Origin of the sequence: Affinundibacterium baiyunense (assembly GCF_018139645.1) — a bacterium.
GTDB lineage: Bacteria > Pseudomonadota > Gammaproteobacteria > Burkholderiales > Burkholderiaceae_D > Undibacterium > Undibacterium baiyunense.
Window position 1 is genome coordinate 222,998 of record NZ_JAGSPM010000005.1, and the last position, 97,279, is coordinate 320,276.

Annotated in this window: 91 protein-coding genes, 2 tRNA genes and 1 riboswitch (1 of these 94 only partly in view); of the genes, 38 read left to right on the plus strand and 55 right to left on the minus strand. The window is 45.0% G+C overall.

What is annotated here, in order from left to right; all coding sequences use genetic code 11:
- Positions 1-1,608 carry the 3' portion of a TonB-dependent receptor plug domain-containing protein gene (locus KDM92_RS10260; RefSeq protein ID WP_212684254.1) on the plus strand. The gene continues 630 nt to the left of window position 1, outside the view, so 1,608 of the gene's 2,238 nt are visible here — the last part of the coding sequence; its start codon lies beyond the left edge, outside the window; the stop codon is at positions 1,606-1,608.
- 482 nt (positions 1,609-2,090) lie between these two features.
- Here the strand turns inward: KDM92_RS10260 and KDM92_RS18575 are convergent, their stop codons facing one another.
- Positions 2,091-2,588 (minus strand): pilin, encoded by a 498-nt coding sequence (locus KDM92_RS18575; protein ID WP_329603149.1) that lies wholly within the window; start codon positions 2,586-2,588, stop codon positions 2,091-2,093.
- A gap of 113 nt (positions 2,589-2,701) precedes the next feature.
- Positions 2,702-3,634, minus strand: a complete 933-nt coding sequence (locus KDM92_RS10270) for a LysR substrate-binding domain-containing protein (RefSeq protein ID WP_212684255.1) — start codon at positions 3,632-3,634, stop codon at positions 2,702-2,704.
- 119 nt (positions 3,635-3,753) lie between these two features.
- On the opposite strand from KDM92_RS10270, the gene KDM92_RS10275 reads away from it, so the two are divergent.
- The 6 genes from KDM92_RS10275 (at position 3,754) to KDM92_RS10300 (ending at position 9,208) form a co-directional block, all read left to right on the plus strand.
- Positions 3,754-4,791 carry a DUF1338 domain-containing protein gene (locus KDM92_RS10275; RefSeq protein WP_212684256.1) on the plus strand — a complete coding sequence of 346 codons (1,038 nt, stop codon included), beginning with the start codon at positions 3,754-3,756 and terminating at the stop codon, positions 4,789-4,791.
- 2 nt (positions 4,792-4,793) lie between these two features.
- Positions 4,794-6,248, plus strand: a complete 1,455-nt coding sequence (locus KDM92_RS10280; protein WP_329603150.1) for an FAD-binding oxidoreductase — start codon at positions 4,794-4,796, stop codon at positions 6,246-6,248.
- A gap of 176 nt (positions 6,249-6,424) precedes the next feature.
- Complete coding sequence (locus KDM92_RS10285) at positions 6,425-7,552, plus strand: C1 family peptidase (protein ID WP_212684257.1); 1,128 nt, start codon at positions 6,425-6,427, stop codon at positions 7,550-7,552.
- A 211-nt stretch (positions 7,553-7,763) separates the two neighbouring features.
- Positions 7,764-7,964, plus strand: a complete 201-nt coding sequence (locus tag KDM92_RS10290) for a hypothetical protein (protein WP_212684258.1) — start codon at positions 7,764-7,766, stop codon at positions 7,962-7,964.
- Positions 7,965-8,122: 158 nt separating this feature from the next.
- Positions 8,123-8,683 (plus strand): hypothetical protein, encoded by a 561-nt coding sequence (locus tag KDM92_RS10295; protein ID WP_212684259.1) that lies wholly within the window; start codon positions 8,123-8,125, stop codon positions 8,681-8,683.
- 111 nt (positions 8,684-8,794) lie between these two features.
- A complete protein-coding gene (locus KDM92_RS10300; RefSeq protein ID WP_438947462.1) occupies positions 8,795-9,208 on the plus strand; it encodes a nuclear transport factor 2 family protein in 414 nt (137 codons plus the stop codon).
- A gap of 33 nt (positions 9,209-9,241) precedes the next feature.
- On the opposite strand, the gene KDM92_RS10305 is transcribed toward KDM92_RS10300, so the two are convergent.
- Positions 9,242-10,147, minus strand: coding sequence for an EamA family transporter (locus KDM92_RS10305; protein ID WP_212684260.1), 906 nt, complete (start codon positions 10,145-10,147; stop codon positions 9,242-9,244).
- A gap of 39 nt (positions 10,148-10,186) precedes the next feature.
- Positions 10,187-11,386, minus strand: a complete 1,200-nt coding sequence (locus KDM92_RS10310; RefSeq protein WP_212684261.1) for a toxin-antitoxin system YwqK family antitoxin — start codon at positions 11,384-11,386, stop codon at positions 10,187-10,189.
- Between the two features lie 315 nt (positions 11,387-11,701).
- Here KDM92_RS10310 and KDM92_RS10315 point away from each other — a divergent pair, with 315 nt between their 5' ends.
- The 4 genes from KDM92_RS10315 (at position 11,702) to KDM92_RS10330 (ending at position 17,083) form a co-directional block, all read left to right on the plus strand.
- Positions 11,702-12,520, plus strand: a complete 819-nt coding sequence (locus tag KDM92_RS10315) for a TatD family hydrolase (protein WP_212684262.1) — start codon at positions 11,702-11,704, stop codon at positions 12,518-12,520.
- Between the two features lie 5 nt (positions 12,521-12,525).
- Positions 12,526-15,090, plus strand: a complete 2,565-nt coding sequence (locus KDM92_RS10320) for a DNA internalization-related competence protein ComEC/Rec2 (RefSeq protein ID WP_212684263.1) — start codon at positions 12,526-12,528, stop codon at positions 15,088-15,090.
- Positions 15,091-15,168: 78 nt separating this feature from the next.
- Positions 15,169-15,966 carry an alpha/beta fold hydrolase gene (locus KDM92_RS10325; RefSeq protein WP_212684264.1) on the plus strand — a complete coding sequence of 266 codons (798 nt, stop codon included), beginning with the start codon at positions 15,169-15,171 and terminating at the stop codon, positions 15,964-15,966.
- 85 nt (positions 15,967-16,051) lie between these two features.
- Positions 16,052-17,083, plus strand: coding sequence for a lipid A-modifier LpxR family protein (locus KDM92_RS10330; protein WP_212684265.1), 1,032 nt, complete (start codon positions 16,052-16,054; stop codon positions 17,081-17,083).
- Between the two features lie 70 nt (positions 17,084-17,153).
- Here KDM92_RS10330 and KDM92_RS10335 read toward each other — a convergent pair whose 3' ends face one another.
- Positions 17,154-17,633: a GNAT family N-acetyltransferase gene (locus KDM92_RS10335; protein WP_212684266.1), complete on the minus strand. Its 480-nt coding sequence runs from the start codon at positions 17,631-17,633 to the stop codon at positions 17,154-17,156.
- A gap of 334 nt (positions 17,634-17,967) precedes the next feature.
- On the opposite strand from KDM92_RS10335, the gene KDM92_RS10340 reads away from it, so the two are divergent.
- The 4 genes from KDM92_RS10340 (at position 17,968) to ftsB (ending at position 22,502) form a co-directional block, all read left to right on the plus strand.
- A complete protein-coding gene (locus KDM92_RS10340) occupies positions 17,968-19,632 on the plus strand; it encodes a CTP synthase (RefSeq protein WP_212684267.1) in 1,665 nt (554 codons plus the stop codon).
- 11 nt (positions 19,633-19,643) lie between these two features.
- Complete coding sequence (gene kdsA, locus KDM92_RS10345; protein ID WP_212684268.1) at positions 19,644-20,498, plus strand: 3-deoxy-8-phosphooctulonate synthase; 855 nt, start codon at positions 19,644-19,646, stop codon at positions 20,496-20,498.
- A gap of 245 nt (positions 20,499-20,743) precedes the next feature.
- Entirely contained in the window at positions 20,744-22,027 is a 1,284-nt protein-coding gene (eno, locus tag KDM92_RS10350; RefSeq protein WP_212684269.1) for a phosphopyruvate hydratase, read from the plus strand.
- A gap of 139 nt (positions 22,028-22,166) precedes the next feature.
- Entirely contained in the window at positions 22,167-22,502 is a 336-nt protein-coding gene (gene ftsB / locus KDM92_RS10355; protein ID WP_212684270.1) for a cell division protein FtsB, read from the plus strand.
- 93 nt (positions 22,503-22,595) lie between these two features.
- On the opposite strand, the gene waaC is transcribed toward ftsB, so the two are convergent.
- From waaC to rfbB, 11 genes are all read right to left on the minus strand, one after another.
- Positions 22,596-23,579 carry a lipopolysaccharide heptosyltransferase I gene (gene waaC, locus KDM92_RS10360; protein WP_212684271.1) on the minus strand — a complete coding sequence of 328 codons (984 nt, stop codon included), beginning with the start codon at positions 23,577-23,579 and terminating at the stop codon, positions 22,596-22,598.
- A 238-nt stretch (positions 23,580-23,817) separates the two neighbouring features.
- Positions 23,818-25,194, minus strand: a complete 1,377-nt coding sequence (locus tag KDM92_RS10365; protein WP_212684272.1) for a phosphomannomutase/phosphoglucomutase — start codon at positions 25,192-25,194, stop codon at positions 23,818-23,820.
- A gap of 50 nt (positions 25,195-25,244) precedes the next feature.
- A complete protein-coding gene (locus tag KDM92_RS10370) occupies positions 25,245-27,140 on the minus strand; it encodes a polysaccharide biosynthesis protein (protein WP_212684273.1) in 1,896 nt (631 codons plus the stop codon).
- 33 nt (positions 27,141-27,173) lie between these two features.
- Positions 27,174-27,734, minus strand: a complete 561-nt coding sequence (locus KDM92_RS10375; RefSeq protein WP_212684274.1) for a sugar transferase — start codon at positions 27,732-27,734, stop codon at positions 27,174-27,176.
- 12 nt (positions 27,735-27,746) lie between these two features.
- On the minus strand, positions 27,747-28,718 hold the full coding sequence (locus KDM92_RS10380; RefSeq protein ID WP_212684275.1) for a UDP-glucose 4-epimerase family protein: 972 nt from the start codon (positions 28,716-28,718) through the stop codon (positions 27,747-27,749).
- A gap of 10 nt (positions 28,719-28,728) precedes the next feature.
- A complete protein-coding gene (locus KDM92_RS10385; protein WP_212684276.1) occupies positions 28,729-29,541 on the minus strand; it encodes a glycosyltransferase in 813 nt (270 codons plus the stop codon).
- 43 nt (positions 29,542-29,584) lie between these two features.
- Complete coding sequence (locus tag KDM92_RS10390; protein WP_212684277.1) at positions 29,585-30,919, minus strand: flippase; 1,335 nt, start codon at positions 30,917-30,919, stop codon at positions 29,585-29,587.
- Between the two features lies 1 nt (position 30,920).
- On the minus strand, positions 30,921-31,862 hold the full coding sequence (gene rfbD / locus KDM92_RS10395; RefSeq protein ID WP_212684278.1) for a dTDP-4-dehydrorhamnose reductase: 942 nt from the start codon (positions 31,860-31,862) through the stop codon (positions 30,921-30,923).
- On the minus strand, positions 31,859-32,416 hold the full coding sequence (gene rfbC, locus KDM92_RS10400; RefSeq protein ID WP_212684279.1) for a dTDP-4-dehydrorhamnose 3,5-epimerase: 558 nt from the start codon (positions 32,414-32,416) through the stop codon (positions 31,859-31,861). Before rfbC ends, rfbD begins: the two co-directional genes overlap by 4 nt.
- Positions 32,417-32,425: 9 nt before the next feature.
- On the minus strand, positions 32,426-33,316 hold the full coding sequence (gene rfbA / locus KDM92_RS10405) for a glucose-1-phosphate thymidylyltransferase RfbA (RefSeq protein WP_212684280.1): 891 nt from the start codon (positions 33,314-33,316) through the stop codon (positions 32,426-32,428).
- A gap of 59 nt (positions 33,317-33,375) precedes the next feature.
- Positions 33,376-34,437 carry a dTDP-glucose 4,6-dehydratase gene (gene rfbB, locus KDM92_RS10410; protein WP_212684281.1) on the minus strand — a complete coding sequence of 354 codons (1,062 nt, stop codon included), beginning with the start codon at positions 34,435-34,437 and terminating at the stop codon, positions 33,376-33,378.
- Between the two features lie 257 nt (positions 34,438-34,694).
- On the opposite strand from rfbB, the gene grpE reads away from it, so the two are divergent.
- The 4 genes from grpE to can all read left to right on the plus strand — a co-directional run bounded on the left by grpE (position 34,695) and on the right by can (position 39,570).
- Positions 34,695-35,273, plus strand: a complete 579-nt coding sequence (gene grpE, locus KDM92_RS10415; RefSeq protein ID WP_212684282.1) for a nucleotide exchange factor GrpE — start codon at positions 34,695-34,697, stop codon at positions 35,271-35,273.
- 248 nt (positions 35,274-35,521) lie between these two features.
- Positions 35,522-37,459, plus strand: coding sequence for a molecular chaperone DnaK (gene dnaK / locus KDM92_RS10420; RefSeq protein WP_212684283.1), 1,938 nt, complete (start codon positions 35,522-35,524; stop codon positions 37,457-37,459).
- Positions 37,460-37,629: 170 nt separating this feature from the next.
- A complete protein-coding gene (gene dnaJ / locus KDM92_RS10425; RefSeq protein WP_189346557.1) occupies positions 37,630-38,751 on the plus strand; it encodes a molecular chaperone DnaJ in 1,122 nt (373 codons plus the stop codon).
- Positions 38,752-38,904: 153 nt separating this feature from the next.
- Positions 38,905-39,570 (plus strand): carbonate dehydratase, encoded by a 666-nt coding sequence (gene can / locus KDM92_RS10430; RefSeq protein WP_212684284.1) that lies wholly within the window; start codon positions 38,905-38,907, stop codon positions 39,568-39,570.
- A gap of 124 nt (positions 39,571-39,694) precedes the next feature.
- Here the strand turns inward: can and KDM92_RS10435 are convergent, their stop codons facing one another.
- On the minus strand, positions 39,695-40,288 hold the full coding sequence (locus KDM92_RS10435; protein ID WP_212684285.1) for a DUF4388 domain-containing protein: 594 nt from the start codon (positions 40,286-40,288) through the stop codon (positions 39,695-39,697).
- A gap of 11 nt (positions 40,289-40,299) precedes the next feature.
- Positions 40,300-41,385: a HAMP domain-containing protein gene (locus KDM92_RS10440; protein ID WP_212684286.1), complete on the minus strand. Its 1,086-nt coding sequence runs from the start codon at positions 41,383-41,385 to the stop codon at positions 40,300-40,302.
- Positions 41,386-41,961: 576 nt separating this feature from the next.
- On the opposite strand from KDM92_RS10440, the gene KDM92_RS10445 reads away from it, so the two are divergent.
- Positions 41,962-43,080, plus strand: a complete 1,119-nt coding sequence (locus KDM92_RS10445) for an acyltransferase family protein (protein ID WP_212684287.1) — start codon at positions 41,962-41,964, stop codon at positions 43,078-43,080.
- Between the two features lie 107 nt (positions 43,081-43,187).
- Positions 43,188-44,810, plus strand: coding sequence for an FAD-binding domain-containing protein (locus tag KDM92_RS10450; RefSeq protein ID WP_212684288.1), 1,623 nt, complete (start codon positions 43,188-43,190; stop codon positions 44,808-44,810).
- A 37-nt stretch (positions 44,811-44,847) separates the two neighbouring features.
- On the opposite strand, the gene KDM92_RS10455 is transcribed toward KDM92_RS10450, so the two are convergent.
- From KDM92_RS10455 to KDM92_RS10465, 3 genes are read right to left on the minus strand one after another with little or no spacing between them, the layout of a single operon-like run.
- Complete coding sequence (locus tag KDM92_RS10455) at positions 44,848-45,138, minus strand: TIGR03643 family protein (RefSeq protein WP_268973000.1); 291 nt, start codon at positions 45,136-45,138, stop codon at positions 44,848-44,850.
- Between the two features lie 3 nt (positions 45,139-45,141).
- Positions 45,142-45,453 carry a high-potential iron-sulfur protein gene (locus KDM92_RS10460; protein WP_212684289.1) on the minus strand — a complete coding sequence of 104 codons (312 nt, stop codon included), beginning with the start codon at positions 45,451-45,453 and terminating at the stop codon, positions 45,142-45,144.
- A 57-nt stretch (positions 45,454-45,510) separates the two neighbouring features.
- Positions 45,511-45,912 carry a thiol-disulfide oxidoreductase DCC family protein gene (locus KDM92_RS10465; protein WP_212684290.1) on the minus strand — a complete coding sequence of 134 codons (402 nt, stop codon included), beginning with the start codon at positions 45,910-45,912 and terminating at the stop codon, positions 45,511-45,513.
- A gap of 255 nt (positions 45,913-46,167) precedes the next feature.
- On the opposite strand from KDM92_RS10465, the gene KDM92_RS10470 reads away from it, so the two are divergent.
- The 7 genes from KDM92_RS10470 to KDM92_RS10500 all read left to right on the plus strand — a co-directional run bounded on the left by KDM92_RS10470 (position 46,168) and on the right by KDM92_RS10500 (position 53,290).
- Positions 46,168-47,211 carry a MerR family transcriptional regulator gene (locus KDM92_RS10470; RefSeq protein ID WP_212684291.1) on the plus strand — a complete coding sequence of 348 codons (1,044 nt, stop codon included), beginning with the start codon at positions 46,168-46,170 and terminating at the stop codon, positions 47,209-47,211.
- Positions 47,212-47,238: 27 nt separating this feature from the next.
- A complete protein-coding gene (locus KDM92_RS10475) occupies positions 47,239-47,436 on the plus strand; it encodes a DUF2256 domain-containing protein (RefSeq protein ID WP_212684292.1) in 198 nt (65 codons plus the stop codon).
- Positions 47,433-48,821, plus strand: coding sequence for a DASH family cryptochrome (locus KDM92_RS10480; RefSeq protein ID WP_212684293.1), 1,389 nt, complete (start codon positions 47,433-47,435; stop codon positions 48,819-48,821). The genes KDM92_RS10475 and KDM92_RS10480 overlap by 4 nt, the downstream gene beginning before the upstream one ends.
- Before the next feature lie 8 nt (positions 48,822-48,829).
- The gene (locus KDM92_RS10485) at positions 48,830-50,377 is read left to right on the plus strand and encodes a cryptochrome/photolyase family protein (RefSeq protein WP_212684294.1); all 1,548 of its coding nucleotides are present in this window, start codon (positions 48,830-48,832) and stop codon (positions 50,375-50,377) included.
- A gap of 20 nt (positions 50,378-50,397) precedes the next feature.
- Positions 50,398-50,661 (plus strand): TIGR02450 family Trp-rich protein, encoded by a 264-nt coding sequence (locus KDM92_RS10490; RefSeq protein ID WP_212684295.1) that lies wholly within the window; start codon positions 50,398-50,400, stop codon positions 50,659-50,661.
- 437 nt (positions 50,662-51,098) lie between these two features.
- Positions 51,099-51,800: an SDR family NAD(P)-dependent oxidoreductase gene (locus tag KDM92_RS10495; protein WP_212684296.1), complete on the plus strand. Its 702-nt coding sequence runs from the start codon at positions 51,099-51,101 to the stop codon at positions 51,798-51,800.
- Positions 51,801-51,901: 101 nt separating this feature from the next.
- Entirely contained in the window at positions 51,902-53,290 is a 1,389-nt protein-coding gene (locus tag KDM92_RS10500) for a S41 family peptidase (RefSeq protein ID WP_212684297.1), read from the plus strand.
- A 221-nt stretch (positions 53,291-53,511) separates the two neighbouring features.
- Here the strand turns inward: KDM92_RS10500 and KDM92_RS10505 are convergent, their stop codons facing one another.
- The 3 genes from KDM92_RS10505 to KDM92_RS10515 form a co-directional block, all read right to left on the minus strand.
- Complete coding sequence (locus tag KDM92_RS10505; RefSeq protein ID WP_212684298.1) at positions 53,512-54,474, minus strand: carbon-nitrogen hydrolase family protein; 963 nt, start codon at positions 54,472-54,474, stop codon at positions 53,512-53,514.
- Positions 54,475-54,535: 61 nt separating this feature from the next.
- Positions 54,536-54,829 carry a type II toxin-antitoxin system RelE/ParE family toxin gene (locus KDM92_RS10510; protein ID WP_212684299.1) on the minus strand — a complete coding sequence of 98 codons (294 nt, stop codon included), beginning with the start codon at positions 54,827-54,829 and terminating at the stop codon, positions 54,536-54,538.
- Positions 54,817-55,131: a hypothetical protein gene (locus KDM92_RS10515; RefSeq protein WP_212684300.1), complete on the minus strand. Its 315-nt coding sequence runs from the start codon at positions 55,129-55,131 to the stop codon at positions 54,817-54,819. The genes KDM92_RS10510 and KDM92_RS10515 overlap by 13 nt, the downstream gene beginning before the upstream one ends.
- Before the next feature lie 396 nt (positions 55,132-55,527).
- On the opposite strand from KDM92_RS10515, the gene KDM92_RS10520 reads away from it, so the two are divergent.
- The gene (locus KDM92_RS10520) at positions 55,528-56,538 is read left to right on the plus strand and encodes a hypothetical protein (protein WP_212684301.1); all 1,011 of its coding nucleotides are present in this window, start codon (positions 55,528-55,530) and stop codon (positions 56,536-56,538) included.
- A gap of 58 nt (positions 56,539-56,596) precedes the next feature.
- On the opposite strand, the gene panB is transcribed toward KDM92_RS10520, so the two are convergent.
- The 7 genes from panB to KDM92_RS10555 all read right to left on the minus strand — a co-directional run bounded on the left by panB (position 56,597) and on the right by KDM92_RS10555 (position 62,435).
- Positions 56,597-57,409: a 3-methyl-2-oxobutanoate hydroxymethyltransferase gene (panB, locus tag KDM92_RS10525; protein WP_212684302.1), complete on the minus strand. Its 813-nt coding sequence runs from the start codon at positions 57,407-57,409 to the stop codon at positions 56,597-56,599.
- A gap of 161 nt (positions 57,410-57,570) precedes the next feature.
- Positions 57,571-57,918 carry a DMT family protein gene (locus tag KDM92_RS10530; protein ID WP_212684303.1) on the minus strand — a complete coding sequence of 116 codons (348 nt, stop codon included), beginning with the start codon at positions 57,916-57,918 and terminating at the stop codon, positions 57,571-57,573.
- 28 nt (positions 57,919-57,946) lie between these two features.
- Positions 57,947-58,423 (minus strand): 2-amino-4-hydroxy-6-hydroxymethyldihydropteridine diphosphokinase, encoded by a 477-nt coding sequence (folK, locus tag KDM92_RS10535; RefSeq protein WP_212684304.1) that lies wholly within the window; start codon positions 58,421-58,423, stop codon positions 57,947-57,949.
- Positions 58,424-58,439: 16 nt separating this feature from the next.
- The gene (gene pcnB / locus KDM92_RS10540; protein ID WP_212684305.1) at positions 58,440-59,837 is read right to left on the minus strand and encodes a polynucleotide adenylyltransferase PcnB; all 1,398 of its coding nucleotides are present in this window, start codon (positions 59,835-59,837) and stop codon (positions 58,440-58,442) included.
- 24 nt (positions 59,838-59,861) lie between these two features.
- Complete coding sequence (locus KDM92_RS10545; RefSeq protein WP_230408281.1) at positions 59,862-60,560, minus strand: histidinol-phosphatase; 699 nt, start codon at positions 60,558-60,560, stop codon at positions 59,862-59,864.
- Between the two features lie 50 nt (positions 60,561-60,610).
- Complete coding sequence (gene hda / locus KDM92_RS10550) at positions 60,611-61,288, minus strand: DnaA regulatory inactivator Hda (protein WP_212684306.1); 678 nt, start codon at positions 61,286-61,288, stop codon at positions 60,611-60,613.
- Positions 61,289-61,346: 58 nt separating this feature from the next.
- Positions 61,347-62,435 carry an AI-2E family transporter gene (locus KDM92_RS10555; protein WP_212684307.1) on the minus strand — a complete coding sequence of 363 codons (1,089 nt, stop codon included), beginning with the start codon at positions 62,433-62,435 and terminating at the stop codon, positions 61,347-61,349.
- A 207-nt stretch (positions 62,436-62,642) separates the two neighbouring features.
- Between KDM92_RS10555 and purM the strand changes: the two genes are divergently transcribed.
- Complete coding sequence (gene purM / locus KDM92_RS10560; RefSeq protein WP_212684308.1) at positions 62,643-63,686, plus strand: phosphoribosylformylglycinamidine cyclo-ligase; 1,044 nt, start codon at positions 62,643-62,645, stop codon at positions 63,684-63,686.
- Between the two features lie 236 nt (positions 63,687-63,922).
- On the opposite strand, the gene KDM92_RS10565 is transcribed toward purM, so the two are convergent.
- The 7 genes from KDM92_RS10565 to KDM92_RS10595 form a co-directional block, all read right to left on the minus strand.
- Positions 63,923-64,453: a lipocalin family protein gene (locus KDM92_RS10565; protein WP_212684309.1), complete on the minus strand. Its 531-nt coding sequence runs from the start codon at positions 64,451-64,453 to the stop codon at positions 63,923-63,925.
- Between the two features lie 217 nt (positions 64,454-64,670).
- A complete protein-coding gene (locus KDM92_RS10570) occupies positions 64,671-65,507 on the minus strand; it encodes a peptidylprolyl isomerase (RefSeq protein WP_230408282.1) in 837 nt (278 codons plus the stop codon).
- 150 nt (positions 65,508-65,657) lie between these two features.
- Complete coding sequence (locus tag KDM92_RS10575) at positions 65,658-66,515, minus strand: substrate-binding periplasmic protein (RefSeq protein ID WP_212684310.1); 858 nt, start codon at positions 66,513-66,515, stop codon at positions 65,658-65,660.
- 162 nt (positions 66,516-66,677) lie between these two features.
- Positions 66,678-67,952, minus strand: coding sequence for a molybdopterin molybdotransferase MoeA (gene moeA / locus KDM92_RS10580; protein WP_212684311.1), 1,275 nt, complete (start codon positions 67,950-67,952; stop codon positions 66,678-66,680).
- Positions 67,953-68,015: 63 nt separating this feature from the next.
- On the minus strand, positions 68,016-68,630 hold the full coding sequence (gene mobA, locus KDM92_RS10585; RefSeq protein WP_212684312.1) for a molybdenum cofactor guanylyltransferase MobA: 615 nt from the start codon (positions 68,628-68,630) through the stop codon (positions 68,016-68,018).
- 98 nt (positions 68,631-68,728) lie between these two features.
- Positions 68,729-69,877, minus strand: a complete 1,149-nt coding sequence (gene moaA, locus KDM92_RS10590; RefSeq protein ID WP_212684313.1) for a GTP 3',8-cyclase MoaA — start codon at positions 69,875-69,877, stop codon at positions 68,729-68,731.
- Positions 69,878-70,091: 214 nt separating this feature from the next.
- Complete coding sequence (locus tag KDM92_RS10595) at positions 70,092-73,229, minus strand: Rne/Rng family ribonuclease (protein ID WP_212684314.1); 3,138 nt, start codon at positions 73,227-73,229, stop codon at positions 70,092-70,094.
- 679 nt (positions 73,230-73,908) lie between these two features.
- Between KDM92_RS10595 and KDM92_RS10600 the strand changes: the two genes are divergently transcribed.
- From KDM92_RS10600 to ccoS, 6 genes are all read left to right on the plus strand, one after another.
- Positions 73,909-74,916, plus strand: coding sequence for an RluA family pseudouridine synthase (locus tag KDM92_RS10600; protein ID WP_212684315.1), 1,008 nt, complete (start codon positions 73,909-73,911; stop codon positions 74,914-74,916).
- A gap of 56 nt (positions 74,917-74,972) precedes the next feature.
- On the plus strand, positions 74,973-75,632 hold the full coding sequence (locus KDM92_RS10605) for an HAD-IIIA family hydrolase (RefSeq protein WP_212684316.1): 660 nt from the start codon (positions 74,973-74,975) through the stop codon (positions 75,630-75,632).
- A 32-nt stretch (positions 75,633-75,664) separates the two neighbouring features.
- On the plus strand, positions 75,665-76,042 hold the full coding sequence (locus tag KDM92_RS10610; protein WP_212684317.1) for a Rieske (2Fe-2S) protein: 378 nt from the start codon (positions 75,665-75,667) through the stop codon (positions 76,040-76,042).
- Between the two features lie 476 nt (positions 76,043-76,518).
- Positions 76,519-76,767, plus strand: coding sequence for a heavy metal translocating P-type ATPase metal-binding domain-containing protein (locus KDM92_RS18740; protein ID WP_268973013.1), 249 nt, complete (start codon positions 76,519-76,521; stop codon positions 76,765-76,767).
- Positions 76,764-79,046 carry a heavy metal translocating P-type ATPase gene (locus tag KDM92_RS10620; protein ID WP_212684319.1) on the plus strand — a complete coding sequence of 761 codons (2,283 nt, stop codon included), beginning with the start codon at positions 76,764-76,766 and terminating at the stop codon, positions 79,044-79,046. Before KDM92_RS18740 ends, KDM92_RS10620 begins: the two co-directional genes overlap by 4 nt.
- Before the next feature lie 41 nt (positions 79,047-79,087).
- Positions 79,088-79,231, plus strand: a complete 144-nt coding sequence (gene ccoS, locus KDM92_RS10625; RefSeq protein WP_189346591.1) for a cbb3-type cytochrome oxidase assembly protein CcoS — start codon at positions 79,088-79,090, stop codon at positions 79,229-79,231.
- A 5-nt stretch (positions 79,232-79,236) separates the two neighbouring features.
- On the opposite strand, the gene mnmH is transcribed toward ccoS, so the two are convergent.
- Complete coding sequence (gene mnmH / locus KDM92_RS10630) at positions 79,237-80,307, minus strand: tRNA 2-selenouridine(34) synthase MnmH (protein ID WP_212684320.1); 1,071 nt, start codon at positions 80,305-80,307, stop codon at positions 79,237-79,239.
- 7 nt (positions 80,308-80,314) lie between these two features.
- Entirely contained in the window at positions 80,315-80,959 is a 645-nt protein-coding gene (locus tag KDM92_RS10635; RefSeq protein ID WP_212684321.1) for an arylesterase, read from the minus strand.
- Positions 80,960-80,968: 9 nt separating this feature from the next.
- On the opposite strand from KDM92_RS10635, the gene KDM92_RS10640 reads away from it, so the two are divergent.
- Positions 80,969-81,655 (plus strand): ABC transporter ATP-binding protein, encoded by a 687-nt coding sequence (locus KDM92_RS10640; protein WP_212684322.1) that lies wholly within the window; start codon positions 80,969-80,971, stop codon positions 81,653-81,655.
- A 66-nt stretch (positions 81,656-81,721) separates the two neighbouring features.
- Here KDM92_RS10640 and KDM92_RS10645 read toward each other — a convergent pair whose 3' ends face one another.
- From KDM92_RS10645 to KDM92_RS10715, 15 genes are all read right to left on the minus strand, one after another.
- Positions 81,722-82,519: a hypothetical protein gene (locus KDM92_RS10645; protein WP_212684323.1), complete on the minus strand. Its 798-nt coding sequence runs from the start codon at positions 82,517-82,519 to the stop codon at positions 81,722-81,724.
- Positions 82,520-82,533: 14 nt separating this feature from the next.
- Positions 82,534-83,103, minus strand: coding sequence for a DUF4337 domain-containing protein (locus tag KDM92_RS10650; RefSeq protein ID WP_212684324.1), 570 nt, complete (start codon positions 83,101-83,103; stop codon positions 82,534-82,536).
- Between the two features lie 8 nt (positions 83,104-83,111).
- Positions 83,112-83,594: a dihydrofolate reductase gene (locus KDM92_RS10655; protein ID WP_212684325.1), complete on the minus strand. Its 483-nt coding sequence runs from the start codon at positions 83,592-83,594 to the stop codon at positions 83,112-83,114.
- 12 nt (positions 83,595-83,606) lie between these two features.
- Positions 83,607-84,401: a thymidylate synthase gene (locus KDM92_RS10660; RefSeq protein ID WP_212684326.1), complete on the minus strand. Its 795-nt coding sequence runs from the start codon at positions 84,399-84,401 to the stop codon at positions 83,607-83,609.
- Positions 84,402-84,526: 125 nt separating this feature from the next.
- Positions 84,527-86,134 carry a sensor histidine kinase gene (locus KDM92_RS10665; RefSeq protein ID WP_212684327.1) on the minus strand — a complete coding sequence of 536 codons (1,608 nt, stop codon included), beginning with the start codon at positions 86,132-86,134 and terminating at the stop codon, positions 84,527-84,529.
- 280 nt (positions 86,135-86,414) lie between these two features.
- Positions 86,415-86,753 (minus strand): ISC system 2Fe-2S type ferredoxin, encoded by a 339-nt coding sequence (gene fdx, locus KDM92_RS10670; RefSeq protein ID WP_212674087.1) that lies wholly within the window; start codon positions 86,751-86,753, stop codon positions 86,415-86,417.
- A gap of 55 nt (positions 86,754-86,808) precedes the next feature.
- A complete protein-coding gene (gene hscA, locus KDM92_RS10675) occupies positions 86,809-88,674 on the minus strand; it encodes a Fe-S protein assembly chaperone HscA (protein WP_212684328.1) in 1,866 nt (621 codons plus the stop codon).
- Positions 88,675-88,828: 154 nt separating this feature from the next.
- On the minus strand, positions 88,829-89,332 hold the full coding sequence (hscB, locus tag KDM92_RS10680) for a Fe-S protein assembly co-chaperone HscB (protein ID WP_212684356.1): 504 nt from the start codon (positions 89,330-89,332) through the stop codon (positions 88,829-88,831).
- 23 nt (positions 89,333-89,355) lie between these two features.
- A complete protein-coding gene (iscA, locus tag KDM92_RS10685) occupies positions 89,356-89,679 on the minus strand; it encodes an iron-sulfur cluster assembly protein IscA (protein WP_189346602.1) in 324 nt (107 codons plus the stop codon).
- 49 nt (positions 89,680-89,728) lie between these two features.
- On the minus strand, positions 89,729-90,115 hold the full coding sequence (iscU, locus tag KDM92_RS10690; protein ID WP_189346603.1) for a Fe-S cluster assembly scaffold IscU: 387 nt from the start codon (positions 90,113-90,115) through the stop codon (positions 89,729-89,731).
- A gap of 28 nt (positions 90,116-90,143) precedes the next feature.
- Positions 90,144-91,418 carry an IscS subfamily cysteine desulfurase gene (locus KDM92_RS10695; RefSeq protein ID WP_212684329.1) on the minus strand — a complete coding sequence of 425 codons (1,275 nt, stop codon included), beginning with the start codon at positions 91,416-91,418 and terminating at the stop codon, positions 90,144-90,146.
- Between the two features lie 15 nt (positions 91,419-91,433).
- Positions 91,434-91,916 carry a Fe-S cluster assembly transcriptional regulator IscR gene (gene iscR / locus KDM92_RS10700; RefSeq protein WP_212674083.1) on the minus strand — a complete coding sequence of 161 codons (483 nt, stop codon included), beginning with the start codon at positions 91,914-91,916 and terminating at the stop codon, positions 91,434-91,436.
- 187 nt (positions 91,917-92,103) lie between these two features.
- Complete coding sequence (locus tag KDM92_RS10705; RefSeq protein WP_212684330.1) at positions 92,104-94,218, minus strand: TonB-dependent siderophore receptor; 2,115 nt, start codon at positions 94,216-94,218, stop codon at positions 92,104-92,106.
- A 57-nt stretch (positions 94,219-94,275) separates the two neighbouring features.
- Positions 94,276-94,373: riboswitch (TPP riboswitch) on the minus strand.
- A 100-nt stretch (positions 94,374-94,473) separates the two neighbouring features.
- Positions 94,474-94,549: transfer RNA gene (locus KDM92_RS10710), tRNA-Asn, on the minus strand.
- A gap of 56 nt (positions 94,550-94,605) precedes the next feature.
- Positions 94,606-94,681 (minus strand) — tRNA-Asn (locus KDM92_RS10715).
- 335 nt (positions 94,682-95,016) lie between these two features.
- Here KDM92_RS10715 and uvrB point away from each other — a divergent pair.
- Positions 95,017-97,110, plus strand: coding sequence for an excinuclease ABC subunit UvrB (gene uvrB / locus KDM92_RS10720; RefSeq protein ID WP_212684331.1), 2,094 nt, complete (start codon positions 95,017-95,019; stop codon positions 97,108-97,110).
- Positions 97,111-97,279 lie beyond the last annotated feature (169 nt).

Here is a 97,279-nt window from a genome sequence, read left to right on the forward strand (position 1 = left end):
GGCAAGATGTCTTATTCTGTGTCGGGCAACGTAAATCACGGTGAATTTGGTCGTCCAGATTCTAGTACCGAAGTGTTTACCAACAACAAAGGTCAAGTAACTTTGTCGCGTAAATCGAATACCGAAAGTGAAGGAAAATTTCAGTCTATCGGTATCTCACCACGAATTAACTGGGTGTTAGATAACGGTGATATGTTGACTTCGCAAAGCTTCGTGAATGCCAACCGCTTTACTAATCGTAATCAGCAAACGACAGATACTTTGATCGGCGAAAAACCATTGTTCTTGGATGAAAATTCAAACAATCGTTCCGACAGCACTTCTATCCGTACTAACTTAAGCTATGTGCGCAAATTAGCTGATAGCGCCAAACTCGATGTCCGTTTTGGTGCGAATTACAATCAACGTGAAGGTGATAATAATTCGAATGCAAAAGGGGTATCGCAAACTTTAGTGCGTACTTATAGCTCAGAAAATACCGATAATGGCTTCACTTATGGTGGTAAATACACAGCACCATTCGTTGAAGATCATGCCTTAGCAGCCGGTTGGGATGGCGGTTACAGTAAGCGTAGCGATAGCAATACACGTCGCGATGTGATTACTGGCACAGGCCCAATTACCGCGTTTAATGCGGACGAAGAATACTCTGCAAATGTCAATCGTTTGGCATTGTTCGTGCAAGATGAATGGAATTACACGAAGAATTTGTCAATCTACGCAGGTGTGCGTTGGGAAGGCATTGATACCAGCAGTAAAGGCAACACGTACGCTGAGATCAAAAATCGCTCCAGTGTCTTAAGTCCAATTTTGCAAACCTTGTACAAAATTCCTGGTAGCAAAAATGACCAAGTACGTTTAGGTATTACACGTACTTACAAAGCGCCAGATACAAGTCGTTTGGTGCCACGTCGTTTCTTATCGACGAATAATAGTGCGACCAGCCCGGACAATATGGGTAATCCAAACTTGAAACCAGAATTGGCGTGGGGCTTAGATGCGGGATTTGAGCACTATTTAAGCGATGGCGGAATCTTGAGTGTGAATTTCTTCTTGCGTCGAATTGAAGACTTTACCCGTACATCGATTGTCAACGATGGTCGCTGGGTAGCAATGCCAACCAATGATGGCTTGGCGACGACACGCGGCGTTGAGTTTGATGCGAAGTTCCCATTGCGTAGCTTAATGGAAGATGCACCAGCAATCGATTTTCGTGCCAATCTGGCGTTTAATTCTTCAACTGTCAACTCGGTACCAGGCCCGAACAATCGTTTAGATTCGCAAACACCAGTCAGTGCGAACTTTGGCGTTGATTACAAATTGGATGATCTGCCTTTAACTTTGGGCGGTAATTTAAGTTTCCAAAATGCGGGTCCAGTACGTATCTCTGTCAATCAAAGTAGCTACGGCATTCCAAAGCGTGTGTTAGACGTATATGCGTTGTGGAAGTTTGATAATAAGTCGAATGTACGTGTTGCCTTGGGTAATGCGCTGCATCAGGATAACTTCTCTTCTAGCACCTACACCGATGCTAGTGGTTCGTTGGTTCGTACAAATACCTCAAAAACCAATATGGCGTTACGTGTGAACTTTGAACATAAGTTTTAATTCTTTCTGGCGAAAAAATGTATTTCAATATTCGTTTGTAATAGTATTTGAGCGAATACAAGTTCATTGCTTAATACATCAAAGGGCAACAATTTTAAATTTGTTGCCCTTTTTTTGTATCGAACGCCGAAATAATTAAGTTGTTAATAATTGGATGAGTTGAGCCAGCTTTTATTTAAACATTTTGTAGATTTTCTATTTTCTACGGTTTTTTTGTGTAAATGGTGCTGACTTGAATAAAGCGATCCCGATAGGTATTAGAAGCAAAGGTAAGATGAAGCTGACCCATCGAATCACTAGGTCGTCAGTAGGAACTCCATCGACAAGTATTGTTCCACCAGGAAGGATGTTTGGAAGTGCAGAAGCTGCAGATGTTATTCCCCCTATGACAAAACTGACTGCAATAACGCGTCGAGTCAAGAAATTGAATAATTTCCAATGAGCTTCTGAGTATTTCATTGAATTTAAATTTAACTGTGTAATTAAGGCTTTGGTTTGTCACGAGAACGGCAGATCAGTGGCAAATTTTGTGGATCAATGGTTGTTCTATCGGTGCCTTTTAATGTCATCTTGTCTGGCGCGCCAGCGTTTGCACAGACCCAAGTGATAGGGACAACTGGAGCATCAGCGACGACAGCAGGGCGGAAAGTTAAAATTTTATTTTCTAAAGATTTGTTGGCGCGATTGCCAAACTTCATGTGAATTGCGCCGTCTTCAACGGTCACGCTAGTCACATAATTACTGACGATTTTTTCCGGTGGTGGTAAACCAGCGGCATTGTTATCGACTGGAAAAATTTGTTCGGTCTTCCACGCTGTTGCGATTGGTGTTTTTGCGATCTCGATTAAGGGAATCGAGGTTTCAATTTGTTCGCGAATGATTTTGAATAAGTAAGACGGCAAAGCCATCGCCGCCAAAATTGCAATAATCGCGACGGCAACCATCGCTTCTAACAGTGAAAAACCGAGAATTTTTTTCATAAGTATCGCGTAATTAGGTGAGTGTTTGAAATGCTAATGAATTTTAACAAGTTATTTGTGGCAGGCGTGGATTTACTTGATTTGATTCATTTAGATTGATTATTTTGATTAGCCTATTGCGTCGCTGGTCCAGTTTGCTCGGTTTGCGCAGTTTGCAACAATAACCAAGATCGAAATGCTTGCAGTGTTGGCAAATTGGCGTTTTCTTCGGGATAAACCAAGTAATAGCCAGTCTGTTCGGGAAGACTTAAATCAATTGGTATTTGTAATTTACCATTATCTAGGTGATTCTTGACCATATAACGTGGAATCAAGGCCACACCTAAGCCGGCAATCGCTGCTTCGATTAACATCGTGAATAGTTCGTAGCGCGCGCCATTGACGGCGCAGATATCATTCTCGTGCTGGTGTAGATCGAACCAACGACGCCAATCTTCTAATCGTGTGCTCAGATGAAGCAATGGCATCTGTGCAAGGTCTTGCAGGTTTGCTTGTTTTTTTCTGCCCAAGTACTTTCGCAATAATTGTGGACTACACACAGGAATCGCTTGATCTTCGGCCATCAAATAATCGCCTTTGGTGCCAGGCCACACTGCATTGCCAGAGTGAATCGCGGCATGAAATAACGAATCCGGAAAGAGAAATGCACTCGTTCTGGTGCTCAGATTGACGGTGATGTCAGGACGTAATTGTTGAAATTCGGCCAGTCGAGGAATCAGCCATTGTGTTGCGAAGGTTGGGATGACTGCGAGCTCTAACACGCCTGCACCTTCTTTGTGCGCCATCAACTCTAAGGTATCGCGTTCAATTTTATCTAGATGTCGGCGTATTTTTTCTGCATAGTCACGTCCAGCACTACTGAGTTGCACACGTTTTTTTACCCGTGCAAACAAGGCAAGGCCCAGCCAATCTTCTAAATTCGCGATTTGTTTGCAAACCGCGCTTTGGGTAAGTGCGAGTTCGTCGGCGGCTTGGGTAAAGCTCTGCAAGCGAGCAGCCGCCTCAAAAACAAGCAAGGCATTTAAGCTAGGAACTTTGCGACGCATAGTATGTATTCCATTTCTTCACTAAGTATTGATTTTAACTCCTTTGAACTGCTGCGCCAATTTGTCTACAGTAATGCAAATATTGAATGAAGAATTCTATCAACATAGGCGACATACTCATGAATAGCAATTTGATGCATTTGCTGGAACAACAATTAGGTCAAACCCAAGCCTTGGTACTCGTAAATTTAATGCATATTCCAGCACGATTTTCTCGCTGCGAGATTGATAAAATATCTCGCGCAGAATTGGCGCAGGTTTTGAATATGTTGTTGCTTCATGGTGTATTGCAACGCGTTCCAAGTGGTCAACAATATACGCAAGAGATCACTTCGCGTGGTGAGCGTGTGATGCTCGATCACGGTGCTTTGCGCACGGTACGTTGGTTTGATTCTGGGTTGTTACCTGCGGGTGAAGTCGCCATCACTAGGATTTTGCGGCCGCTCGGTTATGCATTAAATGGTGTTTATCCTTTAGAAAAACTTAAAATGACGGGGCGCTCATACGCGCATCTTGATGACCCTGAAAATATTTCTCAATTCTTTGTCAGTGAATTGCATCCAGAACGATTTTCCACGGCGTTTCAACAAGCCGTTAGCCGAGTGATAGGGGCGTCGATAGATCCGCTCACACCCACTGCGATAACTTTGTTGCATGAACTTGAACGTGATGGCTATTTGCAGCTGGCGCAAGCGCTAGATTTAATGCCGGTCTTATTGGCTTGTTTTGCACGGCAACATGGCGCGCCAACTGTAGCCGACTATGAACTGCTGCTCACAGAATCAGCCGAAATGGCATGGATCGCAACCGAAGGAAATGTCTTTAATCATGCGACGGATCGTGTAGCAGACGTGATAGCGGTAAGTGATGCGCAGAAAAAACTAGGACGTCCGATTAAAGAAAAAGTCGAAATTTCTGCATCTGGTCGCGTACGCCAAACGGCGTTTAAAGCCGACTTAGTTGAGCGTGAATTGATTGATGCGGATGGTCGAACAATTCTTAGAAAAGTGCCGGGATCGTTTTATGAATTGATTAGTCGTGACACGATTCCAGACACCAATCCAGCGCGTTTAGATCTTGGATTTGATACTAGCAATGCGCAGGGTATTTTTAAAATGACGGCTAATTCAACCGTTGTCACTAGCGCGCTAGCTTAATTGTGAAACAACTGTCCTCAATCATTACGCCAGTCATGGAAATGCACGAAAACTCACTATTCGTTAAGTTTAAAAACCTCTTGGGCGAGATTGGATTTCTATCTGATCCCGTTGATTGTCGACCATATTGTCGAGGTGCTCGCTATGGCCAAGGCGATAGCTTGGCGGTATTGCGACCCGATTGCCATGAACACGTCGTTGAGATTGTGCGTTTGTGTCGTGAACATCATCAAGCGCTAGTTTTGCAAGGTGCGAATACGGGCTTGGTTGCAGCAAGTACGCCAGATGGAAGTGGGCGATTCTTAGTGTTGAGTTTGGAACGCTTGAAAAAATACATTGCGATTGATGTCGTCAATCGCTCTGTTGAGGTAGATGCAGGTTTGTGTTTGCATGAGTTGAATCAGGCACTAGAGGAACATGGATTATTTTTTCCAATTGACCTTGCTGCCAATCCGTCCGTTGGTGGCATGATTGCTGCAAATACCGGTGGCGCAAAGTTGATTAAGTATGGTGATGTTAGGCAAAATTTGTTGGGATTACGTGCGGTACTGATGGAACCTGCGGGGCAAATACTAGATTTGCGTCATGCTTTGCGCAAGAATAATACAGGCCTTGATTTGAAGCACTTGTTTGTTGGTAGTAGCGGCAGTTTTGGCGTGATAACGCGTGCCGTATTACAGGTACATTATTTGCCAAGACAAACTGCGGTCGCCTTAGTCGTGCCGCGTGATCAGTCTGCGGTGTTGGAATTATTGCAGGTGTTAGAACGCGATTGTGGTGAGTATTTGTCTGCCTATGAAGGCATATCAGGTGCCGCTCTGGATGCGGTCTTGCGTCATGTGCCAGCGATTACCCAGCCTTTTCATCCTGAGCCCTGTCCGGAATATTGTGTATTGATCGAGCTCAGTAGCCGTGCTGATACATCTACTGGTTTAGATCTCAACGTACTGTTAAGCACTTGTTTGGAGAAGATGTTTGGGACAGTAGTGGAAAATGCCGTAATTGGTCGCGCGAAAGATCTTTGGCGGATTCGCCATGCAATCAGCGAGGCGGTAAGGCATGAAGGACGCGTGATCGCTTTTGATATTTCTATGTCACGTTCGAATCTGGTTGATTTTCGGGCACAAGCTTTGCAACTGATCGCTGCGCACTATCCATGGATACGTGTGATGGACTTCGGACACTGGGCTGATGGTGGTTGTCATTTCAATTTGGTGTGGCCAAGTGATGCCTCAGAAGAATTCTCGGACCACATTGTTCAACAAATTCGCGATCAAATATATGATTTAGTGGTGTTGCGTCATCAAGGTAGTTTTAGTGCCGAGCATGGCATCGGCCCTTACAATCAAATGTATTATCAGCGTTATACATCGCAGATGCAAAAACATTTATCTGGGCAAATTCAGGGATTGCTTGATCCAGAAAATTTACTAGGACTTTGTCGCTTCGGGGAATGATTTGGTGATTGATTAAGTTTTTGCACTTCCGTCTTAGATCGGTTTAAACAGTTTTCTATTTGATTATCTATTCATTATGCCTGCATAGAGTTATGATGCGCAGGGCGCAATTTGACTGTTTCGTATGTGATGCAGTTTGAGCGCTGAATTTCGTAGAATAAATAGAAAAGGACATCATGAAACTGAAACTGAACGCGATCTTGAGCGCGCTGATTTGTACTTTGATTTGTGCGCCAACGACGCTACTGGCGCAGCAAGCAAATGCCACAAACCCAAGTACAGGCAACAAAAAAGCATTTACCATTACCCATGAAGCGCAACGTACAGCGGCCAAAGACCAAGCGCGTACTAACACTTGCTGGAATTTTGCAACCGCTTCTTTTATGGAGAGTGAAGTGGCGCGCCAGGGTGGCAAATTAATTGAGTTATCAGAGGTCTTTGGCGTTCGTCACGCTTATCCACTTAAGGCTGATGCGTATTTGCGCGTACAAGGCAAAGCGACGTTTTGGGAAGGTGGTAATAATCACGATGCAATGGAAATGTTGCGTCGTTATGGCGCTGTTCCTAAAGCGAACTACACTGGTTTGAAAGAAGGTGAAACACGTCTAGATCATGCAGAACTGGCAGCGACTACGAAGGCTTTTTTAGATGCGGTGATTAAGTCGGGACGACCAAGCAAATCATGGCGCGCTGCGTTTGAAGGAATTTTGGATGCCTACATCGGAAAGCCACCAGCGAATTTTGTTTACGAAGGAAAGCTACACACGCCACAGAGCTTCCGCGATCAAGTTTTAAAACTAAACCCAGATGATTATGTCGAAGTGACTAGTTTTAGTCATCATCCGTTTTATCAGCGTATGCGCTTAGAAATTCCTGATAATTGGTCACATGATAGCCGCTTCTTGAATGTACCTATCGACGATATGGAAAGAATCATGATTAACGCCTTGACCAATGGCTACACGATTTCATGGGGTGGTGATACGAGTGAAAAAGGCTTTAATGTGAAAGAAGGCTTTGCCGTATTGGATGATGAAGCGAAAGAAGTGACACAGAACGCAAGACAAGAAGCGTTTGACGATTGGCGTAGTACAGACGATCACAGTATGCATGTTGTTGGCATGAGCAAAGATGATCAAGGTAAATCCTACTTCTTAACGAAAAATAGTTACGGTACCAGTAGCGGTCCGTTTGAAGGTCATTTGCACATGAGTAAAAACTATATTCGCATGAAGACCATTTATTTCATGGTACACAAGCAAGCTATCCCCGAGGATATTCGTCGTAAAGCTGGCTTGAAGTAAGGTCGAATTGAAGTACATGTACGCTTGACACGGTGATGTTAGATCATTGTGTCAAGCAAAGTATCGAGGTAACACTGAAACCCATAGTTCGACTAAAATGCCTTTAATCTTATGCATGCTTTTAATCTTATGCGTTTGGTGTGATTGCTTAGTCGAATCATGCTTTGCGTTATCGATGAAAAATCATCTCTCTTGAATTAGGAAAACAAAAATGAAAAAAGTAATTTCTGGCCTAGGCATCGTGTTCGCGACCATTAGTTTAAGCGCATGTATTTCTGTTAGTGAAAGCAACCTGGAAAGCGGCAAACAAATTTCTATCATGTCGCAACAAGCGATTGCCACTTGCGGGCAAGGCAATGTCGACACGGTATCGACTTCTAGTTTTAAATGTAAGTCACAAGGCACGCGCTAGGTGGGCTTGTAGGTACGTAGGTATGCGATTGTTTTTTGAGATGGCTTGCCACTAGATTCTCAATTGCAAACTGATAGCAGCTTAAATGAGCACCAAATAAATGAGCACCAAATGCTTAAAGCAAGACTTGGTGCTTTTTTCTTTAGTAGGAAGAAATCATGTCTAAGAACTCAACGGTTGATGCAAATTATCGGTTTATCGCGGCCTATCAAGAAGTCAATGCACGGATATCTCAACGTCAACATGCCTTGGCATTGTATGTGACACTAGTCGTCAGTTTGTTGGCGGCTTTGGTTGCTCTGAAGTCGAATGAAAGCAAAGGTGAAGTGCCGGTGGAATGGTTGATGTTGGGCTTCCCAGTCGCGTCGCTAAGCTTAGCGTTTCTTAACTATAAAGCGGAACGCGCGATCACGAATTTACGTCGCTTTTTATCCGCGTTAGAACAATTGGGCGATGCGCATGAAACTTTGCCGAGTTATAACACACACCAAAAATGGGCAAGTGGCGCAAACAAAGCGCGACGCTTTCATGATTATGCCTCTGCTGTGCTGGTTGCTGGTGGTAACTTAATTGGACTCGGCGCTGTCATGCGTATTTATCCTTCGCGTATTGGTGATACTTCAATCGCATTTTGGATGTCGGTTTTCATTACGGTGATTTCGGTATTGACGATTCTATTGAGTCCACAGTGGAGCTTTAAACCCGAGGAAACCGAATAAACCCGATTGTTGTCATTGATGGCGACAATTTTTTGCGTTTGGATTGATCATGTCGATAAGAATGCCAATAAAAACCTTGTCCCCTTAGCGATATAGTGGAAAGTGATATAGATGCAAAACGAGCAAATATTGAACATTACTTCGACAGATCAAGCACGATTCTTAGTCGAACAATTTTGGCAGCTGATGGCTAGCAATGATTTCTTTTCTGTGAGTGCAGTGTTAAGTGAAGATTTTATATTGGAGTGGCCACAATCTGGCGAGCGAATTCGTGGCGCAGAGAATTTCGCAAAAATGAACGCTGAATATCCCGCGCATGGACCATGGATTTTTACGGTGCATCAAATTATGGCTGAACATCAGATGGCTGTTAGTGATGTATCGATAACGGATGGTGTGCAGCGGGCGCGGGCATTGAGCTTTTTCACTGTTGCGAACGATAAAATTCAAAAAATTGTTGAGTTTTGGCCCGATCCATTTGTCGCGCCAGAGAATCGTCGGCATCTAGTTGAAATCATGAACTAAAAAGATCAGCGAAGTCACACGCAAATAGCGCCTTCATTTTTCACGTAAAGCATCGATAAGCTTTTGACCAAATACATTAAATAATAGACCTGCCATTACAATCAGCGCTCCAATCATTTGTGTTTGATTGAGTGATTCGTCCAGAATAATCCAAGCAGATGTAAGCCCAACGACAGGCACCAGTAGACTCAATGGTGCCACTACGTGGGTTGGCAACGCGGCTAATAATTTGCCCCACAAAGTATAGCCAATCAAGCTCGCTGCGCCAGACAAATACAAGATTGTTAGTACGGCAGTCAAGCTAATGTGCGTCAGACTATGCCAGACTACCGCAACGCCATCCATCAAACACGATAGTAGTAGGAAGGGAATGATAGGTAGCAATGCGCTCCATGCAACCAAGCTGAGCATATTGACTGCGCCCATTTTTTTGCTGACGATGTTGCCGCATGCCCAAGAAAGTGCGGCACATAATGTTAATCCAAAGCCCGCCACACTCACTTGCGCAGCGCTGTTTGTGATGCTGGCACTACCAAGTAAGAGTAATCCAAGACTCGCAATAAAGATACCGATAACATTGCTGGGTTTTAAGCGATCACCGAAAATTAAGGCGGCTAAACCAACAGTGAAAAACGCTTGCGCTTGTAATACTAATGAGGCCAAGCCAGCCGGCATGCCGACCGCAATCGCAGAAAATAAAAACGCAAATTGGGCAAAACTAATTGTTGTCGCATAAATGACTAGCCATTTCAGTTCGACCTTGGGTTTGGCTAAAAAGAAAATGGCAGGGAAGGCGACAAAGGTAAAACGTAATGCTGCTAACAATAACGGCGGTATCCCTTTCAAACCAATTTTAATCACGACAAAATTCATGCCCCATAAAACGATCACGATAAAAGCTGTGATTAAATGGATAGGTTTGAGATGGGTATTTGTCATCTGGATGTTCTATTCTGTAGTAGGCAATTTGTAGTGGGCTTATTTGCGGTAGGCTTTTCTGGAGCCATCTTCGAACACTTCGTCATCACTAAGCAAAGCGCCTTGTTCATTCCATGATTTTTGTCGATAAATCTTGCCAGCTGCATTGTAATGATATTCATGAGCGAGATTACCATTTTCAAAAAAACCTTGATGTATGCCGATGGCGCGGCGACGGTAGGTCGATTCAAGCATATAGCTCGCCGTTTCGATTAACTTACCTTTGTCCGAAAAACTTTTTACTTCAAGTACGGGATACTTGTCGTCATAGCGATATCGGTCTTGCGAGCTAGTTTGACCATTCAGATAAAACTGAGTTTCTTCCGTCAAGACATTGCGTCGACGTCCATCTTGTTCCAGCATGGTGAATTTTTGTTCCTTAATGAGAGAACCATTTTCATGAAATTCTGTTTTGCGAATGAAGGCGCGTGATTTCTCTGCCATGTTGAAAACAACTTGGTAGCGCTTATTGCCGTTGTCGCCGTAGTTAGTCTCGGTCAGTTCATTATTTTTTAATTCGCTGGTGCTGCGTACTTTGCCGCTGTTGTAGTCAAATTGGGTAGATTCTTGTACGACCCCAGCTAGCAGCATTTCGGCAGCGCGTTTTTGTCCATTGTCGTTGAAGTAGGTGAGCTTAGATGGCTTTGCTTTAAATCCACATAAGTTGGCATCATCGACATGTGGCGCCAAAATCGGTTTATTCGCACAGCGCAAACTATTAAGGCTGCCGTCTGCATTCCAACGTATGCTGGCAGATTCGGCTTCATTGTTACCGATCATTTCTAACTTTTTGAGCTTTCCTTCCGTTGTCCATTCTCTTTGTAAGCCTTTGCGCTTGCCATGATCTTCGGTTTCTTCTTTGATCAATTTGCCATTGCTGGCGTATTCACGCCGAAGGCCGTGTCGCTGTCCGTTCTCTTCATCATGAAACTCTAGAACTAAAACACCATCGCGGTACTGACGCGATAAACCATAGATTTTTCCCGCCTTAATTTCTCGTTCTCGACTTAGTTTTCCTGTTTCTCGGTCTTTGCACTGGATGATGCCAGTTTTGCCTGCGGTGGTCGCACCGTTATACATGCTGACAGATTCACCGTTCAAAGTGCAATCTTCAACAGCGAAACTGACTGGGCTGAATAGCGATCCAAATGCTAGGCTGCAACTGAGGATGACTGCTTTCGGTGAAAATGCATGGTGCATAATGTGATTCTCTTATTCGTGGGGAAATGCCAACGATTATATGTCAGCTTGTTCAAGGCATCGCTTTCAAATTCCAAGATTGTAGAACTTCGTATTTGGCGTATCTTTGAACGTCCTCTGTTTGAAATCTTTTATCCGCAGATTTCACATATAAGAGTATTTTGGAAGCTACTAAACAAAGTTTGATTGACGAAATTGCTTGTTCTCAAATCGATTGTGAAATGCGTTTTATAATCAGATCAGATTGCTTGAGAATGAACCATCTCGGCTAAAGACAAAATAGACACAGAATAGACAAAAATAGGTGAACTAATTATGTGGATAGACAGCCATTGCCATCTTGATGCAAGTGAGTTTTGTGGCAAATCAATAGCCTTAGCGGATGAGGCCGCGCGTATGGGTGTGTCTGCGATTGTTATACCAGCGGTGCATCAAAGCAATTTTTCGGTAGTTGCGGAATTGGCGCGGCAAAGAGCTGATTGTTTTTTTGCCTTGGGCATACATCCTATGTATGTAGCGACTTCGCATGAAGATGATTTGCAACTTCTACGTGCTGAAATTGCGCGCTTATTGAGTGATCCTGACTTGGGGCAAGCATTGGTTGCGGTGGGTGAGATCGGTCTCGATTATTTCGTTCCGGCATTATGTGAGTCACCGTTAAAGGAAAAACAGGAATTTTTTTACAGCGAGCAATTGAAAATAGCACGCGATTTTGATTTGCCTGTGCTGTTACATGTGCGAAAATCACAAGATAAAATATTAAAGTATTTGCGCCGAATTCCGGTACGAGGTGGAATCGCGCATGCTTTTAATGGCAGCACACAACAGGCGCAACATTTTATCGATTTGGGATTTAAATTGGGATTCGGTGGTGCAATGACTTTTACGCGCGCATTACAGATACGTCGTTTGGCCAGCGACTTACCGCTCAGTAGTATTGTGCTTGAGACTGATGCGCCGGACATCGCGCCACGCTGGTGTCATCCAGGGATTAATACTCCGGGTGAGCTAGTACAAATCGGACATGAACTCGCTAGTTTGCGTGGTCTAGATCATTTTGAGACTGCACGACAAACGACTGCGAATGTGCTTGCTGCCTTGCCGCGCATGCAGGCACGTTTTGTCTTGAGATAATTCTAGTGCGTAGCGCGATTCTGAGCTTTGTTCTTGGCGTCGCGTTATTGCAGCAACAGGTCGCTGTATTCGATCTTTTTCCTTTAAGTCTGGCATTTGCGATTTTGTGTTTGTTGGCATGGCAGCTAAGTCGTCGTCAAGTCGGACAAGGCTCTCGATTGATGGCAGTGACCGTCAGGCTAATAATTTGCTTCCTCGCATCCGGAATTGGATTTTGTTGGGCTAGCTTTTTTGCGCATTATCAATTACGTCAAGAATTACCCAAAGAGTGGGAAGGACGGGATTTGCTAGTGCAGGGCGTAATCGATCAATTGCCGGTAAAGACGGATAACGGTACGCGCTTTAATTTTTCCGTCGAACGTTACATTCTTCCTAGCGATTTAGAACGCCAGTTGGGTCGGACAAATAGACAGACTCAATTAAATTCGGTAATACAGCAACAGACACAATCTACACGACAAATCTCGACAGAATCATTTCCTAAGCGGCTGGCGCTGGGGTGGTTCGATGATGCTGATGGAGTGATCGATACACCATCGCTACAACCAGGGCAGCGATGGCAATTGCTGGTTCGTTTGAAACGACCTCATGGCAATGCCAATCCTTACGGCTTCGACTATGAGGCATGGCTGTTTGAGCAGGGCTTGCGGGCGACCGGCAGCGTAAGACTGCGCTTAGGTTCTCACACTGATCTCAATGCGCAAAACGGTAGACCGAATTTACTATTAACTGATTTTGTTTGGAGTCTTTCTAATTTAATCGAACGAAGCCGATTTCACTTGCGTGAGCACATGCTGCGTGATCTCTCTAGCTCAGCTTACGCAGGTGTATTAACTGCCTTAGTGATTGGCGATCAACGCGATATTTCTTCGGCAGATTGGGTCATGTTTAATCGCACTGGGGTCGGTCATTTGATGTCGATCTCAGGTTTGCACATAACGATGATTGCCGGTTTATTTGCCAGTTTGATGCATTTTTTGTGGCGGCATTCTTTCTTTACGCGGGCGCAATTGCCGCTGATAATTCCTGTACCAAAAGTAGCCGTATTGTCAGGTTTGATCGCGGCGATCATCTATGTCGCTTTGGCTGGTTTTGGTGTTCCTGCTCAGCGCACTTTGTGGATGCTAGCTGTGCTGGCGATCGCGATATGGTGTGGCAGAAGCGCGAGCAGCACTCACGTATTAATTCTTGCCTTGGGAGTTGTCGTTGTACTTGATCCTTGGGCTGTATTGTGGCCGGGATTTTGGCTGTCGTTTGGTGCGGTTGGTGTTTTATTGTATTCGAGTGCGGGCAGAATTGAGGTGCGCGCAGCGGCGTCCGATAATCAGGTTTTTTTGCACCAATTTGGATTGCGCAAACTAATGCCGCAGCTGCGCATTGCCGCACGCGCCCAATATGCGATTACCTTTGGATTAGTGCCATTGACCTTACTTCTGTTTTCGCAAATCTCTGTCCTTAGCCCAATTGCCAATGCTGTCGCGATTCCCTTGGTAAGTTTTGTCGTTACGCCGCTGGCATTGTTAGGGAGTGTGTTGCCTGCACCTTTATCCGCTTGGTGCTTATTCGTTGCGCATGAATGTGTCGCGCTTTTGGTGCAATTTCTCGAATTATTAAATAACAGTAGTTTTGCAGTGTGGCATACACCAAAACCAAGTTGGTGGATGTTTGCTGCGGCTAGTTTAGGCTTGCTGTATTTGCTTGCCCCACGTGGTATTCCTATGCGTTGCTTGGGAGCGATGTGCTGTCTGCCTTTACTATTGCAACCCGTACAGGGCCCTGCAAAAGATCATTGGCAGGTGACTGTGTTCGATGTTGGTCAGGGATCGGCTGTGTTGGTGGAAACTGCACACCATCGTCTCCTTTACGATACCGGACCAGGAACTTCGTCCGACAGCAATAGTGGCACGCGAGTATTGCTACCTTACCTGCAAGCACGTGGCATTACACATCTTGATCAATTAATTGTGTCACACAGCGATAATGATCATTCTGGTGGTGCGATTAGCATTTTGAAGAATTTGCAGGTTGATCAATTGCTTTCGTCCTTACCTGAGCACCACCCGATTACGCAGCATGCGAAACAGTCAACGCGTTGTATCGCTGGACAAAGCTGGGAATGGGATGGCATTAGTTTTGAGATTTTGCATCCGTTACCAGTGATTTATACCAGTGATAAATGGAAACCCAATGCGCTTAGTTGCACTTTAAAGATATCAAGTAAATCACATGCGATGCTATTGACGGGCGATATCGAGGCAGTTCAAGAGGATCAGCTAATTCATAGAATCCCCGAAAAACTCGGCGCCGATGTGCTGTTAGTGCCACATCATGGCAGTGGTACTTCGTCAAGTGCTACCTTTCTTCAAGTGGTAAAGCCGAGCTTGGCTTTATTTCAGCTTGGTTATTTGAATCGCTACCATCACCCCAAAGATTCGGTATTGCAACGCTATCTTGATTTTGGAATAAAGCCTCTAAGGACGGACACAAGCGGTGCAATCACATTACAATTTGGCAGCGCGATACAAGTGAGTGAATACCGTAAAGGCCATGCGCGTTATTGGCATCAATAGTATTTTTAGTTTGCTGATTGCATGCGTAGTAGAACTCAATATCGTAGTAAAACAAAGAACAAATCACTTTTCAAACAAATGTCTAAACCTATCGTTCATTTTTGTCACGGCAATAGCTTTCCAGCGGGAAGTTATCGTCAAATGTTTAATGAATTATCTCCACATTACGATATTCAGTATTTAGACATGCATGGACATAATCCGGCTTATCCAGTTACCACCAATTGGCCGTTTTTGGTGCAAGAGTTGATCGATACTTTAGAAGCACGTTACCAAGAACCAGTGATTTTATTAGGACATTCTTTAGGTGGAATTTTATCTTTAATGGCTAGCAGTCAACGTCCTGATTTAGTGCGTTGTGTGGTAATGATTGACTCACCTGTGGTAACTGGTTGGCGCTCTATGTTCTTAAAGACCTTCCGTGTGTTGGGCTTGTTAGAGAAATATTCCCCGGCTCAATTTTCTTTAAAACGACGCATGATATGGCGCGACAAGCAGGAAGCGTTTGAGCATTTCTCATCGAAGGAAAAGTTTGCGATTTGGCCGCCAGAAGTATTGCGCGATTATATTGATGCCGGAATGCAGGATCATCCCGAAGGCATTTGTCTCAAGTTTACCCGCGATATAGAAAGCCAGATCTATATGACCTTGCCAGGCAATCTCGGTGCTGTGGCCAAAAAATGTACACAAGTGCCAATCGGCTTTGTTGGTGGTACTGAGTCGATAGAATGCCGACAAGGTGGATTATCCACCACGCGTCGCTTGTGTGGAGAGAACTTTGTGCAATTGCCAGCCGGGCATTTATTGCCGATGGAAATGCCAGAGAAAACCGCAGCGGCTTGTCATGCGATGATACAGAAATTGCTGAAAAAGTAGCTTTGGCGAAATCCTCACTGTAAATGGTTCAATGCGGTATTGATCGCGTAAAATGGCATTCTCATCTCGCTACCATGAGTTCATTATGCGTTCATCTTTTTCCTTATTTTCGTTTTTGACTATTTCAAGTACAAAATTCAGTGCAGGACAAATTACACGTTCTAGCGCGCTTTCATGTGCGCTGATTTCCTTGTTCATCAACGGTGAAGCGCTGGCGCAGGATAAATTGACCAAAGAACTAGGTGGTTCGTGGTTACCATCGTCTTCTGAGTATCAACAAGTGCAGGCACAAGGTCGTTCTCAGTTTGTTGTAGACGTAGAAAACGATAGTTTGCTAATGAACAAAGATGATGGCTTCTATACCAGTGGAATACACTTAATCCTAAACAAGACGCTGCGTATGCCAAGCCAATCAGTCAGCTATGGTTGGCATTTTGGACAAGAATTATTTACCGCATCTGATATCAAGTTAAAGCCAGAGCAAATCAGCCCAGTTGATCATCCTTATGCGGGATGGATCTACATGGGTGTTTTTCGTGAACTACAAAACAGTGATGGAAGCGGCTTGCGTCTAGGTTTGGATGTGGGTTGCCTTGGTCCCTGTGCTGGTGGTGAATGGACCCAAACCAATTTACATCAGGCTTTAAATCAACCACTGCCGCAAGCATGGCGTACCCAGTTGCAACAAGAGTGGGGTGTGGTTTTAAATGCGGAACTAACACCGGCCCGATGGAGTTGGACGCCAGAGATGGACCTTGGTAGTCGATTCAAATTACGTGCTGGGAATATCTTTACCGATGCTAAGGCTGAGTTAGTCTGGCGTTACGGACATTTAAATGCGCGACGCGAAGATCAAGCTAGTTTTGTATTTGCACGTACCGAATTGCGAGCGAGTGCGTATAACGCAACTTTGCAAGGTGGGTATTTCAATCAACAAAGTTTGTCTATGCATCCACGACGCGTGATACCTGAACTTGAAGTTGGTTATCAATATCGAGGTGAAGTCTGGGGCTTTTATGCATCGGTGCTGCGTCGAGGTAGCGAGATCAAAGAGTTATCGAATGCAAAAGCGGCACAGAATTTTGCCAAACTTCAGTTCATTTATACATTGCAGTAAGCAATTGCATACTTGGTTTTGAGTAGTCGTTTTTCAGCAAGGTAGTTTGCCTAAATTTGTCTGAATCTGTCTAAATATGACTCAGTATCCAATAATCTCGTGCTTTGCCATGAATATGTTTATAGCGGCGAAGTAGTCCCTCGCGTTCAAATTGACATCGTTGCAATACGTTCAGTGAGCGAAAGTTGCTGTCTAACACGCAGGCTTGTACGCGCACTAATCCGATTTCTTGATGTGCCCAATTAGTCAGTGCTTGGCAGGCGCTGCTAGCAATTCCTTTGCCCCAGTAGGAGGGTGATAAGTCATATGCAATCTCCGCACTGAAATTCGCTTTAACGTAGGTGTGAAAACCTATAGTGCCGACTAATTCATCTTGCTGATTGGCGATCGCAAATTTGATTTGTGCTAGTGCTTGTGACCAGTCTTGAGCTTGAATAAATTGTTGTAAATCTTCAGCCGATTTGAGCTGCCAACTAGTGTGCTCTTTTACTTCAGGCAAGGTCAGATAATTGAACCAAATAGGCAAGTCTTTGGCGAGTATCGGTCTCAAGCGATACCCACTTAAATTAAGTGCGGGTAGCGGTGATGTGTCGAAAGGGCTTTTGGTATTTGTTTTTGTCCCCAGCGAGATGTTGGGACGATTGAATTTGGGAAAGCCAAAGTTCACTTTGTTTTTTAACCTTATTGTAAATAATTGTATTTTATGAACAGCTTCGACTGATTAAATTGTCGGTGGATTAATTAAATTAATCGTTTAAATAAATGCAATTTAGCATTATTTTTGGCGTGCTACCAACGCAAAAAAACTTCCTAGTGGCGTGCGCCTCTGGGCATCATGCGGTATAATTCGAATTTCCCGCTTGTGCCGTTGGGCACCTTCTGCAATGACTAAGTTCGTATTCGTTACTGGGGGCGTCGTCTCCTCTCTAGGCAAAGGCATCGCTGCTGCCTCACTCGCTGCTATTCTTGAATCGCGCGGCCTCAAAGTTACCATGCTCAAACTCGATCCTTACATCAATGTGGATCCGGGTACTATGAGCCCATTCCAACATGGTGAAGTATTCGTTACCGATGACGGTGCTGAGACGGATTTGGATTTGGGGCACTATGAGCGTTTCATCTCTGCGAAGATGAAAAAAGTGAATAATTTCACGACCGGCCAAATTTATGAATCGGTGATTCGCAAAGAGCGTCGTGGTGAATACTTGGGTAAAACAGTGCAAGTTATTCCGCACATCACGAATGAAATTCAAGAATACATTCATCGCGGTTCTGCCGGATTTGATGTGGCCTTGGTTGAGATCGGTGGTACGGTGGGTGATATTGAGTCCTTACCTTTCTTAGAGGCAGCACGTCAATTAAGTTTGCGCGCTGGTAAAAATTCATCTGCTTTCGTGCATTTAACCTTGGTTCCTTTCCTGGCGTCGGCTGGTGAATTGAAAACCAAACCGACCCAGCACAGTGTACAAAAATTGCGTGAAATCGGTATCTTCCCTGATGCCTTATTGTGCCGTGCTGATCGCCGTATTCCGGATGATGAACGTGCCAAGATTTCGTTATTCTCAAACGTCGCTGAAGAAGCAGTGATTTCTGTTTGGGATGCCGATACGATTTATAAGATTCCACAAATGTTGCATGATCAAGGCTTAGACAAGATCATCTGCGACAAATTAGGTCTGGCACCAAAACCAGCCGATTTGAGCATGTGGGATAAGCTCATCTACGCATTAGATAATCCAAAAGAAGAGGTCACGATCGGCATGGTAGGAAAGTATGTCGATTTGACGGAGTCCTACAAATCGTTAACAGAAGCATTGCGTCATGCTGGCATTCATACTGAAAGTCGCGTGAATATCGAGTACGTTGATTCCGAAGAAATCGAAGCCCATGGCACCAAGGCCTTGGAAAAATACGATGCGATTCTGGTTCCAGGTGGCTTCGGTAAACGCGGCGTAGAAGGCAAAATTTTGGCAGCACGTTATGCACGTGAAAACAAAATTCCTTACCTCGGTATTTGCTTAGGCATGCAAGTCGCCTTGATCGAATACGCACGCAATAAAGCGGGCTTGGCGATGGCGAATTCGACTGAGTTTGATCTCGAAACAGAACAACCCGTGGTTGCTTTGATCAATGAATGGCAAAGCCACGATGGTAAAGTCGAATTGCGCGATGAAAATTCCGATCTCGGTGGCACCATGCGTTTAGGTGCACAGACCTGCGCGGTTCAACCAAATACTTTGGCATCCGATATTTACGGTAATGTTGTGACCGAGCGTCACCGCCATCGTTACGAGGCAAATAATCACTATTTGAAACGCGTCGAAGATGCGGGCTTGGTCGTATCAGCGCGTACCCCGACTGAAGATTTGTGCGAAATTATTGAATTGCCGAAGAGCGTGCATCCATTCTATTTAGGTGTGCAATATCATCCTGAATTCAAATCGACACCACGTGATGGTCATCCATTATTCACTGCATTTGCAAAAGCGGCCTTGGCACACAAAGCAGCAACCAAAGCCGCTTTGGTGAACAATCAAGCGCAAGCATAAGGAGTTTGACCATGAAATTATGTGGATTTGACGTTGGTTTGGATCAGCCGTTCTTTTTGATCGCAGGTCCTTGTGTGATCGAGTCGCATCAAATGGCGATGGATACGGCAGGTGCTTTGAAAGTGATCACGAGTGAACTCGGTATTCCTTTCATTTATAAATCGTCTTTCGATAAAGCAAATCGCTCCTCCGGTACGTCTTTCCGTGGCTTAGGCATGGAAAAGGGTTTGGAGATTTTGGCTGATGTGAAGAAGCAATTGAATGTGCCAGTGCTGACGGATATTCATGAAATCGATGAAATCAAACCAGTGGCAGCGGTGGTCGATGTTTTGCAAACGCCTGCATTTTTGTGTCGTCAAACCGACTTCATTCAAGCTTGTGCACAATCCGGCAAGCCGGTGAATATCAAAAAAGGTCAATTTTTAGCACCACACGACATGATCAATGTGATCGCAAAAGCGCGCTTGGCGGCAAAGCAAGCTGGCTTGCCAGAAGATAATTTTATGGCCTGCGAACGTGGCGTGTCCTTTGGTTATAACAATCTCGTATCCGATATGCGTTCATTAGCCATCATGCGCGAAACCAATTGCCCAGTCGTATTCGATGCAACGCATTCTGTACAGCTGCCTGGTGGTCAAGGTACCTCGTCTGGTGGTCAACGCGAATTCGTACCGGTATTGGCGCGTGCTGCTGTGGCGGTGGGTATTTCAGGCTTGTTTATGGAAACGCATCCGAACCCAGCTCAAGCGATGTCTGATGGTCCGAATGCAGTTCCACTCGGACGTATGAAAGAATTGCTCGCAACCTTATTAGATTTAGATCGTATCGTTAAGAAAAACGGATTTTTAGAATCTAGTTTTAATTAAGACCAAATGCCTCGCAAAGCCGATTGGTTTTGCGGGGCAAATTTTTATCATCGGTTTCAATGTATGAATGGATGATGATCGCTGCAAAACCATATATGTGTTTTGAAGAAGAGACTCGATGCAGACCAAACGAAATACTCGAATTGTGTGCGCAGTTTCTACAAGATTAGACCCGATTGTTTGTGATGCGTCGCATCAGACTTGAAATCAATATTTTTGTCATTTGATTGTTTAGGAGAATTTGCATGAGTGCTATCGTTGATATTATCGGTCGTGAAGTAATTGATTCACGCGGCAATCCAACTGTGGAATGTGATGTGTTGTTGGAGTCTGGCGTAATGGGTCGTGCTGCTGTACCTTCAGGTGCATCAACAGGCTCTCGTGAAGCGATCGAATTGCGCGATGGTGACAAGTCTCGCTACATGGGTAAGGGTGTATTGAAAGCCTGTGAAAACATCAACACCGAAATCGCTGAAGCGATCATGGGTTTAGATGCGAACGAACAAGCGTTCTTGGATCGTACCTTGATCGATTTAGATGGCACAGAAAACAAAGCACGCTTAGGTGCAAACGCGATGTTGGCGGTATCGATGGCGGTAGCGAAAGCAGCTGCTGAAGAAGCTGGTTTGCCGTTGTATCGTTATTTCGGTGGCTCAGGCGCAATGCAATTGCCTGTACCAATGATGAACGTGATCAACGGTGGTGCGCATGCGGATAATAATTTGGACTTGCAAGAGTTCATGATCATCCCAGTTGGCGCACCTACTTTCCGTGAAGCGATTCGCTACGGTGCTGAAGTATTCCATAGCCTGAAAAAAATCTTGCACGACAAAGGTTTGACGACAGCGGTTGGTGACGAAGGTGGTTTCGCACCTTCCGTAGAAAACCACGAAGAAGCGATCAAATTGATCATTCAAGCGATTGAAGCGGCTGGTTACACACCAGGCACGCAAATCGCCTTGGGCTTAGATTGCGCCGCGAGCGAATTCTACAAAGATGGCAAATACCATTTGGAAGGCGAAGGCTTGACTTTGTCTTCAACAGATTTCACTAACTTGTTAGCAACTTGGTGCGATAAATATCCAATTATCTCTATCGAAGACGGCATGGCTGAAGGCGATTGGGAAGGTTGGGCGATTCTGACTGAAAAACTCGGTAAGAAAGTACAGATCGTTGGTGACGATTTGTTCGTAACGAATACCAAGATTTTGAAAGAAGGCATACAAAAAGGTATCGCTAATTCTATCCTGATCAAGATCAACCAAATCGGTACTTTGACAGAAACGTTTGCTGCCATCGAAATGGCAAAACGTGCTGGTTACACTGCCGTAATTTCACATCGTTCTGGTGAAACCGAAGACAGCACGATCGCTGACATCGCAGTCGGTACAAATGCGTTGCAAATTAAAACTGGCTCGATGTCTCGTTCTGATCGAATGGCGAAATACAATCAATTGTTGCGTATCGAAGAAGATCTGGGCGAAATCGCTAGCTACCCAGGTCGTGATGCGTTTTACAATTTGAGGTAATGATGATGAATCGCAACTACTGTGATTGATTAGTGTACTAAAAAGGGGAAGTTCACTTCCCCTTTTTATCCTTATGAAATATAGTCCAGCTGTTCGTTCTGGTCATTCTGATTCTCATTCTAAATTTGATTAAAATCGCATGCGTCTTATCACCATTGCCTTGTTAGCCTTGCTAGTCCTGATCCAGTATCCGCTGTGGTTAGGTAAGGGCGGTTGGCTGCGCGTATGGGAATTGGACAAGCAAGTGAATGCAGCCCATGCAAAAAATGAAGAATTGAAAGCGCGCAATGCGAAATTAGATTCTGAAGTACAAGATTTAAAGAGCGGTACAGCCGCAGTTGAAGAACGTGCCCGTTTTGAACTTGGAATGATTAAAAAAAACGAAATCTTTGTACAGATTTTGGATGCGGGAAGTAAGTTAGAAAGTAAGCCCCAAACCAGTGTTCACAAACCAGCGAGCGTGAAACCAAATTAAGTTAGCTTAAGCCTCTATAAGTTATATCAGAACTATTTGCTCATCAGTAAATTTGTGTGATCGAAGCAATTTAGTGTTTGACGCGAATATTGATTACTTGCGTTTCCCCAGTAATTTTTCAAACGCGATTTCAACTTCTGCAACGCTTGGTGGTTTTCCCTGATCGCCTAAATTAATGATCTTGTCTGACCAGTTTCCCTCAGTCTTCCATTTTGGTGAGTCGCAATAAAGTTCGACGGTCGGTGTCTCATAGGCGGCAGCGATGTGAACTAAGCCTGTATCTACACCTATGACCAGGGCAGCTTTTTGCGCTAATACCGTAGCTTCTTGCATCGATAATTTGGGTAATACAACTGCATTGCTCATGTGTTCTGCCATTGCTTCCGCTTCGCGTTTTTCCGTTTCGCTACCCCATGGCAGCAAGATAGGCCAGCCCGTTACCTGTAAATCGCGTGCGGTGCCTATCCAATTGTGACGCGACCACTTTTTCGATTCTCCTGCGGTGCCATGAAAGAACACGATGTAGGGCGTTGCGGGCATCCATGCTGGATGTAAATCGAGCTTTTGCAAACCAAAACTCGCAGGTGTATCGACTTTGTAATTCAGTGCTGCAGCTGCCACCAAGCGACCACGAAGAACAGCATGGGTTCGACGATCAACTGGGATGCTCACATCATGAAAAATTCTGGAAATACCTTCATATCCAGATCCCTCCGTGCCATTTGCTAAACCGACCTTTTTTCCATTGGATGACTTGCGTGCCATGCCCATGATGATGCCCGTTTTTAGCAAACCTTGTGTGTCAAAAACAAAGTCGTAAGCTTCTTCACGTAGGGTGCGATAAAAATGTTTGATCTCCGCACGCGTTTCTTTATTGCCCAAATTCTTACGCCAGCGTCGTTGCGCGTAGGCGATGACTTTATTGACCTTGGGTTGAAGTTTAACCAAATTCACATAGGCTTCTTCCACCACCCAATCAATTTGTGCGTCGGGATAATGTGCTTTGATGTCATCGACCATGGGCATATTGTGGAGGACATCGCCGAGGGAGGAAACGCGGATCAATAGAATTTTCACGTTATTGAATTGATTTGATTTGATTAAAAAAATGACTGTCAGCTATTTGAATTCTGCTTGTGTTTACTCCCTTCTCCCGCGAGCGGGAGAAGGGCAGGGGATGAGGGACGTCGCGCAGGTAAAATGAAGTTTCGTTTTAGCATCCAAATAGAACGACATTTCATATGCGTTTCGCCAACCTGAACTACCCTCACCCCAACCCTCTCCCGCCTGCCGGAGAGGGGGTGTTCAACTGAATTTAATAGGGTAAAACCGCATCCGGTTTTACTGTCAAAATTGCTGCTTTCAACGCAGCCTGAATTCGTGCTAACGCTTCTGGTGTTTCTGCTTCAAAACGCATAACAATAACGGGTGTCGTGTTCGAAGAACGCGCCAGTCCAAAGCCATCCGGATATTCAACACGTAAACCATCGATGTCAATGATCTCGGTCGCATCTGGGAAATGGGCATTTTTTTGCATCTCAGCGATGATGGCAAAATTTTCGCCTTCACTTAATTTGACTTGTAACTCTGGCGTACTGCTTGATTGCGGTAAATCTTTCAAGGTCGTGGTCATATCTGCTACCTTGCTGAGAATTTCTAACAAGCGTGCACCTGCATACAAGCCATCGTCGAAGCCATACCAACGATCTTTAAAGAATACATGACCACTCATTTCGCCACCGAGCGGTGAGCCGGTTTCTTTGAGTTTGGCTTTGACCAGTGAGTGACCAGTTTTCCACATTAAGGGTTGGCCGCCATGTGACTTAATCCAGCTAGATAAATGGCGCGTGCATTTCACGTCATATAAAATTTGCGCACCCTTATTGCGACTTAATACATCGGCGGCAAACAACATCAACTGGCGATCTGGGTAAATGATGTGACCATCTTTGGTGACGACGCCAAGTCGATCACCATCACCGTCAAACGCGAGACCAATTTCTGCGTCAGAATTTTGTAAACAACGAATCAGATCTTGCAGATTTTCTGGGTGCGCAGGATCTGGATGATGATTCGGGAAATTGCCATCAACTTCGCAAAATAACTCAGTCACTTCGCAACCCATCGCACGGTATAAGTCACCTGCGAATGCGCCAGCGACACCATTGCCGCAGTCCACCGCAATCTTGATTTTGCGTGTGAGCTTGACGTCGCTGACGATGCGTTCCAAATATGCCGCTTTGATGTCATGGGTGCTGTATGTTCCTTCACCAACCGCGAAGTCTTTGGCGACGATGCGGTCGTACAAGGCGAGTATGGTATCGCCATAAATCGCTTCGCCTGCTAACACCATTTTGAAGCCGTTGTAGTCAGGCGGATTATGACTGCCCGTGACCATGATGCCGGATGTCGCGCCTAATACGTTGGTGCCGAAATACACCATCGGCGTGGCGACTACACCGAGGTCAATCACATTGATGCCTGTCGCTTGCAAGCCCATTGCCAAGGCTGCCGCTAATGACGGACCCGATAAGCGTCCATCGCGACCGATGACGACGGTTTTCTCACCTTTGGCAAGCGCAGCACTACCGAAGGCTTGTCCAATCGCGTAAGCAACATCGGCGTCTAAAGTCTTATCGATGATGCCACGAATGTCGTAGGCTTTAAAAATACTTTTGGAAAGTAGGGACATAAAATTTACCTGTAAATTAATTTTTTTAAAACCTCTCAATACAGAGGCTTTTATGTTTTGTTCTTCAACTGCCAAATAAAATCTTCAATACCGCACTGCGGTTGATATTCAATAACCAATCGCTGTATCAAACTGCGAATTTTTTCATAATCAAAATGCTGGCAGGCTTGCTCTAATTCTTCTAATGCTGCTTGTAATTCTTCCCAAACTAATTCGGCTTCTTGCGCGCGCATAATCAGTGGATGCGTGGTACGTTCTACATTGTCGCCAATCAGCAATTCTTCGTATAACTTTTCACCTGGACGTAAACCGACTTCACGGATTTCTATCGTACCTTCCGGATGCTCGGTTGATTTCACTTCCAAACCGCACAAATGTACCATGCGACGTGCTAAATCGATGATGCGGACAGGTTCGCCCATATCGAGTACAAACACATCACCACCTTGTCCCATTGCACCCGCTTGCAATACCAATTGTGCCGCTTCGGGAATAGTCATGAAGTAGCGTGTTATTTCTGCATGCGTCAAGGTAATAGGACCGCCTTGCATGATTTGTTTGCGGAATAGTGGAACCACTGAACCAGAGGAGCCTAGTACATTGCCAAAGCGAACCATACAAAATCGTGTGCCAGTTTGACGACGTGCGTTGGCTTGTAAGATAAGTTCGGCCAAGCGTTTAGTCGCGCCCATCACATTGGTTGGGCGCACAGCTTTGTCTGTCGAGATTAAGACGAATTGTTTAACGCCGGCATCGATTGCTGCTTGTGCTAATTTGTAGGTGCCAAATACATTATTGCGTATGCCCTCGATGGGATTGTGTTCGACCAGTGGAACATGTTTATAGGCGGCAGCGTGATATACCGTATCAATCTGAAAGCCACGGAAAATTTTGTCTAGCTTTGCGCTATCGTGTATCGAACCTAAGAAAGGTTTGATTTCGCATTTCAATTGTAATTGATCGCGCAAAGCACTTAATTCTTGCTCTATCGAATACAGTGAAAATTCTGACATTTCCAATAGCATTAAGCTGTTGGGTTTTTGGCGCAAAATTTGGCGACATAATTCCGAACCGATAGAGCCGCCGGCGCCGCTGACTAAAACATTTTTATTGGTAATACAGGTGGCTAGCAATGCTTCATCTGGCTCCACCTGATCGCGTCCTAGCAAGTCTTCAATTTCGACATCGCGAATATCTTGCACACGTAATTCACCATTGATCAAACTTTTGATCGATGGCGTGACTTTGACGCGCACCTTATAAGTTTCCAGATGATCGAGAATTTGTTTTTGTTTGGCTTTTGAAATACTGGGTAGAGCAAGCAAGACTTCTTTGATACCAAAGTATTTCACTAGTTGAGGAATTTGCTCAACCGCATAAACTTTGATGCCCGCGATTGAAGAACCATGCATGGAACGATTGTCATCGATGAAGGCGATGCAATCGAGTTCGTGTCCAGCGCGCAAAGCATTGGCCAGCTGCATGCCAGCGGTACCCGCACCATAAATGGCGATTTTGGTTGCGTTGGGATTGCGTCGCAAACCGCCGAGATAAGCGCGTGCCGCTAGGCGACTTGCACCGACGTAAAGTATTGCGCCAGACCAGTAAATGACAAAGACCGCACGGGAGATTGCGGTTAGCTGCAACATAAAACTGAGAAAGGCAAGCGCCAATACAGATAGACTTACGCCGATGATAACGACACTGACCATTTTGTGATCAATGTAACGTATCACTGCGCGGTATAAACCAATTTTGATGAAGATCGGAATGGCGAATAGAGGTACTGCTGCGATTAACCAAGCATAGTGTTTGATTAATTCAATATTAATCGTCTCATAGCGAGTAAGGATCGCCAGCATAAACGCAAGCGGCAAAAAAATGGCGTCAACAGCGCCCGCAATAATTTGCTTTTGTAAGCGTGGAAGATTAACTAATGCTTGCATCATGATTTAGGAGTTTGCCCAGTTTGATTTGTCTTAGTGGGTCACGCCATCACGTTTAATCACTTTAAAGAAAGTGCGAAACAAAATTTGAATATCTAATAGCAATGATTGATGCTGTAAATAATAAGCATCCAACTCAACTTTTTGCGGGATCGGTAGTTCGTCGCGACCATTGATCTGCGCCCAACCAGTTAAACCAGGAACGATGGTGTGAACTTGTTTTTCGGTGCGCAAAGCAATTAAATCCGCTTGATTATAAAGAGCCGGGCGTGGGCCAACAAAACTCATATCGCCTTTGAGAATACTCCATAATTGTGGCAATTCATCTAGACTTGATTTACGCAAAAACGAGCCAACCGGCGTCAGATACTGATCTGGATTACTTAATAAATGGGTCGCAACTGCTGGCGTATCAATTCGCATAGAGCGAAACTTTGGCATCTTGAAAATACGATTGTAGCGACCAACACGATCAGACCAATAAATCACAGGTCCTTTTGACGTGAGTCTAACCATCAACGCAACGACGATGAATGGAATCACTAAGATGATGGCCGCTATCAAAGCGAGTATTAAGTCAGCTAGTCTTTTCATAAATTTTACTTATTAATTTGAATGAGGCTTGTGATCTGAAATCAGGCTTGCAGCACTTTCCCGCAAACCTTGCTGTATGGTGAAAGGTGGCGACCACTCCATTTGCTTCTGCGCTTTTTGGCTATCGACACGTAGTGATTGACACAAACGATCCGTAATATTTTTTTTGCCAAGTAATTTTGCCGCAAAAGTCATCAAGCTAACTGGGAAGGGAAGCAGGCGTGAAGGCACTTCTAGCGCTTTTGCCGCTTCTTGTAGCAATTCTGTTGTGGATAAATCTTTGCCATCCGAAATCAAAAACACTTGGTTAAATGCACGCGGGTCTTGCACACAATGCAGAATAAAGTCGCACAAATTTTTAACGAAGACAAAACTACGTTGGTTATGAATACTGCCTAGCGGCAGCGGGATCTGTTTTTTAACCCAAATTAATAAGCTAAGAAAGTTTGCGCCAACCCCCTTGCCGTAGACTAAAGGAGGACGAATGATGGTGATTGCCATACCTGACCGTTGCCCTAGTTCTAGCAATGCTGCTTCGGCTTCTTGTTTGGATATACCGTAAGGATCAGTTGCCGACGGAGGATCGTTTTCTGAGAATGCTTGCCCATTCATAGTCATTTCACCATTGACTTTGATGGAACTTAAATAAATAAACTGACGCACTCCTGCAGCGGCAGCTTGCTCAGCTAAGCGTAAACTCCCGTACAAATTGACTTCACGAAATGCGGCCAAAGGATCGCTGGCAGTATCGTTCATCACATGCACTCGCGCAGCACAATGAATTACGGTGTGCACATTGTTTAAATGCGGCTGCCAATCAGTTTGACGATCGATGTTTTGAATTTGGCTCGCCCATGAATGTGACGTTGCATTTTTGCTTGTACGGATAGGACAAATGACTTCGCGATTTTGCGCCAAAGCCATTTGTAAAAGATGTGAGCCAACAAAACCAGTTGCACCCGTGATGAGGATTTTATTGTTCATAGTGCCGCAACTAATTTTTGGTATCTGGTGCGCTTTTGCCAGAATAGGCAGGGCTTAGACGCAAGTATCGACGTAATAGAAACTTGGAGAAGCTGTGAAAGAACCAGCGTGCATGCTGCGAGAAAATATTGCGATTCTTATGTGCCGCAGTATGAATAGCTTTTAAGTGCGGGTAATAGTAGACCGCTTGCTGATGATAGAGTCGGGCGCGGAAACAGATATCGACATCTTCAAAATACATAAAATAACTAGGATCGAATCCACCTAGAGCGCGATAAAGCGCGGGTTCAAACGCTAAGAATGCGCCAGAGGCCCATTCAACCGCAATCGCATCTGTCGCTGCGGCGATTCTATCTTTGTCGTAAGTTTCGCTGAAGGTGTTCACCAAAGGCATCTTCATAATCGATAACATGCCTGGAAAGTGTCGAATATTTTTATCAGGCACCTGCATCGCTTGATCTCGGTAGAGATTGAGCGTTGCGATCTCGTGGCCTGAAGTGCGCATCTTTTCCGTAAGGGAAAATACGGTTTCAGGCGTAACGGTAATATCAGGATTCATCACCAGAAAGAAATCGTAAACCTCGAAACCTGATTGCGCTTCAATCAATTTGAACAAGTAATTATTATTCTCGCCAAATCCTAGACCGGCGTCAGCATCGGTGTAAAACACTTGATGTTGCTCGCAGAAGGTTTTTAATTTGGCAGCTGGTTTATTATCTTTGATCCAAATTTTTAGATGCGTGCGTTCGTCCAACAGTCCGCCTAGCCGACTGTCGATTAAAAGTTGCTCGTGTCCATGACTAATAATAGCAACATGAATCATCTAGGCAATCCTACTAAATTCGTTGGTTGATGAGTCTTTTGCATCACGATGATAAAAGTGTTTGATTGGTCGAGTCAGATTTAAATAGACGACGTGCCGCAAAGTGTAATAGTACCCAATCCACGCTTACTCGACAGACCCAAGCAAAGGCTGCTCCCATTAAACCAAATTCTTTTGTGAGTAAAACCAGTAAGGCCATATAAAAGAATAATTCGAATAAATGGAATAACGCCGTTGTTTTGGTATTGCCCGTTGCGTGTAGCAGGGTATATGGTACTACAGCGATGCCGTTAATAAAGGTACCGAATACTAAAACGACAGTGATAGGGAAAGCTTTTTGTGCAAATTCGGGTGAAATCCACCATGAGAATCCAGGATAAGCGATCACTAAAGTCAGCACGCATAGCCCCGCCATGATTTTTACCATGCGGCGTAAGTTACTAGAGTAGGAAAGATGTAGTTCTGTTCTTTGCGCAATTGTGGCGAAGACGGGCATTAATGCACCGCAAATAGCGATAGGGATCATCAGTAAGCGCATCAAGCCTTCTTGTGGAATCGCATATTCTGATAATTTATCCGCACCCACCAAGGCGCTGACGAAAAAACGATCACCATAAACCATCAACGGACTCACTATCCCAGTCACTGTGACCCAAAATCCATATGAGACAAGCTGACGGATTTGCAGCTTCATGCTTCCCATATTTCCTTTGAGCTCTGCTACTTGGTGGCGAATAAATAAATAGTGTTTGAGTTGAAATGCGCCGTATAAAACCGTGATCAAGCGGGCCGCAACCAAGTAAATGGTGATTTTCCACAAGCTATTGCCATGCAGCATGATCGATAGCGCAGGCAGAATAAACATGCTAAACCCAAGAAAAATCTTGTTAATGTTGGACTCTTTAAATTGACCGAGTCCCTCAAGTGCGCCACGCATGCCGCTGGTGAGCGTTGCAGGAATCACCCCAAGTGCGGTGATTTGTAAAGCAAGCTTGGTTTCGTGCTGCCATGTCGGCGTAATTTTTAACCAATCGTGTGCCAATGGATAGGCGAATCCCATGATCAGTAAGAAACCAAGCACGCCAGTTACTGCGGTGAGTAATAATCCTGCGTTCAGAATATGGTGGATCGCATATCGACGGTGCTCAGCATTCGCTTCCAGCATTGAGCTTTGAAGACGACTGACCTCATAGGTTAAAGCACGTCCAGCACCAAAATCAAAAAAATTGAAATACCCAATCAAGGCCCAAATCAGCGTCAATACGCCGAATCCTTCGGCGCCTAATTCTCTTAAGGTGTAAGGAATGCAGAACGCTGCCGCGAGCAAGGGGGAACCGCTGCCAATCAGATTCCAGATGGTATTTCTTCTTAGTGACATATCAGTTGTCAGCTTCGCGCTGTTTGGCTTCTGCCATCGCTTGTAGGCAAGCATGTAAAGCTTTATCCCAAGCAGGTAGCACAATACCAAATTGTTGAACTAGCTTGGTTTTATCCAAACGTGAATTTTGTGGTCGTTGAGCCGGGGTAGGATAAGCTGAGCTTGGAATGCCGTGTATTTGCGGCAGCGGTGCGCTTAACAAACCAAGCTGTGCCGCATACGTCACAATCTCTTGGCTGAATTCGCACCAATTGGTCACGCCATCTGGCGTTAGGTGATAAATGCCTTGGTGTGTTTGCCACCATGTCATTGGGTATTCTGCTTGTTGTAATTGAGCCAGAATTTGTTTCGTGGCATCGCTCAGAAACATAGTTGAACTAGGTGTGCCCCATTGATCTGCGACGATATTGAGCTCAGGCTTTTCTTTTGCTAAGCGCAAAATCGTTAGTAGGAAATTTTTGCCGAAGTCAGAATACACCCAACTCGTGCGAAGAATGATATGCGCACATCCGCTATCGACTATCGCCTGTTCGCCTGCCAGTTTGCTGGCACCGTATACATTGAGCGGCGCGCATTGATCTTGTTCTGTGTAGGCGCTAGCCGTTCCATCCGAATTGACTTTACCACCATCGAAAACATAGTCAGTTGAAAAGTGGATTAAGCCAATACTCAAACGCTTTGCTTCTTGTGCCAAGACGGCCGGAGCTTCGGCGTTGACGCGATAAGCTAGTTCGCTTTCTTTTTCTGCCAAATCGACCGCAGTGTAGGCAGCCGGATTGATGATCAAATCGGGTTTGCATTGTTGAATGTAGGACGCAATCGATGCACTGTTTGATAGATCTAAATCGGCTCGGCGTGGGGTGATCAGTTCAGCGACATCAGCTAAATTTGTCGCTAAAGTACGACCAAGTTGACCGCTTGTTCCCGTCAACAAAATTCTCATGCAAAAACCTCAGCATTTGCCAATAATTTGCCCAATTGATCTTTGCCAGACAAAGCAGGTGCGCCATTCACAACACTATCAAGTGGCCAGTGAATTCCTAATGCAGGATCATTCCACAGAAGGCAGCGCTCATATTCTGGTGCCCAATAGTCGGTTGTTTTATACAGAAATTCCGCATAGTCACTGGTAACAATAAATCCATGGGCGAAGCCAGGTGGAATCCACATTTGGCGAGAATTGTTGGCGGATAAAACCGCTGAGGTCCATTTGCCGAAGTTCGGTGAACTACGACGTACATCAACTGCGACGTCGAATACTTCACCTGCGATTACGCGTACCAATTTACCTTGCGCATGTTGAATTTGATAATGTAATCCACGCAATACACCTTTGGCAGAGCGAGAATGATTATCTTGTACAAATTCTGTCTGGATGCCTGTGCATGCTGCAAAGGTTTTGGCATTAAAGCTCTCGTAAAAAAAGCCACGTTCATCGCCAAATACTTTGGGCTCTAAAATAAGGACTTCTGGTAAATCAGTTTGGATAATATTCATAAAATACTTTTAAAAACTTTTTTGATTCAGCAAGCGCAACAAGTACTGGCCGTACTCATTTTTCTTTAAGGGCTGTGCAAGTTGTTCAAGTTGTGCGGCGCTAATATAGGCTTTACGAAAGGCGATCTCTTCAGGACAGGCCACTTTTAGACCTTGGCGTTTTTCTATCGTAGCGATAAATTGACTTGCATCTAAAAGGGAGTCATGCGTACCAGTATCCAACCACGCCATACCGCGCCCCATCAATTCAACCTTCAACTGACCCTGTTGTAAATAGACATTATTCACATCAGTAATTTCTAATTCGCCACGTGCCGAAGGTTTGATGTTGGCTGCAATATCGCAAATTTGTTGGTCGTAAAAATACAGACCTGTGACGGCGTAGTTTGATTTTGGTTTGAGTGGTTTTTCTTCTATGCTAATCGCATTGCGCTGTGCGTCAAAATCCACCACACCATAGCGTTCAGGATCATGCACGTGGTAAGCAAAAACGGTTGCGCCATCTTGATTGTTATCCGCACTACGCAGCATCGCTTCAAACTCGTGACCGTAATAAATATTGTCACCTAGAATTAGAGCGGACGGTGAATTACCGACAAATTCTTTACCGATAATGAAAGCTTGTGCTAACCCATCTGGCGAAGGTTGAACCGCATAGCTGAGATTAATTCCCCATTGTGCGCCATCACCAAGAAGTTCTTGAAAGCGAGGTGTATCTTGTGGTGTTGAGATAATGAGAATGTCTCGTATGCCCGCTAACATCAATGACGTTAGTGGGTAATAAATCATCGGTTTATCGTAGATCGGTAACAACTGCTTGGATACCGACTTCGTCACAGGATAAAGACGGGTGCCTGAGCCGCCTGCCAATATGATGCCTTTACGTTGAGTTTGCGTCATGTAGGTCTCTTCTTTTTGGTTTTCTGAGATGTCTTGGTTGCTACGGATTTACTCAGGGCTTATGCCTGATTTTGATATTGCAGATTAACCCAATTCTTGTATTCGCCAGAGAGAACTTGTTCGGTCCATGCATCGTTTGCCAAGTACCAGCTAATCGTTTTACGCAAACCAGTTTCAAATGACTCGGCTGGTTTCCAACCAAGTTCGCGCTCAATTTTGCGTGCGTCAATCGCATAGCGTTTATCGTGGCCGGGTCTATCTTTTACATGGCGAATTTGATCGCGATAGCTGCCATTCGCTTTTGGCTGCAATTCATCTAGTAGATCGCAAATGGTGTGCACCACATTTAAATTGGTTTTTTCGTTCCAACCACCGATGTTATAGGTTTCACCCGGACGACCCGACTCTAAAACGCGGCGAATGGCAGCGCAATGGTCGCTCACGTATAACCAATCTCTGACTTGGCTACCATCACCATAGATCGGTAAATCTTTTCCGGCGCGAGCATTGGTAATTACCAGTGGAATCAGTTTTTCTGGAAAGTGCAGAGGACCGTAGTTGTTGGAGCAATTGGTGGTTAAGGTCGGTAAACCATAAGTATGGTGGTAAGCGCGGACCAGATGATCGGATGCAGCTTTTGATGCAGAGTAAGGGCTATTCGGCGCGTAAGGGGTGGTTTCCGTAAATGGCGGATCATTCGCTTCTAAGCTGCCATACACCTCATCGGTTGAAACATGCAAAAAGCGAAATGCCGCTTTTTCTGCATCTGGCAGAGCTTGCCAATAGCTCCGAACGGATTCTAAAAGGCTAAACGTGCCGTTGACATTGGTTTCGATGAAAGCGGCAGGACCATGAATCGAACGGTCAACATGGCTTTCTGCTGCAAAATGAACAATCGCTCGGGGTTGGTGCTCTTGTAATAGACGATTAACCGTTGCTTTGTCATTAATGTCGGCATGCACAAACAAATGACGTGTGTCATCTTTTAGTGAACTGAGATTATTAAGATTGCCAGCATAGGTGAGCTTATCCAGATTAATGACCGCCTCATTATTTGTTGCGAGCCAATTCAGAACAAAATTTGCGCCAATGAAGCCTGCGCCGCCAGTCACTAAAATCATGCTGAAATCCGATCTTGAATGTTTTTTTATGAAAGTCCGCAATTTTACGCCACTTGGGTGTTATTTCGGTATCTGAGTAGTGCTTTTTATACCTCACTGGATATGTGAGTTGCAATTAAGGCAATTTGAATTCCATATTCCTCACTTTTTGCTAAGTTATTTATGTTTTTTACGCAAAAAAGCGCATTTTTCCTCTTGAATTGTCGAATACCCACCTCATTTACAGGGGCAATGCTTGATTTTTATGGAGATTGTGAATGCAAGAGCAAGATAAACCAGTAGAAAATACTGAAACAATAGCAACATCAGTTGATGTTGAAGCCTTACAGGCAGCTGCTGCACAAAATCAGGTTGAACCTGAGGCGGTCATCGAGCCAGGTGTTTCTGCTGAGACCTTAGCGCAGCTAGAAGCGAAAGTGCTGGAATTGCAAGATGCGTTTATGCGTGCCAAGGCGGAAGGTGAAAATATTCGCCGTCGTGCGCAAGAAGATATTTCAAAAGCACATAAATTTGCGATTGAAAGCTTTGCAGAATCTTTAGTCCCAGTAAAAGATAGTCTCGAGATGGGCTTGAAAGTTGAAACGCAAACGGTCGAATCAATTAAAGAAGGTGTTGAGATGACTTTAAAGCAACTCAATGCCGCTTTCGAGAAAAATCGCCTGCTTGAGGTTAATCCACAACAGGGTGAGAAACTTGATCCGACCAAGCATCAAGCGGTATCGATGGTGCCTGCAGAACAAGAAGCAAACACGATTGTGACAGTCTTGCAAAAAGGTTACATGATTGCAGATCGTTTGTTGCGTCCAGCATTGGTGACCGTTGCACAGGGTAAGTAAATTCAGCAAGTAATATTGATTTGGAGAGCGCCTAAATGCGCTCGTTGTGCGCTGTAAATCAGTCTAGAACGAGATAAAAACAGCAAAAAGTAAGAGAAAACGCATAAAAATCTAAAGAAAATGCGAAAAGTATCTTGAAAAGCAGTTTATTTGCCATACATCAGAAACAGAAGGGCACAGTTTGATGATTTTTGCAAAGTGTGGCTCGCCAAGTTCAAAAATATAATTTTTAAGGATAGGGAAATATCATGGGAAAAATGATCGGTATTGATTTGGGTACAACCAACTCTTGCGTCGCTGTAATGGAAGGCGGCCAGCCAAAAGTGATCGAAAATGCAGAAGGTGCGCGTACCACGCCATCCATTATTGCGTATCAAGAAGATGGCGAAATTTTGGTTGGTGCATCAGCAAAACGCCAAGCAGTGACTAATCCAAAAAACACTTTGTATGCGGTAAAGCGCTTGATCGGTCGTAAGTTTGATGAAAAAGAAGTACAAAAAGACATCGGCTTGATGCCATACAGCATTTCTAAAGCAGACAACGGTGATGCATGGGTTTCAGTGCGTGACAAGAAATTGGCGCCGCCGCAAATTTCTGCGGAAGTGTTGCGTAAGATGAAAAAGACCGCTGAGGACTATCTCGGTGAAGAAGTAACAGAGGCGGTTATTACTGTTCCTGCTTACTTTAACGATGCACAACGTCAAGCGACTAAAGATGCAGGTCGTATCGCTGGTTTGGACGTAAAACGTATCATCAACGAACCAACAGCAGCGGCATTGGCATTCGGTCTCGACAAAAAAGAAAAAGGCGATCGTAAGATTGCTGTATATGACTTGGGTGGTGGTACGTTCGACGTTTCCATTATCGAAATCGCTGACGTCGATGGCGAAATGCAATTCGAAGTATTGTCGACTAACGGCGATACTTTCTTGGGCGGCGAAGACTTCGACCAACGTGTGATCGACTACATCATTGACGAGTTCAAGAAAATCAATGGTTTGGATTTGTCTAAAGATCCTATCGCTTTGCAACGTATCAAAGCATCTGCAGAACGCGCGAAGATCGAACTGTCTAGCTCACAGCAAACAGAAATCAATGAGCCATATATCGCGATGGCAAACGGCGCACCTGTGCATTTGAACTTGAAAATCACTCGCGCTAAGTTGGAAGCTTTGGTTGAAGAGTTGATTCAAAAAACCATCGAGCCATGCCGCTTGGCAATCAAAGATGCAGGCGTAAAAACCTCTGACATCGATGATGTGATCTTGGTTGGTGGCATGACTCGTATGCCGAAAGTGCAAGAATTGGTCAAAGAATACTTCGGTAAAGAACCACGTAAAGACGTGAATCCTGATGAAGCGGTTGCGGTTGGTGCGGCGATTCAAGGTTCTGTCTTGTCTGGCGATCGTAAAGACGTCTTGTTGTTGGACGTAACACCATTGTCTTTGGGTATCGAGACATTACACGGTGTGATGACGAAGATGATTCAGAAGAACACAACGATTCCAACCAAGTTCAGCCAAGTGTTCTCCACTGCGGATGACAACCAACCTGCGGTAACGATTAAAGTGTTCCAAGGTGAACGTGAAATCGCAGCTAAGAATAAAGCGTTGGGTGAATTCAATTTGGAAGGTATCCCACCAGCAGCACGTGGTACACCACAAATTGAAGTGACTTTTGACATTGATGCCAACGGTATTCTGCACGTCGGCGCGAAAGATAAAGGTACGGGTAAAGAGAACAAGATCACCATTAAGGCAAACTCAGGTTTGACCGAAGAAGAAATTCAAAAAATGGTGAAAGACGCGGAATTGAATGCGGAAGAAGACAAAAAAGTCAAAGAATTGGCTGAGTCTCGCAATCAAGGTGATGCATTGGTTCACTCAACCAAGAAAGCTTTGGCTGAACACGGCGATAAGTTAGAAGCTGGTGAGAAAGAGAAAATTGAAGCCGCGATTAAAGAGTTGGAAGATGTCTTGAAATCAGGCGATAAAGCTGAGATCGATACCAAGCTCGGTAACTTGTCGACAGTATCACAAAAGTTGGGTGAAAAAGTGTACGCAGACATGCAAGCACAGCAAGCCGCTGCTGGCGGCGCAGCAGGTGCGGCACCTGGCGCAGATGCGAAACCACAAGATGATGATGTAGTCGATGCTGACTTTAAAGAAGTGAAAGACAGCAAGTAATCTAGCGGAAAGTAAGTCAAAGCCTCTAAACACAGAGGCTCAGAGACACAGAGGTTCACAGAGAAAAACAGATGCTTTAGTTGTTTTTCTTTGTGCCTCTGTGTCTCTGTGTTGAGAGGTTTAGAAGCTTGATAAACGCAATACTCTAATGAAAACAAGGTGTAATCGAGATGGCGAAGCGTGATTTTTACGAAATTCTGGGCGTTGCAAAAAATGCCTCAGATGATGAAATCAAAAAGGCTTATCGCAAGCTGGCGATGAAATATCATCCGGACAGAAATCCAGACAGCAAAACTGCGGAAGACAAATTTAAAGAAGCAAAAGAAGCTTATGAAATGCTGTCTGATCCGCAAAAACGCGAAGCTTATGACCGCTATGGTCACGCTGGTGTCGATCCTAATATGGGCGGCGGTGGCGGTGGTCACGGCGCTGGATTTGCTGATGCATTTGGCGACATTTTTGGCGACATTTTTGGCGGTGGTCGTGGCCGTAGCTCTGGTCCACAGGTGTATCGTGGTGCCGATTTACGCTACAACCTAGAAATTACCTTGGAGCAGGCGGCCAACGGTTTTGATACGACGATACGCGTACCAAGCTATGACGAATGCGAAACTTGTCATGGATCTGGCGCCAAGCCAGGTACTTCCCCCGTCACTTGTACGACTTGTGCAGGTCACGGGCAAGTACGTATGCAACAAGGTCTGTTCAGTATTCAACAAACCTGTCCTAAGTGTCATGGCACCGGCAAGATGATTACCGACCCATGTAATCCATGTAATGGAACTGGTCGCATCAAGCGCAACAAGACTTTGGAAGTGAAGATTCCTGCTGGTATCGATAACGGCATGCGGATTCGCTCTTCAGGTAATGGTGAGCCAGGTATTAATGGCGGTCCGCCAGGTGATTTGTATGTTGAGATCCATATCAAACCACATCAGGTTTTCCAGCGTGAAGGTGATGATTTGCATTGCGAAATTCCGATTTCCTTTGTTAAGGCCGCTTTAGGTGGCGACATCGAAGTGCCAACTTTAAGTGGTAAGGCGACATTTACGATCCCTGAAGGTACGCAATCGGGTAAAACTTTCCGCTTGCGTAGTAAAGGTGTTAAAGGTGTTCGTTCTGGCTATGCTGGTGATTTATTCTGCCACGTTGTGATTGAAACGCCAGTGAAGTTGACTGAGAAGCAGAAGGATTTGTTGCGTAGTTTTGAACAGCTGACGACTGAAGGTGGTTCTAAACACAGCCCGCAAAGTAAATCTTGGATGGATAAAGTCAAAAAGTTCTTTGAATAGAGAAGTTATTGATGGTAAATCAAAGCGCAGATAATTTTTTATCTGCGCTTTTTTTATGCTCGGACGTTTAAGGCTTTGATTTTGTGGGGTTTAATTCGATTGATTCCTCTAAAAAAGGTAAAATGTCGTCGCTAAAAATAAAGAGGGAAGAATATGAGAGAAGTTATACGCGGAAGCGTTACTCCGGATCAATTATTTGAAAATAATCGTGATTGGGCTGCAGAGATTCTGAGCCGCGATGCTAATTTTTTTAAAAAACTTGCAGAACAACAAAGCCCTGAATATCTGTGGATAGGTTGTGCAGATAGCCGTGTTCCCGCGAATGAATTGTTGGGTTTATTGCCTGGTGAGTTATTCGTACATCGTAATATTGCTAACTTAGTTGTTCATTCCGATTTGAACTGTCTGTCGGTATTGCAATTTGCGGTAGATGTACTAAAGGTAAAACATATTATTGTTTGCGGCCATTATGGTTGCGGCGGTGTGCAAGCGGCTTTGACTGGTCGTCGTGTGGGTTTGGCTGATAACTGGTTACGCCATGTACAAGATGTGCACCAAAAACATGAAAAATATTTAGGTGAAGTGCTGCCTGAGAAAGTACGTGTCGATCGCTTGTGTGAGTTGAATGTGATCGAGCAAGTGGTGAACGTCTGCCAAACGACAATCATTCAAGATGCTTGGGAGCGAGGTCAATCAGTTGAAGTGCACGGTTGGGTATATGGCATTCAAGATGGCTTGTTAAATGAGCTTGGTATGTCGATCAATTCACCACAAATGTTGGCGCCGCATTTGGAGCGCAGCTTGGCTCGTTATCAGTAAGTCTCGGTTACTACTGCCATCAACGATACTTCGTTTGGCGTGTACATAGAAAAAAGGGAAATGCGACTTTTGCACATTTCCCTTTTTTATTACTTAATACATTTTTTCTCTGAGATTAACTCGTTCAAAGTTTGAGTTTTTTCAACAATTCAGAACGAAATTGATTTGCGCTAGTTTCATTAGGAATTTCTCCAGCTAGTTGCTCAATGAGCCCACGTAAGTTAATAGCTTTATCAAAGTGATCTTGACATACGATTTCTGCAAATGGACCAATATAGATTGTCAACGTATCTTGTACTAACTTTTTGGTATCTGCGTTAATGCTAAAACTTGCTGGGCTAGCGACTGATGGCGTTGTAGGTGCCGCTGGTGCAGCCATCTTCGCCGTGACGCTTGCAGAGATACCTGATAATTTGCCCGCAGCCTTTAACAAGGTCTCAAAAACAGTTTGATTTGAAAGCCCATCTCGGTTTGGTGCGATCTTGATCGTATCATCGAAGCGTAGTCGCACACTTTGCATATTGCTTAAGCTATTTAGTGCCTCTTGTCCGCGCTGTCCTCGGCATAAAATCGAGGCGATATTCCCATTCTCTAAAAATACTTGTGCCATACGATTATTATCGCTGACGAGAAAAATTGTCCCTGTTCGACCCTGTTCACACAATTGTTTGATGTCGTCGATGATCTCGAAGAAAGGGCTAAAGCTCTGCTGATTCATTGTGCACCCCCTTATTCAGCACTTTTCTTACGTAAGCGATCCATCGCCATTTTTACGCTAATGCCCATGCGTTCGATCGCTAAGGCTAAAGCGCCAATTTCATCGCCACGCTGAGTTTGCGGCATTTCTAAATCAAATTGACCGCGACTTAATTCTGAAGCGATTGTAGTCAATTCATTGATCGGCCGTGTCAATTGTTTACCAACTACAAAAGCAATACCGAATACTAATGCAATGGTGATCAAGATCAAATTACGTGCTTCTGCTTCCATTTTTTTGATTGAGCTATATGCTTCATCGTAGTCTTGCTCAACGATGAGTGTCCAACCTTGTGGCAATTTGCGTTTGAATGCCAAAACATTTTTGTCGCCATCTTTATACGATGTTGGTTTGACGCTCGCTTCATCTAACGCAATGGCTGGATGATTGCTGAAATCTTGCAATGCAGTCTTTACCTTGTCGGCACGCCCATGCGCAATAACTTTATTGTGTTGATCTAACAAAATTGCGTGGCCGGTTTCACCAAGCTTGGTATCAACGATCGTTTTCGATACATCGGTCAAATTCATTACCATGGCGATGACGCCAGCAAGTTCGCCTGTGTTTTTGCGGATCGGTTCAGCCAAAACGTAGGATGGTTTTCCTGTGGTTTTACTTAACAATACTTCGCGACCAATCTTTGCCCCCTTTAAGATGGCTTGAACATAGCTACGGTCGCCGTAGTAATTCTGAGATTTGTCGTCACTTCGCCCAATATTGTCACCATTTAGGCCTATCGTTAAAGTTAAAAATGAATACTCATAAGTCTCGGTCAATGCTTTTAATATGGGATTTTGTTTTTCTGCTTGCATAGAAGTCATGTCGTCTATGCGTGAGACTTGGCGTAAGGCGCGAATGTTCATGCTATCCCATGCATTGACGCCCATTTCAATCGTATCTGCAGTTGATATCATCGTCTGTGAGATATAGTTATCCATATCGCTACGGGCTTGCTTTGCATTGATATACCAAAGGCTGACTAGGGGAATCAGCGATACAAGCAATAAAACCAACAATAGTTTTTGAAAAATATTGAGGCCAAATTTTGTTTTTTTCATGATCAAGTTTTCTTTGTGACTGGTTATCGGATGATATTTCGAGCATCAAAGTTCATAAATGCGCAATCATTAGCCGTTTCTACAAATGACTAATGAATGAGCCAAACTAAATTTTTTTGGTCAAATTGGTGACCAGTGAATAAAGATGCGCAAATACAGATCGCTAGTTGTTTTCGAATCTGAAGATGTATTGGGGCTTTTAGAAGAAATTCCCTGCTTAAGTAATAAGCGGTATATTTTTCGAAAGTCGCGCAATATACCAGCTAGCCTCTTTTTTTCAATAGAGTTTTTTGCAATTTTGGATTAAAGAAGATTAAATATTGTTGAACGACTTAGTTAGAAGATTTTAGACTGATGCTTTTGGCAAGTAATTGTTTTTTATTGATGTTTAAAGTTTACTTTAGAGAATGATCGTTTAAGTTATTTATGTATTCTTCGTTGTTAACTTTTGCGCTGTCGATGACTTGTGGTTTGTAGAGGCCGCTTAAATAAATCACAGAAATAAATCGTTTAAAACACGATTCATTTTGATAGCTGTTGTCGCATAATCACGAGTCCTTCTTCAGCGACATATTTATGCAATCCTTATCGATCAATTCACGTATCAACGGCCTCGATACCCTGCGTGCCTGCGCGATCCTGTTGGTTTTGATGTATCACTACATGGTATTTGTCAGCCATGAGCCTAGCTTTGGTTTTCTGAGTGAAATCGGTTGGGTTGGGGTCGATTTGTTTTTTGTCTTGAGTGGCTATTTGATCGGTAATCAAATATTTGCAGGTCTAAAAGGTGAGCAGGGATTTTCGCTCAAGACCTTTTATATCCGCCGCGCATTGCGAACATTACCGAATTTCTATGTGGTGCTGGCGATCTATTTTCTGTTTCCGGTCGAAGCAGGAGGTAACGCAGTAACGCCACTTTGGAAGTTTCTTACCTTCACACAAAATTTTGATTTAAAACCGGGCTCGGCATTTTCGCATGCGTGGTCGCTGAGTATCGAAGAACAGTTTTATATCGTCTTGCCTTTGATAGCGATTGTTACGATTGCGACCTTAAAATCGGTTCGCGCCATGTGGTCCGTCTTGTTGTTAGCAATGGCCGCGGCTGCAGGCATGCGTTATTGGATGTGGCAGCAAGTTGGTGATGACTATATCCAGTACTACATCCACATTTACTATTCAACTTGGTGTCGCTTTGATGAGTTGCTACCCGGCGTGGCATTGGCTATGTTGAAGAATTTTCATTCGCCGATTTGGACCCGCTCACTTAGGTACGGTCACCATAGTTTCATCGCGGGCGTGGTAACGACTGCGCTGGCGATGGTGTTGTTCACTCACTTTAGTTTTGTCGAAGGGCAGGGCTTTTTGTGGTTCACTACGACCTTTGTCTATAGCATTTTAGCTTGTGGATTTGCGCTATTGACTTTGGCGGGATTAAGTCCCAATTCTTATCTATATCGGTTGCGCATCCACGGCGCATCTGTTTTAGCGCTGTGGTCGTATGCACTGTATTTAGTGCATAAACCGCTAATGAATGCTTTGCTACGTCCATTCCAAGCTTGGGATATTTCGGTGAAATCAGCGCTGGGAATTGCTGCGATGTTTGCAGTGAGTTTGTTAGCAGCGTATGTATTGTATCGATTCGTCGAGACACCGTTCATGCGCTTACGAGATCGTTATTTTCCGTATAAGGGATAAAAAATTGTCCGGTATGAGTACTAGTGCAGCTTGACCCGCATTTCTTGAGGCGACGCTGATAGCGATCTGGAATACTAAGAACCTCAATTTCTTTTCGCTTTTTATCTATGTCTTACAGCGTTGTTTGGTTCAAACGCGATTTGCGCTTGCATGATCATGCCGCTTTGTTTGAGGCGGCATCACGCGGCCCTATCCTTTGTTTATATGTTGTCGAACCAGACCTGTGGCAGCAAGCGGATGCAGCGCGCCAGCATTTTGAGTTCATCCTAGAGAGTTTGCGTGATCTCTATGTGGAATTGAAACAGCACGGCGGTCGTTTGCAGGTCGTGACTGGCGATATGTTGGAAGTGTTACAGGCTTTGCATGAACGAGCGCCTTTTCACAGTTTGTATGCGCATGAAGAAACGGGTAATGCTTGGACTTATCAACGTGATTTGGCGGTTGGGCGATGGTGTCGTACTCAACAAATTAATTGGTTAGAGTTCCGACAATTTGGCGTGGTGCGGCGTTTGGCTGATCGTGATCATTGGAAGGCAAGTTGGGACGCTCACGTTGAGCAAAATTGCTTGCCTGTGCCGGCACAATTGCAGTTCGTGGATATGCCGTGGCAAGATGCGTTGCCGCCTTCTGCTGATCGACTTCATTTGCACCAAGCTGATACGCCACGTCGGCAGCGCGGTGGGCGTCAAGCGGGTCTTGCTGTATTGTCGTCTTTCTTACTTGAACGTAGTGCCTATTATCGTGGTGGAATTTCCTCTCCCTTATCAGCGCCAGATGCTTGTTCTAGGCTGTCACCTTATTTGACGTTTGGCTGTTTAAGCTTGCGTGAAGTCGTGCATGCGACGGTACAGCGTATGGAGCAACTGCATGAGGATGCGGTCATGTCGCTTCATCCATCCGCGGGACGAATGAAGCAGGGTCTAAATGCTTTTATTAGCCGGCTGTACTGGCATTGCCACTTCATTCAAAAATTGGAATCAGAACCCGAGATTGAATATCAAAATATGCATCGTGGTTACGATGGTTTGCGCGAGCAGGATTGGAATGAAGCCCATTTTCAAGCACTCATTCAAGGTCGTACAGGTTGGCCTATGGTCGATGCCTGTATCGCCATGTTACGTGAGACTGGCTGGATTAATTTTCGTATGCGCGCGATGTTGGTCTCCGTCGCGTCCTATCCGTTGTGGTTAGATTGGCGGCGGGTTGGTACTTGGTTGGCGACGCAATTTATCGACTATGAGCCGGGTATACATTGGAGCCAAATGCAAATGCAAGCGGGTACTACAGGTATCAATGTGCCACGCGTATATAACCCAATTAAACAAGCGCATGATCATGATCCGAAAGGCATCTTTGTGCGACGCTGGTTGCCGGCGATGCGTAAAGTACCTGATTTGTTTTTGTTTGAACCTTGGACTATGCCAGCAGATGTCCAAGCTGCATGCGGCATACAGCTTGGACGAGAAATTCCTATTCCCGTAGTTGATCTAGATGTCGCGACACGTGAAGCAAAAGCAAAACTATTTGCAGTGCGTGGACAAGCGGAAGTGAGGGCAGCGAAATCAGCGGTAGTAAAGAAACACGGGTCACGTAATACACGTAGCGCACCTAAATTACGCAGCGCAGGAAGTGCAAAGCGCGTAGGAAAATCGACTAAACGAGTAAAACAGCAAGACGCCGGTTCGACCAGTGATATCGAGCAAGCGCCGCAGCTGGGGTTTGATTTCTAAATTCTCATGTTGAAAATCGGGCTCTAAGAAATTTGGTTCAAAAATCCCGATTCTTCTGATCACGCGATTTAAATCGCTTTACCTCATCGCTGCGCAAAGCTTGATGTTTTGTTTTGCGTCCAGCCACGCGGCTACGCCACATTTTGAAGCTCGATGCTTTCATCGACTTACGCATTAGTCGAATCACTGCACTTTCGTTCAAGCCAAATTGGCGTTGGATGGCGTCGAAAGTGGTGCGATCTTCCCACGCCATTTGTATCACTCTATCGATGGTAGCTTGATCGACGGTAGCGTTGTTCATAGCCGCTTGATAAATTGTTGACGTCATGGTTTAGGCTTTCTTTGTCCATGCCATGCACCAGCCTTTTGCAGAGACTTGCTTGTTACCTAAGGCGGCACAATCTGCCCATGCGTCTGTTGCTTTACCTTGATACAACATGCAGTTAGCGCAATTTTTTCCAGCCGCATACGCAGGAAATTTTTTGGCGTCCACTTTACTTGCGTCATGTTTATAGCCAAGAGCAACTGAACCGGGCGCTGCTTCATCGGCGCGATTTGCTTGAGCATTGACCTTGAGTGCGGCTCCCAAACCTAAGGCAGCGGGAACGGCTTGAATTAAAAATTGACGACGTGATTTCATCATGAATTCCTTTTTAGATAATGTAGTTAATTGATTTGATTCTCGGTACTGCTTAGTTGATCAAAATTGGCGATCAATTTTTTCGCCAACTGGCTTGCGCCAAAGCGGTCGAAACTTTAGAAAGACGTGGTACAAATTATCTAACAAAGCAATTACCCAGCGCCTTTCGAGTAAGGGCGTGGCCCATTGAAGGGCAGGCAATTGTCGCCACATCAAAATAAATGCAGCCGCTCCTGATACAAGTTGTCCCGTTTCATCACGTGCATGCAATTTGTTGAGCGCTTGTTGTCGATTGAGTTGTGTTCCTAGCTCGATTTCTTCGCAGCGGCTTGCATCTATCCATTCAATTTTGTCAGCGCCTCGCCATGTTTGGTAGGTGGCGATTTCTTTCGCACACAAGGGACATGTACCATCGAAATAAACTGTGCAAATTGGCTTTGCTGCTTGTTTTTCGTAGTGCATATTTATTTGTATTGGCGCGTTTTTCATTGCTGTCATTGTTATCGCTGCGAAGTTGCGTGAGATTTTTGATAATGAATTATTGACTTATCCTGTTTGATATAGAGTAGTCCAAAACGGAAATGATGTCCAATAAGTGAACCGTTAAAACTTGTGTTATGATGATTTTATTCGGTTCAATATCGGTTCTTGTCCGGTATTTTGTCATTTCTTGAATCAGTTCTTTTTCGATCAATTTGCTAAAAAAGTGGGTGAACTATGAATAATCAAACAGTAAAGTCGGCCGCCAATGAGGCGAATGCCACTTATCGCAGTGGTGCTGCAGCGCGTTTGTCAGGTGTTCCTGTGGAGACTTTACGTGTGTGGGAGCGGCGCTATGGCGTGACAGACCCAAGTCGCTCAGAACGTGGTCAGCGGCAGTATTCATTTGAGGATGTGCGGCGTTTGGGTCTGATCAAGCAATTGGTTGATGCCGGCAATTCGATTGGTGCGGTGGCGCATCTTGATTTGCAACAGTTACTGGCGATGTTAAGCGCGGTGGCAAATTTGCCTGCGGCAAAATCGCAAGTACAACTCAGTAATGGTATGTTGAGAATTGCGTTGGTCGGCGTGATGTTGCGCCAATCTTTGATTAATCTAGATCCAGATCAAAGCAAATTGAGCTTGGTGCAAACTGCCTTCAATTTGAAACAAGCACCGATGCAGTTGAAGGATGTCAAAGTCGATGTGATGGTAGTCGAACAAGGTGAATTGACTGCACCAGAAGAACAAATTCCACTCTTAGGATTAGCTCAACAAGCTTGTCAGGCAACAGCGGTACTTATTCTGTATCGATTTGCATCAAGTGACGCGATTCGTCAATTGCGACTTGCAGGTTTTCATGTTGCACGCATTCCCGCTGACATGCTCGAAATAGACCATCTATGCCGCGTTGCAATGGCGCGCGCACTGACGCTCGCCGAGCAACAGGGGCGCATGGGCCGCGTGAAGAAAAATGGCATGCGACCAGTTGATGCCGCTCGAAATAAGAAAAGCAATTTAATCCCAGCGCGTTTGCTCGATGATGAACACTTAACGCACATCGCCAAATTTGCCACGAGTATTCACTGCGAATGTCCTCGTCATCTAGTCGACTTGCTGCAAATGCTGACCAGTTTTGAACGCTACAGCGCGCAATGTGAGAACCGTAACGAAGAAGACGCAAGTCTGCATCGCGATTTGCATTACACAGCGGCGCATGCACGTTCTGCGTTAGAGCAAGCTTTAGTGCGCGTCGCGCAGGCAGAGGGCATTCAGTATTGAAATTGAATATTCTCGAGAAAGCGCGTCATGAAAATGCGTAAAAAATCGGATTTACCAAGCAAGCTATGTGAAGTCTGTGGTTTATCTTTTGCTTGGCGTAAGAAGTGGGAAAAAGACTGGGCTTCAGTCAAGTATTGCTCTGAGCGTTGTCGTCGAGCACGGCCTAGCGCATCGGTGAAAAATTTAACTAGCAATTCTGCAATCGCCTCGGTAAAGCACATATGAAAAAACTAGTTGTTTATTGGTTTCGAAATGATCTTCGAGTTGAAGATAATCCGGCATTAAATGCTGCCTGTGCATACGCGCAGCGTACGGGAGCGCAATTGCTTCCGCTGTTTTGTCACACCTCTGCGCAAGGCACTTTGCATGTCGAACAAACGCAGTGGGGTTTTGCGCGTTTATCGGCTCATCGTCGATATTTTTTGCGCGATAGTTTGTTAGATTTACGCGAGCAGTTGCAGCAGTTTGGATTTGAATTGATGGAATTGGAAGGAGAACTAAGCGCGCAATCAGCATTTTTGGCGGCACTCGCGCAAACGTATACGCTTCAGACCTTCTTTTGCGAAGATATCGCGGCACCAGAAGAGCGCGCGCAGGTAGATGCTGTGCGGGCATTGCAGATCGATGTGCAAGCAGTATGGCAATCGACAATGTACGATCCGACATCGTTCGATTTCGACATAACGCAGATGCCAGATCAGTTCACGGCATTTCGACACAAGATAGAACACGCGGCATATCCGATACGCCAAGTAGTATCATGTGCACTCTCTGCATCGTTCGCATTGCGTGACGCCACATTAGAAAAATTTTCTGTGCATTTGAGTAAGCAAAGCCAGCCTCAACTTGACGCCCTTGACGATGTTGATACTCAGGTCATGCATGATATTCACGATGTGCGCAGTTCCTTCCCCTATTTCTTGCCCGAGTTTCGCGGCGGCAGTCGTGCTGCACATGCGCATCTAAAAAACTACTTCTCTTCTGAGTTGCCACATTCTTATAAACAAACACGTAATCAATTACAGGGTACGCGCTTTTCGACCAAGTTCTCGCCATGGCTGGCGAGTGGTGCGCTTTCGGCACCGCAAGTGATGGCTGCATTGCGCGAGTTTGAAGCGGAGAAAGGACAAAGCGACAGCACTTATTGGATTTGGTTTGAATTGCTGTGGCGTGATTATTTTCGCTATTTGCATTGCAAGTACGGCGTGCGGCTGTATCGTGCCAGCGGTTTATCAAAACTACCCGTCGATTTGCCTGCTTTTGATGCGCAAAAATTTCAAGCGTGGACGCAATCGATGACGGGTGAGTCTTTGATTGATGCTGCCATGCGTGAGCTGACCAGTACTGGGTATTTATCGAATCGCCTGCGTCAGCAAGTCATCAGTTATTGGCTGCATGAGTTAGGTGGTGATTGGCGCGTTGCTGCTGCTTGGTTTGAATCGCAATTGCTTGATTACGATGTGTACAGCAACCAAGGAAATTGCTTGTACTTGGCGGGTTTAGGAACCGATCCTCGCGGCTATTTAGGCGGGCGTTGGTTTGATCCGAAGAAGCAAGCAAAACAGCATGATGCAGACGGAAGTTATCGAACACTTTGGAACTCACGGTAAACCAAATCATGAACAACAATCAGCAACCCGCGCATACCTTGCGCCTGATCTTAGGTGATCAGTTAAATTCACAACATAGTTGGTTTGCGCATCAGCAAGACGATGTGTTGTACGTGATGATGGAGGTGCGTCAAGAGACGGATTATGTGCTGCATCATGCGCAAAAGATCATCGCGATCTTTGCTGGCATGCGTGAATTTGCGCGCCGTTTGCAGTTGGCAGGACATCGTGTGCATTTCTTGACGATAGATGATCCAGACAATCTGCATGCGATTCCAGCCAATATTGAGAAACTAGCGCAAATGGTGCAAGCGCAAGAATTTCAATATCAAGCGCCTGATGAATATCGTTTGGATCAACAGTTACAGATATTTGCGCAAACCACGGCCTTGCGTTGCTATATGTTTGATAGCGAACACTTTCTAACGCAGAGAGAAGAAGCGGGAAAGATTTTTGAAGGTCGCAAGAAATGGTTGATGGAACATTTCTATCGACAAATGCGGGTCAAATATCAGGTGTTGATGACGGGGCAAGATCCCACTGGCGGTGCATGGAATTTTGATCACGATAATCGTAAAGCATGGTCAGGATTGCCGTGGGAACCAGAAGATTTTCGACCACGCCACGATCACAGTGCCTTGTGGGAGACGATACAAAATGCGGGCGTGAAAAGTTTTGGCGAACCCAATGCCAGCGAATTTGCATGGCCTTTACACCGTGACGAAGCCTTGACGCAATTGCAGGCCTTCGTGCGTTTGGCATTGCCACATTTTGGTGATTTTCAAGATGCGATGAGTAGCAAGGCATGGCGTTTATTTCACTCGCTGTTGTCGTTCGCATTAAACGTCAAGATGCTAAGCCCGCGCGAGGTGATTGCCGCGGTAGAAGCGGCGTACTCACGTGGCGAAGTATCGATTGCCGCCGCCGAGGGATACATTCGACAAATCCTCGGTTGGCGGGAATATGTGCGTGGCGTGTATTGGCATTTCATGCCCGATTACGCGCAAGAAAATGCGTTTGATCATCAAGCTGAATTGCCGACGTGGTTTTGGACCGGCAAGACCAAGATGCGCTGCCTATCGCATGCGATTGGACAATCTTTGCAGCAAGCGCATGCACATCATATTCAACGCTTAATGGTGATCGGCAATTTCTCGCTGCTAGCTGGTTTGCACCCACAGCGTGTTCACGAGTGGTATCTCGGTGTGTATATCGATGCGTTTGAATGGGTGGAATTGCCGAATACTTTGGGCATGAGTCAGTACGCTGATGGTGGTGTGTTAGCGACCAAGCCCTATGTATCGAGCGCCGCTTACATTGATCGCATGAGCGATTATTGCAAGGGCTGTCAGTACGATAAAAAGCAGCGCACCACCGAAAATGCTTGTCCGTTCAATGCGCTATATTGGGATTTCTTCTCACGCAATGAAAAACAATTGGCGAGCAATCCACGCATCGGTATGGTGTATCCGCAGTTACGAAAAATGAGCGCAGAAGCAAGGCAGGATTTGAGCGAACGAGCGATTTATTTGCGTCAGAATTTCGATGCGCTATGACTATAAAAAGTGAGGTAAAAATGCATTCTCCAAATCAAGCGCAATTACAAATAAGAGATCGTCCAGTTCAACTGAATCCCAAAAAGCTTTTGCTGACGAAATGGACAGCGGTAAAGGTAATCGCCAAGCAAAAACATTGTTTGGTCAGCCGCGTGCTGCAACCTGAAGACTTGAGTTTACCGATTACTGAAATCGAGATGGAAGCAGTTTATTCCGGTAATAAACAAATCATCGCTTGGCGAGAATTGCAAGATGCCGAACGCTGGAAGCAAGGTTGGCTTTGATGTGTGTTTTATGTAGGGCGGGTGCAACCCGCGCGGTCGAAACGTGGTGCAACCGTGATCGGTGTATGTGCGGCGCGGGTTGCACCCGCCCTACAAACTAAAGCGCTAGTTTTATTTCTTCCTTTTTAGGGTATAGGTATTTATATATGTTCAGATTTGGTTGGTCACTCCTTCTCCCGCAAGCGGGAGACGGCTGGGATGAGGGCAGTTCAGATTGACGAAATACATATTTAAATGCCGCGTTCTGTATTTAGAGCATATGTAGTCGATACGTTGTTTTCGCTTGTTAATCTCCCTCACCCCAACCCTCTCCCGCTTGCGGGAGAGGGAGTGTTATTGGAACTCCGACTTGTTTAGATGCATGTCCCTTGAACGGGCGGAATTCCAAGTAAGCATCCCCAAATAATTTAGTTTTTATTTCGACAGAGGCCCATCCTATGCAATGTCACTCTTTCCCAGAACAATTTCGCGCATGCGTGATCGGTGCGAGCGGTGCAATCGGTGCAGCATTTGTCAGTGCCTTGCAGCAAAATCCACGCTGCGCGGAGGGCGTCGCATTGCATCGACACTCAGATCCCGCAATCGATTTAACTGATGAGGCCAGCATACAAAACGCGGCAGAACAGATCAAAGCACAAGGACCGTTTCATTTGATTATTCACGCTGCTGGTATTTTGCATCAGCAAGAATTTATGCCCGAGAAAAAATTAGGCGACTTGAACATGGCGCAAATGCAAGCGACCTTTATGGTGAATACTTTTGGCCCTGCAATTGTACTGCGACATTTTTCCAAGCTGCTCGATAAACAGCGCGGTGTATTCGCGCTGCTTTCGGCGAAAGTAGGTAGCATAGAAGACAATCGCCTCGGTGGTTGGTATAGCTATCGCGCATCGAAAGCGGCATTAAATATGATGATCAAAACCGCCGCGATAGAAATTAAGCGAACCCAGCCCAACGCGATCGTCTTTGCGCTGCATCCTGGTACAGTCAACTCGGCATTATCCCAACCTTTTCGTGGTGCAGAGATTGGTCGATCCGCCGAGCAAGCAGCGCAAGAAATGTTAGAGGTGATCGATCGCCTACAAGCCGAAGATCACGGGAGCTTTTTGAGCTACAAAGGAGAGCGCTTGCCGTGGTAATTACTGGCTTGAAAAGTTAGAATGCGCCTACCATACTGTAATCCCACTGTAACCCCTAATTAATTCATTTTGATTCATTTAATCAAGAAAGTGAGTAGTGCATGCAAAAAATGACGATTCAACTGTGGCTGAAACGGAGCTTGTCTTTAGCGCTAATTCAGTTGCTGCTTGCCTGTGCTGCGATAGACCCGAATCATGTACTTACGCGTGGGTTCGGAAATAATGCCCCTGCGGCAGGCGTCGCGCTAGATAGCGACACCAAGCAACGAGCCTATGATTTTGTATGGAACCGCGTGAATGAGGCTTATGTTGATCCGAACTTGAATGGTGTGGATTGGAAAAAAGTCGGAGACGAATATCAACCACGCATTTTTAGCGCGCCAAGTGATGAAGCATTTTGGAAAAGTTTAGATAACATGGTAGGCGAACTTGGTGACGCGCATACCCGTGTGCTCTCAGCAAAACAATATGCTTATTTTAAAGATAAAGCCGCTTACACCATTGGTTTAGGCGTCGCAGAATTGCAAGGCGAATTGATTGTGACGGGTGTTGCGAAAGATTCTCCCGCCGAGAAAGCAGGCATCACTAAAGGTAATCGTCTATTAAAAATTGAAGGCGTCGATGCAAATGATTGGTGGCGCTTGCAGTTGAGTAAGGTGCGTAAAAATTCTTCAGAGCGAGCGCAAGCCAAGTCGGTGAAACGCATATTGAATAGCGGTGACTTAGATGCACCGACCGATAACGTCGCTCTACAAATAGAACGGAATGATGGCAGCACGATGGATGTCGTTTTACAACGCACCCAATTGCCAGTTAGCGATAGTCTCAACGGCAAAATGTTGGATGAGCAGATTGGCTATATCCGCATGAGTAGTTTTGATGCCAGTTTGGGCAAACAAATTGAAGCCAATTACGACAAAGTGCGCGAGGCTAAAGGTTTAATCATTGATCTACGTGGTAACGGCGGCGGCTCACTCGGTGTTTCTCTTGGCATGATGAATCAATTAGTGCAAGGAACCGTGCCGATTGGTAAACGCATTACGCGCAGCGGCAAACCACCAGCTTTGTTTTTTGGATTAATTAGCATCGGCAAATTAGAGCTTGAATTGCGCGGAGTGAAAAATCCTTATCTTGGCCCCGTGATCGTTTTGGTCGATGGTGACAGCGCAAGCGCGAGTGAGTTTCTCGCCAGCAGTTTGCAAGCCATAGGTCGCGCCAAAGTCTTAGGCGAAACAAGCTGCGGCTGCTTGCTCGGTTACATGGGTTACGCCAATGTACCAGGCGGCGGTGCTTTGGCGTATAGCGAAATTGACTTCGCCCCCGTTAATGGCAAACGCATAGAACGCGTCGGCGTGATCCCAGATCAGCAAGTGAGTTTGAACAAGATGGATTTGCGTGCAAACAAGGATGCAGGCTTAGAAGCGGCTATCCAAACTTTAAAAAACATGCAGCAAGATAGCGTCGTGAAATTAGCGAGCGCCTCTGAGTAAATCGAGTGAAATTCTTTGCATTCGTACTGTCCTAAACTCCCTTCTCCCGCAAGCGGGAGAAGGGCAGGGGATGAGGGCGCCTCAGCAATTGCAAACGTATTCAAGCAAACAAACGCCAATCATCTGAAAAATGAACGTCAACTTGCCGAACGTGGTGTAGTCAAGCCGACGAACAAAAGCGAGAACACGCGACAACAGAAAAGTCGCTAAACAAAACCAAATCAATCCTCAAAACTAGCCAACTGTTGACGCTGGCGATTCACTACCAAACGCGTAATATCGGGTCGAGAATAATGTCCAGCAACATCAAAATTCTGCCGTTCACGCCGAACGTGATTTTTATCCAAAGTCGCAATCAATAAACACTCTTGATCAACTACAGGTTCAACAACCCAGCTACCATCTGGCGCAGCGATACACGAACCACCATTCGCCAAGACATCGGGGCAACGCGCCAAAATCAGATCCAGATGCGGAGTATCCACCGGAAAATCCTGCTTGCGCATTAAGCCCGATACGGCAATACTAAAACTACGGCCTTCCTTCGCAATAAAGCGAGTTAGGTCTTCGGTATTGCGCAAATTGCCAGGCCAAATTCCCACATGCAAATCTTCTCCTTGTGCATACAAGGCAGCACGCGATAAAGGCATCCAGTTTTCCCAACAATTCAAACCACCTACAGTAAAACCATCCAGCGCATGCGTACGCAAGCCATGTCCATCACCCGCCGCCCAGGTCAGGCGCTCTTCGTAAGTCGGCATCAATTTTCTATGCACCGAGCCAATCACACCATCAGCGCCGATGTACACGCAAGAGCAATACACGCTATAACCCGTGCGATCTTTCGGACGCTCCAAACAGCCGAGCATGATCGCAATCTGATACTGTTTCGCCGCCGCACAAAATGCATCAAGATCACCTGCCTCAATATCCACCCCTTGCTGCACATAATGCGCATGCAAATCCTTTTGCACCTCATCATTAAAACGCGCACCATCGGTCAGATCCAACCAAAACGGATAACCGGGCAATAAAGTCTCACCAAAACAAACCAAGCGCGCACCTTGCTGTGCGGCTTGCTGCACGTAATTAAGCATCTTGGTGGTGGTGGCGATGCGGTTGAGCCAGACGGGGGCGATTTGGGCTAGGGCGACGGTGATGTGGTCTTGGTGATTGATGATCATGAGAATATTTGTGAGATAGCGTGGAAGGAGAATGTTGAATGGTGAAAGTCTCAATCTAAATTTAATCTTGATAGCCAGCTTCGCGGTGATGCCGAATTGCCAGAACAAGAATCACATCATCGATTTCTTCAAAACTGTATAACCCAACGTAGCCAGTATTGCCACGTGAAATCACTAACTCGCGTAATTCATTTTTGATAGGGCGACCAATCAGAGGATGATGCTCCAGTAGCGAAATAGCTTCTTGAATTAAATCGACGGTTTGTAAAGCGATGTTAGGATCACTGTCAAATAAAAAATCAACGAGTCGTTCGAGATCATCAAGCGCCCGTTGTGAATAAATTATGCGCGCCATGGTTTGGCAGTGAGTTTTGTAGGCGCGACAGTTTTTTTCTTACTCGCCGCGTCCATTTTTTTCTGAATGCGGTCACGCAAGTGTTGATGCACCTCATCCGCCGCATAGCCCAATCCTGACTTCAAAGTTGCAGCACGTGCGGCCTCTGCGTCATTGAGAAATGCAGCTTGTTTCTCTGCCGCGAGCGTCGCTTTACGAATCGCTTCCACCATAAAGGCATGTGGCGTGACACCCAAATCCATCGCAGCAGCACTCGCTTTCTGCTTGAGTTCGTCGGGTAGTTTGAGTGATGTCGTGGACATGGCAAGCCTCGGTGCTTTGAAAAATAGTAGGTAACACTAAAGTAGCACCTTTTGTTTTTCTGTGCAATATAAGAGGTTGCTAGTGTGTATTGTTTTTTTAATTATTGAATGGTGGTATGGAGTTGTGCTTCACTCAGCCCGGTCACGATTGCATCGCCAATTTTTGCGGCTGAGAAGCTTAGCCAAATTGTGTGCATTCATAAAAAAATTTAAATAGGGGGAGAGTTTTACCGTGGTCTTTGAAGTGATAAATTTGTCTGTTTGGGTATGCAGCGCGTCTTCAGCACGACTAAATTGAAAGAGGTTTCATGCTTGCTTCAAGGGTATCGAACAAATTGTCTTTATTTGGTCAACAAGTTAGTATTCATTTTGTTAAATTAAATTACAGACATCAGAATGCAGAAGATTTGCCAGTCATGCGAGATAGCAGTAGCTGAAGTTAAAGAGAGTTGTGATTCAGAGACTACTCCATATCACATCTGCAAGTCTTGTCACAAACGTTTGCTTGCAAGATCATTGCGTCCGAGTGAGTGGTACAACCTTTCAAAGCGTTTCGGTTGGTGGCAATTCCTACTTCATGACGATTTTTATGATGAAGCTGGCACAGCTTCTCAACCAGAGGTACAGGTTGAAAACGCTGAAGCATTTCCAATCATTTCATTGAACGATGCGGCTAAGGACGCGCAACTTCTGCTCGATTACACGATCACTAGGTGGAGAGTATCGGAAGAAGTTGCTGCAATCTGGCTCATCATTCCGCCGTCCGAAGTGCTTAAAGCTCTCAATGCAAGGTTTATTAATGCGTCGAACGATGGTGTTCGGGCAGTTGTTCTAGAAGTAGCCTCCATTGCACTAAAGACAATCGCTGCTGATCTCGTAGAATCAGCTTGGAATTTATTTCCACACCAAGTTCAACTTTCGTCGCTTATTCAAGCGTCGGCTGCATGCCTTCCTTTTGAAATAGCATTTGAGCGGGCGACAACAGCAATAGAGGCGTTGCCACAAAATGAGAGACGCAACGCCATGCTGGCACTTAGCCACTTTCAATCACCAGCAACGCTCGACTGGATAGAGAAGCACGCCTCTGAACCAGTAACAGATGGATGGGGATACTTAGCAGCCGCATCAAAACTTTCTTGGCCTCGGGTAACTAATTGGTTGCAACGAGGTCGGCCATATAGTCTGGTGGCGATCGATGCATTGCTCGCAATTGCAAATCCTAGAACACTAAATTTGCGTTCTATACAACCAGTACTTATTGATGCACCAACTATATCGAAACTACGAACCGAATTACAGCAATATGTTGCATTGGACGGCGTTCCTCGTGTTCGGCAGCGTGTAGATGCAATTTTTAGATACGCAACACGCCTCTCTACGGCCGACGAACTTGATACTCGACAATGACCTATGATAAAGCGTATTTCTTCAGTTTTTTAATTGGCTCGAGATTTCCAACTTCATGTTAAAAACAATGCTCAGCAGCAGGAAAACTTTTATCTTTCACCGCAGCCACATACGCCTTAATCGCCGCATCAATATTGGTTTGGCCTTCCATAAAATTCTTCACAAAACGTGCTTTACGACCTGGGAAGACGCCGAGTAAATCGTGCATGACTAAAACTTGGCCTGAGCAATCAGGGCCTGCGCCTATGCCTATGGTGGGGATGTGTAAGAGATCGGTGACTTCTTTTGCCAGACCTGCGGGGATAGCTTCTAAGACTAATAAGCTTGCTCCCGCTTCTTGTAATAATTGCGCTTCGGCTTTGAGTAGATCTGCCGCTGCCGTGGTTTTGCCTTGGACTTTGTAGCCGCCTAATTGGTGTACCGACTGTGGCGTTAAGCCTAGGTGGGCGCAGACAGGGATGGCGCGTTCGGTCAGGAATTTGATGATGGGGGCGATCCATGTGCCGCCTTCGACTTTGACCATTTGTGCACCGGCTTGTATCAATTGCACCGCGTTGTTAAATGCAGATTCTGGCGTGGCGTAGGTGCCGAATGGCATGTCGGCTATGATGAAGGCTTTGTCGTTGCCGCGTGCGACGGCGGCGGTGTGGTAGGCAACATCGTTGTTGGTCACGGGCAGGGTGGAGCTATGGCCTTGGCATACCATGCCAAGTGAATCGCCTATCAACAAAATCTCTACCCCGCATCGATCCATCATGGCGGCAAAGCTGGCGTCGTAGCAGGTCAACATGGTGATTTTTTCGCCTTGCTCGCGCAGGGTGTTGAGTGTCGTGATGGTGACCGCTTTGCGGTCTTGTAAGTATTCAGCCACGATGTTTCCTTTGGTGTGAAGTTTGCATGGTACTTTTTAGTCGACATGCTTTAGCATTTTTAGGATGGTCGAAAAATTGTTCCAGCTAGGCGTAGCTTCGCAGACAGTACCTTGAGTACGGCAAGAAGCTACAACAACGCTGGGGCAGTTTTTTGACCATCCTAACTTCTAAAAATAAAATACACAGCGCCGACTAAGCATAATCCCGCCCAAACGTAGTCTAACTTAAACGGCTGATTCATATAGATCATCGAAAAAGGGACAAAAACTAAGAGCGTTAAGACTTCTTGCAGAATTTTGAGTTGCGCCAAACTGTACTGAGTGTAACCGATACGATTCGCGGGGACTTGGAGTAAGTATTCAAAAAGGGCGATGCCCCAGCTAACAAATGCTGCAATATACCAAGCCTTGCTATTGAGATTTTTAAGGTGGCCATACCATGCAAAAGTCATAAAGACATTCGACAGGATTAAGAGACCAGTAGTTTGAACGATGACAGGAATTTGCATGGGCTGAGTTCGCTTAGGCTAAAGAACGCTAGAGTTTTCGTATGCCTTGATCCGCCACTGCTGGGGCAAATTGATGGGCTGCACCTTTGCCTGGGATCTGAACGAATGGATCGAGTTGTAGCAGTGGAATTAATACGAAGGCGCGTTCTGTCATGCGTGGATGTGGCACGTTTAAGTGTGGCACGTCGATGATTTGTTGACCATAGAGCAGCAAGTCGAGATCTAAGGTGCGTGGTGCGTTGCGATACGGACGTTCACGCCCACACGATAATTCTAGGGCTTGCAAATGTTCAAGCAGGGTGAGTGCCTCTAATTCGGTGTTGATCGCAACCACGGCATTGATATAGTCATCGCCACTGGAGTCGATGGGAGCGGTGATAAACAGTGACGAGGCTTGCTCGAATTGTGTTTGCGGCAAACTATGGAGCTTCGCTATCGCATATTCAACCATCGCGCGTGCGTCGCCGAGGTTGGCACCGATCCCGATGTAGGCAGTGATGGTCATTCTGTTATTCTGTAGTTTATTCTGTCGGCGCTGCTTTAGGCTTGCCACCGGATTGACGATGCGGGCTGCGTCGTGGCCGGCGTTTTTTTGCAGGTGCGCTCTCGGCTGATTTTGCTTTTGGTTTGATACTTAGTAGGCGCACACGTTCTTGTTCGTCGCCGTTGATGAAGTCAGTCCACCATTCGCCAAGTTCGGCGTCGATTTCGCCAGATGCACAACGCAATAATAAGAAATCATAGCCAGCGCGCAGACGATTATTCTCTAATAATTTGTAAGGCGCTTTGCCTACGCGTTTTTCAAAGCGCGGTTGCATCGCCCAGATGTCGCGCATATCGGTGCCGATCTTACGTTGCAGAGCGAGTGCGTCGGTTTGGGTGTTCAAGACATCGTCAGCCGCCAAGTGCAATGCGGGGATAGGGAGTTCGCCAGAGACTTTGTAGGCTTCCCATTTTTCGAGAACTTGATGCCACAGTAATGAGGCGAATAAAAATCCTGGTGAAACGGTTTTGCCTTGCTGTACGCGTTCGTCGGTATTCGCGAGCGCCAAGGTGACGAAGCGTTCACCTAAAGGCTGCTCCAACACAACATCGAGCAAAGGCATTAAGCCGTGGTGTAAGCCTTCTTTGCGTAATTGCTGCAAACAAGCCATCGCATGACCGCTCATTAAGAGTTTGAGCATTTCATCAAAGACGCGCGCGCTTGGCACATTGTTGATGAGTGGCGCCATCACTTTGATCGGCGCACGTGTATCGTCGTCAATCGTAAATTTGAGTTTGGCAGCGAAACGCACCACGCGCAGCATGCGCACTGGATCTTCACGATAACGTAATTCTGGTACCCCGATGATGCGCAAAGTCTTTTTGCGAATATCGGCAATGCCACCGTGGTAATCCAATACCGATTGGCTGGCGGGGTCGTAATACATAGCATTGATGGTGAAATCACGTCTTACCGCATCTTCGTGTTGTTCGCCAAACGTGTTGTCGCGCAACACGCGGCCGTGTTCGTCTTTGGGCGCTTCATGCTTGGCAGCGCCGCGGAAGGTGGTGACTTCAATCAGATCTTGTCCAAACATCACGTGCACAATTTGAAAGCGACGACCAATGATGAAAGCACGGCGGAATAAGCGTTTAACTTGCTCGGGAGTGGCGTTGGTCGCTACGTCAAAATCTTTTGGTTTCACGCCAAGCAAGAGATCACGCACCGCACCGCCGACGATAAAGGCTTTGTATCCGTTGTCTTGCAAAGTCTGCGTGATGCGTATCGCGTTGTTCGATACCAAGGCGGGGTCGATGCCATGTTCTTTCGCACTCAAGACTTTTGGCTTGTTTTTCTTCGCGCTGGCTTTGCCTTGATCGAGGGTGTCGTCAGGGTTCTTTACGCCTAAGATTTTGCGGATAAATTTCTTAATCATGCTTCGTGCTTGTTGTCGTTACTGTTAATGTTGTTGCGCAAATAATTGCAGCGTCGGCCAGCCATTTGCTTGCGCATGGGCTAACAAGAGTTGATTCGGATTGGTCGCAATCGGGTGCGTCACGATAGAGAGCAATGGAATATCATTTTGAGAATCGCTGTAAAAATAACTCTTAGCAAAGTCGCTCAGTTGTTTGCCTTGTTGCGCCAGCCAAGCGTGTAAATGCGTGACTTTGCCGGGGCCAGAAGTCGGCACACCGCGCAGTTTACCAGTCAAATTGCCTTGTTCATCGAAATGTGGTTCCGCCGCCAATAAATGTTCAACACCTAGCGCTTGTGCGATCGGTTGGGTAACAAAGCGATTGGTCGCGGTGATGATGGCGATTAAGTCGTTTTGTTCTTGATGTTGTTTTAGCAAATCAAACGCCGCTGGCAGTAGGGCAGGGTTGATGACTTCTTGCATGAATTGCGCATGGTAATCATTCAGTTGTTGACTTGAAAATTGCGCCAAAGTGCCTAGTGCAAATTCCAAATACTCGACTGGATCTAAAGTGCCAGCCTGATATTGTGCAAAGAATTCTGCGTTGCGACGACCAAACTCGTCTGCATCGACTGCACCAATGCGGCACAGAAATTGTCCCCATTCATAATCAGAGTCAATCGGCAATAAGGTATGGTCAAGATCGAATAAGGCGATATTTTGCGTCGATTGTTTAGTCATCATTGTTTATCTCAATACATACTCAGGGTGCTCGTTTTTCACTGCAGTCAACTTTATTCTGCGTGATCTCTTTGCAATAATTCGCGCAATAAGGGTAAGGTAATAGGGCGTTTGGTTTCTAGCGAATAATGATCGAGCTCGCCCAGCATAGAACTTAGCGAACGCATATCGCGGCGATAGTGGGTAATTAAATACGGCAATACGCCTTGTGCTAAGCCAATTCCTTTGGCCTGCGCGGATCGCTCTAGTGCGTCGATTTTATCTTCATCTGATAAACCAATAACTTGATAAATCAAGCCCCATCCCAATCGGGTACGCAGATCCTCGCGTACGTTTAAAATCATTGGCGGATGGTTCCCCGCTGCCACAAAAAAAGCACCGTTCGCACGCGCTTCATTGAATAAAGCAAATGCATCAATTTGAGCCGCTGGCGACAGTTGGTCGCAATCATCAAGCAAGTAAAGATCAATCTCGGGGCTATACCAAAAATGTTCTTCCGCTGCGTTTGCGCTGATGTAACGCGTATTGGGCGTTTGTGCAATTGCGTTCAGTAGATGTGTCTTACCTGCGCCGGCTTCTCCCCAAAGATATACCGAGCGTTCGCCATACTGGCTCGCAATACGTTCTGAAAACAGACACAAGATTTGCGCCAGTTCTGCATTTTGTCCAACTACAAAGGTGTCTAGCGACGGAGGGCTCTCCGCATCTAGATCAAGTAAAAGCTGTCTCATTGTCGTGTATATCGTCAAAAACCAGTTTCGGCACCACTGAAGACATTACAAATTGTCTTCATTGTGATTGACGATAAAAGGAACTATTTAAATAAGAAATACGCAGGTTTTTCGCCGCTACCGATAATACTGCCGATGCAGGAAGTGCAACCAAGATGCCTATGAAACCAAATAACTGACCAAATGCCATTAAGGCAAAGATGACAGTCAGAGGGTGTAAACCAATGCGTTCTCCGACCAATTTAGGTGTCAGGAAAAAGGATTCTAAGGCTTGGCCAGCGCCATAAATAATTGCAACCGCGATCAGACCATGCAGATCACTGAACTGCAGAACGGCACTGATCAAGGCTAGAAATAAACCCAATCCAAAACCTAAGTAAGGAATAAATACCAATAATCCAGTCAAAATCCCGACTGGAAGAGCGAGATCAAATCCGGCAATTGCAAGGCCAATGGAGTAGTAGCACGCAAGTACCACCATCACCAATATTTGACCACGTAAATATTGAGCGAGTAATTCATCGACTTCTTTAAACCATGATTGGGTTTGCGCCAACCAGCGGCGAGGAATGAAATTGCGCACTCGCGCGATTAAGGCATGCCAGTCAACCATCAAATAAAACAAAACGATTGGAATCAAAATAAAGTTAGCTAGCATACCTAATACAGCAGTTCCACCAACGCGAATCGACGACAACACCGCTTTACCAATCACATCACCGCTACTGGACAGATGGCTGCTGATTAAGGCTTTGATACCCTCGCTATCGATATTGGCTTGGATGCCAAAGTCATGTAACAGTGGGCCGATTGTGGTGTTGAGCTTGTCGAGAAATAAAGGAATTTGATTATGCAGTAAGGGAATTTGCTTTTGCAAAATTGGCACCATGATGAGGACGATCGCCAAGATACACGCAACCACAAATAAGATCATCAAGGTTGCAGCGATCGGTCTAGGTAATTGTCTATTTCTAAAGCGTAGCTGGCATAAACGGTCTAACCAAGGATTAAGTACATAAGCCAAAATCGCTGCCACAATAAATGGCATCAAAATCGGTCCCAATAACGATAGCAAAAGAATAAACGCGAGGGCGACACCTAACCACGTTAAAGATTGTTTTTGCTTACTGGTCAAATTAAATGGCATAGACTTTAGTCAGTTAAATTTCGATATGAAACGCTGGATTTGCCTAAAAACTAGGTAAAACGCAGGTCAATTTGTTAAAATACCGCTTTTGGTTTTACTAAAGTTCGTATTCTCCCTGAATTTCTAAGGAAATTACGAATTTTTGTGAACCACGTTTCTGGCAATTCCGCTATTTTACCGCCTCAAGCCCCTACTGACGAATATCCTATGAGCACAAATACTCCTGTTTCTCTTTCTTATGCCGACGCTGGTGTTGATATGGTTGCTGGCGACGCGCTGGTCGATGCGATTAAACCGTTTGCAAAACGTACTATGCGTGAAGGCGTCATGGCTGGCATCGGTGGTTTTGGTGCGATGTTTGAAGTCAGCAAAAAGTACAAAGAACCGGTATTGGTCTCTGGTACAGATGGTGTTGGAACTAAATTGAAATTGGCTTTCCATTTAAATCGTCACGATACTGTCGGTGTTGATTTGGTCGCTATGAGCGTCAATGACATCTTGGTACAAGGCGCTGAACCTTTATTCTTCCTCGATTATTTTGCTTGCGGCAAATTAGATGTGGCGACGGCGACCGACGTGATCAAAGGCATCGCGTTTGGTTGCGAACAAGCGGGTTGCGCTTTGATTGGCGGAGAAACGGCTGAAATGCCTTCTATGTATCCAGAAGGTGAATACGATTTGGCAGGTTTCGCAGTCGGTGCCGTGGAAAAATCCAAGATCATCGACGGCAGCAAAATTGTCCCAGGTGACGTAATTTTAGGCTTGGCATCTTCAGGCATTCATTCCAACGGCTTTTCTTTAGTACGCAAAATCATCGAAGTCGCGAATCCCGATTTAAACGCTGATTTCCACGGTCGTAGCTTGGCAGACGCCTTGATCGCACCAACTCGTATTTACGTCAAACCTTTATTGGATTTGATGGCGAGCATGGAAGTGAAGGGCATGGCGCATATCACTGGCGGTGGTTTGGTAGAAAACGTACCACGTGTATTGGGCGATAAACTCACGGCAATCTTGGATAGTAAATCTTGGGAAATGCCGCCATTGTTTAAATGGTTGCAACAACATGGTGGTGTGGCTGACGCAGAAATGCATCGTGTGTTCAACTGCGGTATTGGTATGGTTGTCATCGTGGCAGCTGATCAAGCAGATGCAGCAATGGCACAGCTTACAGCCGCGGGCGAAGCGGTGTACAAGATCGGTGCGATTCGCGCACGCGAAGGTAACGAACATCAAACTATTGTTGTGTAACGCAAATCTCGATCTTGTTTGTCTTGGTCGAATGTATGCGATGTAAGGCAGTTATAGAGAATTAATACTAAGTTCGCTGTAGTTTTTTATTTGTAGCTCGTCAGCGATGCTTATTCAGCAAGATAGTTTGTAGTTCGTTTTATGAATAAAAGAAAAGACCAGAATCTGTATTTCGCAGATTCTGGTTTTTTTGTTTGGGGAGTTAGTGATTAGAGAATCAGAAATATTCGTTCAGCTTAATTTAATGGATTGCTTTGCGCACTGATTTGAAATTGATTGATGTTGTAACCGAGGGTTGCAGCTTTCTCTAGAATTTTCTCTTGAATTGATGGATCGAGTGCGGCAGAGCGCGACAAAATCCAGCCATATTTCCGACTTGGTTCACCAACCAAAACCCACTGATAATTCGGATCTAAATCGAGTACCCAATAATTGCCGTAGAACGGCCTGAAGAAGCTAACGCGTAGCTTGGCGTTTCTACTTGCTTCAACAAGTTTGGCAACGCCATTTGCCTCTTCAATACTGCCGTCTTTGGTTCGACAACGATTAATGACGCGAATTTGGTCGTCATCGCGTTGGTATTCAGCTTGTGTATCGGCCACACACATCGATTGAAACTTATTGGGGATAAAAGCAACTTGATACCATTTTCCTATGTAGCGATTTAAATCGACTTTTTCTACGGTCGCTAATGGTGCATATTCTTCATTGCAAGCGCTTAATAAGCTGGTACACACCAGCGCTACGACTGTCAAAAGCTTCTTCATGATTATCGGATGTGAAGTTGAGAGGACTTCATTCTAAAGTGTTTTTGCTTTGGGAGATGCCTGTACAGAATCTCTTTGAAGGAATCTTCAATCGCTTAATTAGCTTGAATAACTTAAAGAGTTGAAATATTTTGCGCTGGGTATTTTTTAAATAAAAAAAAGGCCGGGTATGAGAACCGGCCCTAAGAGGGAGATTAAGACTTGAAAACTTGATCGATCACTGCGTTTGTATCATTGAGTTAATTAACACACTTGTGACCGGAACATTTTGTAACCCGCCGCGGGTTGATGTTGGAACGACCTTAATTTTATCGACGGTCTCAATACCACTCACCACTTTGCCGAATACCGCATATCCACCAGCATTGGTATCGAGTGCTTGGTTATCAACGACGTTAATGAAAAACTGTGCGGTAGCCGAATCTAAAACCTCAGTGCGTGCCATCGCGATCGTGCCGCGTAAATTGCTCAGACTATTTCCAGCTTCTAACTTGATTGGTGCTTGCGTCGCTGGTTGGGTTAAATCTGCATTGAAACCACCGCCTTGGATCATAAAATCTTGAATCACACGGTGAAAGATTTTATTCACATAAAAACCGGATTCAACATAGTTCAAGAAATTATCAACAGTGATCGGCGCTTTTGCTGGATTCAATTCAAGCACAACGCTGCCCAATGAAGTTGTCATTGTTACTTGCGGCTGTTTAGCGAGTGGGATGGTCACGTTATTGGCATACAGAGAATTTGAACTACCATCACTAATAACTATAGGAACGCTGCCAACACCGATGATTTTGCAACTGAATACTTTTTGTGTTGGAGTGCTACCTGTTAATTCCGTTATTTTTAAGCAGCCTTGATGCGACATATTGATGCCTAAATCTAAGTTCTGCCCTTTCACAGTGATAACACTTGTTTTACGATATACCAATTGGTCACTGCTTACTTCAGAAATACTAACTTTTCTTGTTGCTGGTGTAGAGCTGTCGCTACCGCTACCACCACAAGCGCTCAACAGCGCAACAGAACTCAATAAAAGAACAGATAATTTCAAGAGAAACTCCAAAAAGCTTGATTAGATAAAACAGCAGTATAGGCTGCCAACCGAGGATCAGAAATTGTTTTCCTGTCCTAATTTTGTAGCAATATGTAGCAATTTGTATGTGTGAACAAAGGGTTGCAATTGCGAGCGATGATAGTGTGTTTATTGATCTCTTTTTCTCCCTTTTTGCTTTGTATTTAATCGGCTCAAGGTGCGATCAATGTCGCTGATTAATTTGTCATTTTTCCCTTTTAATAAAGCAAATCGAATTCCGTCTTTGAGCACAGGAATAGGTAGTACAGAAAATCGCGTCACTTGATGTGCTGATAAATCCGTTTCGTTTTCTTGCGGGATTTTGATTGATTTAATGAGCGCTTCGACTTCTTTATGATTTGTTAAGGGGCTAGCAAAAATCATTGCGTCGATACGTCGACTTTGTAACTTTTTCAGGCGTGGTCCGTAGGCATCGATATCATCGTCGGTTTTAAATAAGACATTTTTTAAACGATCAAATTCTCCGCCATACTTGGAGCCACGAACGACACCAATCGTTTTTCCTTTTAAATCTTCAATTGTTTTAAAGGGGAATTGCTGATCAGTGCGTGTGACTAGCCACAGATATTGATATACAACCGGTTCAGAAAAGCGAAAAATCTCTGCACGTTCTGGTGTCAGACTTAAGCCAAAAATCAATCCGCCCTCCGTACTGGCAATCTTTACCGCGCGATTCCAAGGATATATTTGTAAACTAAATTGAATATTGTGATCTTTCTCGATTGCGGAAAATACGCGAGTAAAGCGTTCTGGAATTGGGTTGAGTTCGCCTTTTTCATTACGATTTTCACCAAAAAGTAAGGGGACTTTGGTTTGTGCAAAACTAGGGATCACAATCAAATAGCTACAGACAATTAGCGTGAGGGCGAGCACACCGATCGTTTGTGATAGCCAATACTTCGCGGCACCAGTTTGCGTGCGCAGCAGGAGATCGGAATTGAATATACGCACTTTGGATTGTTGCATTAGGCCCACGTGATCTTGATAATTTCTGTATTGCAATTATAAGTGCGAATGGGCGCTTTGCGCAGGATGTGTGCTTGATTCAAGTGGACAAATATGATTTTTTACATTTTGTTTTGAATTAACTTTTGAAAATGGATAAATTGACTTAAAAAACAGAGGGATTTATACAAGTCCCTCGAGCAGTAAGATATCAACCCAACTTCCTGAAACTACATTCGCTTGATCTTCGTTTAACACAATGATGCAGTTCGCCTCTGACATTGACCGCAGCATGCCTGAACCTTGCGCGCCAGTTGTGCTCACTTCCAATAGACCGCTTGCATTGCGTTTGACAATTCCACGTTGATATTCGGTCCGCCCTGGCCGTTTGGCGATAGCTTGCGTCGATGTCGCTGGCACCAAAATTGGAGACGTAATGATTGCGCCATTGAGCTGTTGTAGTGCTTGTTTCACAAAAAAATAGAAACTGATCATGGTTGCGACTGGATTGCCTGGTAAGCCAAACAAATAGGCCGATTTGCCGTTTGATTGAATTTCACCAAAAGCCAATGGCCGTCCAGGTCGCATTGCAATGTTCCAAAAATTAATTTGTCCTAATTTTGCCATGACTTGTTTGGTGTAATCGGCGGCACCAACTGAGACACCACCTGATGTGATGATGGCATCCGCCTGTTCACAAGCGCAGCGCAGTGCTTGTTCTAAAGCTTCAGGTTGGTCTTCAACGACGCCCATATCGATGACCTCACAACCAAGGCGAGATAGCATACCGAATACGGTGTATCGATTGCTGTCAAATATACACCCAGCCTCTAGTGTTTCTCCCAGTGAGCGAACTTCATCGCCAGTTGAGAAGTAGGCGACTTTTAAGCGTCTTTGTACGCGGATTTTTGCAATGCCGAGTGAAGCGAGTAGGCCTAATTCTGCTGGGCCAAGTAGCTTGCCTTTGGTGATGGCACATGAACCATTGCTTAAGTCTTCGCCACGCAAACGGCAATTATTCCCTTGTTTAATTTTGTTGGCGGGAATCTCAATTTGGTTCGATGTGAAGTTGACGAGTTCTTGAGGAATAACGGTATCGCAAGAATCTGGCATTACGGCACCAGTCATGATCTTGATACAAGTTCCTAACCTGACTTGCTGTTGATACGGATGACCGGCAAGCGCTTCGCCAGCAATATCGAGGCGCAATACTTGATCGGGGTGTAACTGTGCACCGTCAAAGGCATAGCCATCCATGGCTGAATTATTGTGTGCAGGGACATCGATCGGTGAGAGCACATCTTCTGCAAGGACGCGACCAAGTACAGATTTGAGATCAAGCTCTTCGCTATCTGAGATGGGGCTTAAATTGGATAATATCCAGTTTCGTGCTTGATCGACAGATAGTGTGGAACCATCTTGCTGTGAATTGCTGTGCTGCGTATTGGTTGGCTTCATAAAAGTGTTCTTTAATGTGATTAAAGAGGAGGCGGAAGCGTAGTTGCTTGTCGTCGATGTGTGTTAACTGGCAAATAATATCAACTCTTCTTTTGTGTTGATATTGCGAAAATCGGCATTGTGTTCGAATGGAACTTCAACCACGCTTAATTCGCGATACCAAACACTGACTTTGCGACCACCATTTTTTAGGAACGCTTCCAAATGTGATTTCAAATTGGTTTTGAGTAGACAAAATACAGGTTGCTGTTGCCATCGAAGGCTGTGCTCATGTTGGCCATTGCTGTCAGCGGTAATGACTACCGCTAGCTGAGCATTTGTTTGTTCTAAAGCAGTCGCAAGCTTCTGTACCAAATCGAGCGGGAGAAATGGCGAGTCGCAAGGTGCAGTCACCATGAAGTCACTTTCGCAATAATTTAATCCAGCATGTACACCAGCCAGTGGGCCGGCATAATCAGGAAGAATATCGGCGATTAAATGCTCAGAGAATGGAGCGTATTGATCTGCATCTTGATTTACATTGATCATTAATTGCCCTACTTGTGGCGCTAATCGACGCGCCACGTGCGCAACCATCGCTTCATTCTTAAATGTTTGTAGACCTTTATTCACGTGCCCCATGCGCGTGCCTCGACCACCTGCCAATATCAATCCAGAAATTTGTTCAATCGGGATCATGCGAAAGATTTCTTTATTATGAATGTGAATAAATGGCTTACTGTAAATTAGACAGTTAGTACGCGATCATCGCCCTTTTTCTCGATGCCTTGCGCGGCCTAACCACCAATATATGACATCTCAATTTTTTGCGAAGTCACATCTTTAGTAGTCATTGCGCTCCCACGTAATTCTGAGTAGCGATCTTGGCGATTCTGCCAGATTGAGGCAATTAGCTTAGAAATTTTCACGTCTATTTGATTGGAATCTTGATTTGGCTCATTGCTGCGTAAGTATTGTCGCAAATCGTAACCAGCTGTGGCAAATAGACAGGTATAGAGCATTCCTTGGGTAGATAGTCGTGCTCGACTGCAATCGCGACAAAAGGCTTTGCTGACACTAGAAATAAAGCCCAATTCTCCTTGCCCATCTTGATGCTGATAGCGTGTTGCTGTTTCACTTTTATTGTTCGCTTGAAGTGCTACCAATGGCATACCTGCATTTGCTAGCGTATCGATAATCTGCGCTGTTGACATCACTTCATCCATGCACCATGCATTCGATGATCCCACATCCATAAATTCAATGAATCGAAGGATGTGCGGTGTGTCTTTAAAATAGCGAGCCATCTCAATAACTTGGTTGGCGTTGACACTTTTTTTGACAACCATATTGATTTTGATTTGCTCAAAGCCAGCCGATTCTGCGGCTTGAATTCCTTCAAGCACCTGCGCGACGGGAAAATCAACATCGTTCATTTGCTTGAAAATGTGGTCGTTAAGCGCATCTAGCGAAACTGTCAGGCGATTTAATCCGGCATCTTTTAGGCTTTGCGCTTTTTGCTTTAGCAATGCGGCATTTGTAGTTAAGGTGAGGTCAATAGGCTGACCGTTAGCGCTGCGTATTCCGCTCAATAGATGAATTAATTCTTCGAGATTTTTCCGTAATAGAGGCTCGCCGCCTGTTAAACGGATTTTCGTGACGCCATGTGCAACAAAGAGTTTCGCTAATCGGGTAATTTCTTCAAAACTGAGTAAGTCGCGTTGTGGAAGATACGCATAGTCTTTATTGAATATCTCTTTGGGCATGCAATAGGTACAGCGAAAATTACAGCGATCTGTCACTGAAATTCTGAGGTCTTGCAATGGACGATGCAGTTGATCCTTTAGTGTTCCAGTTGAACTGTCGGAAGGTAAGTTATTCCAAGATAAATCGACCAAATCGCTGCCGCTTGGGAGCATTTTTATTGGAATGAATTGTTTGGACATAAGTCAGAAAAATCGATAAGAAAATTTCACGAACAATATCACGAGTTGACATGTTTTGTTGAAGCTGCTGTGAAAGTAGGCACGCTTGCTTGGTGACACAATGCGCGCTGAAACGTCAATCAAATACCAATAAAAATAGCCCAGTACCTGAAGTGACTGGGCTATTTTGTTATTGGCTAGTCTAGCTGATTAGCCAAACCAACGACAAGGTCGATTATTTTTTTGTTTCGACGAAAACTAAAGGTTCATCAGCGATGACTGCAGCAGGTTTGCGTTGACGTCCCAAGCGCGGCACTGCTGCTACTTGGCTTGATGATTGTTGTGCTGCCTTTAATTTTTCTGGATCAGTTGCCGCCAATACCAGACCGGCTTGTGCCAAGACCGAATTGAGATCGACCGTTGGCGCTGTTTCTACGACAGGTGCTGGCGTAGAAATTGGTGCAACAGGCGCGACTTCTACAGTAACTGCCTCAGCAAACATCGGTAGCGTTTCATTCATTGCTACTGGTGTGCTTGTCACTGTTGTTTCAAGCGGTTTTGCTGATGCTTGAACTGCAATGTCAGCTTCTGGTGCTGAAGTTGCAGTTGAATCTTCGCTTGCATTGGTGCTGGAATTAGTGCTTGAATCTGTAGCCTGAGTAGGGACTTCAACAGCAGCGTCTGCGGAAGTCGATACAGATGAACTTACAACTGCTTCTGTATTCAAAATAGTCGTAGCTTCAGCTGCAATATTGACACTCGGCACCTCAGAGTTGTTCGTTACAGGCGCATTTGCAGAGACGTTTGAGTCTTCAACAGTTGACGCAACTACCTCGATGTTGGAAGCAGGCACGGTTGCAGAAACTGCTGCAGGAGCGAGATCCAAGCTGGTTTGAACTGGTGAATCAACGGCGACTTCTTGATTTGAAGATGCAGCTACCGGTTTTTCCTCAGTTTGGGCATTATTAAGCTCTACAGCAGGGCTAGCACTGATCGTTTCATTTGCAATTGGTGTGTTAATCATTAAGTCAGCAACTGGGATAAATGCTGGTGGATCCTCATGCTTTTGTTCAGCATTAGATTCGTTTGCATTTGTTGCCAAGTCCGCATTTTCTACACCATTGCGATCACGACGATTGCGATTGCGACCACCACGACGACGACGACGACCTTCTTCTGCCTGAGGTTCTGCGCCATCTTGCTCAGATCCAGTTACCAGATTCTCACGTGGCTCGCGCACTTCCTGAGTTTTCGGTTTGTTCAACGCTGGCGCAGTTAAGCTAGTTGCTGTCGTGCTTGCAACATCGTCTGCTTTTATTTCAGCACTATCTTTCTTCGCGTCGCGTTGGCGCTGTTGACGATCGCGACGACCTTCTTGCGCTTCTTTTTCTTCGCGAGGAGGGCGTGCTGGTTTGTTTTGGCGCGCTTGAGTTTCGGAGCTAGACTTTGTTAAATCTTTATCTGCAGACTTGTTCGCATTGCCATTGTTATTGCTATTTTGGTTTGCATTGTTCGTTGCTGCACGGTCATCTTCTGCTCCGTTGCGACCATTTCGACCATTGCGACCATTTTGACCACGATTACGTTGACGATTGCGATCATTTTTATCGCGACCATGTTTTGGTTTTTCTTCTGGTGCAGGTGCTTTTGCTTCTGCGCCGCCAAAGATAGAGCTAAAGAACTTCGCAATGCCGGCGAATAAGCCACCTTCTGAGCCTGCTTTTGGACTTGTCGCTACTGGAGCTGGTTTACGCTCAACGATAGGTGCAGTCTCTGGTGTAATGCTCTTAACAACGGCTTCTTGACGCGGTTTTACTTCGTCTTTTTGACGCTTGTTGTAACCGATATCAGTATCCGCTTGTTCCGCCATAGCGTAGCTAACATGCGCTTCTTCCAAACGTGGATCATCGTGTTTCAAGCGATCAAGTTTGTAATGTGGGGTCTCCAAATGTTTATTTGGAATCAAAATTGCGGTGACGCGATGACGATTCTCAATCTTCAGAATTTCGCCACGCTTTTCATTCAATAAGAATGCCGCAACATCGACTGGAACTTGTACGTGAATCGCCGCTGAGTTTTCCTTCATCGCTTCTTCTTGGATGATGCGCAAAACTTGTAATGCGGAGGATTCAGTATCGCGAATGTGACCTGTGCCATTGCAACGCGGGCAAGTCACATGACTGCCTTCGGATAGAGAAGGGCGTAGACGTTGGCGCGATAATTCCATCAAACCAAAACGGGAAATCTTACCCATTTGGACGCGCGCGCGGTCATAACGCAATGCGTCTTTCAAGCGCGTTTCGACTTCGCGTTGATTCTTGGCGTTTTCCATATCGATAAAATCAATCACGATCAAACCACCCAAGTCACGCAAACGCAATTGGCGCGCTACTTCTTCCGCTGCTTCGCAGTTGGTATTGAATGCCGTTGTTTCGATATCGCCACCGCGAGTTGCACGTGCTGAGTTGACGTCGACTGACACTAAGGCTTCAGTATGATCAATCACAATCGCGCCGCCAGATGGCAAAGGTACGGTGCGTGAGTAGGCGGTTTCGATTTGATGTTCGATCTGGAAGCGTGAGAACAGCGGCACATCATCGCTATAGCGCTTAACACGGTGCACCATGTCAGGCATCACGTGGCTCATAAATTGCTGTGCTTGTTCGTAGATGTCGTCGGTGTCGATCAGAATTTCGCCGATGTCCGGTTGGAAATAATCACGGATAGCACGGATTACTAAGGAAGATTCTTGATAGATCAAGAATGCGCCTTGTGCAGATTTGCCAGCACCATCAATCGCACGCCAGAGTTGCATTAAATAGTTTAAATCCCATTGCAATTCATCAACATTGCGACCGATGCCGGCGGTACGAGCAATCACGGACATGCCTTGTGGCAAATCCAATTTATCCATGGTTTCGCGCAATTCTTGACGGTCTTCACCTTCAACACGGCGAGAAACACCACCACCACGCGGATTATTCGGCATCAAAACCAAGTAGCGGCCAGCCAAAGAAATGAAGGAAGTTAAAGCTGCACCTTTGTTGCCGCGTTCTTCTTTTTCTACTTGTACGATGATTTCTTGACCTTCGCGCAATGCATCTTTAATCGATGAATTGCGGACGTCGATGCCTTCTTTGAAGTAACTGCGAGCAACTTCTTTGAATGGTAAAAAGCCATGGCGTTCTTCGCCATAATTGACGAAACAGGCTTCTAATGATGGTTCGATGCGGGTGATAACCCCTTTGTAGATATTCGATTTACGGAGTTCGCGTCCAGTGGTCTCGATATCAATGTCAATCAGCTTTTGCCCATTAACAATGGCTACGCGCAACTCTTCTTGCTGCGTAGCATTAAACAGCATACGTTTCATATTTTTCTCCATGGCACTAAAGCCATATTTCACAATGATCAGCTTGGCTGAGTAATCGTGAGGTGCTTACATTGGATGTATGCGAGAACGGAGAGTTTGAGGGCGTGGGAAATGCCACTGGCATAAAGAAATACAAAAGTCTCCTACGAGCGATCAGCCAAATGCTGGAATCATTCAAAGGTACTTTTTACTTCTGTTATGCGCTTGGCGCGGATAGTTCTCACCTAGGCGAGTGCACATGTCTCCGAGTATTCTTGCTTGTACTCTGTCATCTGGTGATGTACAGCAGCTTTAACCAAGCTAATATTATTCAGGCGATGCGCAACTTACTAAAATTAATAGTGTCAAAGCGTTTGTTAATCAAATTAAAGCAAAACGTATGACGGAATCGACCGGTACTTTTCAAACTATCAACCGGCAAGCCAACGAATTTATGTCAATTCGCGTCTCTTGCCAGACTTATCCTTATATTTCAAACCTTCTGATCCAAATCGCTTTGCATGAATCCGATTGCCACAATTGGTTGCAACCTTGACCTGTAAAACGATGTGCATACACATCTTTTCTATCGAATTTGCAAAATGGCGAGGCCGATAGACTCGCCCCTGTGTAGAATAGTCGTCTTTCTTACACATGCTGAAGCTTGGTAAGCTTCAGCTGCAGCGATTATATATTCAAAATGAAGGACTTAGCGATAAAAATGGCGGCAAATTCTCAAAAACCATCTAAAAAAGTGGATGAACAGCCAGCCTCGCAAACTTTTGCACAAGTGCAACTGATTACGATTAATGAAGAAGATGCTGGTCAGCGTATTGATAACTTTTTGTTGCGTATTTGCAAGGGCGTACCCAAAAGTCACGTTTATCGCATACTCAGATCAGGTGAAGTGCGTGTCAATAAGGGACGTATCGATCAGTTATATCGCCTGCAAGTGGGAGATATCGTACGTGTACCACCAACCCGAATTGCAGAAAAAGAAACTACGCATGTCCCAAGTGCTGAGTTTGCTGTCATTTTCGAAGATAGTCATTTGTTAATTATCGATAAACCAGCTGGCGTTGCAGTGCACGGTGGTTCTGGCGTGAGTTTTGGCGTGATTGAGCAATTACGTGCGTCTCGTCCTGATGCCAAGTTTTTAGAATTAGTACATCGCTTGGATCGTGAAACTTCGGGCTTATTGTTGTTAGCAAAGAAACGATCAGCCTTGGTCAATTTGCATGAGCAAATGCGTGATGGCCATACGGATAAACGATATTTAACCTTGGTTGCAGGTGATTGGAAGAATCAACGTCAACATATTAAATTGCCATTGCACAAATATACGACGGCAGATGGTGAGCGACGTGTACGGGTGCAAGCGGATGGGATGGAGTCACATACGGTATTTAGTTTGAAGAAAAAGTATACCGATTTTGCGTTATTAGAAGCAGAACTTAAGACTGGTCGAACACATCAAATTCGTGTGCATTTGTCATCAAGTGGCTTTGCGATTGCTGGGGATGATAAATACGGTGATTTTGCTCTGAATCGTGCATTGTTGAAGGCAACTGAACATCGAGGCGCGCTAAAACGTATGTTTTTACATGCACATCAAATTACCTTTACGCATCCAGAAACCGGAAAACAAATGACTTTGAATGCAGCTTTGCCGAAAGAATGTGAAAAGTTTCTACAGAGTTTGCATTAATTGTAATAATTTGTTGTTCGGAAAAATGTTGATTTGTATTGTGAAAAAATAATAATATGGCAAAAAAGTTATTTGATTTTATTGTATTTGATTGGGATGGTACGCTGATGGATAGTACAGCGACCATCGTAAAGTGTATTCAAGCTGCGGCCAGAGATTTGCAGCTTCCTGTACCTGATGATGCCGCCGCTGCCCACGTAATTGGTTTAGCCTTAGCAGATGCGATGCGTGCAGTTATGCCTGATGTTGATCCTAAGTATTATCCAAAAATGGTGGAGCGTTATCGTTACCATTATTTAGTGCGGGATCACGAGTTACCCTTATTTCCAGGTGTTCGAGAAATGCTAGGGGATCTGGCACAACAAGGTTATTTTTTAGCCGTTGCAACAGGCAAGAGTCGTGTCGGTTTGAATCGCGCAATGAATAGCGCTAATGTCTTGTCGATGTTTGATGCGACACGCTGCGCCGATGAAACTTTTTCTAAGCCGCATCCTGCCATGTTGCAGGAATTGACTCGTGAGTTGGGGCAAGATATGCAACGCACCTTGATGATTGGTGACACGACACATGATTTATTGATGGCCGCAAATGCAGGTGCTGCCGCGGTTGCGGTCGAATACGGTGCACATGAACCCGAGCTGTTGGCCACTGTGCCTAGTTTGTATTCAGCGAAGAAAGTGGCAGATTTGCATCAGTGGTTAACTGAAAACGCATGAAGCCTTATCGATCAATAATTTAGGATGGAGAAATGGCTGAGATTTTTATTTGTAATTCGCTAGAACTAGAAGAAGGTGGAAAAGGGATACGCTTTCCCTTGCTTGCAGGTAGTGACGAAGCAACTGGATTTGTTGTGCGCTACGATGGCGCAGCACATGCTTATTTAAATCGATGCGCGCATGTGCCGGTTGAGTTGGATTGGTCGCCGGGGGAGTTCTTTGAAGGAAGTGGACTGTATATCATGTGCGCAACACATGGTGCGATTTATGTTCCTGAAACAGGTCACTGCACAGGTGGCCCTTGCCGAGGTGGTCGATTACGAAAAATTCAAGTTACTGAAGTGGATGGTAAGATTTACTGGCACACGGATGATTATCTGACCGTTAAATCGTCTTCATCAGTATCTTAGTCTGCTGTACAAAATGGCATGCTTGTCTGCTTGGAGTAGCTTTAATTTCTTTAATCTTGAAAATCATTTAGATAGTTAAAATTTTCTTCCTATCGTATATTCCCTCGACTATATTGAAGTCGTAACTGGTTCAAGCGAGGAGGTCAATATACATAAATATTTTTGTATTTCAGACGAATGGCATTTGAGCTCCGGTGTTGATGTTTTGCCGGTTATGTGTGAAGTAGAAGGTCTAGTTTGTACAATCAGTACTTTCAGTACTATTAATGCGAAGAAATCATCGAGTGAATTTTCCTCGATTTAGAGGCTTCTAATAAGCCTCAATGTGATAAAAACGATGGCTAATGCCATCGTTTTTCATTTCTGAGCAGGTATTTTCAATTGTTGGTTTTATAGAATTTGCTTGCGTCAAATCAAGAAAAAATGCGCATACTCCGTTATCATGCGAGAAATCATATTGAAATTTTTGTTTTCTTATGCAATTAGCCTTGTCGCACATTTATGGCACTTATTTTTCGCGTTTGTTTAAGCGCGAGAAATGCTTGTGCTTTCACTGTGGTGAGAGCATGCGTAAAGATGGAGCATTAATGGTGACATTTCAGCAAACTCAACAACCTGTTTGCTGCCACGGATGTTTGGCTGTGCTCAACACCATACAAAGTAACGGTTTGGTTGAACAATATTTGCAATCCAAACAAATCAATGAAAGTAGTTCGCCCAGATGAGCATCGCGAGTGAGCCCTCAACCACAGGCGAATTGCCAACTTCAGACCAGCAGATACAGACAGAGTTACTCAGCGTAGCAGGTATTCGTTGTGCCGCATGCGTGCAATTGATTGAGTTTCGAGTTTCTCAATTAACTGGAGTTGAATCGTTTCGAATCAATCCTATTTCGCAGAAGGCGCAATTGCGTTGGGATTCAGCTCGTTTGAGTTTAAAGGAAATCATTCAATCGATTGTCGATCTTGGTTACGCTGCTTTTCCTGCGAATCAATCTTTAAGCGAATACCAAGCTAAGGAAAAGAAAATCACCTTGTGGCGTTTGTTTGTCGCTGGATTTGCAATGATGCAGGTGATGATGTATGCGTTTCCTGCGTATCTTGTGCCCGTGCCGGAGATTGATGGTGATCTCACCCCCGATTTGGATCGACTATTAAAAATCGCCAGCTTAGTTATTACAATTCCTGTCATTACTTTTTCTGCAGTACCATTTTTCCGCGGTGCGATACGTGATCTTAGACAGCGCTTTATTGGAATGGATGTGCCAGTTTCTCTCGGCATATTGTTAACTTTTTTCGCTAGTTCTTGGGCGACTTTTTTTTGCGGTGCAGTTTATTTTGACTCTGCCATTATGTTTGTATTCTTGTTGCTGGGCGCGCGTTTTATTGAAGACAATGTGAGACAGAAAACGTCAGCAGCGCTCTCTGTATTGACGCAAATTCATCCTACCATGGCACAAAAGCTGCCAAATTATCCTTCTAGAGATTTGCTGATTTCATGTCGTGCTGATGAAGTTCAGCGAGGTGATTATTTGTTGGTTCCCGCAGGTGAGCAGATTCCTTGCGATGGCGAATTAATCGAAGGCCGCAGTGAGTGCGATGAGGCACTGATGACTGGAGAAGCGCATCCAGTGAGCAAGAAAGCTGGTGATATGCTAATTGCTGGAGCGGTAAATTTGCACAGTCCTTTGGTAATGCGAGCAACACAAGTTGGTAACGATACACAGTTAGCCAATATGATCGCGATGATGGAATCGGCAAGTTTAGAGAAGCCGCGCTTAGTCGCACTTGCAGATAAACATGCAAGTCGATTTTTGTTTGCAATTTTAGTCATCGCTATTTTGTCTGGCATCGTTTGGGCTTGGATTGATCCAGATCGTGCGCTTTGGATCGCGATTAGTGTGATCGTGGTGACTTGTCCATGCGCACTTTCATTGGCGACACCCGGAGTCATGTCCGCAGCGATTGGACAATTAGCGAAGTTTGGCATGCTAATGACGAAAGGTTCTTCGATCGAAAATTTGGCAAATCTGACCCATGTCGTATTTGATAAAACAGGCACGCTAACTTACGGAAAGTTAAAGCTTGTTAATGCTGTTTATTTGAATTCAATCGGCAATCAACAGGGCGATCTAGATCAGCGAAAGAAACTTATTGCGACGATTGCAGGTATGTCCTTGCATCCGGCAGCAAAAGCGATTGCGGATGGTTTGCTTAGTTTGCAGTCGCAATCTCCTGTAGTTAGTGAGCTGGTGATTAAGCATAGCCAGGAGTTGGCCGGTGCTGGAATCGAGGTAAGTATCGGTGAGCAAACCTATCGCCTAGGTCGTCTTGATTATGTGAACGCGTTGAGTCAAAGCGAATGGCAGATACCATCTGAATTTCGCAATAAATCAGTATCTGTTTTCGGTGATCAGGAGCAGGTATTGGCTTTCTTTGTCATGGAAGACGGTTTGCGTGAAGAATCGGCGGCTGCGGTGCGAGAATTACAAGAGCAAGGAAAGGTAGTCGTTCTCTTATCTGGCGATAGACAAGATGTGGTTGCTGAGGTTGCGCAGCAATGTGGCATTGTTGATTTTCAGGCAGATTTAAGTCCTGCGCAAAAGCATGCTTATATTTTGCAATTGCAGCAGCAAGGTGCAATTGTCGCCATGATTGGTGATGGTATGAATGATGGCCCCGCCTTGTCGTTGGCGAATGTTTCTGTCGCAATGGGGCAGGGTGCGCCAATATCGCAGACCCGTAGCGATTGCTTGCTAATGTCAAATCGATTGAGTGATTTTACATTTAGTATGGAATTGGCGAAGAAGGCGTATCGTTTGATACGTCAAAATTTAGCCTGGGCCTTGCTTTATAATGTCATTGCTGTACCTGCTGCAGTGTTAGGTTTCTTGGAACCTTGGCATGCAGCATTAGGTATGTCGCTGAGTTCATTACTTGTTGTCGTGAATGGATTGCGACTATTCAATTTAAAGCCAGCAGATTACGAACTTCCTGTCAGGTGAAAACTGGTTGTTGACTGATCTTAAAGTGCAAAGTTAAACGCATGGATATTTTATATTTGCTAGTTCCGCTCAGCGTGATCTTAGTGTTTGCAATTGGTGTTGTATTTTGGTGGGCATTAAATCATCGCCAATTCGAAGAGCTCGATGAAATCGGGCAGAGTATTATTGATGATAAAGATGCCTAAGCAGTTTATCTTCTATCGTCTTCCGCTAAAATTTGTTGCGCAAGTTGTTGATAAGCGGAATCTGAATTGTCGCTAACTTGGTAGATTTTGGCTTGCTGAATTAAAGCAAAATTGCGTGCGATGGCTTTTTGATAGGCTGGATCATAATGCTTCAGCAGTAGCTGCGCGATCAATTCTTCTGTCTGTTTTTGCTTGGCAAGTTCTGACCAAAGATGAATTTGTTCTTTTCCATGTAGATTGGTCAGGCAAGCAAGTTGTTCACTCAATAGTTGGTTATCTTCGATGAAGTGGCGATAGTCTTCGCTCAGTAGTGCGATACGATTTTCTAACGATAATTGTAATTGTATGCAAGCTGATTGGCGCATATTCTCCATCATTGCATCTGGCACGCGTAAATCGCCAACTTTCTTACTCTCTGCTTCAACATAAATCGGTTTGCTGAAGTCAAACTGTTGCAGCTGTTGCCAAATGGCGGTTTCAAAATACTTTTGTGATGGCTGCTGGTTGTCCGGTAGCTTTCCGAGTACCGAGCCACGATGTTGCGCGAGTTGTTCGAGGTCGATGACTTGTGCGCCCTGTATTCTTAATTGCTGAAGTAGTCGACTCTTGCCGGTGCCTGTTTCGCCACACAAAACGATCCAATTCGCTTGAGCGGCTAATTCTGGCAATTGTTGGTTGACGAAGCGGCGATAGGCTTTGTAGCCGCCATCAAGCTGCATCGCATGCCAACCAATCTTCGCCAAGACATGTGTCATCGAGCCACTACGATTGCCGCCGCGCCAGCAGTAAATCAGTGGCTTCCATTCCTTAGGCTTATCGAGAAAAAGTTGCTCTACATGTTGACCGATGTTTTTCGCGACGAGTGCAGCGCCAATTTTTTTCGCTTCAAATGGACTGACTTGTTTGTATGTGGTGCCTACTTTGATTCGCTCGGCATTGTTTAAAACGGGACAATTGATGGCACCGGGAATGTGATCTTCCGCAAATTCATCTGGGCTGCGGACATCGATAATGCAATCAAAAGTAGATAGTGATGGATAGGCCAGTTCGAAACTGATTAAACGCGAATTACTCAAAATGGACTCATTTCCTCAGTAATTTTTGTAACGGCCCCCACACATTCTCCAGCATGGTGGGATGTGCTTCAGCCGTTAAGTGAATGCGATCTGGTTGAAACATTTCTGGTTTGTCGGCGACTCCTTTCAGAAAGAAAGGAACTAACGCGGATTGTGTTTCTTTGGCTAATTTGGCGTACATAGAGAAGAACTTATCCGTGTAGGCTTTGCCGTAATTTGGTGGAATTTGCATCGCGACTAACAAAGGTTTTGCTTTGCTTGCTTTCGTCATATTCAACATATCTCGGAAATTTTGTTCAGAGACATTGAGGTCTAGACCGCGTAAGGCGTCATTACCACCCAATTCAACAATGACGATGTTCGGTTGATGGATTTTCAATAACGCACCTAAGCGAGTTTTTCCACCGCTACTAGTTTCACCGCTGATGCTGGCATTGATGACGCGTGCATTTATTTTTTTCTCTTGCAGCTTTTTTTCTAGCAAAGCGACCCAACCTGTACCACGTGTCAGCCCGTATTCTGCGGATAAACTATCGCCAAGCACAAGTATAGTTTTTGGTGCAGAATGCGCATGTCCTGTCATGAGTAAACCGAGAACGACAAAAATAACTGCGCTGAAGAAGTTCAGTGTATTCTTAAAATTTAAACGCATAAATCTAACATGAGCCTTTCTAGTCAAAACAGTATTCCAGCTATTAACGTCAAGAATCTGAGCAAGCGCGTGGCTGATGCGACAGGTGAATTGACTATTCTACATAATATCGAGTTTTCTGTTGCAGCGGGTGAGACTGTCGCGATTGTTGGTGCATCAGGTTCTGGAAAGTCGACCTTGCTCGGCATTTTAGCTGGATTAGATACACCAAGTGAGGGCACGGTCGAACTGGGCGGTGTCGATATTTTCGCCCTTGATGAAGACGGTCGAGCACTATTACGTAAAAGTCAGCTTGGTTTTGTGTTTCAGTCGTTTCAACTATTAATGCATTTGAATGCAATCGAAAACGTTATGTTGCCGATGGAATTGCGTGGCGACAAAGATGCGAGGTCAAAAGCAGAACAGATGTTGGCGAAAGTAGGGCTGTCTAGTCGCCTCAAACACTATCCAAAGTATTTGTCTGGTGGAGAGCAGCAGCGTGTTGCCTTGGCGCGTGCTTTTGTGACAGAGCCACCTTTATTATTCGCAGATGAACCGACAGGTAGTTTAGACGCAGCGACGGGGGAAGCGGTGATTAAATTGATGTTTGAACTGAATCGTGAACGTGGTTCAAGTTTGGTGTTGGTGACCCATGACTTATCGATTGCGGCGCGTTGCGGACGCACAATTTCTATCGCAGCAGGACGATTAGCTTAGTATGGTTTTTAACTTTTGATTGGTTTGAAATGAAAAGCTCAAAGCGATTGCCTTGAGCTTTTGTTTTTAGAAGCGATAAGTCGCGACAGAAAATATAGTCACGGGTGTACGTTGTGTGACAAATGGATTTTTGCTCGGTGAGTTGAGGATATGACGAGCACTGATACCTGTCGATAAAGTCCAGTTGGTATCGATATTCCAATTCCAGCTACTGCCAATTCGTAATTCAGGTCGATTAAATTGATTGGAATTTAATGACAAGAAGTTTTGCGATTGACGCCAGTCCTGCATGGCAAGACTATTTTTAGACAAATTCGCAGGGGTATTCCAATTCACACTAAAAACTGCGGTTAGCTCATGTCTTCTATTGAATACACGATTTGCTTTTGCTGCCAAACTCAGACGTGCAACATTTTGTTTACCAATCCCATACGACACCGATGAACCCAACGAGAAATTTGACGTAAGTTTGTAGTCGAGAAAAGCGCTAGTGGAGAAATTTGTTTGGGGTGCCGAGTTACTTGGTTTTTCAAATAGATCATCGAAAGATGAACTAACTTGACGCTCTGTATCAAAGCTGATGCCATAGTCTAACTTACCAGCTTTGGAAAAATGGACTGTGCTCTTATTGGTTTGACTCACAAATAGTCCGGCTTTGCTTTGCTTTACCGGCGTATAACTAGCATCATAAGGCGAGCTCATCGCGATGGTTTGTGTGTAACGTACGCCTGCGAGCGGTACTTGCTGAGATGGATAGACTGCCGCTGCCGTAGAAAACTGCCCAGAGCGGAAATTTTGCGCATGCGCAGCGGAAGATGCGATTCCAAGCATGCCCAAAATTAATAGATAAGCCGTTTTATTCATGATCTAGACTCTCGTTAAATATGCATCCAAGCCAAAGCAGCGATACCTAGTCCAGCTGCTGCAACACTATACGATGTGTATTCTAACCATTTTTTCTTTGTTAAAAGTGCAATTGCTGCTAAAGAAATAGCAATTTGTACTGCTGTCATTGCTTGTGCCCAGCGATGATGCTGATGCAGTGCTTCATCAGAGGCTTTTTCTAATTCTACTACTCGTTGTTCAAAAGCTTCAGCTTCTTTTTTGATTTGATCCTTTTCGGCCTTATATCGTTCAATTTCTGTCTCATATTTTTTCACATCGCTTGCAGGCAAAAGCAGTGCCAATTCTGCCAAGTTTTGCTTACTTGATTTTGCTTGGTAATGACTCCAACGATTTGATGCTTCAGTTTTGTTGATTGCAGCGCTGTTTTTCAGCATGGCTGCCGAATTTTGAGTCGCACCACCTTCATAACCAAGCAAGGCGCCCACTGTTGCCATGATCGCTGTCATAACTGCAATCTTGCTTGAAAATATATCATTGCTATGTGCTGCATGTTCTAATTCATGATCATGTGGACCATGCACATGAAAACCGTGTCCTGCCATTTTGATTCCTATTTTCTTGTATATGAAACAATCGCATAAGCCAAATTAGTGCTTTCTGCGACAAAATCTTTTCGTTGATCTTCTTGCCAGCTGTTGCGATCAATTTCAGGGAAGAAAGCATCACAATCAAATTGTGCTTGAATTTCTGTCACGATGAGTTTTTGTGCTTGCGCTATCGCTTGTTGATAAATCTGTGCACCACCAATCACAAATGCTTCTTCACCTTCACTGTGATCTATGGCTTCTTTGATTGAACCAACACAGGTCACGCCATCATGACGCCAATCTGGGTTGCGGCTCACCACGATGTTTTTTCGATTTGGCAGTGGCCGACCAATTGACTCAAAGGTTTTTCTACCCATGATGATGGTATGACCAGAGGTCGTGCGTTTAAAGTGTGCTAAGTCTTCTGGTAAATGCCAAGGTAGTTGATTATTGATGCCTATTCCATTTTTTTTATCGGTAGCAACGATGAGAGTCAAAGTGGTCATAATTTTGCAAACTTAAACAGCAACTGGTGCTTTGATATGGGGATGGAATTGATAATTCTCAATCTCGAAATCTTCAAATTTATAGTCAAAAATACTTTCTGGCTTACGCAAAATTGTTAATGTTGGTAGGGGATGGGGCGCGCGTGATAATTGTTCTTCGACTTGTTCCATGTGATTGCTGTAAAGATGACAGTCACCGCCAGTCCAAATAAAATCCCCAACTTGCAGATCGGTTTGTTGTGCCACCATATGTGTTAATAAAGCATAGGATGCGATATTGAATGGAACTCCAAGAAAAATATCTGCACTGCGTTGATATAGCTGGCATGACAACTTGCCATCGGCAACATAAAACTGGAAAAAAGCATGGCAGGGTGGGAGTTTCATATTTGGAATTTCTGCCACATTCCAAGCAGACACGATCAGGCGCCTTGAGTCTGGATTCGATTTAATTTGTTCAATCAGTTGCGCAATTTGATCGACATGACCGCCATTGGGTAACGGCCAGCTACGCCATTGAGACCCATAAACTGGACCTAAATCACCATTTTCATCAGCCCAATCATCCCAAATTGATACGCCATTTTCTTTTAAATAAGCAATATTGGTTGATCCAGCTAAAAACCAGATAAGTTCATGAATAATCGAACGTAAATGCAATTTTTTTGTGGTCACCAATGGGAAGCCTTGGCTTAAGTCGAATCGCATTTGGTAACCGAAAACGGAGCGCGTACCAGTGCCAGTTCTATCTGTTTTTATGTGTCCATGCTGTTGCACATGACGCATTAAGTCGAGGTATTGTTGCATTCTATTTGGCTCTTCAAGTCATTAAAATTTGAGAGAATATGGAGTTCAGAACAACAATGCCTTGTGGTTGAAACCGACAAGGCATTGTTGTGTTGATTTGCGTTAGTATAACAGTCACGCTTAAATTAAGTGTCAATAATCTGTCCTACGTGCTCGGTGCTGCCTGGCGCCACCAATGGAATTGACATTTCGAAGCGGGCGCCGTGATTTGGCTCGCTGGTGACTTTAATTTCTCCACCAAGCACATTGGTAATGATATTAAACGTAATACTTAATCCTAAGCCGCTTCCGCCTTTGCCAAACTTCGTCGTGAAGAAAGGTTCGAAAATACGTTTAATAATGTTCGGTGGTATACCTTTGCCTGAATCTTCAAAAACAATCAGGACGTGGTCCCCCTGACGTCTTGCCATGCAACGCATATAGCCTTGGCTCATTCCATCAAGTCCATGCACCACCGCGTTATTGACTAGATTACTAAACACCTGACCCAAGGGGCCGGGATAGCTATCGAGTTCAATATCATCCGGAATGTCCAATTCCAAAGTGTAGGGCGTTTTACGCAAACTTGAATGCAATAATGCAGCCAATTCTTGGAACACAATAACTAAGGTGAATTTTCGTCGCTGCGCGCTAGATTGATCGACTGCAACCTGTTTGAAATCACCAACCAATTGTGCGGCTTGTTGTAAGCCTCGCATTAATAACTTACTTGATTCTGTCGCTGCTTCAACATAGTGACTTAAATCAGATCGCCGCATGGTGCCATCCGTCATTGCTTTGCCAATTTGTCGGGTTTCATCACTTAAGGTGCTTGCCACTAATAGGCAGTTACCTAAAGGTGTATTCAATTCATGGGCAACACCAGCAACCATGGAACCGAGTGCTGCCATGCGTTCAATTCTTGCTAATTCATTCTGCGCGCTATTAACACTTGCTAATGCGGCCTCTAAATGATGATTGGCGTTTTCCAGTTCTTGTGTGCGTTGGCGAACTTTCGATTCGAGTGTGCCGGAATACTCGAGCAATTGTTGATTCTTGATTTCCAACTCATTGAATGATCTCTGCAACGCCTGTCGGGTTGCTTCAAGACTGACCGCTAAATGTCCAATTTCATCTTTGCGATCAAACGAGATAACTTCGTTTAATTCACCGTTCGCTAACAAATCGGATTTTTCGATCAAATCTTTGATCGGTCTAACCAAGCGCCATTGCAATACGATGTAAATACAAATGACGGACAATAAAAAGGACGTTGCGGTAACGAAAATGGCGCGATAAAAGTTATCGCGAATTTCAGTTCGCATGTTTTCTTCGGTAAACGTGAGTTGCACTTCACCGATTACTTGTTCGCCGTGCGAGATCGTGCGTGATTTGGTTCTATATGGGCCTTGTTGTGTATCTTTTCGTGAATTGGTAATGAAGGTTTTTTTATCGGGTAAGGTAATGACATGGATTTCCGAAACATTCGGATTCGAAAACACCACATCGCTGGATTGTTTTGCGATCTCGGGCGTGATTTGCCACACCGGCTCGCTCAGGATGACTGCGAGAATTGCTGCTGAACGTTGATGATCGTCCTCAAGTTTTTTGAGACTGTCTGCTTCAATCGTATTTAACTGAATGGGAATTAAAATCGAGGACGTAACTAAAAGACCGAAGAAGACTGCAAGAACAACCGCAAGCCGTAAAGTAATACGACTAAATATTGAGGAAATGAAAGACGGGGGATTCATTACTTACGCTCCTTCTTTCAATTGGCATTGGCTTAGCAGCATATGTCGTCTCTCGTGACACAGAATTCTTGGCCATGGCAGCTTATGAATCGTGCGTGGTTTACAGGAAAGAGGTTTTATTCGTGGTTTTTTATAAGAAACTATTTCTGATGGTAAAAGGTTTTAGTCATTTGCACAAGTGAGAGAAGCTCACTTGTGCAGATTCATTTCTTGCATGATGCAAAAACAGACAGATTCGCTTGCCAGAGCTTAATTAAATAAAAAAATGATATAACTAGATTTAATGATTTTCACGTGCGTGATTGATCGTATATTTCGGAATTTCTATCGTGATGTCTTCGCTACCAAGCTTGACCTGGCAAGATAGGCGTGAGGTGGCCTCTAAGCCCCAAGCAGCATCTAACAAATCTTCTTCGTCATCGGACGACTCATTCAGCGTGTTAAAACCTTGGCGAACTACCACGTGGCAGGTAGTGCAGGCACAAGACATTTCACATGCATGTTCAATTTCAACTGCGTTCTCTACCATTGCTTCACACAGAGACTTGCCTTCTTCAACCTCAATGGTTTTGCCTGAGGGGCATAGCTGGGCGTGCGGTAATATCGTGATTTTTGGCATGATGGATTTTTCTATCGATTCTTCAATTGTCAATGTTGTCTTGTTCAAGCGCAGTTTATTCAAACTCTGTCAGATTTTTTCCTGCCAGAGCACTGCGTACACTTTGATCCATACGACGTGCGGCGAACTCTTCGGTACCGTCTGCTAATGCAGTGATACTTGCTTTAATCGTGTCGTGATCGTTACCCGATTTTGTTTCGCGCAAATTTTGGATAAGGGCTTCAATCTGTTGTAACTCTGTAGCGTTTAATAATTGCTTGTCGCTGGCTAATGCTGATTCAATTGCCAACAATAAGCGATCGGCCTCAACTTGTTCTTCGCGCAAAGCACGTGCTTGCATGTCTGTCTCGGAAGAACTGAATGAATCTTGCAGCATGCGTGCAATATCATCGTCTGCTAAACCATATGATGGTTTGACGACGATAGATGCTTCGACACCCGAGCGCATTTCGCGTGCGGAGACAGACAGCAAACCGTCGGCATCCACTTGGTAAGTAATGCGTATGCGCGCGGCACCGGCCGCCATTGGTGGAATGCCACGTAATTCAAATTTGGCGAGAGAGCGACAATCGCTAACTAACTCACGTTCACCTTGGACGACGTGAATTGCAAGCGCGGTTTGCCCATCTTTGAAGGTGGTGAATTCTTGCGCGCGTGCACAGGGAATCGTGGAATTTCTAGGGATAACTTTTTCGGATAAGCCACCCATGGTTTCGATCCCAAGCGACAAAGGAATCACATCCAGCAATAACCAGTCGTCACCAGCAGCACGATTGCCTGCCAATAAGTTAGCTTGAACCGCAGCGCCAAGTGCGACCACTTTATCTGGATCGATATTAGCCAGTGGTGTCGTTTGGAAAAATTCACCGACCGCTTTGCGCACATGTGGCATACGAGTCGCGCCACCAACTAACACCACACCATCGATATCATCAACTGTCAGCTTTGCATCGCGTAATACTTTGCGGCATGGTGTAATCGTCTTGATGACGAGATTTTCGGTAATCTCGGCAAAGATATTTTTCGTGATTTGCAGATGAACTACATCGCCGGTCGATAATTTTGCGTCGATGTAAGTAGATGTCTGCGTTGATAAAATTTCTTTGGCTTCGCGTGCTTTGACCATCAATACGCGGGTGTCTGCGTCATTTAATAATGATAGGCCCGCTTCCTGCAAAATCCAGCAAAATAAACGATGATCAAAATCGTCACCACCCAAGGCGGAATCGCCACCCGTGGATAAGACTTCGAACACGCCTTTACTCATGCGCAAAATCGAAATATCGAAAGTGCCACCACCCAAATCATAAACTGCGTAGATGCCTTCTGAACCATTGTCGAGGCCATAGGCAATTGCTGCAGCGGTCGGTTCGTTAAGCAATCGTAATACATTCAAGCCAGCTAGCTTGGCAGCATCTTTAGTCGCTTGGCGCTGTGCATCATCGAAGTAAGCCGGAACGGTAATTACAGCACCAACCAAATCGTCACCTAGGGCATCTTCCGCTTGCTGACGTAAGGTGGCGAGAATTTGCGCAGAAACTTCTACCGGACTTTTAATGCCAGCAACCGTTTTCAATTGCACCATACCAGGTTCATCATGAAAATCGTAAGGCAAATTTTCGGCGTGCGCGATATCTTTTAAGCCGCGCCCCATAAATCGTTTGACAGAGACGATGGTATTTTTAGGATCAGTCGTTTGTTCTACCTGCGCCTTGTATCCGATGTGCGCATGACCATTTGGTAAATAGCGAACCACCGAAGGAAGCAAGGAACGTCCTTCTTCGTCGTTGAGAATCTCTGGGATACTATTGCGCACCGTGGCAACTAAGGAGTTGGTGGTTCCTAGATCGATACCCACTGCCAAGCGATGTTGGTGTGGTGCGGTCGACATGCCGGGTTCTGAAATTTGCAGTAATGCCATAATCTTGTCGTGAAGAAGGCGCAAGACGCCATCGGTTTGGGTTAATCTGAATACGGTGCTTGAATCTCTAAGTTGATCCAACGTCTATCTAGCTGGTTATCAATTAAGCATTCTGCGCAATATTGAATAAAGTATTTTGAGACTTATTTGAAGCTCATTCGTCAAAAGCGGCGATATCGATCAAAAATTTTTCTAAGAACAAACAAGCACGAATCTCTTGGGCCGCGGTTTGAAAATCACCTTGTGTAATCGCTTTTCCTGCATTTGCGGTTTGCGCTTTTAAACCTGCTTGCACTTCTTTTTCTAGCCGCATCATTGCTGCCGTATCGTGACCGTGACGCGCATCGTCAAAAGCTTCACGCCATTCCATTTGCTGCATCAAAAAACTGGCAGGCATACTGGTGTTCGATTCAGTTTGCAAATCCACGCCGTTCAAATTGCACAAGTAGGACGCACGTTTCAACGGGTCTTTTAAAGTTTGATACGCTTCATTCGCTTGCGTTGCCCACTGCATCGCGACACGCTTTTCCGCGTCACCCGCTTGTACAAATTTATCTGGATGAACACGTGATTGTACTTCGCGATAAGCCTTGTCGAGTTGCGCTCGATCCAATTCAAATTGCATAGGCAAATTAAACAGCGCGAAGTGATTTTGCATGGTCATCGTTGGCTTGCCTTGGCTTAAATGCGGAAACTCTCACCGCAACCACACTCGTCTTTGACGTTGGGGTTGTAGAATTTAAAACCTTCGTTTAAGCCTTCGCGCGCGAAGTCTAATTCAGTACCATCGATGTAAGGCAAACTTTTTGGATCGACAAACACTTTCACACCGTGCGACTCGAAGATTTGATCTTCGTTGCCCATCTCGTCGACGTATTCTAATTTATACGCCATGCCAGAACATCCGGTGGTGCGAACGCCGAAGCGTAAGCCTATGCCTTTGCCGCGACGCTCCATATAACGGATGACGTGTTTTGCTGCTTTTTCTGTCAGAGTAATCGCCATGATCTATCCACATTGCGCTAAAGCTGCGCGAAAAATAAGTTGAATAAAATTATTCAGCGCTGTGCTTGTTTTTGTAATCGAGTACGGCTGCCTTGATCGCATCTTCTGCCAAAATAGAGCAGTGAATTTTGACCGGCGGCAAGGCTAATTCTTCCGCGATTTCGGTGTTCTTAATGCTCAAAGCTTGGTCTAAAGTTTTGCCTTTGACCCATTCAGTCACCAAGGACGAGGACGCAATCGCAGAACCACAGCCATAAGTTTTGAACTTGGCGTCTTGAATCACGCCATCTGCACCAACTTTAATCTGTAATTTCATCACGTCGCCGCAAGCTGGTGCACCAACCATGCCCGTACCAACAGAGTCATCACCTTTTTCAAATGCGCCAACATTGCGTGGATTCTCGTAGTGATCCAATACTTTTTCTGAATATGCCATGATAAAAATTCCTTTTTAAATTATTCGATTAGTGGGCGGCCCATTGAATTGTCGAAATGTCGATACCGTCTTTGTACATATCCCAAAGCGGAGACAATTCACGCAATTTGCCGACTTTGGATTTCAAGAGTTCTATCGTGAAATCGATGTCTTCTTCGGTGGTAAAGCGACCAATAGTGAAACGAATTGAGCTGTGCGCTAATTCATCGCTGCGACCTAAGGCACGCAAAACATAGGATGGTTCCAAGCTTGCAGAAGTACATGCAGAACCAGAAGAGACCGCAATGTCTTTAATCGCCATGATCAAGGATTCACCTTCGACATAATTGAAACTCACGTTCAAGTTATGCGGAACGCGATGATCCATGTCACCGTTAATGTAAGTTTCTTCGATTTCGCCCAAGCCCTTGGCTAAGCGATCGCGCATGGCACGAATGTGCGCCAATTCGCTCGCCATTTCTTCTTTTGCGATACGGAACGCTTCGCCCATACCAGCGATCTGGTGCGTTGCTAATGTGCCAGAACGCAAGCCGCGTTCGTGGCCACCACCGTGCATTTGCGCTTCCAAACGGACGCGTGGCTTGCGGCGTACATACAATGCACCAACGCCTTTTGGCCCATACGATTTATGAGCAGAGAAGGACACTAAATCGACTTTGACTTTTTCCAAATCGATCTCGACTTTGCCGGTTGCTTGTGCTGCGTCGGAATGAAAGATAATGCCTTTTTCGCGGCACAATTCGCCGATTTCGGCGATAGGTTGAATCACGCCGATTTCATTGTTAACCCACATGACTGAGACCAAAATCGTATCTGGGCGAATCGCTTCTTTGAGCTGTTCGATAGTGATTAAGCCATTGTCCTGTGGTTGCAAATAAGTCGCTTCGAAACCCTGACGTTCAAGTTCACGTACCGTATCTAACACCGCTTTGTGTTCAGTCTTAACGGTAATGATGTGCTTGCCTTTACCTTTGTAAAACTGTGCCGCACCTTTCAACGCCAAGTTATTACTTTCAGTAGCGCCCGAGGTCCAAATAATTTCACGTGGATCAGCATTGACTAAAGCCGCTACATGGTTACGCGCTGTTTCTACCGCAGCTTCAGCATCCCAGCCATAAGCGTGGCTACGAGATGCAGGATTGCCAAATTGCGCACGCAAATAAGGAATCATGACTTCCGCGACGCGTGGATCGACTGGCGTCGTCGCCGAGTAATCCATGTAGATAGGAAAGTGCGGTGCTTTGAGCGTATCGATCAAAGATTTCGTTAGCTGTACAGATGCTTGTGTGTTTGCAGCAGTCATTCAAAACTCCAAATTTTAGGAAATAGTGCGTTCGGCGTGGCCGTGGCGAACGATAACAACAGGTTTGTCTTGGGCTTTTTGCTTTTGTTGATTGACCAAGTCTTGTAAGGAGACAGAGTCGAGATAATCGACCATTTTGGCATTCAGGTTTGCCCACAAATCATGCGTCATGCAGTGAATGCCGTTGTCATGATCGCTACCGTGGCAATTGCCTTTGCTGCCGCATTGCGTCGCATCAAGCGGTTCGTCGACGGCGATAATGATGTCTGCAACGGTAACGTTCTGCGCTTTGCGTGCCAAATGATAGCCGCCACCAGGCCCACGTACCGATTCAACGATTTCATGGCGACGTAGCTTGCCGAACAATTGTTCAAGATAGGATAAGGAAATATCTTGGCGCTGGCTGATGCCTGCCAATGTGACTGGTCCGTTGTCTTGACGTAAGGCAAGATCGATCATGGCTGTTACAGCAAATCGGCCTTTAGTAGTGAGACGCATGAGTCAATACTCCAAACTTGTTGAAATTTGTCGGAATTGCGCTTTGAATAAACTTTAATCCCGAGCATTTGACTCAAGTATAGCAAACTTGAGTAATATTGTCTGGTACTGCCTATTATTGCTGGATTGGCGCATGGCCTCGTGAAGAGAGGGCGAATTGATCAATTCGCCCTGTGTCGAGATAGCTTTAGAAGTCAAACTGTCCCGAGATTTTATAAGTACGCGGTGCGCCTGGGAATAAATAGCCGCCCAAACTTTGCGTTACATCACGCCAATAGAATTTATTAAAAGCATTATTAATATCGAAACGGAAGGTGCTGACTACGCCTTGAATTTGGGTGGTGTAGCGCGCTCCGAGATTGACGACATTAAATGCTGGCACGCTGACTTTATTGTCAGGGCTAAAAGCTTTACTGCCAGAGTATTGCCAAGATGCGGTTAAGTGCGTACCAGACCAAGCAGCAGGAGCGTAATCGGTGTAAATCGTCGATTTGAAATTGGGTACATTGGTCACGCGTTTGCCTTCTATGTTGGCGTCTCCCGTATTGTTTTGACGTGCATTCAAGGCGGTGGCACTTAATCCTAATATCCAATTGGTTGCCAGATTGCCTTGCGCGGCGATTTCAAGGCCACGATGTTCTGCTTCTCCTGTACTCACATACATGTTTGCTGCGTTCGTGTATTCGAGTGGTTTCGTGATGCGGAAAATGGCTGCGGAAACATTCAAATCGCGAGCTATCGCTGATTTGACGCCGAATTCGATTTGCTTGGATTTGCCTGCGTCGAGCATTTTATTCTCGTTGCTGGTGCCGATCGGTGCAACACCGCCGTGTTCCAATCCTTCACTCAGACTGAGGTAGGTGTTGGTTGTTGGTGTCGCTTTATAGACCAGTGCTACATTGGGTAAATTGTATGACTGGCTAAAGTTTGGGCTGCCCAATTGTGTTCTATCGACATCGAGGTGGCGCAGGCCAAAGTGTAAATCAAATTCTTGATTTAGTTTGACAATATCTTGAATGAATGCGGACAACTCTTTGTCGGTGCGGCGCAATAAGACTGGACCGGGTTTGCCGCTTGATGGTGGGACTGCCATAGGACGGAAAAGATTGCTGCTGCCTGCGTAGTCATATACGTAGTTGCCGTAATAATCGCGACGTTGCGAATGATTCACGCCAAAAGCGATTCGGTGTTGGAGTTCGCCAGTGGCGAAATTGCCGCTGACAATGGCTTGAATGCCGCGCAGTTTTTTTGATTCGCCGGGACTTTGGTAATCGTAAACATCATAGTCGCCGTTCGCGCAATAGCCGGGAAACAGTTCTTGCGCTCTACATCCATAGGGGAATGCCGTGAAGTCATCGCGTTTGAATTCATGTGCATTAGCTGCGATTTCCGTGGTCCAATTTTGATTGATTTGATATTCAAATCGTAGGCCTAGATTGCTGTTTTTTGTGTCGACAGGCTTAACCCATTTTTGGTTGTTTAGCATCATGTCGGCTTTGATGCCGCGTGGTAGATCTTTGCCATCAAATAATTGAAAGCCAGGAACCGAAATTTGCGACTTGTGTTGATAGTCAGCATCGATTTGAAAAAGTGCTTGTGGGTTAATTTGCCAATTAAATGCGAATCCAGCAAATTGGCGTTCGCCATCAGCACCTTTGACGTATGAGCGTAACTTTTCAATCGCAGCATTGATGCGATAGCCAAATTGTTTATTATCCGTTTTGCCGCCTAGATCAACAGTGCCATACAAGGTGCCACGTTCGCTAGCTTCCAGCGTAGTTGAGCGCACCAATGAATTGGTGGGGCGTTTTGTGACGTAATTAATGATGCCGCCGGGTGTGGTGAAGCCAGACTGCAAACCACTGATGCCTTTGAGAATTTCGAGTCGCTCTTTATTTTCTAATGGGATTGAGGCGTCACCAAGAATCGCGAATCCATCTTTGCGATAGCTAGACGAATTGTCTAGCGTAAAGCCACGAATTGAAAATTGTTCTGCATAGCCAACTGCATTGTAGGCATCGCTGACGCTGGCATCGAATTTCATCGCGTCACTGGTTTGGCGTACGCGCAAATCTTGTAATTGGCTGGCGGAAAAAACATTCAGTGTTGCCGGAGTGTCTTGTAGCGTATTCGCAATAAATCCATTCGCTTTGCTGGTGTCAACTTTGTTGCTACGACTGGCGCTGACGACAACTTCTTGTAAGGTTTGTTCTTGGCTTTGTGCGGACGCGCTACTAGCAACAGCAAGCAATTGTGTAATGGCGATGGTGATGAGACTAAAACGGAAACGTGGATTTGACATGATCTGCTCTTCTACTTGGTTGTGTCTGGACGAGCCAAGCAAAAGAGGGCGGATGAGTGGAGTCATCTTGCGCTTCCCTTCGCTGGCATTATCCAGATCAGGTTCAAGGGACTATCTCACCCGTACACCGTCGTACAGGACCCCTAGCGAAGGCGAGACTTTAACATAAAACCGCTTTGAGGGTTTTGTGGCAGAGTAGTTGTTGTGCTTGAGTGAAAATGAAAAAAGCCTTGTATTTCTACAAGGCCTTTTATTTGGCTCCCCGACCTGGACTCGAACCAGGGACCTGCGGATTAACAGTCCGTCGCTCTACCGACTGAGCTATCAGGGAATAGAAGAATAAACTTCTAAAACTTTACTGCAGCAACGATTAAGTTGCGAATTCTGTGGCTCCCCGACCTGGACTCGAACCAGGGACCTGCGGATTAACAGTCCGTCGCTCTACCGACTGAGCTATCAGGGAACAGAGACAAACATTATAGGGAGCTTTCTAATTCTTGTCAAAAGATTTTAGGCCAAGAGTCCAATTTTGTACGTGTTGAAAGTTTTGTTTCATCTCGATAGTTATTCTGAGATTTTATGTTTCGATTTAATAGTCGCTCTCCAATAAAGAATAAGCTGATGGGTAGAATTTATGTCGATTAACCTCTTTTGTAAGAATACTGATAATATATACAGCCTACAGTCGCTTGTGTGATTTGTCGTATTTTTTTTCTGCTACAGAACTGGATTTGTTTAAATATCCGACATTCAAATCGTCAACCGACTCATACAGATTTTTCAAAGATTGGTTTAATCATGAGCGAATTGCAGTCAGTTCCTTCCAATGATGATGAAGCGAAATTTGTGACATTTCCAGATTCGCCATATCAGCTATGTCAAATATTCCCCCCAGCAGGCGATCAACCGACGGCAATTGCGCAGTTGGTAGAAGGGATACAAGATGGCTTGTTTTTTCAGACTTTACTCGGGGTGACAGGCTCGGGTAAGACATACACGATGGCGAATGTGATTGCGCGTACCGGACGCCCAGCCATTATTTTTGCACCAAACAAGACTTTAGCCGCCCAGCTCTACAGCGAGTTCAAAGAATTTTTTCCGCGCAATGCTGTCGAGTATTTTGTCAGCTATTACGATTACTACCAGCCGGAAGCTTACGTGCCGCAGCGTGATTTGTTTATCGAGAAGGATTCCGCGATTAATGAGCATATTGAGCAAATGCGCTTATCTTGCACCAAATCATTGATGGAGCGACGCGATGTCATTATTGTGGCGACCGTCTCTGCGATTTACGGTATTGGTAATCCCAATGAATATCACAAAATGATTTTGACCCTGCGTGCCAAGGATAAATTAAGTCAGCGTGATGTCATTGCGCGTTTGATTCAGATGCAATACACGCGAAATGAAGTGGATTTTGGTCGCGGTACCTTTCGCGTGCGTGGCGATACCATCGATATTTTTCCAGCAGAGCATGCTGAACTCGCAGTGCGTCTAGAAATGTTTGACGATGAAGTAGAGAGTATCGCGTTGTTTGATCCACTGACCGGGCGCGTCAAGCAAAAAATTCCGCGCTTTACTGTGTATCCCGGTTCGCATTACGTAACACCGCGCGAAACGGTGTTGCGGGCGATAGAAACCATTAAAGAGGAGTTGCGTGAACGTTTGGATTTCTATCGTCGTGAAAATAAGTTGATTGAAGAGCAGCGCATAGAGCAGCGTACACGTTTTGACTTAGAGATGATGGCGGAAATCGGATTTACTAAAGGCATCGAAAATTATTCACGTCATTTGAGCGGTGCGAAGCCAGGTGAGCCGCCGCCGACCTTGGTTGATTATTTGCCTGCCGATGCACTGATGTTTCTTGATGAATCACATGTACTCACAGGTCAATTAAGTGCGATGTATAACGGCGATCGTTCACGTAAAACCAACTTGGTTGATTATGGATTTCGACTTCCATCAGCATTAGATAATCGCCCTCTCAAGTTCGAAGAATTTGAAAGTAAGATGCGGCAAACGGTGTTTGTGTCAGCGACGCCAGCAGAATACGAAAAGCAACATTCAGATCAAGTGGTGGAGCAAGTGGTGCGCCCAACAGGCTTGGTCGACCCTCGTATTGAAGTTCGTCCTGCATTGACGCAGGTAGATGACTTAATGAATGAAATCACAGAACGTGTGAAGCAAAATGAGCGGGTGTTAGTGACGACATTGACGAAGCGAATGTCAGAACAGTTAACCGAATTTTTGGGGGATAACGGTGTCAAAGTGCGTTATCTGCACAGTGATATCGATACGGTGGAGCGCGTCGAAATTTTACGTGATCTCCGGCTCGGAGCTTTCGATGTGCTGGTCGGGATCAACTTATTGCGAGAAGGATTGGATTTGCCTGAGGTGTCGTTAGTGGCGATTTTAGATGCAGATAAAGAAGGCTTCCTACGTTCAGAGCGTAGCTTGATTCAAACGATAGGTCGTGCCGCGCGAAATTTGAACGGTACAGCGATTCTGTATGCGGATCGCGTCACTGATTCTATGCGTCGAGCAATCGATGAAACTGAGCGTCGCCGCGCTAAACAGATCGCATTTAATGTCGCGAACAATATTACGCCGGCGAGCATCAATAAGAAAATTAAAGATATTATTGATGGGGTATATAACCCGCAAGAAGCGCGTGATGATTTGATGGTCGCGCAAGAACAAGCGAAGTACGAGGCGATGAGCGAGAAGCAAATTAGCAAAGAGATTAAGCGTCTTGAAAAACTGATGTTGGATCATGCGAAGAATCTCGAGTTTGAGCAAGCGGCTAAAGTACGAGACCAATTGGCGATCCTGAAAGAGCAATTGTTCGGTGCTGGTGGGCATGATAATGTGAGCTCAATTTTGGGGCGTTAATCAGCCAACATTTTCACTCAATTGCGAATAAAAAAGCCGGATAAGTAAACTGAACCCCAAAAGTTGGACACCAACTTTTGGGGTTTTTTAATGGCTAAACATACAGAAGAGTTTAAATACCGTGTAGTGCAAGAGTATTTAAGTGGCGCACTGGGGTATCTTGCATTAA

Bases quoted from the DNA above. Each gene is read 5' to 3' on its own strand.
- KDM92_RS18575 (WP_329603149.1), bottom strand. From the start codon at position 2,588: ATGAAAAAAATTCTCGGTTTTTCACTGTTAGAAGCGATGGTTGCCGTC.
- KDM92_RS10270 (WP_212684255.1), bottom strand. From the start codon at position 3,634: ATGCGTCGCAAAGTTCCTAGCTTAAATGCCTTGCTTGTTTTTGAGGCG.
- KDM92_RS10275 (WP_212684256.1), top strand. From the start codon at position 3,754: ATGAATAGCAATTTGATGCATTTGCTGGAACAACAATTAGGTCAAACC.
- KDM92_RS10285 (WP_212684257.1), top strand. From the start codon at position 6,425: ATGAAACTGAAACTGAACGCGATCTTGAGCGCGCTGATTTGTACTTTG.
- KDM92_RS10290 (WP_212684258.1), top strand. From the start codon at position 7,764: ATGAAAAAAGTAATTTCTGGCCTAGGCATCGTGTTCGCGACCATTAGT.
- KDM92_RS10295 (WP_212684259.1), top strand. From the start codon at position 8,123: ATGTCTAAGAACTCAACGGTTGATGCAAATTATCGGTTTATCGCGGCC.
- KDM92_RS10300 (WP_438947462.1), top strand. From the start codon at position 8,795: ATGCAAAACGAGCAAATATTGAACATTACTTCGACAGATCAAGCACGA.
- KDM92_RS10305 (WP_212684260.1), bottom strand. From the start codon at position 10,147: ATGACAAATACCCATCTCAAACCTATCCATTTAATCACAGCTTTTATC.
- KDM92_RS10310 (WP_212684261.1), bottom strand. From the start codon at position 11,386: ATGCACCATGCATTTTCACCGAAAGCAGTCATCCTCAGTTGCAGCCTA.
- KDM92_RS10315 (WP_212684262.1), top strand. From the start codon at position 11,702: ATGTGGATAGACAGCCATTGCCATCTTGATGCAAGTGAGTTTTGTGGC.
- KDM92_RS10325 (WP_212684264.1), top strand. From the start codon at position 15,169: ATGTCTAAACCTATCGTTCATTTTTGTCACGGCAATAGCTTTCCAGCG.
- KDM92_RS10330 (WP_212684265.1), top strand. From the start codon at position 16,052: ATGCGTTCATCTTTTTCCTTATTTTCGTTTTTGACTATTTCAAGTACA.
- KDM92_RS10340 (WP_212684267.1), top strand. From the start codon at position 17,968: ATGACTAAGTTCGTATTCGTTACTGGGGGCGTCGTCTCCTCTCTAGGC.
- kdsA (WP_212684268.1), top strand. From the start codon at position 19,644: ATGAAATTATGTGGATTTGACGTTGGTTTGGATCAGCCGTTCTTTTTG.
- eno (WP_212684269.1), top strand. From the start codon at position 20,744: ATGAGTGCTATCGTTGATATTATCGGTCGTGAAGTAATTGATTCACGC.
- ftsB (WP_212684270.1), top strand. From the start codon at position 22,167: ATGCGTCTTATCACCATTGCCTTGTTAGCCTTGCTAGTCCTGATCCAG.
- KDM92_RS10365 (WP_212684272.1), bottom strand. From the start codon at position 25,194: ATGTCCCTACTTTCCAAAAGTATTTTTAAAGCCTACGACATTCGTGGC.
- KDM92_RS10370 (WP_212684273.1), bottom strand. From the start codon at position 27,140: ATGCAAGCATTAGTTAATCTTCCACGCTTACAAAAGCAAATTATTGCG.
- KDM92_RS10375 (WP_212684274.1), bottom strand. From the start codon at position 27,734: ATGAAAAGACTAGCTGACTTAATACTCGCTTTGATAGCGGCCATCATC.
- KDM92_RS10380 (WP_212684275.1), bottom strand. From the start codon at position 28,718: ATGAACAATAAAATCCTCATCACGGGTGCAACTGGTTTTGTTGGCTCA.
- KDM92_RS10385 (WP_212684276.1), bottom strand. From the start codon at position 29,541: ATGATTCATGTTGCTATTATTAGTCATGGACACGAGCAACTTTTAATC.
- KDM92_RS10390 (WP_212684277.1), bottom strand. From the start codon at position 30,919: ATGTCACTAAGAAGAAATACCATCTGGAATCTGATTGGCAGCGGTTCC.
- rfbD (WP_212684278.1), bottom strand. From the start codon at position 31,862: ATGAGAATTTTGTTGACGGGAACAAGCGGTCAACTTGGTCGTACTTTA.
- rfbC (WP_212684279.1), bottom strand. From the start codon at position 32,416: ATGAATATTATCCAAACTGATTTACCAGAAGTCCTTATTTTAGAGCCC.
- rfbA (WP_212684280.1), bottom strand. From the start codon at position 33,316: ATGACGCAAACTCAACGTAAAGGCATCATATTGGCAGGCGGCTCAGGC.
- rfbB (WP_212684281.1), bottom strand. From the start codon at position 34,437: ATGATTTTAGTGACTGGCGGCGCAGGCTTCATTGGCGCAAATTTTGTT.
- grpE (WP_212684282.1), top strand. From the start codon at position 34,695: ATGCAAGAGCAAGATAAACCAGTAGAAAATACTGAAACAATAGCAACA.
- dnaK (WP_212684283.1), top strand. From the start codon at position 35,522: ATGGGAAAAATGATCGGTATTGATTTGGGTACAACCAACTCTTGCGTC.
- dnaJ (WP_189346557.1), top strand. From the start codon at position 37,630: ATGGCGAAGCGTGATTTTTACGAAATTCTGGGCGTTGCAAAAAATGCC.
- can (WP_212684284.1), top strand. From the start codon at position 38,905: ATGAGAGAAGTTATACGCGGAAGCGTTACTCCGGATCAATTATTTGAA.
- KDM92_RS10435 (WP_212684285.1), bottom strand. From the start codon at position 40,288: ATGAATCAGCAGAGCTTTAGCCCTTTCTTCGAGATCATCGACGACATC.
- KDM92_RS10440 (WP_212684286.1), bottom strand. From the start codon at position 41,385: ATGAAAAAAACAAAATTTGGCCTCAATATTTTTCAAAAACTATTGTTG.
- KDM92_RS10445 (WP_212684287.1), top strand. From the start codon at position 41,962: ATGCAATCCTTATCGATCAATTCACGTATCAACGGCCTCGATACCCTG.
- KDM92_RS10450 (WP_212684288.1), top strand. From the start codon at position 43,188: ATGTCTTACAGCGTTGTTTGGTTCAAACGCGATTTGCGCTTGCATGAT.
- KDM92_RS10455 (WP_268973000.1), bottom strand. From the start codon at position 45,138: ATGACGTCAACAATTTATCAAGCGGCTATGAACAACGCTACCGTCGAT.
- KDM92_RS10460 (WP_212684289.1), bottom strand. From the start codon at position 45,453: ATGATGAAATCACGTCGTCAATTTTTAATTCAAGCCGTTCCCGCTGCC.
- KDM92_RS10465 (WP_212684290.1), bottom strand. From the start codon at position 45,912: ATGCACTACGAAAAACAAGCAGCAAAGCCAATTTGCACAGTTTATTTC.
- KDM92_RS10470 (WP_212684291.1), top strand. From the start codon at position 46,168: ATGAATAATCAAACAGTAAAGTCGGCCGCCAATGAGGCGAATGCCACT.
- KDM92_RS10475 (WP_212684292.1), top strand. From the start codon at position 47,239: ATGAAAATGCGTAAAAAATCGGATTTACCAAGCAAGCTATGTGAAGTC.
- KDM92_RS10480 (WP_212684293.1), top strand. From the start codon at position 47,433: ATGAAAAAACTAGTTGTTTATTGGTTTCGAAATGATCTTCGAGTTGAA.
- KDM92_RS10485 (WP_212684294.1), top strand. From the start codon at position 48,830: ATGAACAACAATCAGCAACCCGCGCATACCTTGCGCCTGATCTTAGGT.
- KDM92_RS10490 (WP_212684295.1), top strand. From the start codon at position 50,398: ATGCATTCTCCAAATCAAGCGCAATTACAAATAAGAGATCGTCCAGTT.
- KDM92_RS10495 (WP_212684296.1), top strand. From the start codon at position 51,099: ATGCAATGTCACTCTTTCCCAGAACAATTTCGCGCATGCGTGATCGGT.
- KDM92_RS10500 (WP_212684297.1), top strand. From the start codon at position 51,902: ATGCAAAAAATGACGATTCAACTGTGGCTGAAACGGAGCTTGTCTTTA.
- KDM92_RS10505 (WP_212684298.1), bottom strand. From the start codon at position 54,474: ATGATCATCAATCACCAAGACCACATCACCGTCGCCCTAGCCCAAATC.
- KDM92_RS10510 (WP_212684299.1), bottom strand. From the start codon at position 54,829: ATGGCGCGCATAATTTATTCACAACGGGCGCTTGATGATCTCGAACGA.
- KDM92_RS10515 (WP_212684300.1), bottom strand. From the start codon at position 55,131: ATGTCCACGACATCACTCAAACTACCCGACGAACTCAAGCAGAAAGCG.
- KDM92_RS10520 (WP_212684301.1), top strand. From the start codon at position 55,528: ATGCAGAAGATTTGCCAGTCATGCGAGATAGCAGTAGCTGAAGTTAAA.
- KDM92_RS10530 (WP_212684303.1), bottom strand. From the start codon at position 57,918: ATGCAAATTCCTGTCATCGTTCAAACTACTGGTCTCTTAATCCTGTCG.
- folK (WP_212684304.1), bottom strand. From the start codon at position 58,423: ATGACCATCACTGCCTACATCGGGATCGGTGCCAACCTCGGCGACGCA.
- pcnB (WP_212684305.1), bottom strand. From the start codon at position 59,837: ATGATTAAGAAATTTATCCGCAAAATCTTAGGCGTAAAGAACCCTGAC.
- KDM92_RS10545 (WP_230408281.1), bottom strand. From the start codon at position 60,560: ATGATGACTAAACAATCGACGCAAAATATCGCCTTATTCGATCTTGAC.
- hda (WP_212684306.1), bottom strand. From the start codon at position 61,288: ATGAGACAGCTTTTACTTGATCTAGATGCGGAGAGCCCTCCGTCGCTA.
- KDM92_RS10555 (WP_212684307.1), bottom strand. From the start codon at position 62,435: ATGCCATTTAATTTGACCAGTAAGCAAAAACAATCTTTAACGTGGTTA.
- purM (WP_212684308.1), top strand. From the start codon at position 62,643: ATGAGCACAAATACTCCTGTTTCTCTTTCTTATGCCGACGCTGGTGTT.
- KDM92_RS10565 (WP_212684309.1), bottom strand. From the start codon at position 64,453: ATGAAGAAGCTTTTGACAGTCGTAGCGCTGGTGTGTACCAGCTTATTA.
- KDM92_RS10575 (WP_212684310.1), bottom strand. From the start codon at position 66,515: ATGCAACAATCCAAAGTGCGTATATTCAATTCCGATCTCCTGCTGCGC.
- moeA (WP_212684311.1), bottom strand. From the start codon at position 67,952: ATGAAGCCAACCAATACGCAGCACAGCAATTCACAGCAAGATGGTTCC.
- mobA (WP_212684312.1), bottom strand. From the start codon at position 68,630: ATGATCCCGATTGAACAAATTTCTGGATTGATATTGGCAGGTGGTCGA.
- moaA (WP_212684313.1), bottom strand. From the start codon at position 69,877: ATGTCCAAACAATTCATTCCAATAAAAATGCTCCCAAGCGGCAGCGAT.
- KDM92_RS10595 (WP_212684314.1), bottom strand. From the start codon at position 73,229: ATGAAACGTATGCTGTTTAATGCTACGCAGCAAGAAGAGTTGCGCGTA.
- KDM92_RS10600 (WP_212684315.1), top strand. From the start codon at position 73,909: ATGAAGGACTTAGCGATAAAAATGGCGGCAAATTCTCAAAAACCATCT.
- KDM92_RS10605 (WP_212684316.1), top strand. From the start codon at position 74,973: ATGGCAAAAAAGTTATTTGATTTTATTGTATTTGATTGGGATGGTACG.
- KDM92_RS10610 (WP_212684317.1), top strand. From the start codon at position 75,665: ATGGCTGAGATTTTTATTTGTAATTCGCTAGAACTAGAAGAAGGTGGA.
- KDM92_RS18740 (WP_268973013.1), top strand. From the start codon at position 76,519: ATGCAATTAGCCTTGTCGCACATTTATGGCACTTATTTTTCGCGTTTG.
- KDM92_RS10620 (WP_212684319.1), top strand. From the start codon at position 76,764: ATGAGCATCGCGAGTGAGCCCTCAACCACAGGCGAATTGCCAACTTCA.
- ccoS (WP_189346591.1), top strand. From the start codon at position 79,088: ATGGATATTTTATATTTGCTAGTTCCGCTCAGCGTGATCTTAGTGTTT.
- KDM92_RS10635 (WP_212684321.1), bottom strand. From the start codon at position 80,959: ATGCGTTTAAATTTTAAGAATACACTGAACTTCTTCAGCGCAGTTATT.
- KDM92_RS10640 (WP_212684322.1), top strand. From the start codon at position 80,969: ATGAGCCTTTCTAGTCAAAACAGTATTCCAGCTATTAACGTCAAGAAT.
- KDM92_RS10645 (WP_212684323.1), bottom strand. From the start codon at position 82,519: ATGAATAAAACGGCTTATCTATTAATTTTGGGCATGCTTGGAATCGCA.
- KDM92_RS10650 (WP_212684324.1), bottom strand. From the start codon at position 83,103: ATGGCAGGACACGGTTTTCATGTGCATGGTCCACATGATCATGAATTA.
- KDM92_RS10655 (WP_212684325.1), bottom strand. From the start codon at position 83,594: ATGACCACTTTGACTCTCATCGTTGCTACCGATAAAAAAAATGGAATA.
- KDM92_RS10660 (WP_212684326.1), bottom strand. From the start codon at position 84,401: ATGCAACAATACCTCGACTTAATGCGTCATGTGCAACAGCATGGACAC.
- KDM92_RS10665 (WP_212684327.1), bottom strand. From the start codon at position 86,134: ATGAATCCCCCGTCTTTCATTTCCTCAATATTTAGTCGTATTACTTTA.
- fdx (WP_212674087.1), bottom strand. From the start codon at position 86,753: ATGCCAAAAATCACGATATTACCGCACGCCCAGCTATGCCCCTCAGGC.
- hscA (WP_212684328.1), bottom strand. From the start codon at position 88,674: ATGGCATTACTGCAAATTTCAGAACCCGGCATGTCGACCGCACCACAC.
- hscB (WP_212684356.1), bottom strand. From the start codon at position 89,332: ATGCAAAATCACTTCGCGCTGTTTAATTTGCCTATGCAATTTGAATTG.
- iscA (WP_189346602.1), bottom strand. From the start codon at position 89,679: ATGGCGATTACTCTGACAGAAAAAGCAGCAAAACACGTCATCCGTTAT.
- iscU (WP_189346603.1), bottom strand. From the start codon at position 90,115: ATGGCATATTCAGAAAAAGTATTGGATCACTACGAGAATCCACGCAAT.
- KDM92_RS10695 (WP_212684329.1), bottom strand. From the start codon at position 91,418: ATGACTGCTGCAAACACACAAGCATCTGTACAGCTAACGAAATCTTTG.
- iscR (WP_212674083.1), bottom strand. From the start codon at position 91,916: ATGCGTCTCACTACTAAAGGCCGATTTGCTGTAACAGCCATGATCGAT.
- KDM92_RS10705 (WP_212684330.1), bottom strand. From the start codon at position 94,218: ATGTCAAATCCACGTTTCCGTTTTAGTCTCATCACCATCGCCATTACA.
- uvrB (WP_212684331.1), top strand. From the start codon at position 95,017: ATGAGCGAATTGCAGTCAGTTCCTTCCAATGATGATGAAGCGAAATTT.